The sequence below is a fragment of the Psychrobacillus lasiicapitis genome (genome assembly GCF_006861795.1).
Lineage (GTDB): Bacteria > Bacillota > Bacilli > Bacillales_A > Planococcaceae > Psychrobacillus > Psychrobacillus lasiicapitis.
Window position 1 is genome coordinate 1 of the sequence record NZ_VDGH01000012.1, and the last position, 115,343, is coordinate 115,343.

106 protein-coding genes, 1 pseudogene, 1 riboswitch and 1 other annotated feature (1 of these 109 running past the window's edge) are annotated in these 115,343 nt (G+C 37.2%); of the genes and pseudogenes, 31 read left to right on the plus strand and 76 right to left on the minus strand.

Annotated elements, in window-relative coordinates; translation table 11 throughout:
- Window positions 1-265: 265 nt before the first annotated feature.
- Window positions 266-805, minus strand: a complete 540-nt coding sequence (locus FG382_RS18295; RefSeq protein WP_142540340.1) for a flavodoxin family protein — start codon at window positions 803-805, stop codon at window positions 266-268.
- Window positions 806-934: 129 nt separating this feature from the next.
- On the opposite strand from FG382_RS18295, the gene FG382_RS18300 reads away from it, so the two are divergent.
- Window positions 935-1,831, plus strand: coding sequence for a LysR family transcriptional regulator (locus tag FG382_RS18300; RefSeq protein ID WP_142540341.1), 897 nt, complete (start codon window positions 935-937; stop codon window positions 1,829-1,831).
- A gap of 193 nt (window positions 1,832-2,024) precedes the next feature.
- Window positions 2,025-4,169: a type IA DNA topoisomerase gene (locus FG382_RS18305; protein WP_142540342.1), complete on the plus strand. Its 2,145-nt coding sequence runs from the start codon at window positions 2,025-2,027 to the stop codon at window positions 4,167-4,169.
- Between the two features lie 49 nt (window positions 4,170-4,218).
- Here FG382_RS18305 and thiE read toward each other — a convergent pair whose 3' ends face one another.
- The 9 genes from thiE to FG382_RS18350 form a co-directional block, all read right to left on the minus strand.
- Window positions 4,219-4,836, minus strand: coding sequence for a thiamine phosphate synthase (gene thiE, locus FG382_RS18310; protein ID WP_211356426.1), 618 nt, complete (start codon window positions 4,834-4,836; stop codon window positions 4,219-4,221).
- Window positions 4,826-5,635, minus strand: a complete 810-nt coding sequence (gene thiM, locus FG382_RS18315) for a hydroxyethylthiazole kinase (RefSeq protein WP_142540344.1) — start codon at window positions 5,633-5,635, stop codon at window positions 4,826-4,828. The genes thiE and thiM overlap by 11 nt, the downstream gene beginning before the upstream one ends.
- Window positions 5,636-5,651: 16 nt before the next feature.
- A complete protein-coding gene (gene thiD / locus FG382_RS18320; protein WP_142540345.1) occupies window positions 5,652-6,458 on the minus strand; it encodes a bifunctional hydroxymethylpyrimidine kinase/phosphomethylpyrimidine kinase in 807 nt (268 codons plus the stop codon).
- The gene (gene thiW / locus FG382_RS18325) at window positions 6,427-6,948 is read right to left on the minus strand and encodes an energy coupling factor transporter S component ThiW (RefSeq protein ID WP_142540346.1); all 522 of its coding nucleotides are present in this window, start codon (window positions 6,946-6,948) and stop codon (window positions 6,427-6,429) included. The genes thiD and thiW overlap by 32 nt, the downstream gene beginning before the upstream one ends.
- Before the next feature lie 17 nt (window positions 6,949-6,965).
- Complete coding sequence (gene tenA, locus FG382_RS18330; RefSeq protein ID WP_142540347.1) at window positions 6,966-7,679, minus strand: thiaminase II; 714 nt, start codon at window positions 7,677-7,679, stop codon at window positions 6,966-6,968.
- Window positions 7,680-8,957 carry an acetylornithine deacetylase gene (locus FG382_RS18335; protein WP_142540348.1) on the minus strand — a complete coding sequence of 426 codons (1,278 nt, stop codon included), beginning with the start codon at window positions 8,955-8,957 and terminating at the stop codon, window positions 7,680-7,682.
- Window positions 8,958-9,054: 97 nt separating this feature from the next.
- Window positions 9,055-9,159, minus strand: a riboswitch (TPP riboswitch).
- Between the two features lie 195 nt (window positions 9,160-9,354).
- Window positions 9,355-11,427 (minus strand): DUF4179 domain-containing protein, encoded by a 2,073-nt coding sequence (locus FG382_RS18340; RefSeq protein ID WP_142540349.1) that lies wholly within the window; start codon window positions 11,425-11,427, stop codon window positions 9,355-9,357.
- Window positions 11,428-11,662: 235 nt separating this feature from the next.
- Window positions 11,663-12,709: a DmpA family aminopeptidase gene (locus FG382_RS18345; protein WP_229677286.1), complete on the minus strand. Its 1,047-nt coding sequence runs from the start codon at window positions 12,707-12,709 to the stop codon at window positions 11,663-11,665.
- Window positions 12,706-14,100 (minus strand): bifunctional metallophosphatase/5'-nucleotidase, encoded by a 1,395-nt coding sequence (locus tag FG382_RS18350; protein WP_142540351.1) that lies wholly within the window; start codon window positions 14,098-14,100, stop codon window positions 12,706-12,708. Before FG382_RS18350 ends, FG382_RS18345 begins: the two co-directional genes overlap by 4 nt.
- A 139-nt stretch (window positions 14,101-14,239) precedes the next feature.
- Between FG382_RS18350 and FG382_RS18355 the strand changes: the two genes are divergently transcribed.
- On the plus strand, window positions 14,240-14,737 hold the full coding sequence (locus tag FG382_RS18355; RefSeq protein ID WP_142540352.1) for a TspO/MBR family protein: 498 nt from the start codon (window positions 14,240-14,242) through the stop codon (window positions 14,735-14,737).
- 413 nt (window positions 14,738-15,150) lie between these two features.
- On the opposite strand, the pseudogene FG382_RS18360 reads toward FG382_RS18355, so the two are convergent.
- A pseudogene (locus FG382_RS18360) lies at window positions 15,151-15,992 on the minus strand (DUF1028 domain-containing protein).
- Window positions 15,993-16,415: 423 nt separating this feature from the next.
- Here FG382_RS18360 and FG382_RS18365 point away from each other — a divergent pair.
- Both FG382_RS18365 and FG382_RS18370 read left to right on the plus strand, forming a co-directional pair.
- Window positions 16,416-20,141, plus strand: a complete 3,726-nt coding sequence (locus tag FG382_RS18365; RefSeq protein WP_280525893.1) for a DUF6359 domain-containing protein — start codon at window positions 16,416-16,418, stop codon at window positions 20,139-20,141.
- Between the two features lie 418 nt (window positions 20,142-20,559).
- Window positions 20,560-21,000, plus strand: coding sequence for a hypothetical protein (locus FG382_RS18370; protein ID WP_142540353.1), 441 nt, complete (start codon window positions 20,560-20,562; stop codon window positions 20,998-21,000).
- A gap of 631 nt (window positions 21,001-21,631) precedes the next feature.
- On the opposite strand, the gene FG382_RS18375 is transcribed toward FG382_RS18370, so the two are convergent.
- From FG382_RS18375 to FG382_RS18400, 6 genes are all read right to left on the minus strand, one after another.
- Window positions 21,632-22,627, minus strand: a complete 996-nt coding sequence (locus FG382_RS18375) for an ABC transporter ATP-binding protein (protein WP_142540354.1) — start codon at window positions 22,625-22,627, stop codon at window positions 21,632-21,634.
- Complete coding sequence (locus tag FG382_RS18380; RefSeq protein WP_142540355.1) at window positions 22,627-23,646, minus strand: ABC transporter ATP-binding protein; 1,020 nt, start codon at window positions 23,644-23,646, stop codon at window positions 22,627-22,629. The genes FG382_RS18375 and FG382_RS18380 overlap by 1 nt, the downstream gene beginning before the upstream one ends.
- Before the next feature lie 33 nt (window positions 23,647-23,679).
- A complete protein-coding gene (locus tag FG382_RS18385) occupies window positions 23,680-24,528 on the minus strand; it encodes an ABC transporter permease (protein WP_142540356.1) in 849 nt (282 codons plus the stop codon).
- A gap of 31 nt (window positions 24,529-24,559) precedes the next feature.
- On the minus strand, window positions 24,560-25,504 hold the full coding sequence (locus FG382_RS18390) for an ABC transporter permease (protein ID WP_142540357.1): 945 nt from the start codon (window positions 25,502-25,504) through the stop codon (window positions 24,560-24,562).
- A gap of 410 nt (window positions 25,505-25,914) precedes the next feature.
- Complete coding sequence (locus FG382_RS18395) at window positions 25,915-27,528, minus strand: ABC transporter substrate-binding protein (RefSeq protein ID WP_170206579.1); 1,614 nt, start codon at window positions 27,526-27,528, stop codon at window positions 25,915-25,917.
- A 244-nt stretch (window positions 27,529-27,772) separates the two neighbouring features.
- Entirely contained in the window at window positions 27,773-28,630 is an 858-nt protein-coding gene (locus tag FG382_RS18400; RefSeq protein WP_142540359.1) for an MBL fold metallo-hydrolase, read from the minus strand.
- A gap of 116 nt (window positions 28,631-28,746) precedes the next feature.
- Window positions 28,747-28,942: a binding site (T-box leader), on the plus strand.
- A gap of 37 nt (window positions 28,943-28,979) precedes the next feature.
- Here FG382_RS18400 and argS point away from each other — a divergent pair.
- Both argS and FG382_RS18410 read left to right on the plus strand, forming a co-directional pair.
- Complete coding sequence (gene argS, locus FG382_RS18405) at window positions 28,980-30,650, plus strand: arginine--tRNA ligase (protein ID WP_373287577.1); 1,671 nt, start codon at window positions 28,980-28,982, stop codon at window positions 30,648-30,650.
- A gap of 80 nt (window positions 30,651-30,730) precedes the next feature.
- Window positions 30,731-31,363: a collagen-like triple helix repeat-containing protein gene (locus FG382_RS18410; protein ID WP_142540361.1), complete on the plus strand. Its 633-nt coding sequence runs from the start codon at window positions 30,731-30,733 to the stop codon at window positions 31,361-31,363.
- A gap of 73 nt (window positions 31,364-31,436) precedes the next feature.
- On the opposite strand, the gene FG382_RS18415 is transcribed toward FG382_RS18410, so the two are convergent.
- The 24 genes from FG382_RS18415 to FG382_RS18530 all read right to left on the minus strand — a co-directional run bounded on the left by FG382_RS18415 (window position 31,437) and on the right by FG382_RS18530 (window position 52,524).
- Window positions 31,437-31,946 (minus strand): flavin reductase family protein, encoded by a 510-nt coding sequence (locus FG382_RS18415; RefSeq protein ID WP_142540362.1) that lies wholly within the window; start codon window positions 31,944-31,946, stop codon window positions 31,437-31,439.
- A gap of 22 nt (window positions 31,947-31,968) precedes the next feature.
- On the minus strand, window positions 31,969-32,568 hold the full coding sequence (locus tag FG382_RS18420; protein WP_142540363.1) for a nitroreductase family protein: 600 nt from the start codon (window positions 32,566-32,568) through the stop codon (window positions 31,969-31,971).
- A 23-nt stretch (window positions 32,569-32,591) separates the two neighbouring features.
- On the minus strand, window positions 32,592-33,098 hold the full coding sequence (locus FG382_RS18425; protein WP_142540364.1) for a GNAT family N-acetyltransferase: 507 nt from the start codon (window positions 33,096-33,098) through the stop codon (window positions 32,592-32,594).
- A gap of 31 nt (window positions 33,099-33,129) precedes the next feature.
- Window positions 33,130-33,639: a GNAT family N-acetyltransferase gene (locus tag FG382_RS18430; RefSeq protein WP_142540365.1), complete on the minus strand. Its 510-nt coding sequence runs from the start codon at window positions 33,637-33,639 to the stop codon at window positions 33,130-33,132.
- Between the two features lie 23 nt (window positions 33,640-33,662).
- Window positions 33,663-34,388: an amino acid ABC transporter permease gene (locus FG382_RS18435; RefSeq protein WP_142540366.1), complete on the minus strand. Its 726-nt coding sequence runs from the start codon at window positions 34,386-34,388 to the stop codon at window positions 33,663-33,665.
- A 21-nt stretch (window positions 34,389-34,409) separates the two neighbouring features.
- Complete coding sequence (locus FG382_RS18440; RefSeq protein ID WP_142540367.1) at window positions 34,410-35,114, minus strand: amino acid ABC transporter permease; 705 nt, start codon at window positions 35,112-35,114, stop codon at window positions 34,410-34,412.
- 34 nt (window positions 35,115-35,148) lie between these two features.
- Window positions 35,149-35,955 carry a transporter substrate-binding domain-containing protein gene (locus FG382_RS18445; protein WP_280525894.1) on the minus strand — a complete coding sequence of 269 codons (807 nt, stop codon included), beginning with the start codon at window positions 35,953-35,955 and terminating at the stop codon, window positions 35,149-35,151.
- A gap of 46 nt (window positions 35,956-36,001) precedes the next feature.
- Complete coding sequence (locus FG382_RS18450; RefSeq protein WP_142540369.1) at window positions 36,002-36,265, minus strand: glutaredoxin family protein; 264 nt, start codon at window positions 36,263-36,265, stop codon at window positions 36,002-36,004.
- Window positions 36,266-36,281: 16 nt separating this feature from the next.
- Window positions 36,282-37,289: an LLM class flavin-dependent oxidoreductase gene (locus FG382_RS18455; protein ID WP_142540370.1), complete on the minus strand. Its 1,008-nt coding sequence runs from the start codon at window positions 37,287-37,289 to the stop codon at window positions 36,282-36,284.
- 32 nt (window positions 37,290-37,321) lie between these two features.
- Window positions 37,322-38,074 (minus strand): amino acid ABC transporter ATP-binding protein, encoded by a 753-nt coding sequence (locus tag FG382_RS18460; RefSeq protein WP_142540371.1) that lies wholly within the window; start codon window positions 38,072-38,074, stop codon window positions 37,322-37,324.
- Between the two features lie 23 nt (window positions 38,075-38,097).
- Window positions 38,098-39,426 (minus strand): LLM class flavin-dependent oxidoreductase, encoded by a 1,329-nt coding sequence (locus FG382_RS18465; protein ID WP_142540372.1) that lies wholly within the window; start codon window positions 39,424-39,426, stop codon window positions 38,098-38,100.
- 316 nt (window positions 39,427-39,742) lie between these two features.
- Window positions 39,743-40,630 carry a LysR family transcriptional regulator gene (locus FG382_RS18470; protein ID WP_142540373.1) on the minus strand — a complete coding sequence of 296 codons (888 nt, stop codon included), beginning with the start codon at window positions 40,628-40,630 and terminating at the stop codon, window positions 39,743-39,745.
- Window positions 40,631-40,802: 172 nt separating this feature from the next.
- Entirely contained in the window at window positions 40,803-41,738 is a 936-nt protein-coding gene (locus tag FG382_RS18475) for an exonuclease domain-containing protein (RefSeq protein ID WP_142540374.1), read from the minus strand.
- 75 nt (window positions 41,739-41,813) lie between these two features.
- Window positions 41,814-42,329 (minus strand): YflT domain-containing protein, encoded by a 516-nt coding sequence (locus tag FG382_RS18480; RefSeq protein ID WP_142540375.1) that lies wholly within the window; start codon window positions 42,327-42,329, stop codon window positions 41,814-41,816.
- A 132-nt stretch (window positions 42,330-42,461) separates the two neighbouring features.
- Entirely contained in the window at window positions 42,462-43,460 is a 999-nt protein-coding gene (locus FG382_RS18485) for an HAAS signaling domain-containing protein (protein ID WP_142540376.1), read from the minus strand.
- Window positions 43,447-43,794 carry a PadR family transcriptional regulator gene (locus tag FG382_RS18490; protein WP_142540377.1) on the minus strand — a complete coding sequence of 116 codons (348 nt, stop codon included), beginning with the start codon at window positions 43,792-43,794 and terminating at the stop codon, window positions 43,447-43,449. Before FG382_RS18490 ends, FG382_RS18485 begins: the two co-directional genes overlap by 14 nt.
- Before the next feature lie 950 nt (window positions 43,795-44,744).
- On the minus strand, window positions 44,745-45,182 hold the full coding sequence (locus tag FG382_RS18495; protein WP_142540378.1) for a YusW family protein: 438 nt from the start codon (window positions 45,180-45,182) through the stop codon (window positions 44,745-44,747).
- 86 nt (window positions 45,183-45,268) lie between these two features.
- A complete protein-coding gene (locus tag FG382_RS18500) occupies window positions 45,269-45,496 on the minus strand; it encodes a hypothetical protein (protein ID WP_142540379.1) in 228 nt (75 codons plus the stop codon).
- A 135-nt stretch (window positions 45,497-45,631) separates the two neighbouring features.
- Complete coding sequence (locus tag FG382_RS18505; RefSeq protein WP_142540380.1) at window positions 45,632-46,630, minus strand: YecA family protein; 999 nt, start codon at window positions 46,628-46,630, stop codon at window positions 45,632-45,634.
- Between the two features lie 279 nt (window positions 46,631-46,909).
- Entirely contained in the window at window positions 46,910-47,674 is a 765-nt protein-coding gene (locus FG382_RS18510) for an SDR family NAD(P)-dependent oxidoreductase (protein WP_142540381.1), read from the minus strand.
- Window positions 47,674-48,618 (minus strand): 3-hydroxyacyl-CoA dehydrogenase family protein, encoded by a 945-nt coding sequence (locus FG382_RS18515; protein WP_142540382.1) that lies wholly within the window; start codon window positions 48,616-48,618, stop codon window positions 47,674-47,676. The genes FG382_RS18510 and FG382_RS18515 overlap by 1 nt, the downstream gene beginning before the upstream one ends.
- A 97-nt stretch (window positions 48,619-48,715) precedes the next feature.
- On the minus strand, window positions 48,716-50,038 hold the full coding sequence (locus FG382_RS18520; protein WP_142540383.1) for a GntP family permease: 1,323 nt from the start codon (window positions 50,036-50,038) through the stop codon (window positions 48,716-48,718).
- A 113-nt stretch (window positions 50,039-50,151) separates the two neighbouring features.
- Window positions 50,152-51,429, minus strand: a complete 1,278-nt coding sequence (gene hisD / locus FG382_RS18525; RefSeq protein WP_142540384.1) for a histidinol dehydrogenase — start codon at window positions 51,427-51,429, stop codon at window positions 50,152-50,154.
- A gap of 108 nt (window positions 51,430-51,537) precedes the next feature.
- The gene (locus FG382_RS18530) at window positions 51,538-52,524 is read right to left on the minus strand and encodes a LacI family DNA-binding transcriptional regulator (protein WP_170206580.1); all 987 of its coding nucleotides are present in this window, start codon (window positions 52,522-52,524) and stop codon (window positions 51,538-51,540) included.
- 301 nt (window positions 52,525-52,825) lie between these two features.
- Between FG382_RS18530 and FG382_RS18535 the strand changes: the two genes are divergently transcribed.
- A complete protein-coding gene (locus FG382_RS18535) occupies window positions 52,826-54,964 on the plus strand; it encodes a sensor domain-containing protein (protein ID WP_142540386.1) in 2,139 nt (712 codons plus the stop codon).
- Between the two features lie 86 nt (window positions 54,965-55,050).
- Here the strand turns inward: FG382_RS18535 and FG382_RS18540 are convergent, their stop codons facing one another.
- From FG382_RS18540 to hxlB, 6 genes are all read right to left on the minus strand, one after another.
- Window positions 55,051-55,533, minus strand: coding sequence for a hypothetical protein (locus tag FG382_RS18540; protein ID WP_211356427.1), 483 nt, complete (start codon window positions 55,531-55,533; stop codon window positions 55,051-55,053).
- A 165-nt stretch (window positions 55,534-55,698) separates the two neighbouring features.
- Complete coding sequence (locus FG382_RS18545; protein ID WP_142540388.1) at window positions 55,699-56,031, minus strand: SMI1/KNR4 family protein; 333 nt, start codon at window positions 56,029-56,031, stop codon at window positions 55,699-55,701.
- Window positions 56,032-56,057: 26 nt separating this feature from the next.
- Window positions 56,058-57,185 carry an MFS transporter gene (locus FG382_RS18550; RefSeq protein WP_142540389.1) on the minus strand — a complete coding sequence of 376 codons (1,128 nt, stop codon included), beginning with the start codon at window positions 57,183-57,185 and terminating at the stop codon, window positions 56,058-56,060.
- Window positions 57,186-57,324: 139 nt separating this feature from the next.
- Window positions 57,325-57,972, minus strand: a complete 648-nt coding sequence (hxlA, locus tag FG382_RS18555) for a 3-hexulose-6-phosphate synthase (protein WP_308421231.1) — start codon at window positions 57,970-57,972, stop codon at window positions 57,325-57,327.
- 52 nt (window positions 57,973-58,024) lie between these two features.
- The gene (gene allD / locus FG382_RS18560) at window positions 58,025-59,035 is read right to left on the minus strand and encodes an ureidoglycolate dehydrogenase (RefSeq protein WP_142540390.1); all 1,011 of its coding nucleotides are present in this window, start codon (window positions 59,033-59,035) and stop codon (window positions 58,025-58,027) included.
- Window positions 59,036-59,045: 10 nt separating this feature from the next.
- Entirely contained in the window at window positions 59,046-59,582 is a 537-nt protein-coding gene (gene hxlB / locus FG382_RS18565; RefSeq protein WP_142540391.1) for a 6-phospho-3-hexuloisomerase, read from the minus strand.
- Between the two features lie 284 nt (window positions 59,583-59,866).
- Between hxlB and FG382_RS18570 the strand changes: the two genes are divergently transcribed.
- Both FG382_RS18570 and FG382_RS18575 read left to right on the plus strand, forming a co-directional pair.
- Complete coding sequence (locus tag FG382_RS18570; RefSeq protein ID WP_142540392.1) at window positions 59,867-60,175, plus strand: nucleotide pyrophosphohydrolase; 309 nt, start codon at window positions 59,867-59,869, stop codon at window positions 60,173-60,175.
- 126 nt (window positions 60,176-60,301) lie between these two features.
- Window positions 60,302-61,432 (plus strand): SpoIIE family protein phosphatase, encoded by a 1,131-nt coding sequence (locus FG382_RS18575; protein ID WP_142540393.1) that lies wholly within the window; start codon window positions 60,302-60,304, stop codon window positions 61,430-61,432.
- Window positions 61,433-62,021: 589 nt separating this feature from the next.
- Here the strand turns inward: FG382_RS18575 and FG382_RS18580 are convergent.
- The 5 genes from FG382_RS18580 to FG382_RS18600 all read right to left on the minus strand — a co-directional run bounded on the left by FG382_RS18580 (window position 62,022) and on the right by FG382_RS18600 (window position 69,424).
- Window positions 62,022-62,852 (minus strand): CheR family methyltransferase, encoded by an 831-nt coding sequence (locus FG382_RS18580; protein WP_142540394.1) that lies wholly within the window; start codon window positions 62,850-62,852, stop codon window positions 62,022-62,024.
- Window positions 62,853-62,866: 14 nt separating this feature from the next.
- Window positions 62,867-65,611: a response regulator gene (locus tag FG382_RS18585; RefSeq protein WP_142540395.1), complete on the minus strand. Its 2,745-nt coding sequence runs from the start codon at window positions 65,609-65,611 to the stop codon at window positions 62,867-62,869.
- A 216-nt stretch (window positions 65,612-65,827) separates the two neighbouring features.
- Window positions 65,828-66,934, minus strand: a complete 1,107-nt coding sequence (locus tag FG382_RS18590; protein WP_142540396.1) for a Ger(x)C family spore germination protein — start codon at window positions 66,932-66,934, stop codon at window positions 65,828-65,830.
- Window positions 66,931-68,010 carry a GerAB/ArcD/ProY family transporter gene (locus FG382_RS18595; RefSeq protein ID WP_142540397.1) on the minus strand — a complete coding sequence of 360 codons (1,080 nt, stop codon included), beginning with the start codon at window positions 68,008-68,010 and terminating at the stop codon, window positions 66,931-66,933. Before FG382_RS18595 ends, FG382_RS18590 begins: the two co-directional genes overlap by 4 nt.
- Window positions 68,011-68,041: 31 nt before the next feature.
- Window positions 68,042-69,424 carry a spore germination protein gene (locus FG382_RS18600; RefSeq protein WP_425328530.1) on the minus strand — a complete coding sequence of 461 codons (1,383 nt, stop codon included), beginning with the start codon at window positions 69,422-69,424 and terminating at the stop codon, window positions 68,042-68,044.
- A 305-nt stretch (window positions 69,425-69,729) separates the two neighbouring features.
- On the opposite strand from FG382_RS18600, the gene FG382_RS18605 reads away from it, so the two are divergent.
- Window positions 69,730-70,899: a hypothetical protein gene (locus FG382_RS18605; protein ID WP_142540398.1), complete on the plus strand. Its 1,170-nt coding sequence runs from the start codon at window positions 69,730-69,732 to the stop codon at window positions 70,897-70,899.
- Between the two features lie 49 nt (window positions 70,900-70,948).
- Here the strand turns inward: FG382_RS18605 and FG382_RS18610 are convergent, their stop codons facing one another.
- On the minus strand, window positions 70,949-71,203 hold the full coding sequence (locus FG382_RS18610) for a DegV family protein (protein ID WP_142540399.1): 255 nt from the start codon (window positions 71,201-71,203) through the stop codon (window positions 70,949-70,951).
- A 75-nt stretch (window positions 71,204-71,278) separates the two neighbouring features.
- Between FG382_RS18610 and FG382_RS18615 the strand changes: the two genes are divergently transcribed.
- The 3 genes from FG382_RS18615 to FG382_RS18625 all read left to right on the plus strand — a co-directional run bounded on the left by FG382_RS18615 (window position 71,279) and on the right by FG382_RS18625 (window position 72,918).
- On the plus strand, window positions 71,279-72,100 hold the full coding sequence (locus FG382_RS18615; RefSeq protein WP_142540400.1) for an EcsC family protein: 822 nt from the start codon (window positions 71,279-71,281) through the stop codon (window positions 72,098-72,100).
- A gap of 130 nt (window positions 72,101-72,230) precedes the next feature.
- Window positions 72,231-72,665, plus strand: a complete 435-nt coding sequence (locus tag FG382_RS18620; protein ID WP_142540401.1) for a hypothetical protein — start codon at window positions 72,231-72,233, stop codon at window positions 72,663-72,665.
- 34 nt (window positions 72,666-72,699) lie between these two features.
- Window positions 72,700-72,918, plus strand: coding sequence for a YfhD family protein (locus FG382_RS18625; protein WP_229677288.1), 219 nt, complete (start codon window positions 72,700-72,702; stop codon window positions 72,916-72,918).
- A gap of 47 nt (window positions 72,919-72,965) precedes the next feature.
- Here FG382_RS18625 and FG382_RS18630 read toward each other — a convergent pair whose 3' ends face one another.
- A complete protein-coding gene (locus FG382_RS18630) occupies window positions 72,966-73,574 on the minus strand; it encodes a protein kinase family protein (protein ID WP_142540402.1) in 609 nt (202 codons plus the stop codon).
- A gap of 640 nt (window positions 73,575-74,214) precedes the next feature.
- Between FG382_RS18630 and FG382_RS18635 the strand changes: the two genes are divergently transcribed.
- Both FG382_RS18635 and FG382_RS18640 read left to right on the plus strand, forming a co-directional pair.
- The gene (locus FG382_RS18635) at window positions 74,215-74,523 is read left to right on the plus strand and encodes an ArsR/SmtB family transcription factor (protein WP_142540403.1); all 309 of its coding nucleotides are present in this window, start codon (window positions 74,215-74,217) and stop codon (window positions 74,521-74,523) included.
- A gap of 12 nt (window positions 74,524-74,535) precedes the next feature.
- On the plus strand, window positions 74,536-75,483 hold the full coding sequence (locus FG382_RS18640; RefSeq protein WP_142540404.1) for a cation diffusion facilitator family transporter: 948 nt from the start codon (window positions 74,536-74,538) through the stop codon (window positions 75,481-75,483).
- 76 nt (window positions 75,484-75,559) lie between these two features.
- Here FG382_RS18640 and FG382_RS18645 read toward each other — a convergent pair whose 3' ends face one another.
- Complete coding sequence (locus FG382_RS18645; RefSeq protein ID WP_142540405.1) at window positions 75,560-75,979, minus strand: pyridoxamine 5'-phosphate oxidase family protein; 420 nt, start codon at window positions 75,977-75,979, stop codon at window positions 75,560-75,562.
- Window positions 75,980-76,777: 798 nt separating this feature from the next.
- The gene (locus tag FG382_RS18650; RefSeq protein WP_142540406.1) at window positions 76,778-77,650 is read right to left on the minus strand and encodes a patatin-like phospholipase family protein; all 873 of its coding nucleotides are present in this window, start codon (window positions 77,648-77,650) and stop codon (window positions 76,778-76,780) included.
- A gap of 238 nt (window positions 77,651-77,888) precedes the next feature.
- On the opposite strand from FG382_RS18650, the gene FG382_RS18655 reads away from it, so the two are divergent.
- The gene (locus FG382_RS18655; RefSeq protein WP_142540407.1) at window positions 77,889-79,154 is read left to right on the plus strand and encodes an Nramp family divalent metal transporter; all 1,266 of its coding nucleotides are present in this window, start codon (window positions 77,889-77,891) and stop codon (window positions 79,152-79,154) included.
- Between the two features lie 55 nt (window positions 79,155-79,209).
- On the opposite strand, the gene FG382_RS18660 is transcribed toward FG382_RS18655, so the two are convergent.
- The 3 genes from FG382_RS18660 to FG382_RS18670 all read right to left on the minus strand — a co-directional run bounded on the left by FG382_RS18660 (window position 79,210) and on the right by FG382_RS18670 (window position 81,360).
- Window positions 79,210-79,389, minus strand: a complete 180-nt coding sequence (locus FG382_RS18660) for a hypothetical protein (RefSeq protein WP_142540408.1) — start codon at window positions 79,387-79,389, stop codon at window positions 79,210-79,212.
- A 72-nt stretch (window positions 79,390-79,461) separates the two neighbouring features.
- Window positions 79,462-80,553: a threonine aldolase family protein gene (locus tag FG382_RS18665; RefSeq protein ID WP_142540409.1), complete on the minus strand. Its 1,092-nt coding sequence runs from the start codon at window positions 80,551-80,553 to the stop codon at window positions 79,462-79,464.
- Between the two features lie 90 nt (window positions 80,554-80,643).
- Window positions 80,644-81,360, minus strand: a complete 717-nt coding sequence (locus FG382_RS18670) for a gamma-glutamyl-gamma-aminobutyrate hydrolase family protein (protein WP_142540410.1) — start codon at window positions 81,358-81,360, stop codon at window positions 80,644-80,646.
- A 156-nt stretch (window positions 81,361-81,516) separates the two neighbouring features.
- On the opposite strand from FG382_RS18670, the gene FG382_RS18675 reads away from it, so the two are divergent.
- The gene (locus FG382_RS18675) at window positions 81,517-82,398 is read left to right on the plus strand and encodes an SDR family oxidoreductase (protein ID WP_142540411.1); all 882 of its coding nucleotides are present in this window, start codon (window positions 81,517-81,519) and stop codon (window positions 82,396-82,398) included.
- A 61-nt stretch (window positions 82,399-82,459) separates the two neighbouring features.
- Here FG382_RS18675 and fabF read toward each other — a convergent pair whose 3' ends face one another.
- The 3 genes from fabF to FG382_RS18690 all read right to left on the minus strand — a co-directional run bounded on the left by fabF (window position 82,460) and on the right by FG382_RS18690 (window position 85,879).
- Window positions 82,460-83,695 carry a beta-ketoacyl-ACP synthase II gene (gene fabF / locus FG382_RS18680; RefSeq protein WP_142540412.1) on the minus strand — a complete coding sequence of 412 codons (1,236 nt, stop codon included), beginning with the start codon at window positions 83,693-83,695 and terminating at the stop codon, window positions 82,460-82,462.
- A 132-nt stretch (window positions 83,696-83,827) separates the two neighbouring features.
- Window positions 83,828-84,667 carry an aldo/keto reductase gene (locus tag FG382_RS18685; RefSeq protein ID WP_142540413.1) on the minus strand — a complete coding sequence of 280 codons (840 nt, stop codon included), beginning with the start codon at window positions 84,665-84,667 and terminating at the stop codon, window positions 83,828-83,830.
- A 3-nt stretch (window positions 84,668-84,670) separates the two neighbouring features.
- Entirely contained in the window at window positions 84,671-85,879 is a 1,209-nt protein-coding gene (locus FG382_RS18690) for an MFS transporter (protein ID WP_142540414.1), read from the minus strand.
- A gap of 182 nt (window positions 85,880-86,061) precedes the next feature.
- Between FG382_RS18690 and FG382_RS18695 the strand changes: the two genes are divergently transcribed.
- Window positions 86,062-86,436 (plus strand): winged helix-turn-helix transcriptional regulator, encoded by a 375-nt coding sequence (locus FG382_RS18695; RefSeq protein ID WP_142540415.1) that lies wholly within the window; start codon window positions 86,062-86,064, stop codon window positions 86,434-86,436.
- A 340-nt stretch (window positions 86,437-86,776) separates the two neighbouring features.
- Here FG382_RS18695 and FG382_RS18700 read toward each other — a convergent pair whose 3' ends face one another.
- From FG382_RS18700 to FG382_RS18710, 3 genes are all read right to left on the minus strand, one after another.
- Window positions 86,777-88,177 (minus strand): SpoVR family protein, encoded by a 1,401-nt coding sequence (locus FG382_RS18700; RefSeq protein WP_142540416.1) that lies wholly within the window; start codon window positions 88,175-88,177, stop codon window positions 86,777-86,779.
- A 19-nt stretch (window positions 88,178-88,196) separates the two neighbouring features.
- Complete coding sequence (gene yhbH / locus FG382_RS18705; RefSeq protein ID WP_142540417.1) at window positions 88,197-89,360, minus strand: sporulation protein YhbH; 1,164 nt, start codon at window positions 89,358-89,360, stop codon at window positions 88,197-88,199.
- Between the two features lie 109 nt (window positions 89,361-89,469).
- On the minus strand, window positions 89,470-91,365 hold the full coding sequence (locus FG382_RS18710) for a PrkA family serine protein kinase (RefSeq protein WP_142540418.1): 1,896 nt from the start codon (window positions 91,363-91,365) through the stop codon (window positions 89,470-89,472).
- Window positions 91,366-92,395: 1,030 nt separating this feature from the next.
- Here FG382_RS18710 and FG382_RS18715 point away from each other — a divergent pair.
- On the plus strand, window positions 92,396-92,731 hold the full coding sequence (locus FG382_RS18715) for a L,D-transpeptidase (RefSeq protein WP_142540419.1): 336 nt from the start codon (window positions 92,396-92,398) through the stop codon (window positions 92,729-92,731).
- 28 nt (window positions 92,732-92,759) lie between these two features.
- Window positions 92,760-93,476 carry a YwaF family protein gene (locus tag FG382_RS18720; RefSeq protein WP_142540420.1) on the plus strand — a complete coding sequence of 239 codons (717 nt, stop codon included), beginning with the start codon at window positions 92,760-92,762 and terminating at the stop codon, window positions 93,474-93,476.
- A gap of 56 nt (window positions 93,477-93,532) precedes the next feature.
- Here the strand turns inward: FG382_RS18720 and FG382_RS18725 are convergent, their stop codons facing one another.
- On the minus strand, window positions 93,533-94,417 hold the full coding sequence (locus FG382_RS18725; RefSeq protein ID WP_142540421.1) for a DUF4349 domain-containing protein: 885 nt from the start codon (window positions 94,415-94,417) through the stop codon (window positions 93,533-93,535).
- A 443-nt stretch (window positions 94,418-94,860) separates the two neighbouring features.
- Here FG382_RS18725 and hutU point away from each other — a divergent pair, with 443 nt between their 5' ends.
- From hutU to FG382_RS18765, 8 genes are all read left to right on the plus strand, one after another.
- The gene (hutU, locus tag FG382_RS18730; protein WP_142540422.1) at window positions 94,861-96,528 is read left to right on the plus strand and encodes a urocanate hydratase; all 1,668 of its coding nucleotides are present in this window, start codon (window positions 94,861-94,863) and stop codon (window positions 96,526-96,528) included.
- Between the two features lie 5 nt (window positions 96,529-96,533).
- The gene (hutI, locus tag FG382_RS18735; RefSeq protein WP_142540423.1) at window positions 96,534-97,793 is read left to right on the plus strand and encodes an imidazolonepropionase; all 1,260 of its coding nucleotides are present in this window, start codon (window positions 96,534-96,536) and stop codon (window positions 97,791-97,793) included.
- Window positions 97,794-97,828: 35 nt separating this feature from the next.
- The gene (hutH, locus tag FG382_RS18740) at window positions 97,829-99,325 is read left to right on the plus strand and encodes a histidine ammonia-lyase (RefSeq protein WP_142540424.1); all 1,497 of its coding nucleotides are present in this window, start codon (window positions 97,829-97,831) and stop codon (window positions 99,323-99,325) included.
- 320 nt (window positions 99,326-99,645) lie between these two features.
- Window positions 99,646-99,819 (plus strand): hypothetical protein, encoded by a 174-nt coding sequence (locus tag FG382_RS22785; protein ID WP_170206581.1) that lies wholly within the window; start codon window positions 99,646-99,648, stop codon window positions 99,817-99,819.
- A 275-nt stretch (window positions 99,820-100,094) separates the two neighbouring features.
- Window positions 100,095-100,340: a hypothetical protein gene (locus tag FG382_RS18750; protein ID WP_142540425.1), complete on the plus strand. Its 246-nt coding sequence runs from the start codon at window positions 100,095-100,097 to the stop codon at window positions 100,338-100,340.
- Between the two features lie 412 nt (window positions 100,341-100,752).
- Window positions 100,753-100,881 (plus strand): sporulation histidine kinase inhibitor Sda, encoded by a 129-nt coding sequence (locus FG382_RS18755; RefSeq protein WP_142540426.1) that lies wholly within the window; start codon window positions 100,753-100,755, stop codon window positions 100,879-100,881.
- 416 nt (window positions 100,882-101,297) lie between these two features.
- Window positions 101,298-101,744, plus strand: a complete 447-nt coding sequence (locus FG382_RS18760) for a hypothetical protein (protein ID WP_142540427.1) — start codon at window positions 101,298-101,300, stop codon at window positions 101,742-101,744.
- Window positions 101,732-102,022, plus strand: coding sequence for a YxcD family protein (locus FG382_RS18765; RefSeq protein ID WP_142540428.1), 291 nt, complete (start codon window positions 101,732-101,734; stop codon window positions 102,020-102,022). Before FG382_RS18760 ends, FG382_RS18765 begins: the two co-directional genes overlap by 13 nt.
- Window positions 102,023-102,078: 56 nt before the next feature.
- Here the strand turns inward: FG382_RS18765 and FG382_RS18770 are convergent, their stop codons facing one another.
- The 4 genes from FG382_RS18770 to FG382_RS18785 all read right to left on the minus strand — a co-directional run bounded on the left by FG382_RS18770 (window position 102,079) and on the right by FG382_RS18785 (window position 106,162).
- Window positions 102,079-102,288, minus strand: coding sequence for an alpha/beta-type small acid-soluble spore protein (locus FG382_RS18770; protein ID WP_142540429.1), 210 nt, complete (start codon window positions 102,286-102,288; stop codon window positions 102,079-102,081).
- A 134-nt stretch (window positions 102,289-102,422) separates the two neighbouring features.
- Window positions 102,423-103,217, minus strand: coding sequence for a VLRF1 family aeRF1-type release factor (locus FG382_RS18775; protein ID WP_142540430.1), 795 nt, complete (start codon window positions 103,215-103,217; stop codon window positions 102,423-102,425).
- A gap of 626 nt (window positions 103,218-103,843) precedes the next feature.
- Complete coding sequence (locus FG382_RS18780) at window positions 103,844-105,061, minus strand: amidohydrolase family protein (RefSeq protein WP_142540431.1); 1,218 nt, start codon at window positions 105,059-105,061, stop codon at window positions 103,844-103,846.
- Window positions 105,062-105,064: 3 nt separating this feature from the next.
- Window positions 105,065-106,162 carry a hypothetical protein gene (locus FG382_RS18785; RefSeq protein WP_170206582.1) on the minus strand — a complete coding sequence of 366 codons (1,098 nt, stop codon included), beginning with the start codon at window positions 106,160-106,162 and terminating at the stop codon, window positions 105,065-105,067.
- Window positions 106,163-106,330: 168 nt separating this feature from the next.
- On the opposite strand from FG382_RS18785, the gene FG382_RS18790 reads away from it, so the two are divergent.
- Window positions 106,331-108,145 carry a sulfatase family protein gene (locus FG382_RS18790; RefSeq protein WP_229677289.1) on the plus strand — a complete coding sequence of 605 codons (1,815 nt, stop codon included), beginning with the start codon at window positions 106,331-106,333 and terminating at the stop codon, window positions 108,143-108,145.
- Between the two features lie 358 nt (window positions 108,146-108,503).
- Here FG382_RS18790 and FG382_RS18800 read toward each other — a convergent pair whose 3' ends face one another.
- The 5 genes from FG382_RS18800 to FG382_RS18820 all read right to left on the minus strand — a co-directional run bounded on the left by FG382_RS18800 (window position 108,504) and on the right by FG382_RS18820 (window position 114,231).
- Window positions 108,504-110,543: a Na+/H+ antiporter gene (locus FG382_RS18800; RefSeq protein WP_142540433.1), complete on the minus strand. Its 2,040-nt coding sequence runs from the start codon at window positions 110,541-110,543 to the stop codon at window positions 108,504-108,506.
- Window positions 110,544-110,753: 210 nt separating this feature from the next.
- Window positions 110,754-111,503, minus strand: a complete 750-nt coding sequence (locus FG382_RS18805) for an amino acid ABC transporter ATP-binding protein (protein ID WP_280525895.1) — start codon at window positions 111,501-111,503, stop codon at window positions 110,754-110,756.
- Window positions 111,504-111,539: 36 nt separating this feature from the next.
- Complete coding sequence (locus FG382_RS18810; protein WP_142540434.1) at window positions 111,540-112,196, minus strand: amino acid ABC transporter permease; 657 nt, start codon at window positions 112,194-112,196, stop codon at window positions 111,540-111,542.
- 47 nt (window positions 112,197-112,243) lie between these two features.
- Window positions 112,244-113,398, minus strand: a complete 1,155-nt coding sequence (locus FG382_RS18815) for a saccharopine dehydrogenase family protein (RefSeq protein WP_142540435.1) — start codon at window positions 113,396-113,398, stop codon at window positions 112,244-112,246.
- A gap of 50 nt (window positions 113,399-113,448) precedes the next feature.
- Window positions 113,449-114,231, minus strand: coding sequence for a transporter substrate-binding domain-containing protein (locus FG382_RS18820; protein WP_142540436.1), 783 nt, complete (start codon window positions 114,229-114,231; stop codon window positions 113,449-113,451).
- Window positions 114,232-114,476: 245 nt separating this feature from the next.
- On the opposite strand from FG382_RS18820, the gene FG382_RS18825 reads away from it, so the two are divergent.
- The gene (locus FG382_RS18825; protein WP_142540437.1) at window positions 114,477-114,836 is read left to right on the plus strand and encodes a hypothetical protein; all 360 of its coding nucleotides are present in this window, start codon (window positions 114,477-114,479) and stop codon (window positions 114,834-114,836) included.
- Between the two features lie 82 nt (window positions 114,837-114,918).
- Here FG382_RS18825 and FG382_RS18830 read toward each other — a convergent pair whose 3' ends face one another.
- Window positions 114,919-115,343: the final stretch of an MBL fold metallo-hydrolase gene (locus FG382_RS18830; protein WP_142540438.1), read on the minus strand. The gene runs 514 nt beyond the window's last position; only the last 425 of its 939 coding nucleotides appear in the window; the start codon falls outside the window, past its right edge — the gene reads right to left on this strand; it ends in the stop codon at window positions 114,919-114,921.

Genomic DNA, 115,343 nt, shown 5'->3' on the forward strand with positions numbered 1-115,343 from the left:
AACCATTCCAACGACGCCCTAAGCGGCGCGAATGGCTCATCGCTCACCCGGCGGAAAGCGTCCACCCTGTAGCGGAAATCCAAGCGTCCACTTCATTCAACTCACTACCGCGCAGTTTCCCTATAATACTACTTGAAAAAAGTTCCCGCCTATCTAAATCTTCTAGAGTTTCCTAACCAATAAAAAAATGCACATATCAGATTGGATATCTGGATTAATGTGCATTTTGTATGTTCCAGTCAACAAATTGGTTACATAGGATTTACTAGCGAATACTTTCCTGAAATTTACTAGCCGCATATAATGCTTGTGTATCTTGTAGAATTTCCCCCGGTTTGTTACCTTCCCCAATAATATACCCTTCAAAACTTGTTCCCATAAAATCAAAAATATGTTGGAACTGCTGAATTAGTGGTAAGCCTTTCACGTATGGGTTATCTCCACCCACTGCAATCACATATGCTTTTTTTTGAGCCATTTGATTTTTAAAATCAGGATACTTTGCGTCTTTCAATGTCTGAGACCAGCGATCAATAAAATTTTTCGTCGTTCCCGACATGGAATACCAATAAATCGGCGTAGAAAAAATAAGAATATCATGCTGAAGTATGCAATCAATGATTGAATTATAATCATCATCGATTTCCGAAAACCCTTCCTCAGCATGTCGCTTATCCTCTATCGGTTTAATCAAATAATCCTTCAAATATATCTCTTCCACGTCTAATCCTTGAATCGCCTTCTTTGTTAATGTCTCTGTATTGCCGTTTGGACGAGTTCCTCCGTACAGAACTGCTATGGTCATCATAAATCCCTCCACTTTATTGTGAATTTGTTATTCTATAATTTCCATTATATAATGAAAACATTAATCATTAAAACAGATTATTTTGATTGAATCAATCGTAAAAAACGATTTAGGAAGGTGAAACAATTGGAGAACAAACATCTGATTACCTTTCAGATAGCAGCTAAAACGTTGAACTTTACTCAAACTGCTAAAATGTTGAATTATGCTCAATCGAGCGTAACAGCACAAATGAAATCACTTGAAGCCGAACTGGGAACACCGTTGTTTGAACGTCTAGGTAAACGCTTAATTTTGACAGAAGCCGGGTGCAAGTTTCAATTATACGCTGATAAAATGATTAGGCTGAATGAAGAGGCAAAGATGGCTGTTGGAGGAGATGAAGAACTCTCAGGGACTCTTACCATTGGGGCACAGGAAAGCCAGTGCACTTACCGACTTCCTCCTATCCTCATGGAGTTTAAGAAGACATATCCTAACGTCAAAGTCATTTTTAAGCCTGCACATTCTGACGAAATTGCTAGAAAGCAACTACTGGAGGGTTTGCTCGATATTGCATTTATCATGGATACAGTAAAACCAGGAGATGCCTTAAAAATAGAGTCTCTTATACAAGAAAATATCAAATTAGTTGTTGCGCCCGATCATCCATTACTTGCAAGACCGGAAGTTTGTCCAAAGGATTTAGAACAAGAAACCTTTTTGCTTACTGAAACTGGGTGTTCTTATCGAACTTTATTAGAAGACAATCTACGTTCAGCGAAGGTTTACCCATTAAATAAATACGAGTTCGGAAGTATAGAGGCCATAAAACAATGTGTTATTGCAGGATTGGGTATAGCTGTACTACCTGAAATGGCAATCGAGTCTGACATCCGTTCAGGGAAAATGAAGGAATTGGCTTGGCTAAACACCTCAACACCAGTTTTTACTCAAATTGCTTGGCACAAAGATAAGTTGATGACTCCTCCGTTACAAGCTTTTATACGATTAACTCATGAAACCTTTAAAGCTTTTACATGAAGCACTGAGAAACCCTAATCGCTTTTTATGCTCTCTCGAGTAAAGGGTCCCCTTCTTCCATAGGCGGATGATGAAATAACCTATCATGTCTGAATTAATAAAATTAAGACTCCCATTGCATTAGAAAACCTTCTTAATCTATGCGATAATAAAAGAACGAACGTTTCTATTATACCCGAAATGAGGTGCCGCTATGAAACCTGTCATCTTAGCCGAAAAACCATCCCAAGCAAAGGCATACGCAGACGCTTTTTCTGTTAAGCGCCACGAGGGATATTTAGAAATCAACCCATGCCCGATTTTCCCAGAAGGAGCATATATAACTTGGGGAATCGGTCATTTAGTAGAATTGAAAGAACCAAAAGCATATGATCCGAAGTGGGATAAATGGTCGCTAAACAGTTTGCCGATTTTACCGAACCGATATGAATTCCAAGTCGCAAAGGGTAAATTTAAACAGTTTTCGATTGTGAAAAAGCTTATAAAAGGGACAGATACTGTTATTAACGCATGCGACGTAGACCGTGAAGGTTCGAATATATTCTATAGTATATATAACCAAACAGGCGCGAGAGGAAAAACGATTAAACGATTGTGGATAAATTCACTTGAAGTTGATGAAGTGCGGAAAGGATTTGCAAATCTACAGGACAATCGCAAAGACCTTCTGTTGTATGAAGAAGCGAAAGCCCGTCAAATTAGTGACTGGCTTGTCGGCATGAATGGCTCAAGATTATATTCGCTTCTCCTGCAATCACAAGGTATTCGAGAAGTATTTCCAATCGGTCGTGTTCAATCACCAACTATCTATTTAATTTATCAACGACAAATGGAGATAGAAAACTTTGTTTCGGAGCCGTTCTTTGAAGTGGAAGCAATCTTTACAGCAGAGCATGGGACCTATAAAGGAAAAGCGAAAGCGAAAGAGCCAAAAAGAGAGATCATTCAGGCACTGCTCGCAAAGCATAATATCCAACCAAATTCACCTGGGATTATTACTTCTGTGGAAAAGCTGGATAAACGGATGCCACCACCGCAGCTCCATTCTTTGTCCACATTACAAGCAACTGCCAATCGCTTGTGGAAAACGAGCCCGGCAGATGTCTTGAAGACCATGCAAGGGCTATATGAAAAGAAGCTTGTGACGTATCCAAGAACGGATTCTCGCTTTATAACCACAGGTGAGTTTTCTTATCTTGCAGGACAAGTCTCAGAATATCAACAGCTTATTGGACACCCCTTCCCTGTTGCTTCGCTCGTGCCTAAAAAGCGTTATGTGGATAATTCAAAAGTGCAAGAACACCATGCCATCATACCGACCAAAAAACTACCTACACAAGCTAAGCTTGCGGGGTTATCCAAGATTGAAAGAAATCTATACGAAGAAATCGTTCGCACGACACTCGCTATGTTTCATACTGATTATCTATATACGGAAACAAAAGTGACTACCGATGTAAATGGGTTACCTTTTTTCACTATCGGAAAGACAGAGCGTGATAAAGGCTGGAAAGCATTGTTTGTTCGTTCTTCTAAAGAAACAGAAAAAGAAGAACCCTCACTTCCTCCTTTGGTTGAACAAGAAAAAGTAGAAAGTAATATTGGAATAAAAGAAGGAAAAACCCAACCTCCAAAGCCTTACACAGAAGGCCAACTAATTGCCATGATGAAAACTTGTGGAAAACTTGTGGAGGACAAAAATGAAACAGATATTTTAAAAGAAGTCGAAGGTCTTGGAACGGAAGCTACTCGAAGTGGAATTATTGAAACAATTAAGCGTCATGGCTATATTGATGTAAAGAAAAACATTGTATCCATTACCGATAAGGGGCGTGTGCTTTGCCAAGCAATTGAAGGAAATCTTCTTGCAAGCCCATCCATGACCGCTAAATGGGAAACATACTTGCGAAAAATCGGCAATGGAGAAGGTTCACAAGAACGGTTTCTAGGTAGTATCGCAAAGTTTATTCAAAGCTTGTTACAAGAAGTCCCGAATCAATTAAAAACAAAAAATATTGATATAAAACTGGCTCCTCGTGCATCAAAATATGATTCGAAATTCAAGAGAGATCCTATTGTAACTTGTCCCAAGTGTAAAAAAGGATCCATAATCGCCCATAAAAGTTTTTATGGTTGCACAGAATACAAAAATGGGTGTACACAGACGTTTAACGGCTTCTTTTTAAAGAAAAAGATTACTCCAAGCCAGATTAAACTTCTTTGTACAAAAGGGAAAACAAATGTTATCAAAGGCTTCGTTGCAGAAAACGGTCAAACGTTCAATGCGAGCCTTACCTTTGTAGAAGGTAAAGTAAAGCTAGATTTTGCAAAAGAATAAATTGAAAAAGAGGATGTCCCTATCAAATACAAAGGATATCCTCTTTTTTCTACTTCTTAAGCTTTTCTAAAAAACTTTTCGCTGCAAGAGAAGGGGAATCTGCTTTCATTATTGCTGAAACAACAGCAACTCCAGCAATTCCGGTATGTTGTAATGTATCAACATTCTCTATCGCGATACCACCAATCGCCACTACAGGGATTGTAACAGTTTTCGTTATTTCTTCCAGCACTCCGTGTGGTAATAGCTCCGCATCCTCTTTTGTACCCGTCGGAAAAACAGAGCCCACTCCTAAGTAAGTTGCTCCATTCCTTTCCGCATTTCTCGCTTCTTCTAGAGTTCCAGCTGAAACTCCAATAATAAATGATTTAGGGACGATTTTCTTTACAACAGCAAGAGGTAAATCAGACTGTCCAATATGCACACCTGCTGCATTTACTGCAATTGCTATATCTATTCGATCATTTATTATTAACGGAACATTATATGAATCTAATAGTTCTTTTACTGCCTTTGCTTTCTCATAAAACACTTTTCCTAAACTACTTTTCTCTCGGAGTTGTACAATCGTTACGCCACCTTTGATTGCTTGCTCCACCACTTTTAACAATGAATCGATCGGTACTGATTCTTCCGTCACTAAATACAATGTCATATCAAGATTCAAGAATAGAGACCTCTTTCCCCCATATATTTTCATCTAAATGAAATATCTCATCCATCAATTTAACTTTAAATTGGCCAATTCCTGCTCCTTCAGAAAGTTTCCTTCTCGCTTGCTCTCCTGCTAAACTCATTGCTGACATTCCCGCGATACTTGCTGAAAAATAATCATCTGTTGTTCCTGCAAAGCTAGCTATTAAGGTGGATGTCATACATCCTGTACCTGTTACTTTTGTTAACCATATATCCCCGTTTTCAATTTGAACAATCTCTTTTCCATTAGATACAATATCAACTTTTCCACTCACTACCACAACACAAGAAAAAAGATTTGCAGCTTTCATCGCAAGTTCTTTACTATCCAATGAGTTATCCCCTGCATCTACACCACGCGTTTTCCCTTTTCCACCAATCAGTGAATCGATCTCGCTTGCATTCCCTCTAATAATCGCTACGCTTATTTTTGCTAAAAGTTCTCCTGCTACCTTCTTTCGATACGTTGTAGCTCCTACGCCTACAGGGTCGAATATAACGGGTATTCCTTTTTCATTTGCAGCTTTCCCAGCTAGTAGCATTGCAGAAAAAGTCTCCGCTTGAATTGTCCCTATATTCAGCACTAGTGCATTTGCTAATTGAACCATTTCCTCTACTTCTTCAACACTTGTTGCCATTACAGGAGAAGCTCCAATTGCAAGGGTTACATTTGCACAATCATTGATTGTCACCATATTGGTAATATGATGAACGAGTGGGTTTCGACTGCGGACAAGTGAGAATAAGTCACTAACTACTTTTCTATTCATCTAGTATTTCTCCTATCTATTTCATTCCCATTTTCGAGCTCTCATATAAATCATAAAAATGATGTGTCGGTCCGTGTCCTGAACCTAAAGACAAACTATGCGTAATCGCAGTAGTTATATACTGTTTTGCTAGTGTCACCGCCTCAAGTAAAGTAGAGCCTTTTGCTAAATTTGCTGCAATTGCAGAAGATAATGTGCAACCTGTGCCATGTGTATTTTCTGTCTGAATGCGATTCGCTTTTAACCAATGAAAGTCCACCCCATTGTAGAAAAGATCATTTGGAGGACCTATTAAATGTCCTCCTTTTATCAGTACAGCATCCACACCCATCTCCATTATTTGCTCACACGCTTTATACATTTCCTCTTCCGTTTGCAGCGTTCTTCCTATTAATACTTCTGCTTCTGGAATATTTGGTGTGATGATGGATGAAAGAGGAAGTATTTTTTCCTTTACAGCTTCCACTGCAGATTCCTCCAAAAGGTAATGGCCACCTTTGGAGATCATGACTGGATCTACTACAATATACTTAGGTTTATATTTTTTTAATGTTTCTGCTACTACTTGAACTGTTTCAACATTTCCGAGCATCCCAATTTTTACTGCATCTACTTGAATATCATCAAATACTGCTTCTATCTGATCTTGAATAATTTGCAAATCAATTTGTTGAACAGAACGTACCTCTTTTGTATTTTGTGCTGTTACTGCAGTAATTACAGACATTCCGAATGCCCCATTTGCAGAGATTGCTTTAATATCTGCTTGGATACCTGCTCCTCCTCCTGAATCAGACCCTGCTATTGTAAGCACTGTTTTCATTTAATAATCCTCCCATAATTTTGTTTTTCATCATCACTTTTAACAATCCAAACGCTAAAAAGGCTCCAGTAAACGAACTAAACATAAAGGCTGGCACAAATCCAAAAAGTGTTAGTTCTTTTCCAAATAGAAGGACGCCTATCGGGTACGTTGCAATGGCACCGAGAATCCCAGTACCAACAACTTCTCCCACAAATGCAAATCCAAGCTTTTTCGTTTTTGAATACAAGAAACCAGCCAGAAGTGCGCCAATTACACTTCCTGGAAAAGCAAAAATAGAGCCCGTACCCAATAAATTTCGTAAAGTAGAAACGATTAATGCTCCCCCAACTGCATACCACGGACCTAACAACACAGCCAAAAGTACATTTGCGAAATGCTGGATTGGGAAGATCTTAGCAAAACCAACCGGTATAAATATGAGATGACTAGATATGGTCGTAATCGCAATAATGACCGATGTCAAAGTTAGCTTCCTTGTTTTATTCATTCTTTTCACCTTCTACCTTAGAGTGGCCATTCTTCTAATTGATCGTTCATTTCCCAAAACAAGTACTCGAATTTAGACGTCATTTGAAAATGTTCTTCAATCTGAGCAAGTTCTCTTTCGGGTTTACCTTCCGTTAACGTATCCATTAACTGGATTAACCACTTTGCTCCTGCTGCAAATTCTTCGGAATCATAAGTTTCTATCCATTTTGCATATTTGTTTGTGGATAAACTATCCCCATATTGTGCGCGTAGTAGCTTCCCGATTTCCCAGTAATCCCAAGCACAAGGGAGTAAACAGGAAACTAATTCTACAAGCGACCCATTTTGAGCAACATTTAACATATAGCGTGTATAGGCCAAATTTGTAGGAGTTGGCTTAGTAGCTTCTAACTCCTCTTTAGAAATACCAAACTCTGCAGCAAAAGCACGATGTAAATCCATTTCAAAATGGAGCGTATCGTGAAGGGTTTTTGAAAAGTTGGTCATCATTTCTAAATCAAGTGATTTTTGAACTCCTACCGCAAAAAGCTTCGAATAGTCTAATAGGTAGACATAATCTTGCTTCATATAATGGATAAACTTTTCTTCAGCTAATGTTCCTTTTCCTAATTCTTGCACAAACGGATGTTGATGATTTTTCGCCCAAATCGGTTTTACATTTTCAAATAGTCGATCACTAAATTTCTTTGTAGATATCATAAGACTTACCTCCTGAAATATTGGTTTCATTTATTTTTTGGTATTGCACCATTGGCAAATAAATAACAATAGAGTTTGTGTAAACAAAAGTAATTCCTCTATATTTAATTTTTCATCAACCGAATGTGCTTCTTCCAGTTTTCCTGGACCATAAATAACAGTCGGAATTCCTGCTTGCCCAAGCCAGCCTGCATCAGTAACAGATTTAGACATCCCAATTTGGACTGGATTTTTTTCTATCTGCTCGTGACACGCTGCCAGTAGTAGACCTGCTGGATGTTCCGCATCCATTTTTAATGCCGGAAATACCTCACCACGTTCCTCAATCATAGATTTTCCGCCCCAACGATATTGAAGAGGATTTTCCCTTAACCAAGGATCAGCCATCGCTACTTGGTTTAAATGATTTTCTATTTCAGTAGTAACTGATTCGTACGTTTCATTCGGATAAAAATGTACCGTAATCCAAAGTCTGCATTCATCCGCTACAAAAGCGGCGTGCCTGCCACCTTCAATAACTGCCGGATTAATCGTTGTTGTGCCGGGAGCAAATCCAGGATATTGCTTCGTTACTGCCCAATGTCTCTCCAATTCTTGAAGACCCTCAATAATTTTCATCATTTTTTCTATGGCACTTGCGCCTTTTATTAATCCTCCTGCATGCAACATTTTCATCCGCATGGCATCGTGGAAAACTTCCTTACTTTTAATCGTTATCCAACCAGTTATTACTCCACCTTGGCCATGAATTTGTCGATCACTTCCATCTACTACTAGAGCAAAATCAGCTGTATACCCTCTCTCTATACAAGATAGCGTTCCTGCTTCACCTGCTTCTTCTCCAATAACAGACTGAATTTGTAAATCACCTTTAATTTCGATATTTAACTCTTTTAATAGTTTTACAGCTAACAACGTTGCTGCAATTGCGCCTTTCATATCAGAGGTACCTCTGCCAAATACATATCCATCTTTATTTGTTAGCTTAAATGCTGGCACAGTCCAAGCACTCTCATCCCCAACTTCTGCCACATCAATATGTCCATTAATGATTAGACTGTGATAATGCAATCCTTCTGACCCTCTTTTTATCCCTACTACATTCGGATCATTTGGAAACACATCCCAACTATCGGTTTCAAATTGGTGTGCTTCTAAAAAGTTGGCAATATAATTTTGTATCTCCCCTGTATTTCTTGCAGGAGGACTTACTGTTGGGAAGCTAACTAATTCTTCCAGTATCAACAGGAGTTCCTCTTTATGTTCATTTACTGCTTTAATAATTCGATTTTGTATTTCTTTCTCCATTTCTTTCCCCTTCCCAGCTATATTTCAGAAAACAAAAAACCGCTCTCCATAAACGGAAAGCGGCTGTTTTCTACACAGTTAAACTAAACATACGACAGTAGGGGACCAGCTGCTTCCCTCCGCTAGTATTAACTAGATCAGGTTCAAAGGGTTTACATCCATGATGTGTCTCAGCCTATAATAGGCTCCCCTAGCAGTCATCTATTTAATTGTTCATGCATCTAAATCTTAACATAACTATTTAGAATTACAAGAATGTTTCGCTAAATACTTGTATAGCTGTACATACTATTTGAACAGTGAACTTTTTAATCATCACTCTTTTTAGCTTAAAAGCTATTCGATAAATCTTGGCGCATTCCTGTAACAGAAATGCGCCGGTTTGTATTTATATCATTTAATTCTTTTCCCTGACCTGCTCTTTCAAGGAGAGTTTCACAACATCATCTAGATATTTCGTTGTTTGATATCCGTAAATCTCCAGTTTTTTTGGAATATCATTTTCACTATAGAACTTAGCCCTATCAACCGTAGTGAAATAACGGGGTTGTTCGATTTCTTCATATCTGAAATTAGGTTGATTCAGTTCGTAATCTACCCCATTTTTATCAACAAGTACTCCTTCCGAACTCATCTCCATTGCACTAGATGACCCACCATACTCATTTACAAAATTGTAATGAAACGTCTCATAAGCTCGATTCTCCAATTCATGATTGCTTATGATAATAGTGGTAGACTGTTCATCTTCCTGCTTGTCTATAGAGATTGTACTTCCTACATATTCAAACGTTTGTGGATATTTCTGGGTATTATCCAATTCAATTGTTTTTTTGTTTTCAAACGTTAAATTGGCAACTTCTAGTTGAACATTAACCTCTTTTGGTTTTTCTCCAAAAAGAGGGTCAAAATGCGTTTGAAAAGTTGTCCAATTCACATCTTGCTGTAAATCCACATAAGAGGTACCATACATATCCGCTTCCATCTTTTTATTATTCACTTCTAGATTGTTAAAGTTAAGATTGTCTACCCGCTTTTCTGTTAAACCATGGTTAATACTAAATTGAATAGTTGTAGCTGTTGGCGCAGCGGTTAGTTTGTCAAATCGAATCGGAATCCCTTCTATTTCAATTTCTTTATCCAAGGCATATTCGACAGAAGGCTGTTTTGTTACAGGTATCTCGAAGTTCCACTCTCCTGTTTTATTTTCAATGTTTCCATAGTCCCAAAAATTTTGCTGCTCATTGGAATCACGATTCAATTTATGAAGATTGGTAATTTGGAGTTCGATTGTTGCGCTGTCGGTATTAAGTGGCAACATACTGACTTTTCCTCGATACACGTTTTTTTCTCTATTATTGAGATCTGATTCTAGGTCAGGAGGATAATACCTTGGATATGTTGAATTGTTCATAATTTCAAATCCATTCTTCACTAACATTCCATTATCATAATTCATCATATATTGGCTGTCTTCCATCGTATCTTCAATTTCATAAAATAGTAGCGTCTGCACATCATCGGCAATTATACTTTTAATCGTAATTTTTACCCCATCGTTTTCTGCTTCCAGGTTCAACCTTTGACCAAGATCTTGTTGTAAAAAGGAGATCAATTCCGGATCTTCTTCTACCCATGAATAGTAAAGATTGGCAAATGTACCTGTAATAAAACCTATACCTATTAATATGGCGAATGCACTGCCCAAAACAAGTCCCATTCTTTTATGTTTCTTATTCTTCTCTTGCCTGTGCTTCTCGTTTTCTTTTAGCTTTTCTTTGACATTCTCCATAAGATTAGTCGGCATATGCAATTCTTCTATTCTATCTGTAAGATTTGATAGATTCGATTTAACATCCTGAAAGGCCGCCAACTCTTCCTGACATTGTGGACACCCATATATATGTACTTCTAAATCGATCTTTTTCGAGCGTTCCATTGTTTGTTCTAAGTAGTCGAGATAATCATTTCGATACTCCCCACAGCCATGAAAGGACGTTCCCAACCATATTTCATTTCTAAGTTTCTGGATTGCGGAAGTCAACAACTCTTTTAACTTTCCCACTGAAACTTGGAGAAGATAAGCAGCTTCTTCTTGAGTAAATCGTTGTACGTATGTAAGGACGACCGCTGCTTTTTCCTCCTGTTGCAATTGATCTAGTGCTTTAAAGATACCTTGGAGATTTTCACTTTCTTTACTTTTAGCAAGAGAAAGCTCTCGGCAGTTATGTATGAATATGGACGTAATCCACGTTTCGAATCGTATTTTATTATTAAAACGAGGCAATTCCTTTTGACCCTTTATAATGGTCCGGTAAAAAAGCTCTTCGACTTGTTGTGGACTGCTGAGATAACAGGAGCCAAGTATATAAAACGACTGTTGATGCTGATTTAACCAATCGACGATTAAATCTCCGCCTTTTTTTCTAATGGTAGCAATAGAAATAGAATCTGCTGTTACCGTAATCATCCAATTGTCCCCCCTTTTTGTTTGCAAATCATTCACTTCAACTGAATATATTACTTTTCTATAAATTACGATGATTGTAAATAATGGTTTATTTATAGAATAACAAACTTCTTATTAAATCGTAAGCCTACGTATAACTAATTTCTTCTAATGGCCAGTTCATGAGGAAAGGCTGCTCAAGAGCAGCCTTTCCTTACTTGCCATCTTATTATCGAACAGGCTGTTTAAAGCATACTCATTCGAACGGATAACTATATGCAATATTTCCCAAACGACCTTCTGTAGTAACTGCTTGGGACAACGAATTTAATATTGCTTCTTCCGTTACTTCAGCCGCTCCTTGAAAAAGATCATTCATGATTGGATGGTCGTCCCTCAGCTGGATTCTAGTTTCTAGACTCTCTTCAGTAAAATGTGCGACTTTATTGGCTGTAGAGAATGCAATAACTACATCCCCGCTCCCATTACTAAAATGACTTCCAGTTCTACCTAGTCCGACACCACATCTCTTTGCCACCCTCTTTAGCTGTCTGCTGCTAAGCGGTGCATCTGTTGCCAAAACAATTATAATAGAACCATCCGCTGGTTTCGGAAATGTGAGGACAGAGCTTGTTTCTTTCACTTTATAGTGATCACTTTGAAACTCTTCCTGTCTTCCAAAATTACTAAGAACTAAACAACCGATTGTATAGTCTCCGACAAGACGGGAGGAAGATCCAATACCACCTTTGTACCCAAAACAAATCATTCCCTTTCCAGCGCCTACTGCACCTTCAGTAGCAACATCCGTCGAAGCTTTTTGTATGGATTCTATCGCATGCTTCGGCTCGATTGGTAATTTCCGAATAGAATTCAACCTGCTATCATTACATTCTCCGACAACTAAGTTGATCGTTCCTGTTGTGTCCCCAATCTCTGGATTTCCCTCTAACATATATTCCAACGTCCCTTGTGTAACTGCTGGAACAGCAAAGGTGTTTGTCAGCATGATGGGAGATTCAATAAGTCCTAGTTCATCTACTTGTACAAGTCCCGTCGTTTTCCCAAATCCATTCAATACATAACTTGCCCCAGCTACTTTCTGTTGAAATAAATTACCACCGTGTGGCAAAATGGCAGTTACTCCGGTGCAAGCGTATTCCCTTTCCCCCAGAGAATCGTCTAGCGTTACATGTCCCACTTTTACATCCACCACATCGGTAATGCAATTTTTTCCACCGACAGGTAAACGTCCAATTACTACGCCTCTTTGCCTTATTTTCTTTGGCTCATTGTGCTTCAAAGTAGTACCTCCAATTCTGCTCTTTCTTTCCATCTGTTTACATATGCTTTCTCGATGAATTCCTCTTTATCTGCATATAAGCGAATAACATCTTTAATTTCTTCGGCAAGATATTTTTCATTTCGATTGTTTGCAAGGCTTTCATAGATTGAACCTCTTTGTAAAAAGTCTGAGCTAGCCACTGCATACCAAGTTTCTTCTTCTAAAGGCATATCGTTCACATAAACAGCTTGTACATTTTTACCATCATGGACTATTTGCGCTCCAGCTATATGCAGTCTACCGGCAAACTTCCCTCTAAAACCTGGTCCCCGTCCATCTGCTAGGCAAACTTGCGCATCCAAAGATTGTTCCAGTGCTTCCTTTATATACTTTCCTTGAATTTCGAAAGAGGTTGGGTTTAATGGAGATGGACAAATTTCAATTAGTTTTTTCCTTGTCATTTCATGAAAAATACCCGCATTACAAATACCACTGTTAATGAGCCCGATATCACACTTAAGCATATCCTTTAAGCCTTCTGCTATTAAATTCGTCATGGGATTTTCCTCAATCACATCATGCCATAGAGGTTGAGGAAGATTGTATAGCGGTTCACTTAATACCTCAATCGCTTTTTCTTTATTTGTTTTTAATATAGATATAACCTGCTCATCTTTAGTTGCCTTTGTGGAAGAAATGGTAGAAGAGTTAATCAGTTCTACTTTCCCTTCATTAATTTCTAGTTCAAGAATTCCTAGATGCTCGCCATAGTTTCCTGCACTATTCATGATTGTATTATTTATCACTTTCGCTTTGTCAAAAAGTTTATGATCATGCGCCGAAATAATAATATCGATTTCTGGAATTTCCATCGCAAGTGGCTCATCTGCAAATGTCCCCACATGGCTTAAAAGGACGCAAATATCATAATTTCCTGTATTTCTTTTTATTTCTTCTATGATTGCTTCTTTATAATCCGTCATGTAAATACCCAACCCATCATTAAAAACATCCATATTAGGGGAAGAACCAGTAACAAGAATTCGCAAACCATTTTTTTCGAGAATAATACTCTTATGTACACCATTAATCTTCGTCTTATCTTTTTTGAATAAATTATTACTGATAAAGGGAAAAGAACTACTACTCGCCATGTGCTCAAGTGTATCTACACCATTGAACATTTCATTATTTCCGATAGTAAGCGCATCGTAACCAATATTCTCTAGTAACTCGATTGCCGCTATCCCTCTTGTACCTTGCAACTCAATGCTTCTAAAATCGGCAAAATCTCCACCTTCCAACACAATTGTATGTTCGTCTTTATGTTGTTTAATAAGTGTTGCAACCTTTGCAAAGTTAGCGAAATTACTATGTACGTCATTTGTATGTAGAATTTTTAGTTTCATTGGATCCTCCAGAATTTCGTTTTTATTCTACTCTACCATATTCTGATAATTCTATAAAATAGATAACATAATTAAATTTTTGGTTTTCCTTTGTGAAATAGGGAATAGTAGGAGTATTAAATGGTAGGAGGTAAATAATATGGAATTGTTAAAAGTAGATGGACGTCTCAACAAAAAACGATTAGCACTTAGTATTCTTATTCCTGTTGTAGGAGGATCTATTACTGGATGGTTAGCAAACAGAAATGCACAAAGTAAATATAAAAAACTTAAACAGCCTTCCTTTGCTCCTCCAGCCGCTATCTTCCCTATCGTATGGACATCCCTTTATACAATAATGGGTATAGCAAAATATCGAGCGACTGAAAAAGTTAAGCATGCAAAAGAAAATACACCTGCGATCCCCTTATATGAATTACAGCTGGGTCTGAACTTTTTATGGTCATTCTTATTTTTTCGTTGGGGTCTTCGAGGGACTGCATTGATAGAAATGGTTACGATGCTTGCCTTAATAGCTTTAACTGCCTATGAGTTTCAAAAAGTAGACAAGACTGCCGGAGTGCTTATGATGCCATATATCGGATGGGTTACATTTGCATTGGGTCTTAATTACGCTGTATGGAAGCTTAACAAATAACTCTTAAGTGCCAGTCCCCACACAAATTATTACGCTATACTATTGAAATTGCTATGCATTTTCATCTTACTTGGGGAACCGCAATCGTAAATATATTAACTTCTTTAGAAAGCCTTTTTCTAAAATATAGTTCGACCAATTAAATTATATTGGTGCCTAGTCATACACACACTTTAATAAAAAGAGCCTAAAGGATACTTTTAGGCTCTTAAACGTATGTTGCGTATACTTCTGTAGAGTTGAAGTTTGTTACTTTATCTACTGCATTTACCAGTTTGACAATTACAATTTTTGATTCATCTATCCGATTCATTGATACTTCTTTCATTTGATAGAATAAAACAGTTATTAGATGTAACTTATTTATAACATCCTCATTAAAAGCTTTTGTAGTTCTTCCCCAATAGAGCCTTCTATTTTATCCGCATATACTCCAGTACTTTTAAGTCAATAAATCCCCTTTTTTGTACCCGCTCATCGAAGTTTTCTATCAGATGATACGACTGCACTGCGTCCAATAAATCATCCAGTTCCGTCAACCCTCTATCTAAATAACCATTTTCATATAAGAGAATTTGAATTTCTTTTTCTAGTTCCCCTTCAATCGCCACAATATCCGTTGGTAACGTTGGTTCAAAATAAAGTCTATGCAGTTTCAACAATCTAGCTAATTCATGTACTGGTTCTTTGTGATCATCCACACGAAGATCGATGTAGCGGTCATTATAACCGCCATAACTGCCATTCTCTTTTACGACTAATAAAGCTGCAGATTGTTTTCCTCTTCTATCACCACCTGCGCCTTCCCCTGCTTGTAGTGATTCTATCAAGCGCTCAGCTAGAGATCCCTCCGCCTGCATAAACGCAGTTTTCATCGCCTCGACTGTATGTTGATCTACTGTATATTTCCTTGCACTGCAAAATTCTCCCCTGCATAACCACCAGCCCAGTTATAGCAATCCTCGCCCGTGAATGTTGCACTTTGTCCCCTAGCATCAACAATTCCAACTTGCCTATAAGTAGAACTATTATCATTTTTAGTAAGCTCTTTTATTACTTGTTCCGGTGTAACCCCTTTTTCTAGCATGTCCAAGCCATGGTTTCCATATTCCAAATTAGCCCAAGACTGTGTCGCGATTGCTCCAACCCCTGCTTTTGCATACGGTACCACTGCTCCAACACACAAAAATTTGGATGCTACCGCTACCCCCAATTCATTTGTTTGCGGATCAAAACCAATAACTGAAAATGTCATATTCGTTCCCCTTTCTTTAGAAGTTTATATTACTTGATATGTACTCATATTGTATCTTTTGTTGAAATAATAAGAAACTTATAGAATTCACCTAAAAAATGGCCCCTCCTTACTAGTAAAATATACCGAGCATTAAGCGCAACCATTTAATTATTTCGAGATTTTACAGGTGCCAAGCACTTGTAATACTATAAAGTTCAAAAACCAAATATCACAGAATTGTCACGGGTGCCTGGCACCTGTAATAATGACTTTGTATTCACTTCACTATAATTATATTTTCATAGTCAAAATTTTTTCCGTACATACTTCCTTCCTGTTTTTGTTTCAATATTGGAAATTTTACAATATCCTATCTTTTTACTAATTTTGTTTTGCTATAATTTATTTGCATCAAACAATATATGCCAAGGAGTGAGTTAGTTGACAAAAAGTGACACGAAGAATCACGTTTTCAGCAAGGTAGCCCTATCTCTCTTGTTAGTATTAACGATGGTTTTACCATTTATCGCTACACCAACAGCGCAAGCAACAGAACCTATATCGGTTGCTGATGCTATTGCAAACAATACAGGCACAGCAACCGTTCAAGGATTTATCGTAGGGACAGCAAGCTCTGGAACTTCTTATGATCAAGAAGCGCCTTTTACAGTAGCAACCAATGTGGGGCTTGCCGACTCTCCGAATGAAACGGACGCATCAAAAATATTACCAGTTCAATTACCAATTGGTGCAGTTCGGGCTGGTTTAAATTTGGTGGACAACCCTAATTTATTCAAAGGGGAAGTGACAATAACCGGCACATTATCCGCTTATTTCAGTGTTCCGGGACTGAGAAATGCAAGTGCATACACGATTATTTCAAATGGAGAAATACCAACTCCTCCTGAAGTGGAAGATTTAGAAAATGTCGCTGCAGCTCGTGCTATAACGGATGCAAATCAAGTAATCAAAGTGCAAGGAACAGTAACCACAGGCACTGGTTTCTGGGGTGGAAAAGGTTTCTACATCCAAGATGAAACAGCCGGAATTTATGCTTTTACTAATTCAGCAGATGTAAATCCTGGAGATATTGTAGATCTTGAAGGAAAAGTAAGTCCATACAGTGGGGAGCTTCAAATCCAGCCGACTAAAATTTCGAAAATTTCTTCTGGAAATCCCCTTCCCACAATCCAAGAAATTACACCAACTGGGGTAAATGAAGAAACGCAAGCAGAGCGTATTCAGCTTAATAACGTGACCATCTCGAATTTAGTGAAATCAAATGACTTCGGGACATTCGAATTCACTGCAACAGATGAAAATGGTGAATCTGTTGTTATTCGAAATGATAATCGAAACGGATTAGAATACGATACATTCATCAAACAATATAAAAATGGCGATTTAATACATGTTTCTGGTATCGCTTCCAAATTCAATACAAGCTATCAGGTGAAAACACTCGGTTTAGAGAGCTTTGAACAAGTAAATAAACCTGATGTTTACACGGATGTTTTACCTGGAACTATTTCGGAAGGAACAGAAATTTCTCTAATGACACCAATTGAAGGTGCGACTATCCGCTATACACTAGATGGCTCGACTCCTACGTTGGAAAGTACAAAGTATAACGCTCCTATTAAACTAACGAAGACTACAACAATTAAAGCAATTGCTGTAAGTGATATTACTTCTGATGTATTCACTTTTACGTACAATGTACTGAAGTCAAATAACCTTGTCATTCACGATATTCAAGGAAACGGACACTTCTCTCCTTATGAAGGGGCAAACGTACAAAACATCACTGGAGTCGTAACACACTTGTATAACTCAGCAAACTTTGTCATTCAAGACATTAATCCGGATGATGACAAAACTACTTCAGAAGCGATCATTGTTAACAAAGCTTCTAATGGACTTAAAGTCGGCGATTTAGTATCCGTTGCAGGAACTGTTGAGGAATGGTATTACGAAGGCTATTCGGATATGAAGGCAAATGATTTACCAATTACAAGAATTCGTGCGACAGCTGTTACAAAAAATGGAACAGCGGCTCTACCCGCTCCTTTAGTTATCGGGGAAGATATTTTACCGCCAACCGAAATAATCGACAATGATGGCTTAACTTCTTTTGATCCACTGGAAGATGGAATCGATTTTTGGGAATCTGTTGAATTAATGCGTATCGCTGTTCCCAATGCAAAAGTAGTTGGTCCACAAGACTATGGCGAGATAGCTGTTGTTGCTGGGAATTCTACTAATACAACATTCAACGCTTTAGGTGGCATTAATATTTCAGCAAATGACTACAATCCAGAAAGAATTTTAGTAGATATTGATAATGAAAACTATGACGCAAAATCTGGTGACTATTATACAGGGAATATTGTTGGTGTAATGGGCTACGGCTTTGGAAATTTCAAGTTATGGTCAGAAGAATCTTCTCTTCCACCAATCACTCGGATTGAAAAACCTAATGTAATAACAAATATTGAACCAAAAGAAGATAAACTAACAGTAGCTTCTTACAATGTGGAAAATTTTTCAACAAATAAAGAAAATACTCCCGATGAAAAAGTAGCGAGAATAGCAAAATCATTCGTGGAAAATATGAAATCACCAGATATTATTACATTATTAGAAGTTCAAGATAATGACGGGCCCACAGCTTCTGGTATATCTGATGCATCCGCTAGTTACGAACGCTTAATAGCTGCTATCGTTTCAGCTGGAGGTCCGGTATATAAATGGACAGACATTGCACCTGAGTATGATCAGGATGGTGGACAACCAGGTGGTAATATTCGAGTAGGATACTTATACAATCCTGAGCGTGTTACTTTATTAGAAGGTACAAAAGGTGGCTCCACCGATAAAGTAGACTGGGATGAAAATGGTAATTTAACGTTAAACCCAGGTCGTATTCTAGATATCCCACTACCTAATACGCGTAAACCACTTGCGGCTCAATTTGAATTTAAAGGGGAAAAAATTGTTGTTATCGGAGCACATTTAAATTCTAAAGGTGGAGATCAGCCTTTATTTGGGAAACATCAACCACCATACCTAGGCTCGGAAGCACAACGAATAGAAATAGCAACAATGATTAATAACTTTATCAAAGCAGGGCAAGCGAAAGATCCAAACTTAAAAGTAATTGTAGCTGGTGATATGAATGATTTTGAATTCACCCCTACTCTTTCTGCCCTTAAAGGCGGCATTTTAACGAATATGGTAGAAAAAGTACCCACTGGTCAACGTTTTTCTTATTACTATCAAGGAAACAACCAAGTACTAGACCACATTTTAGTAACGAACAACATAGCAGATAAAACGGCGGTAGACATGATTCATATTAACGCGAATTACATGGATATTCACGGTCGTGCATCTGATCACGATCCTGTTTTAGTCCAAGTAGAATTGAAGGAAAAAGAAACGTATACTCTTCAGGCGAATAAAACATCAGTACAATTAAAAGCAGGTCAAACGGAGCAAGTTACATTAACAGAAACTGCGATGAAACAAGACGGTACTACTTCAACAAAAGATGTAACGGCCCAGGCAGTTTACAGTGGCTTTGATAAGAAAGTCATTTCTGTAGAAAAAGGTGCGATTACAGCACAAGCAGCTGGAAAAACAACAATTACAGCAACCTACGGGGACAATAAAGTAACGATCAACGTCACAGTTCAATCTAACAAGGCTGGTGAAGCAGTAATTACCGCTGACCAGGTAGATACTTCTAAAGCTGTTATCACAGTAGACGGTTCAGTATTGCACGATGCCGGAAACGTTTATATTCGTTTCACGGATGAAGCTACGAAGAAAATAAACGCGGCCAATAAAGATGTCATCATTACACTTATGACTGGAACATTCACTATCCCTGAAACGAACTTTCATACGCTTGCTAAGAGTGGTGAGTTTACACTTTACTTAGATTATCATGTACCACCAGGTCTATTAAAAGAAAAGAACAAAGACAAGATAAAAGATAATCTGAAGTTGAAAGACATCGCTTTCTTTGATAGCAAAAATAATAAAATAACACAAGGCTTTAAAGACTACTTCATCATCGTTACAGAAGGTAAAAAACCTACTGTAGAAGGTGCTTACTACGATAATAAATCGAAGAAGTGGAAATTCAAGAAAATAAAATAAATTGAACCCAATAGTTGGAGCGTATAAGTGACTGTGTCATTTATGCGCTCCATTTTATTTGGGGAACTTTGAAAACTAGAAGTTAGAATTTTTCTATACCTACTTACAAACTTAAAGCATTAATAGTAGAACTCACTAGGAGGAGAGTAAAATTTATCTTCAGCATATAGGAAAAAAAGTAAAAGAGGCTCGATTATATAAGTCATTACCCAACAATAGTTAGCAGAAAAGTGTAATTTAATAATTTTTAAGGCTGAGTATTTTAGCTTTTAGAAGAATATGGTCTCGGAACACATTGAAGAAAAATGTTAAGCCTAGTCCATCATTACTCTATAGTACTAGTCAACCATTCAATTTAACTGTGTGAATTCTGTTATAATTAAGATAAGAATTTAGTTATTATAATGGAGGTCTAGAAATGGAAAATAACAAAATATCACTGATGGATGCTTATATGATTGAAACATTACGCAGTAGTGGAATATCTAATGAGGAAATGGTTGTCTTACTCGAGAAAAAGGATATTAGCGATTTGAAGCGGATAAATAAAAAATTTGATTTTAATAATCTATTAAATTTATATGAGCAAGATAAAGACACTTTTAAATCCGTCCTTCAAGATGGATACACGGTGAAGTTTTTAACGATGAACGGGCTTAAAAATCTTTTACAAATGAAGTTCGATAAAGTCGCTGAGAAAGACTATGAAATATCCGAAACGGGAATCCATCGTTTAGAAATAGAAACACAAAAATTTCCAGCCTTGCAGCAACTCCTATCTATAAACTGGCTCATTGAAGAGCAGACTGACACTAATATCGACCCTTCTATAAAAATAGTGAATATACAAATCGTTTAAGAAAAATAGTGCAAGCTCCTCTATCTGCCCCGATATGGCATATGAAAATGGTCAATTATATTGAGATGTGGCACATAATTGAGAAACTTGGCAGTAAGAAATAGCCACTGAGCCTTCGCACTTGCCGCACCTCGCATGAGCCAACTCGTACTTCGCCCGAGTGGGTCTCATGACTTCGGCTATGCGGCTTTGGCGTGCTACAGCCAAAAGCGTTCGATAAGATTGGCAATACATATTGCGAATAACCACTAAGTTATACATAATTGCTGGAAGAAATGGTTGCTTTCGTCGATCTGTTGATTTCTTACATTGAGTATTGGATTGCTCAAATTTCCTTAATGCGTAAATCTCTCCATTGAAATCCGATAAGTAAGCAATTGGAGCGAAAGAGCGGCGACTCCTGCCGGAATAGCTTGAGCTGAAGATCCTGGACTGAGAGGAGCGAAGGAAGCGGCTGAAGCCAAGCCGGCGGAAAGCGTCCGCCCTGTAGCGAAAATCCTAGCGGACACTTCACATTCAACTTACTACCGCACAGTTTTCCTATAATGATCTACAAATCAGTAAGCTTATAATTTTCTAAGCTACAAAAAAGACTCTATTTGAAAAGGTGATCCCCTTCAAATAGAGTCTTTTAGTTTTGTATCTGTTCCGCATGCTCAATCGGGAAAAAACATGCTACCGTATGAGTTCCATCCTCTTTCGTTTCTAATAATGGAACATTCTTTTTACAGTAATCTTGTGCCCTTGGGCATCTTGTATGAAATACGCAACCAGAAGGCGGATTGGCTGGAGAAGGTAAATCCCCTTTTAAAACAATTCGCTCTCTCTCCTTTTCTTTTACGGGATCAGGTAAAGGGATTGCCGATAATAACGCATTCGTATACGGATGTTGTGCATTCTGATAGAACGAATCATTATCCGACAACTCCATTACTTTCCCTAAATACATAACCCCAACGCGATCTGCCATATGTTTTATAACAGATAAATCATGCGCAATAAAAATATAGGTTAACCCTAACTCTTTCTGCAAATCTTCCAACAAGTTGATCACTTGGGCTTGGACGGATACATCGAGTGCACTAACTGGCTCGTCACATACTATCAATTTGGGTTCGAGCGCAATTGCGCGTGCAATTCCTATTCGCTGTCTTTGACCACCTGAAAATTCGTGTGGTAGTCGATGATAATACTCTGGTTTTAATCCAACAAGTTCCATTAGTTCTTGTACACGCTGTTTCACATTTTTTGTTGTCTTATATGCTTTTAGTGGAGCGGCAATTATGTCCCCTACTTGCATTCTTGGATTTAAACTAGAAAAAGGATCTTGAAATACCATTTGTATATTACGTCGAAGTTCATGCATTTGCTTTGCATTGTAATTTAAAATACTTTCTCCTTCGTAAAAAATATCTCCAGAGGTAGGTTTTAATAATCCTAAAATAGTTTTTGCTAATGTACTTTTTCCACATCCTGATTCCCCAACAATGCCCAGTGTTTCTCCTTTATTGACCGATAAGCTAACTCCGTTAACTGCCTTTACATAACCAGTTGTTTTTTGGAGCACTCCCTCCTTTATCGGGAAATGCATTTCCAAATCTTGAATCCGAAGCAATTCTTGTGACATTATAGAGGAACTCCTTTCGTTTCAAAATTCTCTAGTTGTAGCTTGCCTTCTTCAAATATTTTTTCAGATAAAATACAAGCCGCATAATGCCCTACTCCTCTTTCCGTCAGGCTCGGATCTATCTTTAAACAATCTGCGGTAGCAAATGGACATCTCGGATTGAAGTTACATCCTTCAGGTGGTGACACTAGATTTGGAGGCTGGCCTTGAATAGGTATTAAGCGTTCGCGTGAACTCGTATCAATTCTTGGCATCGAACGCAATAAAGACCACGTATAGGGCATCGCCGTATGATAAAAAATATCCTCTGTTTTTCCTTCTTCTACAATTCTTCCAGAATACATCACTACTATTTTGTCTGCTAATTGGGCCACTACCCCTAGGTCATGTGTAATTATGATAATAGCAGTACCGTATTTTTTTTGAATATCTTTCATTAAATCTAATATTTGAGCTTGGATTGTCACATCCAACGCTGTTGTTGGTTCGTCCGCAATTAGAATCTTCGGTTTTCCTGCTAAAGCAATCGCGATCATTACACGCTGTCTCATACCACCGGAAAGCTGATGTGGATAGTCATTCATGCGACGTTCTGGATCTGAAATTCCTACATCCTTTAATAACACAATCGCTTTCTTTTTTGCTTCAGCACGATTAATATTCTGATGTGTTCGAATGGCTTCCATTAGCTGAGTGCCTATTTTAAAAATAGGATTTAAACTAGACATTGGGTCTTGAAAGATCATCGCAATGTCATTCCCTCTTAGATTACGTAACTCTTTTTCCTTTAAATGGAGTAAATTCTTTCCTTCCAACAAAATTTCACCTTGTGGATAAAATGTAGGAGGAGAAGGATTTAGTTGCATTAAAGAAAGAGCTAAAACACTTTTTCCACTCCCTGATTCACCAACAATCCCGATTGTTTCTCCAGCTTTTAAAGAGAACGAAACATCATCGACAGCTTTTACTATACCTGCTGGTGTATCTATATAAGCTTTTAAATTTTTCACCTCAAGCATACTTTCTCCACTCCTCAAGTACGTAAAGTATGATTACGCATATTTCTGCTGGCTAACTTTCTTTCTTTTCTTCAATTGTTTTTTCGCATGTGGATCAAACGCATCTCTTATTCCATCCCCAAGCATATTCAACGCTAAAACTGTAAGGACAATTCCAAGCCCGGGGAATATAGAAAACCAAGGTGCCATCGAAATGTAAATTTGTGCTTCTTGAAGCATATTGCCCCAAGTCGGCGTTGTCGGATTTACCCCGATACCTAAGAAACTAAGCGCTGCTTCAGCGAGTATTGCCCTTGCAAAGGTAAACGTCCCCTGCACTATAATTGGAGACAATATATTAGGCAGTATATAAGTAGTTAAAATAACAAAATCACTTGCTCCTGTAGTTTTAGCAGCTTCGATATATTGCACATTTTTCACTTGAAGTACTGCAGCACGTACAATTCTTGTCATAATAGGCCAAAATGCAAATCCCAATGCTATAATTATATTCGCAACAGATCCTCCAAGAGCAGCAACTAGTGCCAATGCAAGTATTAACGCTGGGAATGCTAACATACCATCGACAATTCGCATTATGATTGAATCCGCTCTTTTATAATAACCTGCTATTAAACCTGTGAACGTTCCCAAAAATGTCGCTACTACCGCCACGACCGCACCAACAATCAAAGAAACCCTTGCGGCATATATAGTTCTTATAAATATATCCCTACCAAAGTGATCGGTACCAAACCAATGTTCACTCGATGGGCTGAGTAAACGAAGAGTTGGATCGATAAAAGAAGGAGATGTTTGACTCCATAATGATGCCGTAATCGTTGCGATCGTTATTAGAAGAAGTATGCCAATTGACAATAAGTTTCTTTTTCGCTTCAGCATGTATAATCCCCCTTTCCAATTTTTTCAGACATTAATCATACCGAATTCTCGGATCCAAAAATGTATATAGTAGATCAACCAACAAGTTAACTATTACATATACAACCGCGATAAATAAGATAACGCCTTGAATGATCGGATAATCTCGTCTATAAATAGAGTCGACTAATAATTGGCCCATTCCTGGTATCGTAAACATCGTTTCAATGATAACTGTACCTCCAAGTAAGCCTGCGACCATTGCGCCAATTACCGTCGTCGTCGGTATGAGTGCATTGGAAAAAACATGCTTCATCAACACGATGCTTTCTTTCACGCCTTTTGCACGAGCAGTTCTAATATAATCCTGGTTTACCGACTCAAGCATGCCGTCCCTAAGCATCCTTGCTACTAAACCAATTTCAACAGCAGCCAGTACAAATGAAGGTAATATCAAATGATACAGCCACTGGAATATTCCATCTGCCATTGGGATGTAACCTGCTACAGGGAACAACGGAATAGAAACCGCAAACCCAAGTACTAATAGCATCGCAAACCAAAACTCTGGAATAGAAACCCCTAGAAGAGAGATAGATATAAATAACGGATCTATTAAGGTATTTCGTTTCCAAACTGCAGCTATAGCGATTGGAATCGAAATTACTAGAATCATAATTATAGATACAATCGTAATACTAAATGTTGGACCAAGCCTTCCTAAAATAATATCTAATACAGGCTCGGACGAATAAACAGATTGGCCAAAGTCACCTGTCACAATATCCTTAACCCAGTTAACATATTGCATAACTATTGGTTGATCCAATCCTAATTGCTCTTCCAGCTGCTTAATGCTTTCTTCTGAAGCATCTTCCCCTAAAATTAGATGGGCAGGATTTCCTGGTGTTAAATGGATAATCATAAACACAATAATACTCACGATGCACATTACTGGTATCAATGAAAACAATCTTCTAATCGTGTATTGTAGCAATTCCCTCTCACCTCACAAGCAACTTTTTATCCCGCATTAACGGGCAGTAAGACTACCACTTCAATATTTAAGAAAAGCGAAAAGATAAGTGGCAGATCATCTGCTGGCATGCGCCCGACTGAATGATCCCAGACTAAGTACGCAACATCGTGTTATCGTGTTGCTCCTGCGCAAAGCTCGTCGCAAAATAAAAGAGCGTTTGCAACGTCTGTGTGACCCACATCGTGTGGGATACAACTAACAATCAGTGCGGGAAAGCGGACTAAAAGCGTGACGTCCATGTCACAACGTCCACACTAGCAGGTCCTGCGCGTCGGAAACCCCTACTGATTGAAGTTTCACCTTATATAAAAGCAATAAAGGAAAGCTTGTCAGAAATAGTACCCAACAAGCTTATCCTTTCAACTAAACTATTCAGCTTTCCAAGTATTCCAGAATCGTTGACCTAACCAGTTTTCATAGTTTTTAATTTTGTTTGTTTTAATATCTAGTGTAGTTAGATTAGCAATTTTAATAAATGGAAGCTCATCGTTAACAGTTTGGTTCATTTCCGTTAGGATTTCTTTTTGTTGTTCTTCTGTCTCAGCTTCTCCCCACTGAGCAATTAAGTCAGACCAACGTGGACTCTCATACCAACCACTACTTTGTATGTTTGGTACAAGCATCCCTAATTCGTTTGGAGAGAAACGAGTAGACCATCCAATAACTACTAAATCCCAGTTTGCAGGATCGCCCCATTTTTCAAGATACGTTGCCCATTCATAAGAAATAAGCTCTACTTTGAAACCAACCTCTTCTAGTTGCTGTTTAGCCACTTGTGCGATTTTATTGTATTCTTCCGAGTTGCTAGAATACACTACTTTTAATGTTTCCCCATTGTAGCTCGATTCCTCTAACAGTTTTTTCGCAAGCTCTTTGTCATATGCCAAGTAGTCATCCGAGCCTTTATCTGAATATAGTTCTACTTGTTTAGGAACGAAAAGTGCTCCATCTAATTGATAAAACTCTTCGGAGCCATAGGTTGCTTCTGCAATAACTTTTTTATCTAAAGCATGATTTAAAGCTTGGCGTACTTTAATATCATTAAAAGGAGCTTCTGATTTGTCTGGTGTAATGGTCGAATAGCCATTCATATAAGTTACAGGATCAACATTCGGTGTACTTGCAACTACCTCATTTAAATCTGTAGGAATGGATTGGCCATAATCATACAAACCAGTTTTCAATCCGTTTAGGATTACTTGCGGATCTTTTACAATCATAAATTTAATTTCATTGAAATAAGCGGTTTTCTTACCTGTTAAGCCGCCCCAGTCTTCCTCTTCACGTGCGGAGTAATCAGCAAACTTTTTCACGACGATTTCTTGACCTCTATCCCACTTCTCAAATGCGTAAGGACCATTTCCGATTAAATGCTCTGGTTTCAAGGGTTGCTCACCAGCTGCTTCCGCAACCTTAGCTGGAATAATCATAAGTGCGGATTTTGGTGCAGCAAAATCTGCTAGTAAAGAGTTATATGGTTCTAAAAGCTTTACTTGGACTTCATTTTCTGAAGTGGCAGTAACCGACTCGATGTGAGTAAACGTTGTTTTACCAACTGACGATATTTTTCCCCAACGTTCAATAGAAGCAACTACATCTTCTGCAGTAAGTACTGAACCATCGTGGAATTTAACACCTTCACGTACTTTTATCGTATAAAGCGTTCTGTCTTCATTCACCTCATAGCTCTCTGCTAACATCGGTTGGATAGCAAAATCGTTATCCAATGCAAATAGCATCTCGAAAATATGCCATGCTACGTCTCTTGTTGGTGATGCTCCAGTATAACTCCAATCGAGTGTATCCGGATCTGATGCATAAGCAACTTTTAGCGTTTCGCTAACTACTGGTTCTCCTGCATCCTCTTCTTCATTTCCTGTATTACTTGTATTAGCTTCATTATTCGAGCATGCTGCTAATCCCATTATTAATAGTATTCCTACAATCGCCATCATCCATTTATTTCTCTTAATAGATTGCATGATTGTCCTCCTTGCAATATGTTTTATCATTGGCAGCTTTATGTAGTCTAAATTATTTATTCAAACAATTTAATTCCTACAAAACCGATAAGAATATAATGCACTAAACCGATAGAATATTCAATAGATAAATTAATAATCATAATATTCTGTTTTTAATCCTTATATTTTTATATCTACATACATAAAAAAACGTTTAGGTGGCGTGATTTCCTCACACCCGCTAAACGTTTTTGATTATTTTTTATTGATTGGATCCATCTACATATTTTCCGTAATCAGGAATAGCGATTTTTTCAAAATCTGTCACCAAGAGCCTTAAGTTACTCGTTAACAAATCACCGGACATTGGTAATCCATGGCCCGTAACTGCAATTTTTGGTTTTAATTCTGCTAATTTCTCCACCGACTCTCTAGCTGCTACCCAATCGGTAGTAAGGTATCTCGGTGGTCCACTAATTTCCTGCTCCTGTGTTAGCACTTTATATAAGTATTCTTGTTTCACCGTGACAAACGCATCACCAGCTATCAAGAGTCCATCTCTTTCTCTATAAAATGAGACATGTCCTGGAGAATGACCAGGGGTATGAATCCATCTAAAATCAGGCATATGCGGTATTGTTCCATCGGAAGGCAACTCTTTTATGTTATTTCCTAAATTTATTGGATCAATAGGAAACATAGGGGACATTTTAGCAACCATACCACCTTCGACAGTGGGATCTGGCTTAGGATAGCTTTCTTTTCCTGTTAAGAAAGGCAATTCCAATGGATGTGCATAAACTGGAACTTCCCACTTGTTCACTAACTCAATAATGCCACCTACATGATCAAAATGGCCGTGCGTTAAAATAATAGCACTCGGTTTACTACCTGCTCCAACACGTTCCTCAACCGCAGAAATAATATTTTCTGCTGAGTGTGGCATACCAGCATCTACCAGCACAAACTCACTAGAACCAGGCTTTCCGACTAAACAAATATTGACGATTTGTACTGTATGACAATAGATATCTGGTAGAACTTCTATTCCTATTCCACTTGCAATCGATGTTGCTGGAATAAATTTATAATCATCACCATATGAAATATTAGAATCCATAAGTTCCCTCTTTTCATTTTAATCATTGTTAGCTTTTCCCTGCCAAGTAAATCTATACCCTATAGCATTTTTTCAAAACAATTTGACTTTTCATCTTCTATTTGGTAATTTTAAATACAATATCTGAGAAGAAGAGAGTAACAATTTCGGATTAAGTAGCGAGCTGGGGATGGTGAGAGCCTAGTTAAGAAGAGTTGTGAACCGCACTTTGGAGATGCTTCTTTAGAGAAGCCGGAGACTCACCGTTATAGAGAAAGTGGCCAAAATAGGCAAATTGAGTGGTACCGCGGAAGTTAAGCTTTCGTCTCATTATTATGATGAGACGAGGGCTTTTTTTAGTTTAGGAGGAATTCAATTGAAAAAAGAAATAGTCAGCATTCTTCAGCGTTTTACAACAGAAACAATCGATGACAGTATGATTGAAATCCCTGTGTATACTCATTTAGGGGATTATGCATTACCGTGTTTCCCTTTTGCTAAAAAGCTTAGACAATCTCCTATCCTTATTGCACAGGAGCTTGCGGCAATTATTCAAGATGAAAGCATCGAAAAAACCGAAGCAGTAAATGGGTATGTAAACATTTTTATGAAAAGAAAGTCATTTGCCCTTTCCTTATTAACGACCCTTCAAAAGCAAGGAAAACAATATGGATCTTCCAATGTAGGTGCTGGAGGAATTGTTTCAATTGATATGTCCTCCCCTAATATTGCAAAACCATTTTCTATGGGACATTTAAGATCTACAGTCATTGGAAATTCTATTGCATTATTACATGAAAAAAGTGGCTATCAACCTGTCAAAATCAATCATCTTGGCGATTGGGGTACCCAATTTGGGAAGCTGTTAGTAGCTTATCGATTATGGGGAAGTGAAAAGAAAGTACGAGAAGCTCCTATCGAAACGCTATTAGCTCTTTATGTTCGCTTTCATGAAGAAGCTAAAATAGATGACTCCTTAAATGACAAAGGCAGAGCAGCATTTAAATCGTTAGAAGATGGTGATACGGAAGCATTAGCACTTTGGGAATGGTTTCGAACCGAATCTCTTAAAGAATTCCAAAGAATATATGACTTACTCGGTGTATCCTATGATTCTTTCCAAGGGGAAGCTTATTATAACGACAAAATGGATTCAATTGTGGAAGAGCTACATGAAAGAAATCTGTTAGTGGCATCAGATGGTGCTCTAGTAGTAGATGTCGGGGAACATTTACCCCCTTGCCTGATCAAGAAATCCGATGGTGCCACTTTATATGCGACAAGAGATATTACAGCCGCTATTCATCGGAAGCATACTTATCACTTCGTCAAGTCATTATATGTAGTAGGAAATGAGCAAAGCTTACACTTCGAACAGTTAAAAATCGTATTAAATAAAATGGGATATGCATGGTCAGATGCTATTCAACATATACCTTTTGGTCTAATCCTAAAGGATGGGAAAAAATTATCAACGCGCAAAGGTAAAATCATTTTACTGGAAGAAGTGTTGAAAGAAGCAATTCTCTTGGCCGAAAAAACAATCGAAGAAAAAAACCCTCAATTAATCAATAAAAAAGAAGTAGCAAAATCAGTAGGCGTCGGCGCTGTGATTTTCAGTGATTTAAAACAACACCGAAAGCATGATATCGAATTCGACTTAAAGAAAATGCTCCAAACAGAAGGAGAAACCGGACCTTATGTTCAATATACGTTCGCAAGAGCATGTTCCATTTTAAGAAAGGCACCTGCTCAAATCGCTTTTGAAGTAAAGGATGTAAATGATTACGAATGGGAGCTCATTAAGGCCCTTAAACAGTTCCCATCGGTTGTTTTACGAGCTACAGCTGAATACGATCCATCCATACTGGCAAAGTATGCCGTGCATTTAGCGCAATCCTTTAATTCTTTTTATGGTAATGTGCAAATCATGAACGATTCCAAGCATTTATCGTATCGTATCGGGCTCGTTCAATCTGTTGTAATTGTATTAGAAGAATCATTAAGACTACTCGGTATAAAAGCCCCTACGGAAATGTAATATACCCAAAAGCTACTGTCGAAAGTCCAATTCCCCTCCTCTTTTATGAATAAGTTAATCAATAGGGGAGGTGAAATTAATTGGATAATAATCAGCCATGTAGTAAATGTGGTAAAGTTCATAATAATAGAGGCAGAAGAGGTCCAATGGGTCCCGAAGGTCCTCGAGGAATCCAAGGTCCCGCTGGCGATCGGGGTGAAAGAGGGCCACGAGGGTTTATGGGATTGGAAGGTCCTATAGGGAAAACAGGTGCTCAAGGACCTCCAGGTAAAGACGGATCCCCAGGCGGAATTGCTGATTTTGCTTACATTTATAACATTGGTGAACAACGTATTCATCAAGAAGAGGATATTTCCTTCGATTCAAACGGCCTTTTAACACAAGGGATTTCACATACTGCCGGAGAGTCTAAAATTACGATTAAAAATAGTGGGATATACGAAATTATCTACCATGTTACTGGCAAACAATCGAATCAGTTAACGTTATTTGCTAACGGGATCGAAGCAACCAATACGACCTTTGGTACAGAGGACGGAAATGCACCCAATATAGGTATTCAAATCCTTCAATTAGAGGATAATACGGAGCTAACCCTTAGAAATCATACATCTACTCCTAGCCATCTCGATTTACCGGGAATCGCTGGAGGCACCCAAAATAACGTCAACGCTGCGTTGACGATTAAAAAGCTTTCTACTAAGTATTATTAATATAGACTAATTCAAACAAAAAACATCTTGCCTTAATTTCATTCGGCAGGATGTTTTTTAATAGAAACCATTATTATTTATAAAAGCTGTCAGGTATCGCTCCGAACTTTCTTTTATGATAAAGCAGTGGTTTTTTATCTTCATTATGAATATGGATAACTTCCCCAATAAAAATGATGTGGTCTCCGGCATCAATTTGCTTCGCAGTTTTGCATTCCAATTGGGCAAGTGATCCAGACAACACAGGTAATTGTCTTGACGATTCTTCCCATTCACACTTACTAAAACGATCTTCTACCTTTGAAGCAAACAAACTACAAATATCCGCTTGATCGTCAGCCAAAATATTTACCGTAAATTTTTCCGCTTCTATAAATACAGGATAGGAACCCGACTTTTTATCAATAGACCATAATATAAGTAAAGGATCTAAAGAAACAGAAGCGAAAGAATTGACTGTTAATCCTACTGGATTATTTGATTGATCGAAAGTCGTTACAACTGTTACACCAGTCGGATAATTTCCTAAAGCTTTTTTGAATTCATCTTGTCCAGTACCTACGTTAACATTTACACTTACCATTAAAGTACACTCCCATTCTTGTTTACTTTACAATAACAACGCGATGTTCCACCGGTTCTATTAGTTTTTCTTTCGGGGAAGAAATAGGATTGCCGAATGGCAGCTGGGCAATAAGTTCCCATTTTTCTTGGATACCCCAAGATTTTTTCACTTCTTTTGATAGTGTTGGATAGATGTGTTGCAAGCTCGCTCCAAACCCTTCTTGTTCAAGTGCCGTCCAAACTACATACTGTAGCATGCCAGATGCTTGGTGAGACCAAACAGGAAAATGATCCTCTACACTTGCAAATTTCTTTTGGAATGATTCGACAACGGAATAATCTTCAAAAAACAGCACTGTACCATAGCCGCTAGCAAAACCATCGAATCGACTTTGTGTAGAAGCAATCTTTTCCTCAGCAAGCCCCTCTTTCACTGATTCAAATGCTAGTTTCCAAAACTTTTTATGTTGATCACCCAATAGCACAACAATCCTACCTGTTTGGGAATTGAATGCAGTAGGTGTGTGCTTTACTACTAAACTTATAATATCTTGAATTCTTTCATCTGAAATTATTTTTTCATCATTAATACCATAAATTGAGCGTCTACTTTGAACAGCAGAATAAAAACTTTTGGTCATTTGGAATACGCCCCTTTCTTTCCTCATAATTCTAGTCGGAAGCATTTTACATGCACATCCGCGTTTTGAAATTCTTTGGATTCATCTCGCTTAAAACCAAGATGTTCATACAATCGAATTGCTTGAGTCATGTTCTCACCTGAATGTAAATATAGATAGCTAGCCCCTTTTTCCTTGGCATAGCTGGCACTTTCCTTTAACAATGCCTTCGCTATTCCTTTTCCTCTTGCTTTTGGACTAACCGCAAGTAGCCTTACAATTGGATCTACTATACCAAGCTCCGGTCTTTGATAAGCTGCTTCTGAGTTCGTAAATAATTGTAATGTCCCTAAAAATTCCCCTTCACTTTTCGCTACCAATACTTTATCTATAGAAGGATTATCTAGTGAACGTTTAATGCTCTCCAAATACGCCTGCCAAACAGCTGTACTAAAATCATTTTTATATTGTCCATAACTTTCTACCAATAATTCCACTACTGCCTCTTTGTCGGCCACCTTTAATGTATCGATTGTCATTACACTTGCCATACAATTCCTCCTAAAATGAGACTCTAAAAAACTAAATGTCCAATCGATAGCATTTCACTACAAAATTCAATTTATTAAACTCTTTCGATATATCTCGTTTAAAACCTAGATGTTCATATAAGCGGATAGCTTTGGACATTTTATCACTTGTATGTAAATAGATGTGATTAGCACCTATGTCTCGTGCATAGCTGATACTCTCCTTGATTAATGCCTGAGCAATGCCCTTTCCTCTTGCAGCTGGGCTAACAGCAAGCATACGAATGATAGGCGAGTCTATTTCTAATTCAGGTTTGTTATAAGCAGTTGCCGAGTTAGTAAATAACTGTAGTGTCCCCAAAATCTCTTCCCCATCTTTAGCAACTAAAATTTTTTCTACTTTCGGGTTTTTTACAGAATTAGTCAAATCATACGCATAATCTAACCAATTTTGTATGTTTGCATATGAATCTTTGTATTGGGAATAGCTTTCTACTAGTAAACGACCGACTGCTTCTTTTTCAGTTTCCTGCACTACATCAATTGTTAGCACACTTGTCATAGCAAAACCTCCATCTGTTTGTTTTAATCTCGGGCTAAACTACCTACCCCACCCTTACTATATTGCTGTACTCTTTTTTCAACTAAATAATAAATACCTTCCATAATGATCGAGATGCCCCAATAGATTAATCCTGCAGCTATAAATGATTCTAAAAACTTTAAATTAGACGATGCTACGATATTAGCCATTCCGGTTAACTCCTTTTGAGAAACAAGAAAGGCAATAGAAGTTGTATGTAAAAATCCTACCGAGAGATTAGTAAAGTTTGGAATCGACTTAGCTAAAGCCTGTGGTAGTAAAATACGCCCCATAGCTTGAGGAGTACTCATACCAATGGAGTAAGCTGCTTCCATTTGACCTTTTGCAACGCTAGAAATACCCGAGCGAATAATTTCCGATAAATACGACCCTGCCGTAAGAGATAGTGCAAATATTACATACAAGTAAATTGGTATTTTGTTTGTCTCAAATGGTAGGTTTAAAGAGTTAATCATACTATCTAGTACCATCGGAATACCAAAGTATATTAGCATAATATGCATAATCGCTGGTGTTCCCCGGAAAAAAGATACATACCCATTAGCAATTGAATATAACCCCTTCACTTTGTACTCCCGTATTAATGTTACTGCCAAACCTATAAAGAAACCTATAACTACCGGAATAACAGCTAGCATTAATGTTAGTGGAATAGCTTTCGCAATTTCTTTAAATGCCACCCAAATAAACGGAATATCAATTACCACGAATACATACCTCCCACACCATCAGGCAACTGAAGTATCTGTTCCCTGATATCGATTTGCATACTTTTCAAATACTTTAAATCCTTTTTCTAGTATTAATACAACCCCATAATACACGACAGATAGTGCGATATAAACCTCTAAAGCATGGGCAGTTGCAGCGATGATTGTTTCTCCTCTTCCCATCATATCCATTACTCCAATCGTAAAAGCTAATGAAGTATCCTTCAATGAACCAATGACTGTATTTGCGATATTCGGAAAAGCAACTCGAATGGCCTGTGGGAATACAATACGTGTAAAGTTTTGAAAAGGAGTCATCCCAATCGAATAGGCCGCTTCCGTTTGTCCAAACTCTACCGCAGAAATCGCTCCTCGGAAAATCTCTGCAAATATAGCACCATTGCTCAATGAGTAGGTGATGACCACAAAGTATAGTGCATCCATTCTAGAAATATCAATATTTATAATGGATAATACAGCAGGTAGCCCGTAAAAAACTAAAAATAACTGAATGATAATCGGTGTTCCTCTTATAAACGATATATAAATCGTTACTAGTTGTTTTACTATTGGAATATGGAACAACTTTGGTATCGCTGCTGCTATACCAATAATTGTTCCTAAGAAAATAGATGCTACTAAAATCTCTAATGTTACACCAAGATATTTAACTAATGTTGGAATAAACTCCAAAATCAAAGAAGGATCAAATACTTTTCCCATACATTCTGCTCCCTTCCCTCTACCGGAGAAGGATTTAGAATTCTACCGAATAATCCGCTCCAAGCCATTCATTACTTAATGCACTTACCGTTCCATCCTCTTTCAATTCAGTTAATGCTTCATCAATACGTTTTTGAAGTGTTGTATTTCCTTTTTGTAATAAAAAGTAAACATTTGAGTTAAGTAAAGTGTCCCCTACAACTTTCTGTTGTGCATCTGATTGTTCATTTAAAAAGTCTGCCGCAAATGGCGTTGAAATGGTTGCATCTACCCGTCCGGTACGAAGTTGATTAACGATGTCAGACGAACTGGAAGTATAAATAATCTCCGCACCAAGATTGTTTTCCTTATTGTATTTTTCGATATATACCGCTGCGTTACTAGTAGCCGTAGTTGCTATCTTTTTCCCTGCTAAATCATCGATAGATTGGATGCTTCCATTATCTTGATGAACAGTTACTTTTAACGGGAAAACATTATAAGGCACTTCATTAAACAAGAACTTCTCTTGACGTTCTTCGTTCACTTCCATTTGATGGGCAATGAAATCAATCTTATTTGTTTCTAAGCTCAGCAATAAGTTAGAGAAATCCATCGTTTTAAATTCAAATTCATATTCTTCTAATTTCTCATCGATCGCACGTACCAATTCCACATCATAACCAGTTAGATTACCTTCTTCATCTAGGAAACAAATATTAGGAAATTGCGTACCAGTACCGACAATAATCTTTTGTACATCTGATTTGCCATCTGAAGTTTTAGAACTTGCTTCATTAGAAGAACATGCGCCTAGTAAAGCGACTGCTAGGAGTAATAAAAGTGTTAATACTTTTTTCAAGTTATATCCTCTTTTCATATCAGTTTAGTAGGTTTTATATAAAAAATTAAACATGAGCTGGTTCTAAAGCCGCCTTTAAGTGCTCTAAGCCAACTTCTGTTACAGCTTTGTAGGTATTTCCTTCCCCAATTTCAACAACAGGCACATAACGAACACCATATTTAGTTTCTAAAATATCCCGCAACTCATCGTGATTCGTAACATCTATTGTTTTATAAGCAATATTTTGCTCAGCTAAGTATTCCTTCACTTCGTTACAATAACTACATCCTTCTTTTGACCACACAACTACCGATATATTTTTTGCCATATTTTCCCCTCCAATTTTATGCATGAATTGCTTGCTTCAATAAATTTTTCGGACTTAATAATTCAAAAGAGCGAAGTCGTTCTTTTGGATTCGGAATCGGTGTATGCAGGATAAATTCATCTACTCCGTACGTTTGATGAAACTCATCCAAAACTTCTTTCACTTGCTCCGGTGTTCCATAAATGATATTCGCCTCATATTGCTTTACTTCATACGCTTCCCCTGACTCTTTTCCAAACTTTTCTGCTTGCTCTATTGTTTGTAATGTTAGCGTACGACCACTCGCTAAATGAACTTTAATAATTTTTTGGTTGCTCGCAAGTTTCTTCGCTTCCTCTTCGGTAGGCGCTGTTATAACTGTTACTGAAACGATAAACGTTCCATTCGGATAAATCGCACGGTACGTACTTGCTGCTTCCTTTAAAATATCATTATCGCTATTTATAAAACGTGCAAAAGCAAAAGAAACTCCAAGATTTGCTGCTAGTTTTGCACTATTTGGACTTGCACCTAATAAATAGGTTTCTGGTTTTACAGGAGGTATTGGAGTTGCTTGAACACTAGCGAGCTCATGTGTTTCGGGTACATTATTATGCAAAAGCTGTTGCAAGAAAGCTAGTCTTCCTTCAAAGTCTTCTCCTGTATTTGCTGTTCCATATTGCAACGCTTTAGTAGAAAGAGGCAATCCACCTGGAGCTTTTCCAATACCAAGATCAACTCTTCCAGGCTCAAGCGTAGATAGCACGTTAAAATTTTCCGCTACTTTATAAGGACTATAATGCTGTAGCATAACTCCACCAGAGCCTACTCGAATGCTTTTTGTTTTTGCTAACAGATAAGAAACTAGTACTTCTGGAGATGAACCAGCTACTGTTTCTGAATTATGATGTTCTGACACCCAAAATCGTTCATATCCCCATTCTTCTGCCTTTTGAGCTAAATCTACTGTTTTCTGCAAAGTATCATAGTTAGATACGCCTTCAACAACCGGACTTTGATCTAAAATACCTAATTTATACCCCATAAACTCTCCTCCACTTCCAAAATACCTCGATATTAAATTGAATATTCTAGCTCAGGTGTCATCCTTTTCAGAAATTGTTTTGTACGGTCTTCTTTAGGTGTTCTAAAAATATCGTTGGGAACACCTTCTTCGACAACTACCCCATCATCCATGAAAATGACTCTATTAGACACTTCCCGCGCAAAATTCATTTCGTGTGTAACAATAATCATCGTGATACCTTCTCGAGAAATCTTCCGAATAACATCCAATACTTCTCCTACAAGTTCAGGGTCTAGCGCTGACGTTGGTTCATCAAAAAGAATAACTTCTGGATTCAACGCCAATGCTCGTGCAATGCCTACTCGTTGTTGTTGTCCACCTGATAACTGAAGAGGATAAGCATCTACTTTTTGCTCCAAGCCCACTTTTTTCAACATTTCAAGTGCAATTTCTCGAGCTTCTTTCACATTCACTTTTTGAACAATTACTAATCCTTCCATCACATTTTGTAAAACTGTTTTATGCTGGAATAGATTGTAGCTTTGAAATACCATCGCCGATTTTCTTCGTAATTGATACACATCTTTTTTATGCACTTTTTTAGAATGGATGGTAACATCGTCTATCGTGATAGTACCTTCATCTGGCCGTTCTAAATAGTTAAGACAACGTAGTAACGTCGTCTTTCCTGAACCACTAGGACCTAATATGGAAATGACGTCCCCTTTATCAATTTGTATATTTATTCCTTTGAGCACTTCATTCTTCCCAAACTTTTTATGAAGATTAGAAATGGAAATCATTTAATCCCTCTTCTCTTAATACATTAAACAAGTTGCTTAGCATATCGACTTTTCAAAAACGGAAGTCCTAAGTTTCCTCTTAAAGTGTCTGCTTCGTATTCTTCACGGTATAGCCCACGTTTTTGTAAGATTGGGACAACTTTTTCTACAAAATCGTCTAACGTGTGAGGCGCTTGTGTCGCAATGATAAAACCGTCTGCACCACGCTCTTCAAACCATTTTTGTACTAAATCTGCAATCTTTTCTGGCGTTCCTATAAATTCTGAACGTGGTGTCGCTTCTCTTAGTGCTATTTGACGAAGTGTAAGATTTTGCTCTTTTGCTTCTTGTTTTATACGGTCCGTATGACTTTGGAAGCTATTTTTACCGATGTCACCTAATTCAGGAAAGGCTTCATCTACCGGATATTGAGAAAAATCATGATGATCAAAGTAACGGCCTAAGTATGCCAAAGCTCTATCAATAGAAACTAGATTAGCAATCTCTTCATATTTCTTTTCTGCTTCTTCTTCCGTATCCCCAATAATTGGCGAAATACCTGGGAAAATATTTAACTGATCCGGGTTACGTCCAAATTCAATAGCTTGTTGTTTTACATCTTCATAAAAACTTTTAGCAGATTCTAGTGTTGGATGCATAGTAAAAATAGCATCTGCTCCTTTTGCAGCAATTGTCTTTCCTGCTCCTGAAGATCCTGCTTGAAATACTACCGGCTGCCCTTGCTTCGAACGTCCAATATTTAATGGCCCTTGTACCGAGAAATATTCACCTTTGTAATTCAGATGATGTAATTTCGAGGGATCGAAAAACACGTCATTTTCTTTATCTCCCACAAATGCATCATCATCCCAAGAGTCCCAAAGACCTCTTGTTACTTCCAAATATTCTTCGGCAATTTTATATCTTGTAGCATGATCGGGATGCTGTTCAATCGTTTTATTGTAATTCAATGCAGTGCTTTCTAAAGGTGTTGTCACCAAATTCCATCCTGCTCGGCCACCGCTAATATGATCGAGTGATGCAAATTGACGAGCAACAGTAAATGGTTCACTGTAAGAAGTAGAGACAGTACCAACTAAACCAATACGAGAAGTGACAGCAGCAAGCGCAGATAAAATAGTCAAAGGCTCAAAACGATTCAAGAAATGTGGAATGGACTTTTCATTGATAAATAATCCATCTGCGATAAATACCAAGTCAAACTTGCCTTCCTCTGCTTTTTGAGCTTGTTGTTTATAAAAATCTAAGCTTACACTCGCATCTGTTTGCACTTCTGGATGTCTCCATCCTGATATATTACCGCCAACTCCATGAATGATTGCACCAAATCGAATCTTTCTTTTGTTCGTCATGTGAATTCCTCCCATTTATCAATTACGCCTCGGCGTAATTGCGTCCAGATTTTGAATTGCGGATACGCAATTAACTCCATTCAAAATCTGTGACATCCGCCGGTGGCTTAACTTGAATCAGCATTTATTTTGTACATGTATTCCTGCATTCCATCCTTCTACTTCTAGAAGAGAGGTTCTTCTGATGATTCAAGTTAAACCTAGTTATCTGATACGATTAATATATATTTTATATTGAATCCTATGCTATCACTTTAAGTAGATGAATTGCAATACGTTTACTGATAGAAAAATTTATTGTATTGATAGAGAAAGTCTATTGGTAGGCTTGAAAATTCTCGACAGTTCGAGCGATATCTACCCATAATGGCCATTTTGCTACGTCTTGATTGGTATAAGTTAAAAAGACATGCTGCTTAATTTGAATTAAATGCGCCACGTCGATTTCGATCAATTCCCCTCTTGCTAGTTCATTCTTTATGCATAAATAAGGTAAAAATCCAATCGCACAGCGGTTTTTAATAATAGATTTGGCCACTTCTAGATGGTCTACTTGGAATTCAATTTTTGGTTCTACTTTTCCTACTTCGAACAATTTATGAATTCGATTCCAGTCAAAAGCGCCACATTCAAAAAACACCATTTGTTCTTCAGCTAATCGATTAGCTGTTATATTTTCTACATAATGCAAAGGATGATCTGGATAAACAACTAATCTTACAGAATTATCTAATAATTGTTGTTTTTGAAGTCCTTCATTGTTTGTATCCTTTATAAAAGCTATATCTACTTGTTTCTGCAAAAGCTTTTCTATTAAAATATCATTGGGTGCTGAGATAAATTTAAAACGTAATTGTGGATTTGCTTGTTTCCACAATGGTAATGCAAAAGGAATAAAGTATTGTGAAGTAATAGTATTTGCTCCAATAATTACTTCTTCATGCCCAGCTCTTTCCTTCATAATCTTTTTTCCTTCTTTATACGTTTGAATAATTTGTTCTGCATATGGTATAAATTCTCTTCCATGCTCCGTAAGCAAAAGTCCCCTGCCTTGGCGAACAAATAATTCCGTATTCAATTCCCTTTCTAATGTTTTAATCCTTGCAGTCACTGTCGGTTGGGACAAAAACAATGCATCCGCCGCTTTATGAATGCTTTTTAACTGCACGACATACATAAACGCTTCCAAATGATCGATATTCATTTTCTATCCCTCTTTTCTTATCTATCATCATAATCAAATTATTCCAAGTGGTAAAGTATGTTTTTGGAATTCAAAAAAACTAAGCCATTAGTATGTGGCTTAGTTGTTACTTTCTTATTAGAACTGTTAGTTCTCTGTTTCTAATTAGTTATCCTTTGTCTCTTTCTAGCGACTATTTCACCAATCTTAAAAAGTCTTGTTCTCCAACAATTTCAATAGGGTATCCCTTTTCAATTAATGCTTCTACTTTTTGCATTTTCGTGCTTTTAATTCCTTGCACATATTTATATAAATCCTGATCTCCAACTACTAGAAAGTTTGTTGTCGCATCTACTTGCCCTTTGCAAATAGCACCACAATTAGTTGCATATTGTGCAGCTATAGGTCTCGTCATAGCCACCATTTTTCCTGTGAATACAATATTCGCTCCGTAAAATGGGTGCTTTGTATTTAGAGGTGCACTTTCTGCCATGATTGATTGCAAAAATGCATCGCCAGAACTCTTTCTAGCGCGTGTCGTTTTCTTATTCGCCGAAGCAGGACTTCCTAATTTAAGCTTATGCAAAATAGAAAGCTCTTGGATGGAGTTTGTTTGTGTTTTTTTCATTGCTTCTAGAGCAATTAATGCGGATGCCCGTGCATCTTCTAGTGCATCATGGTGCCTTAGGCTAATACTTAAATAATTGGCGACGGTGGAGAGTTTATGATTGTACAAATTTGGCCAAACCTTTTTCGCAATTCGGTAAGAGCATCCATATTGAAAGTTCGGCTCTGACTCATGAATCCTTTTTAAAGAGTCTCGTAACACGCCGATATCAAAGCTTGCATTATGCGCAATAATCGTTTCGTTGTCGATAAACTGTTTAAAATTTGGCCAATACTCTTCAAATGTCGGTGCATCCTGTACCATATATTCATTAATCCCATGAATTTTCGTATTGTAATAATGAAATTCACTCAATGGGTTGATCAATGTATGCACTTCTTCTTTAATTTTTCCATTCATCACTTTCACTATGCCTATTGAGCAAACACTAGAGCGTACATTATTTGCAGTCTCGAAGTCTATCGCCACGAAGTCCATCTTATCCCACCTTGCTTTGTTCATATGCTTATTATCTCATAGATTATTAACTTTATAAAACCCCTTGCACTCATGCACAAGGGGGAGGTTGTTACTCTATTAATATAGTCTATTTCTATGTGGCATTTCATCTAACTTTTCTTGTAATTGCCTTCTTTCTTCATATTGCTCGGGGGAAATTCGTTTTTCTCCACCAACTAAGTAAGGATCTGTCGCAAATGTTTCTCCCCGCGCAAAACGATCTTGTGGCTCATCTAAGCGACCAATAGACGACTCGTCTGCAAATGTTAGCACATCCGTGTAGAGAACAATTGATCCTTTGGCTACTTCTCCTGCATAATAATCCGTTTCTTCTTCTGATAGATCTAGTCTCCGGAGCCCTTCTGTTATGGCATCCTCCCCAGTAAAGATGGATTTAAATTTATCCACAAACGTTCCAGCCTCATGAGTAGAAACATCGGAATGACGATTTAACGTATACAGATGGGAGCCTTCTTGAGATATTACATGTATGTCACTGTCCGCATAGCCTTGTTCTTGCAGGAGTTCCAACTTCTCATACATCTCTTCTTCTGAACGAGCTACTTCAATTCGTCGATTTGATTCAATGTCCATTGTATTTCCTCCTAGTTTTTCGTCTTGCTAAGTTTATACCCTCCTTTTGTCCTAAAATAACCCTTCTAGTTAGTTTTTAATAATCCTGTAATATTAGAAACAAAAAAGAAGAGTGTCCAAAAGCCACTCTTCTCACCCTCGAATTTTTGCTTTCCGAAACCCTTGCACTACATCAATCACAGCAAAAACGATCCACATTAAAATAAATCCCACTTTAACAGGGCCGTGAAGTTCAAAAGTAAAATGAAATAAATCCTCTAGATACTTGTAGAACTCTAGGTTGATCAAATTATCTTCATTAAATATAAGGATAAACACGACTGTAGAAACGACCGTTCGTACAGTATTCATAATGGCTACTTTTGTAGTCCATTGTGCAGCTATAAATTTATAAAAAACAAAAGCTACTTCTAAGAATAGTGCAAATAAAACAATCAACCAATAGGAATATAGGACATCCTGATTGAAAGTAGGTATTACTAACTGAAGTTTTCCTTGAATCTTTTCATAAACACCAATTAAATGAACCGCATTGAAATAGACAGCTACAAAGATTGCAATCCATAGCAGACTACCGAATATATCGACTTTAGAGATTTTCTTTTCTTTCTTAATGTACGGTATACTTTTCAAATCATCTGGTGTCCATTCTTTCCAGTTGGGGGTAAGCGGTGTCTTATCATTCAAGGCATCCGTACGCTCCAAAATAGCAAAGACTAATGTAATCCAGAAAAATGTCTGAATCAATGAACTGATCATTCCCCAAATACCATGCCCCAAAATAGTAAGAATTGTACCAAGTATGGCTTCCTCTCCATTATAGGAGATAATATTTTCTGTGATAACAACAATTAATGCGAGCATCGCCACTATTGGTATAATCATTTTCAATAAGGTCGCATACATATCAAAGTATCTTGGTCCTATTAAATGCATCGGACGATCTGCATATCCTCTTGCAAGCAATGCCGGATTCCCTAAACTTGTAAGAGCCCCTTTCACTTCTTTCTCCGAGTAATTATCGGGAAGCATATCCTCAATAGTTGACCTAAGTTCAAGCGCAATGTCCTCCCGATTCTTTTCAGGAATTCTGCGCGTTACTTCCTGTATATAAATATCAATCAGGTGCATTTTCCACATCTCCTTTCAATAAAGTTTGAAGTTCCAAAGTTGTTTTTTCCCATTCGGCTTGTAACTGTTCCAAAATTTCTTTTCCATATTCACTCAATACGTAGTATTTCCTCGGTCTACTTTCCGTTGTATCCCAGCTGCTTTCAACTAGTTCTTGTTTTTCTAAACGTCGAAGTAAAGGATATAACGTGCTTTGATCAATCGAAACGCTCGACTTTTCTAGGAGCTGAACTAAAGAATAACCATATTGAGGGGTTTTAAGCTGGCTCAAAACAGCAAGTGTCAACGTTCCTCTCCGTAATTCTGTTATCAATGAATTTAGTAATTTACTCATTTTCCACCTCACTTACTTATACTATATGTCGTACACTATAATTATACTGTGTATAATACACTATTATTTTATTTGCAGCAATATTTTTTATACATTAGACATGCGCAAGCACCTAAGGTAGAGGAATATAGACTACGTGCACCGCATCGTGTGTGTCTAGGGCAGCCCTTAGCCAACACAAGCAATTTTGTTTGCGAAGAACTTTGCGCAGTGCTAGGCGCTGGAGTTAGATTGGTACTGAGGATGTCCAATTTAGTGACTGGGAACGACACATGGACTAACGCACATAATAGGGAAACTGCGCGGTAGAATGTTTTATTAAGTGACCGCTAGGATTTTCGCTGCAGGCGGGCGCTTTCCGCGGGGCGGGCGGTGAGCCTCCTCGTCGCTAAAGCTCCTGCGGGGTCTCACCTGTCCCGCTTTATCCCGCCGGAGTCACCACCTTCCGCTACAATCAATAGGAATTTTCTTGCTCATTTAGTATCTGCATTTAGCAGGATAAAGCACGAATTATACAACCATTTATGGAGATAACTTCTCTTCATCAGTATCGCTTTTAAAAATAAACTTGTAACTTTATGAATTGATTGCATTCAATGGACAATTTGTTGCTCTAATACATTTAGTGGATTTGCACAATCGATAACCTGCTTAAAATTTTGTTTAACAAGTCGAGACAAATTAAATAAGCAATTACCACTGATTTTCGCTGTAGGCGGTGACTCCTGCGGGAATAGCGTGAGCTGAAGACCCCACAGGAGCGCAAGCGACGAGGAGGCTGAAGCCATACCCGCGGAAAGCGTACGACTGCAGTGAAAATCACGGTGGACACCTGGTAAAAATGGCACTCCTTATCTATTTGAATCAAGTTATCCGCATACCTATATCCTATATGGTTTCCTAACCAACAAAAAAAGCCGTGAATTTAATCACGACTCTGTTTCCTTCATTTATTTATGATCTGAAAATTCTTGATCGTCGCCATCCGAAAATTCAATTTCCAAATCAAATTCTGTATATTCCTCTACTCCAAAAGCTTTCGAAACCTTTTCAATCACATCTTCTTTACTCATATCTTTCGTTAGAGCTAGATCTTTGAAAATCGGTTCTAATTCAGCATAAGCCTCATCACCTGTCAAATTCTTAGATTCCAATTTATTTTCGTATTCAGCTTCCGTTTCGGATACATCCATATCAAACGAAGCATCAATTGCATCTTTTTGATCTGCTGTATCTATATCTAAATCAAAGGATTGAAATCCAAATTCATTTTGCATATCACTATTCGTCGGTGCATCTGTCACTTCTTCTTTATCGCCACATGCGCCGAGTAAAAGAGTCGTTGATAGCAATGCACTTCCGATAATCGAATACTTTTTAATTTTCATTCTAATTCTCCTCACTTATTGCGTAATTAACCCGTAAGATTAGTTATCTCCATTTTTTATGATGGATAAACATCGAATATGGATACTTACCCGGGATAGCGTTTTTCGCTTGATGATGTCGATTTTGTATGGTCTTTATCCTCTTCATCTTTTACTTGTTCATTTAATTCCTCTACTGGAATTGGATCCACGTTTTTCATCTGTTCATCTCTATCGAAAATACTTTGTTTTTCTGTGTTCACCAAATCAGGGTTATCTAATATACGACCAGCAATATCCTGTTTTTCACGATTTTCAGTTGGTTTCTTTGTCATATCAATCTCTCCCTTGATTGTTTTTATTTATCGATTGTTTTTATTTGTTTATCCTATTTTAAAAATGCTAAACATAAAAATAGAGTATGGGAATTATGAAGGTTCCCACACTCTATCTGTTGATAGTTATTCAGTTTACTTGGAGCTAGTCCAGTTTTTATAATACAAATTCAATTCATTATAGTATTTGTTCAATGAAGAAGTGGATACCTCAAATGATTCTGCAATTTCTTTAATTGTCATGTCTAGCGGTTCAAAAAAACCATTTTCCTGACCGAACCTAATAGCACCTGCTGAAATCGCAACTTCTTTACGTGCATTCGGTTGCTGTTCTACTAAATAGTCTTCCACTATTTCTAAAAGCTTTTGATAGTCTCTATTGTTTTTCTCTAGAAAATCTATCGCTACTTGAAGTACTCCAGCTTCAAAGTGCGTATATTCTCCGCCTTCGTACCCATTTTCTCCAAGTAAAGTCCATAACGTCGTGGCCTTCTCCTTCAAAAATGCCGGAGCTGATAATTTATCCTGAGCTTCGAACTGGCTAACAAAATCGGCAAATACGTTTTGATGATCTGTCGGGAAGAAGATTAAGCTAGAAATAGCTAAATAATGTTCTTCTTTCGATGTTCCATCTGGCAAGATGAAGCAATACATATGTACACCAACCGGCACTGGTTTCTCGCCTTCGCGTCTTAATCGAATCGTTTCTTTCGTCAAAATATGCACTACAGTCATATAATGATCGTCTACGTCTATTACTTCGCCCACGAACACACGTGGCTCCTTCCACTGTTTGATTGCATTCAATGTAGACGGTCGTACGATTTTCTTCCGTTGTTTTTCTAAATAGTTAGTCCATATTTCTGGCTTGTGATGGAAGAAAAACTCATCAAGCACGATGGCTTCAATCATTTCCATATCCAAGTATTGTTTTAACGAATCATTCCACTTTTCGACTAGTTCCTGGAATGCGGGTATATCTTTTCTTTCCGGATATTCATCATAAAATGTTTGTAAAATACGTTCTAGTTCTTCTGTTTGTACCTCTTCTATTGTAATGGTCTCTTTTGACTCACAACATTTTTTATATTTTTTTCCGCTCCCACATGGGCATGGATCATTCCGACCTATCATTAAAACACGTCCTTCAATAAGTTAAAAATTTGCTGAAGTCTTAGTTTATCATGTTTCGCATGAAATATTAAGGTACGAACGACTTGGGACATACTTCCAAGGAAAATGCCCCTCTCCATATAACTTCCACTTTCCTGGAAATTACAACTAGAATCTCGTTTTTTCCAACTAAACCTCTCGTTTTTCCAACTAAATGCATCAAAATTCCAACTAACAAATAAAGTGCTCTTGAGTCATTGACTTTAAGAGCACTTTTCAAAGCAATATACCTATTTCATATTAAATAGAAGTCCATCCACCATCTACTTTTAACGTTTCGCCTGTTACAAAGTTAGCTAGATTAGAAGCTAAATATAGAACTGCTCCGGATACATCTTCCGGTTTGGATAGCCCTTCTAATAAAATACGGCTGTCCACATCCTTTTTAAATGCTTCATCCGCAAACATCTTTTCCGTAAACTCAGTTTCCACGAATGTAGGTGCTACTGCATTCACTTTAATACCCAGCTTCGCCCATTCAACAGCTAAAGCCTTCGTCATTTGAACGAGCCCACCTTTACTTGAACAATATGCCGCTCGTTTATAATAGCCAACAAACGCCATTTGAGAAGCTATATTAATAATTTTTCCACTTTTTTGAGCAAGCATATATTTTGCAGCTGCTTGACTAGCAAAAAACGCAGATTTCAAATTCAAATCGAGCACAGTATCCCAGTCTTCTTCCGTTACTTCCATTGCTGGCTTTGCGATATTCACACCTGCATTATTTACGAGCACATCTACCGTTCCAAATCGGCTTGCTGCTTGGTCGATTAAATCCTTCACTACGGTAATATCACTCATATCTCCTTGCACAGCAATACAATTTTCATTGAATGCATGTAACTCGCTGAGCGCCTCATTCAAAGCTTTTTCACTTCGTCCGGAAATAACTACATTGGCGTTCAATTTAGCAAAAGTGAGTGCAATATCTTTTCCAATGCCTTTACTTCCACCGGTAACGATAACTGTTTTATTGGCTAATTCAGAGAAGAATGTTTCCATTATTTTCCCTCATTTCTTTTTATATCATTTTTTAAGAAATGAATAAGCGTTTGCTCACGCTCCGCATTTTTCTGCTCTGAGAAATCGGCATCCCAAGTATAAAAACCTTCTCCGTTTTTATCTCCCAATTTATTCTCTTCAACTAGATTCGAAAGTACCGTGCCTGACTTCTGATCCGTACTTAAATCTTCAAATAAATAATTGGAAATTGCTGAAAATACATCAAGTCCACCCATATCGGCCGTCATTAACGGACCTGTTACCGGCAAACGGCGTCCAATACTATATGTTACCGCTGCATCAATGTCTTCTTTTGTTGCAACGCCTGCATCTAGTAAAGACTGCGCTTCACGGAACAAAGCATATTGTAAACGGTTTCCGATGAATCCTGGAATCTCTTTGTTAAGTAATATTGGCTGTTTATTCATATCTTTGATCATTTGCATTGCTCGTTCTACTGTTTGTTCATCCGTTTTTTCCCCTTTTACGATTTCTACCAAAGGAATTAAGTGTGCCGGATTCCAAAAATGAGTGACAACAAAACGATTTGGATATTGCATCTCTTCTGCTAGTAAGCTTGGTTTAAATCCAGAAGTATTACTTGCAATAACTACTTCTTCACTAATCATACTTTCAATTTTTTTATACATTTCTTTTTTCATGTCCAACATTTCTGGAATAACTTCAAAGATAAAAGTAGAACCTGCAATCGTTTCTTCTAATGAAGTGGATAATACTATTTTCTCTCTAATCTGTTTCGCTGTAGCTTTATCAAAAACATCGTTATCTGTCATAACTTTTAATTTATTATGTAAGCCTTTTTCTGCATTTTCCAAGTCTTTATCATTAATACCATAAACCTTTACTGATTGTCCTGCCCAAGCAGCAGACAGTGCAATTGAATGTCCCATTGTCCCACAGCCAATAATTGATACGTTTTCCATATACTCCACATCCCCTTCATGTTTGTTATGTATAATGAAAAATGCCCAACAAACTTTAAAGCATATAGTTTGTTGGGCATGTGTTTACTTCTATTTCTTAAATTCCTAAGCCGAATGAGAATAATATAACAGCTAAAATAACACCTAGTAACGGCACTACTACTGTTAATGCCCCAAATGCAGGATATGCATCTTTGTGTGTTTCACCACAAATTGAACGGATTGTAGTTACAACATATCCACCTTGTGGCAATGAATCAAGTGATCCAGAAGAAATTGCAACTGAGCGGTGCAACGCCTCTGTGTTAACTCCTAAATCAATATAATGAGGTGCTAAAAGTGGTAATGCAATTGCTTGTCCACCTGAAGAAGATCCAGTAAGACCTGCAATAACTGCTACTGCAAGTGCTCCGCCAATTAGTGGGCTACCTGGAATATCCGTCATAAAGTCAACAGCCGATGTGAAGGAAGGTGTAGCTTTTACGACTCCACCGAAACCTACAACAGCCGCTGTATTTGCAATGGCTATAACAGCTCCTAAAGCCCCCTCACCAAATGCCTTACCAATATTATGGAAATATTTTCTGTTGATTAGATAAGTAGCTATAATACCACCGCTTAAAGCAATGATTAGAGCTGAAGTTCCTAAAGTATTGTGGAAGAAAAATGAAATGGCTAATACAACAAGTAAAGGAACCATACTTAGTAATGGGTCCGGCAGCTCCGAACGAGTAACCGCTTCTTCATCTGTATCTCTACCAACAAATCTCTCTCCTTGAGACATGGCTTTGGTAATCATTTTTTTTAGCCACCAGTAACCAAAAGCCATCATGAATACAGCAACGATAAAACTTACTTCCCAACCAGCATATGGAGTTGTCCCTAAAAATTCAATCGGGATCCAGTTTTGAATTTCAGGAGAACCCGCTGAAGTCATTGTAAAAGTTGTAGAACCAAAACCAAGCGCCGCTGGTATAAAGCGTCTTGGCAGATCAGCTTGTTTAAACAAGCTTAACGCCATTGGATAAACAGAGAACGCAACAACGAATAAGCTAACTCCACCATAAGTTAATACAGCACAGGCAATAACAACAGCTAACGCCGCACGTTTCATACCAATTTTGCCAACAATCCATTGTGAAACGCTTTCTGCCGCTCCGCTATCTTCCATTACTTTACCAAAAATTGCTCCTGCTAAGAACATTAAATACCAAGAACCTATAAAACCAGTAAACCCTGACATATAATTCGTTAAAAAGTTTGCTGCACCTTCTTCCGCGAGCTGCGGAAAAATTGGTAAGCCATTTAAAATTGCCACTAACAGTGCCATGAGCGGGGCGGCAATAAGAAGGTTCATCCCCTTCATCGTTAAATAAATCAGCAGTGCTAAGCCACCAAATAAACCAATCATCCCTAACATAACTTTTCCCCCAGTAAGCCTTTATCTAATTCGCCTTGGCGTTTAAAATCTGTGACACCGCCAGAAGCTTTGGTTTATTCTCGTGGGGGAGTTTCCCCACGAGAATAAGTCAATTATTTGTTACCGTATCTTCTTACACGTAGTAATGCTTGTTCAGCATGTCCTGCGAAGTTTTCTAATTGACATAAACGAGCTGCATATTCCCCAATGTAAGCACTTGCCTCAGGCGTAACTTTTTGATACGTAACGGTTTTGATAAATTTACCTACCCAGAGACCGCCAGTGTAACGTGCTGCACCTTTTGTAGGTAATGTATGATTCGTACCAATTACTTTGTCTCCGTAAGCTACATTTGTTTCAGGTCCTAAGAATAGGCAACCATAGTTCGTCATATTTTCAAGGAAGTAATTTGGATCTTCCGTTAAAATTTCAACATGTTCAAATGCTAGACGATCTGCTTCAATTCGAGCTTCTTCAATAGAATCTACTAATAGAATTTGACCGTAATCTTCCCAAGAAACGCGCGCAACATCTGCTGTTGGAAGTGTTTCTAATTGGCGTTCAATTTCCTTCACTGTTTCTTCTGCTAGTTTCTCAGAAGTTGTTATAAGCGCTCCTGGAGAAGTTGGACCGTGCTCTCCTTGACCAAGAATATCCGTTGCAACCATTTCAGCATCTGCCGTATGGTCTGCAACTACTAATGTTTCTGTAGGACCGGCAAATAAGTCGATTCCTACACGGCCATATAGTTGACGTTTTGCTTCTGCAACGAAAGCATTCCCAGGCCCTACAATCATATCTACTGATTCGATTGTTTCAGTACCAATTGCCATTGCAGCCATCGCTTGAATTCCTCCTAAAAGGTAAATTTCATCTGCCCCAGCTAAAGACATAGCAGCGATTGTAGCATGCGGAATTTCTCCATTTATCGGTGGTGTGCAAGCGATTACACGTTTAACTCCAGCAACTTTAGCAGTTAAAACACTCATATGTGCAGATGCTACCATTGGGTAACGACCGCCCGGAATATAACAACCTACACTGTTTACCGGGATATTTTTATGACCTAAAATAACACCTGGAATATTTTCCACTTCCACGTCATGCATAGAAGCAAGTTGTGCTTCTGCGAATTCACGAATATTTTTTTGTGCAAATTTAATATCTTCTATTACTTCTTGTGGAACTTGGGAAACTATTTCATTTATTTGAGATTCAGAAAGACGAAATGATTCCGGTGACCATTTATCGAATTTATCAGATAATTCACGAACTGCTTGGTCTCCTCTTACTTCAACGTCTTTCAATGCCTCTGATACTATTTGAGAAACCTTTAAATCGTTTGCACTAACCTCTTCTTGAGATTTACCTGCTTTTAATACTTTGACCATTATTTATTCCTCCTTTAGATTGTAAACGCATTCATTTCGTTTTTGCATACGTATGCAAAATATCCTTACGAGTAGATTATTCTAAATTCAGTGACAAGTCAATAAAAATTATGTAGTTTTTCGCACAATTAATGCTCCATTGACTTCAACGCTTTCAGTATATCCTGAGAATTCAACCATTTCAGTCATTAGATAATTTACAGTTTGTTCAACCATTTTTGTAATTGGCTGCTCCCAAGTCGTTAGATTATAAGTTGGCCATGAAGCCATTTCTATATTGTCGAATCCCACTATTTTTGTTTCAGCTGGAATCATAATGGAATTTTCTCTTAATGCATCTACAACGCCAAGGGCCATAATATCATTTGCCACAAAAATCCCTTCTGGTACTTCCTTTTCTGCAATAATTTTTTTCGCCGTTTTATAGCCACCTTCATATGTATAATCAGAAGTATATTTGTTAAGTGTTACATTATTTTTTTCAATTATGGAAGTGAACCCTTTTTCTCTATCTCTACTCGTAGATGTATTTGCATTCCCTGCAATATATGCTACTTTCGAACAACCCTTTTCGATTAAATACTTCGCAATTTTTTCACTTGCATCCAAGTTATTACAACAAACCGAATAGAATTGATCGTTATCTATTTTACGATTAAAAAGGACAAGGGGGACTTGATTCTCTTTAAAATCTTCGGTCACATTCAACGACAGAGAAGCATCTGTAATAATTACTCCAGCAACATTATAATTTCTTAACATGTCGATATCTTCTTTCTGTATTTCATCATTGTTTGTAGATACAAACAAAATGCTATAACCAAGTTTATTAAACGCTGTTGTAAATTGCTTTAAAACTTCTGGATAGAAAGGATTATGAATACCTTTCATCACCAATCCGATAATTTTTGTGCGGTTCGTAATGAGGCTTCTTGCAAATTCATTTGGCCTATACCCTAATTCTTTCGCTGCTGCTAATACTTTCTCACGAGTTTTGTTAGAAACCGATGCCCCTTCAAAGTAAACTCTCGATACGGAGGATTGGGAAACACCCGCAAGCTTTGCAACATCCTTTGCTGTAACATGATACTTCAATATTCTCACTACCTTTTTTCAGATATATTATTAAGACTATACTATGTATGCTTCACTTTTAAAATAGATTATTTTCTTAATTTTCAAGCCAACTTAAAACTAGTGTAAACATCATAAAAATGTACTACATTTTATGTTTTGTGTTATTTACTGTATTAGTGTATTACTTTACAATATTATTAAAGATAATAATAATTCCCGCCCATATTCAATTTTCTATACAAATTAATAGATTCAAATACCTAATATAGAATAACAAAAAAAGATTCAAAGTTACTATAAAACAGAAAGGGTGGAAAAAATGGAATACAATTTTGATAGCCATACTTTTTATCAATCTTTATTTGAATTTAATCCAGATATTGTATATTTTATAGATGCATCAGGATATCTAAAAAAAATGAACGATGTGTTTTTCCAAAAGCTTGGTTTTACTAATCATGATGAAATAAACTCCATTGGATCATTGCTCCCTCTAAATTATGAACAGATGCACAAAGAGGCATTCCATAAAGTACTTTCCGGTAATCCTCAAAATATGAATATGAAGTTCATACATAAAATGGGACATTTATTGGACATCAATTTAACCATAATACCTGCTTACTTGGACGGGGATATCCAAGGTGCCTTTGGAATAGCAAAAGATATAACAGATCATATGAAAGCACTACAGTTAAATACCTACTTAGCAAATTATGATCCATTAACCGGATTACCAAACAGGAAACTATTTCAAGAAAAGCTCGAACAAGCGATAATTGTTGGGAATACGTTAAATCAAAAAGTTGCTGTAATGTATTTGGATTTAGATCGCTTTAAATATATCAACGACACACTTGGTCATACACTAGGGGATAATTTACTTATACAAATTGCAAGTAGACTAAAGCATTGTCTCGGTGAAAACGCAGTTATAGCTCGACTCGGAGGAGATGAATTCGGTGTTCTGTTGACGGATTTTTATACACAACAAGCAAAAGAGCGTTCGAAAAATATAATTGAATCACTAGATAAACCATTTCTTGTAGAGAATTATAATCTTTTTATTACAACGAGTATTGGAATAAGTATTTATCCACATGACGGAGAAAACTCTCTTACATTAATGAAAAATGCCGATTCAGCATTATATAAAGCTAAAGAATTAGGAAAAAACAATTTCCAAGTATATTCTTCTTCTTTAAATGCCCAAACGTTTAAGATCTTTTCTTTAGAATCTAGTCTACGATATGCAATTGAACGGGGACAATTAGAGCTATACTACCAACCAAAAGTTTGCCCTAAAACCTATGAAATTGTTGGTGCTGAGGCACTCATTCGCTGGAATCATCCAGAATGGGGACTTGTGTCACCTGATGAATTTATCCCTTTAGCGGAGGAGACGGGATTTATTGTTGAAATTGGAGATTGGGTAAAACGGACAGCTTGCCTTCAAATGAAGTTATGGCAAGAATCCGGCTTGCCTAAAGTTCCTATTTCCGTTAATTTGTCGGCAAATCGCTTTTTAGAAAGAAGTTTAATTACAAATGTGAAGCAAATATTAGAGGAGACAAACTTGGAATCCAAATATTTGGAAATAGAGATTACGGAATCTTCACTATTAGAGAATGAAAAAGTCGTATTCTCTGTTCTAGAAGAATTGAAGCGTCTAGGTATTAAAGTAGCGCTAGATGATTTTGGTACAGGCTACTCTTCTCTCTCTTCCTTGAAAAGGTTTAAGGGGTTAATAGATATCCTTAAAATCGATCGCACATTTATTAATGATTTAACTTCTTTTGAAACGGATGATTCCAATTTCATCACTAACACTATTATTCAATTAGCTCAGCAATTAAAAATGGAAGTTGTAGCAGAAGGTGTAGAGACTACGGACCAATTGAAAGTATTAAACAATTATAATTGTAATTCCATCCAAGGTTATTTATTCTCAAAACCAGTCCCTGCAACAGAGTTTGAAAAACTATTGAATAAAGGGAAATTGATACCTGAAGAAATGAAAGCCAAAGAGGAGAAATTCACAAGCAACGCCAAAGGTTTCCAAATAATATTAGGAAATCCTTTAAAAGCAACAATGACTCTAACGCAAATTCGTGGGAATAAAGTGGATTTAGGGACAATAGATGTTCTAATAGAAGAGGTTTGCACAAAAAGATTGAAATTTTTATCAGATATAAAATTAGCGGTCAATCATGCGATTATTTTAGAGTTAAAAACAAAGATTCTAAATAATAACGTAAAGTTTATTGGTTCGATTGTTTCAATATCAGAACCTAAACCTCACCTATATCAATATGTGTTGGAATATAAAATGGAGGAAAGTGAATTAGTAAATATAACAAAGATCCTAGATAAATTTGAAAATCTTCAAGAACCCTCTAATATGTCGCTATGCAATTTTATACAAGTGGACCGATATGTATTTTTTAATAAAGATTAAGTAATGAAGCCATCCTTTTCAAACAAAAGGATGGCTGAAAACATGGACTTTACTTTTACCTTAACGCGAAAGTTTTATGAGTTAAACTAAATTTTCAATAATACTCTATCTGCCTCATCTATTAACTTTAATGATTGTAGTAAATGAATCATTAAATTCATGACAGCTTCATCGTAATCAGGTGCTAAAATGTACCAGTAGTTCGCATCACGTACAAACGCTAACTTCTCTTCTTTATTTGCAGCATTTAAAAAGGACTGCATTCGCTCAATTTCTTTCTTACCAACGTTTCGATCTTTTGCAAACGAATAACTACGACCGCTATTACTACCAATTATCCCGAGTCCATCTAATGTCGCTAAAGACACTTTATTTTCTCTCTCCATTTTTGCTTGCTCCATATAACGTAAAACATCCACAGATTTAGCGTCGAACGTTTGTTGCAATCGTTTAAATATATGCTCACGCTCTATTTGTAAAGTATTAGATAGATCTCTAGCATTTTCTCGAATTATTTCGTTCATCTCGTTTTTATCTTGTACAGTACAAAATTGTTCTAGCAGCTCCACATAGGGCACTGAAACTGTTAAATTTATAAAGTGAAACTTCAATCAGTTGGGGTTTTCTTCATCCCCCACTGATTGTTAGTTGAACCAATCGGGCTTTTACGGGCAGTTGATCTCCACTTATCTTATCGCTTTATCTAAATCTTGAAGTCTGAGTCTTACTTCCCGTTAATGCGGGATAAACTCTTCGAAGTTCCTTGCTATATATCTAACAGGTGGATCATTTGTTGGTGATACACACACAATTGGAGCGTCCTTCAAAACACGCACATCATGAAAGTCGGTTAAAAAACCAAAATGAATCCCATTTCCACCTGTTGATGCAAAGGGAATTAAGTCTGGTGGTGTTATAGAGTAATAATAGTAATCGGTAATTGGTATGAATCCTATAGTATCAAGGGATAACCCTTCCTTCTGTAAATTCATTTCAAGCTGAATCAGTCGATATACTTCCTCTGGTATACTATAGGTGCCGTAGACTTCTATTAATTCGTTTACCACAAGCTATCTTCCTTTCTGATTTCAAATTATTCCTCGTGCTTTCTAAAAAACAAGGAACCTCCTACTAAAAATACTCCACTGAATAGAAAAATTCCTATCATTCCTATAGAACCACCAATTACTCCAAAAAGGGTTGGTGCGATTAACTGAGAAAAACGGTTCGTAGCAATTCGAAGTCCTAATACCTCCCCTGTTCGATCAGGAGGAGACGCATTATAGGTAGTCGTCATGGAAATAGGTTGTCCACAGCCTAAGCCAAGGCCCATTCCAATTGCCAATAAAGCAATCAAGTATACTGAATGACTGAAAGGCAATAAGAGAAATGCTATTCCAGCTACTAAAATTGACATAAACAGCACCGTATCTCGCTTGTATGTTTCTAGCAACTTTGGCAATATAAAGCGGACAAACATTGTAGCAAGCCCTTGTAATGCGATTATCCATCCAATTGCAGAAGTGGATAAATGCATTTGCTTTCCTAACAAAGGGAAATATGCCACAAAGATATCTTTCGAATATAACACCAATGCACTTGAAAATAATGCTTTTCTCACAAGCGGATTTTCAAATAGCTTGAAAGAATCAACTAATTTTGTAGGAGGTCTGCTAATTTTTTCTGCAGCCTTTGGAATTCCAAATGAAAATACAATCGAAATAACACCAACAACTATACAAAAAATGTATACTACTTGGAACGATATATGTTCGGATAAATAACCGCCAACTAGAGGACCAATAACAGCTCCTAAAGCAACGCATAAACTAAACATACTAAAAAAATAGTCTCTATTTTTAGGCGTAGATTGATGTCCTAATTGATTCTGCAAAGCAATAGGTATACAAATATTTGCAAGACCTAATAACAATTGACTCGCAAATAGTGACCATACGGCTGAGTAAAGAGTGGGAATAATCATTCCAACAATAGAAACTACAAAACCAAAAATAATTGGCATACGGTTTCCAAATTTATCAATTATTTTACCTGCATGAATAGAAAAGATCAGTGGTAAAAATGCAAACGATGATGTTAAAATACCTATCAGAAAAATAGAAGCTCCCAATTCATCAGCTGATAGTGTAATAACCGGTCTCGTAGCATTAATGATTGTTTGAAATAAAAAAATAAGTAACAATATTCCTCGTAAATTCATATATATCCCTGCCTATGTTCTTATAAATCTTATTATACTAATTTATGGGACTCAAAGAGTGAGTTTTTTGCATGATATTCACTAATCTATTTAAACAGCAAAAACCATTACTCAATACACTGAGTAATGGCTTCGAAAATTATACCTGCTTGTATTCATCAATAATATTAGAAAGTAGTGTTGCGCTAAACTCTGGATTTGTACTTCCAGTAATAAAGCTCCCGACAATAATAACCTCCACTCCTGCTTTCAGCAAGCTAGGTGTGATTTCATCATTTACTCCACCAGCAACTGCAATCTGATTATCATCCAATCCTTCCACAAGTTGTAATAATTTAGACGTCGCAAGTTGTCCGTCTTGTTGCATGTCTTTTCCGACATGCAAACAGAAAAGTCGAGCCCCAAGTGAGTGAATTTCTCTTACTCGGTCCGCACTTTCTATACCGAGCAAATCAATCATTACTTCCCCACTTTTCTCAGTGGCAACTTCCAAGCATTGTTTTATTGTGGCATTTGGAGAAAAGCCCATAACCGTCGTAACATTAGCACCTGATTTAAAAGCTTGTAAACTTTCATGTCGCCCAGCATCACATGTTTTCATATCAGCAACAATTGTTTTTTCAGGAAAACGTTCTCGCATTTTGCGGACAGCAGTCATCCCGTATTCTTTTATAACACCTGTCCCAATTTCAATCCAGTTGATATAATCCTTCGTTTGTTCAACAAGGGCTATACATTCTTCTATCGTCATACGATCTAAAGCTAATTGAATTTTCACCTTACTCATTCGACACCTCTATACCTTACTATCAAGCGTAATTGTTATATTCCACTATTAATTAATCCGTTAAGTAATCATAAACACTTTTTGCAATTGTAATTCCATTCACTCGATTGCTCTCTTCATTTTGTTGTTCTATTTCACCTGGTATGTAAACCTTCGAATATCCTGGAGCTGGTTCTGATTCATGCAATTCGTCTATCATTTGATCCATTCTAGCTAAGAATGTTTCTAAGTCTACAAAGTTTGTTGGATTGAAAACACAAAAATAATGCCCTAAATGACGTTTCTTATCTAAATCATCATACATTTTTCCAATATGTGGACCGAATGCTGCTCCTGCCAGCAACCCTGAAAATATATCTACTATAAGTGATAATCCATATCCTTTTGGTCCCCCAAAAGGTGTTAAAGAAACTACCTTGTTCGGATCTGTTACCGGCTGTCCATTTTCATCGACACCCCATCCTTCAGGAATAGATTTCCCTTCTTCCTTATGTTGCAACACTTTTCCGAGCGCTACTGTTGACGTTGCCATATCCAAGATGAATGGTTTATGCTTCTTTGCAGGAATTCCATATGCAATTGGATTTGTTCCTAAAAAAGAATGTTTTCCACCGAATGGAACTACAATTTTATCTGTGTGAGACATTGCTATTCCTATTAAATTAGCTTCAGCTGCTTTTTGGACGAAATAACTTAGTGCACCGCAATGACTACTATTCATCACCGTAACCATACCGATACCATTTTCTTTTGCCATTTGTATTGCCTTTTCTATTGCAAAGTCACCAATGACATGTCCAAAACCATTGTCACCATCTACGATACCTGTTGTAGGTGCTGTTTGATTGAATGTAATGTTTGCGTTTGGATTGATGCCCCCAGCTTTTAAACGATTCACATAATGTTCTGTTCTTAATACTCCATGTGAGTTAACGTTTCTCAAATCAGCGTGAATAAGAATTTCTGCTACTTTTTCTGCGTGGGCTTCTATTAGACCTGCACCCACTAATTTATTGATAGCATATTGCTTAGCTTCTTCATGATTTAATGTAATTGTTGACATAATCAATCTCCTATTCTAAATTGCTATGTTTGTTTTTCAATGTGTCGTTGGTTTGCAAACTATCAAGACTATCAATAATGGCTGCATCTAAAATGATATGGGCAGCCTGGTCGAATTGATTGCCCAAAGGTTGAATCGTTTCTGGTTCATTTGGCAAGCGGTATTTTGTCGCTGCTGGAATAATTAATCCATTGTACTGAGCAAGTACTTCTGTATTTGTCGTTATCATAAATATTTGTGAACCTACTTTTGAAGCACCTTCTAAAACATTTAACGTATTTGCAGTCCTACCCGAGCCTGAAAGGACGATAAGTACATCTCTTTCCTTAATTGCTGGAGTCGTTGTTTCTCCTAGAACAAATACCGTTTTACCACTATGCATTAATCTCATGGCAATTACTTTGGCAATAAGCCCGGATCTACCTTCACCAGTGAAAAAAAAGCGAATATCCTTTTTAAACAAATCTACTAATTGCCTGTATTCTTTTTCTTTTACGTTTGTACAAACATCTTTCATTTCTGTTAAAATCTTTGAAATAGTTATCATACAATCCCCTTTCTTCTTGCTTTCTCTCTATATCAGAGTCTAGTAATTATTTCCTTAAGTCTTCCTAAACCGATTTAGTAAAAAGTTTAAATGAACCCCCTTTCAAAGTCAAACGTGATTCCTCAACATTCTGAATACTGAAAATCTTCGCTGTATAACTAAATACGATTTTATTATTTTAAAAAATCTTCGCTTTAAGTAGTAAAATATAGTAAGGAAGTGCTTTTTTAAATAAGCAATGAATAACCAAGAATCCTAGTTTTTAGCAAAGAGAGGAGATTATTATGAAAGAACTAACGGAAAAAATACTTAAATTTGGTGAGGAGCGAGGCTGGGGTAGAAACCATAATGCACGAAGCCTTGCCATATCAGTCTCCTTAGAAGCTAGTGAACTACTAGAACATTTTCAGTGGTTGTCACCAGAAGAGGCAATTGAAAAAGACAAGCAAGCAATTGTAGATGAAGCAGCAGATGTTTTTATATATTTACTGCAACTTGCGAATGTTTTAGGCATCGACTTAAAAGAAGCAGCGCAACAAAAGATGATAAAAAATGCGTTGAAATATCCTATCCCTGTTAAAACGGAGAGTTAATGGTTAACCTGGCCTACTTCAATTATTCAATAAATAAACTTCTTTCAGCCTACTTGGTTGATTGTTATCATCATTATGTTCTATCATAGTAAGAATAAAGATTTCATGAAAAGAGGATATATAGAGATGACAATCCTAATGGTAGATGATAATTCAGTAAACTTATTTGTAATTGAAAGCATTCTAAAAAAAGCGGGTTATGAAAATTGTCATCCTTTAAATTCTGCGGAAGAACTATTCCAATACTTAAGATTGGATGAAAAAGAAGCGCCAGCACCGATGGTTGATCTTATATTATTAGACATCATGATGCCAAAAATTGATGGAATAGAGGCTTGTCGACGTATTCAGCAGGATGAGCGATTAAAAGAAATACCTATTATTTTTCTGACTGCTTTAAATGATTCTAGACATCTAGTAGAAGCTTTTGAGGTTGGAGGAACAGATTATGTCACCAAGCCGATCGACAAGTTAGAGTTTTTGGCAAGAGTTCGACTTGCTTTAAGATTAAAATTTGAAAAAGATCGAAATAAAGAGCAGGAAGCGAAAATGCAGGAAGATCTATTACTTGCCATGCAAGTGCAAGGTAGTCTCTTAAATGACTCTACTATTGACAAGCATTTGAGTATTCAAGTATTTCATTCTCCATCTGATAATCTCTCCGGAGATATGTACCACTGGCATAAATTTAGCGATCATCGATATGGCATTATTCTCTTTGATATGATGGGCCATGGCATTAGCGCCTCTCTTGTTAGCATGTTCATTTCTTCGGTATTAAGAGATGCAATAAAAAACTTAGAAGATCCAGCACTCGTGATAAAAGAACTAAATCGCTATATGACTTCTTTACATAATAAAAATAATTTAAATTATTATTTCACTGCAATTTATTTAATCATCGATACCGAAAAAAGAGAGATAGAATATGTAAATGCTGGACATCCTCCAGGATTTTTACGAGTGGATGGGACGCTTCTTACAATGGAAAGAGGGGCTTGTGCAGTAGGCTTGTTTGACGAGATTCATGTAAGGAAATCTAAACTTTCCTATAACGGAGATATTCAGCTCCTTCTCTACACGGACGGAATTATAGAGTCGGAGGGTATTGATGAAATGGAAGCACTCGAAAAATTACAAACAATCACCTGCCAAGAATGGAAAGAAGATGAATGTCTCTTCCATAAGATTTTGAGCGATATTAACCAGTCCAATCAAAAAGATGATATTTGCTTGCTGATGATCAAAACGAAATGAGAAAAGTAGAACAAAAGCGTTAAAGCCCCTGTCACATGCCCAATCAAGCTCATGGGAACGATAAAATAGAATAACACACATAATAGGGAAACTGAGTCGTAAAGAGATACGGCAAAGGCAATTGATTTCCGCTCCAGGCGGACGCTTACCGCGGGGCGGGCGGTGAGCCTCCTTGCGCTTCAATCAATAGAACTTGCTGACTAATCAAAGGTTTCCACCCATAGAAAATGCAACATCGTACTAAATTTAGTGTCTGATTATGAAGTAAATAACAAACTCTATTGGATTGTAGCGAAGGGGTGGCGACTCCGGCGGGAACAGTACGAGCTGAAAGCCCCGCAGGAGCGGGAGCTCCGAGGAGATGGAAGCCGTGCCCGCGGAAAGCGTCCACCCTGTAGCGAAATCCTAGCGGACTCTTCATTCAATTCACTACCGCGCAGTTTCCTTAAACCACGATTAAAATAAAATATACAGTCCCCTATACTACTTGAAAAAATTATCCATCTGTTCTATTTCTCTTTAGTTTCCTAACAAACAAAAAAGCAGGGCTATCCTTCCAGTCAATTAGACTTGAAAGATAGCCTCTGCTTTACTTTTTTCGGTATAACGGCTCCTCTGTTGAAAACTCTTCATAGGAATCAGCGTATTTGCTAATTCTTAACGATTCCTTGTTCCCTAAACCAAGAAATCCATTTGGGGATAAACTTTGGATAAATAATTCATGCACTTTATTTTGAAGTGTAGGATTAAAATAAATCAATACATTTCTGCAGAAAATTACATGAAACTCATTAAACGATTGATCTGTCACTAAATTATGCTGTGCAAAAATAACATTCTTCAAAAGTCTTTCCGCAAAAAACACATTTTGCGAATTTGTTTTATAATACATAGAAAATTCTTTAGTCCCACCGGCTTTAAGATAATTCTTCGTGTAGCTTTGCATTTTATTCAATGGGACAATTCCTTGCCTTGCCTGTTCTATGGCTACTTTACTCATATCTGTCGCGTAAATTGTTGCTTTGTCTAATAGACCTTCTTCTTCCAGTAGAATTGCCATGGAAAACACTTCTTCTCCTGTTGCACAGCCAGCATGCCAAATCCGTATCTCTGGATAATTACGAAGAATAGGAACAACATTCGTTCTAAATTCTTTAAAAAAGGAAGGATCCCGGAACATTTCCGTTACAGGAACAGAAAAGCCTTCAATGATTTTCTCTAAAAAACCAGGTTCATGAAACGCCCTTTCTATGAGCGTTGTAATATTTGGAGCGTTCTCTATATTTCTTCTGTTTTCAATTCTCCGTATGATAGAAGCACGTACATACTGTTTAAAATCATAACCAGTTAAACGGTAGATTGTTTCCAATAGCAAGTCTACTTCGAGTTCTTTTTTAAAGTTTTCATCTTGACTGTACATTTAATCATCCATTTCTATTCATTAGAAACCCAGACACTTAGAACAGATAGTAGTTGCTCTAAATCTAAAGGTTTACTTACATAATCAGAAGCCCCTGTCTCTAGACATTTCTTGCGATCTCGTTCCATCGCTTTAGCCGTAAGGGCAATGATAGGTATATCCATCAACTCTTCATTTGCTCGTATTCTCTGCATCGTTTCATACCCATCCATATTTGGCATCATAATATCCATCAGGATAATATCAAATAGAGAAGGTTGTTCTTCCAATATCTCCAGACACTCTAATCCATTATTTACGGAACAGACCATCATACCTTCTTGTTTCAAAGCAGCTTCTAAAGCAAAAATATTGCGTAAATCGTCATCTACGATCAATACATTTTTCCCTTGTAAGACATTTTGCTTCTCTTCTAGCAAATTCGCATTTTCTGTTTCTAAGGGAAATACTTCTTCATCTAATGAAGATCCGGCAACTTCCTCAAGTGCAGTTAACAGGACATCCTCTTTCCCTAATTTTGTAGACAAGCTTGGAAGATACAATGTAAAAGTACTACCTACTCCCTCTTCGCTCTCTAAAGTTACATACCCACCTAAATGCTTTGCGTATTCTTGGCAAATCGATAACCCAAGACCGGTTCCACCATATTTCCTCATAGTAGCACCATCTGCTTGTTGGAATGCTTCAAATATTAATTGGTGCTTCTCTTTTGGAATACCTATACCACTATCTTTTATCGAAAACGAAATCCAATAATCAGCCTCTTTTCCTGCAAAAGCTGGTTGTAATTCTTTGTTTGGAACGTTTTTAATCTCTATTGAAATACTACCTTTTTCCGTATATTTAAATGCATTGGAAAGGAGATTTTTTAAAATTTGAAGCATCATCTTTTCATCTGTACAGAAAATATTTGGGATGTTTGCTCCCTTTAGAATACTAAACAAAAGTCCTTTTTTCTCTGCAACATGATTAAAGTTCATTTCCAAATAATTCGGCAGATCATTGATATTCATTTCACCATATATAATCTCCATTTTCCCTGCCTCAACTTTAGATAAATCGAGAATATCATCGATTAAAGCTAAGAGATCTTTTCCTGATGTATGGATAACTTTAGCGAATTTCTCCTCCTCCCCTCTCGATTGCTCCCCAGCATTTTCAGCAATCAATTCAGAAAGGATTAAAATACTATTTAAAGGAGTGCGAAGCTCGTGAGACATATTTGCAAGGAATTCAGATTTATATTTAGAGCTTAAAACGAGCTGTTCAGCCTGTTTTTCTAATTCTATTTTTGCCTGGTTTAAAGCTACTGATTTCAGTTCTGCTTCTTTTGAACGCTCTTCTAGTTTTTCATTAATTGTTTGCAATTCCTCTGATTGCATTTGTAACTCTTCTGATTGTGTTTGTAAATCATCCGACTGAACACGCAGTTCCTCTGTCATCGTCTGGGATTCTGTAAGTAAACGCTCTATCTCCTCTCGGTCCTTCGCGCTATTTAACGTAATACCAAAGTTTTCTATAACATCTTCTATAAATTGTTGATCGGATTTAGAATAATTACACAAGCTCAGTATTTCTATTACAGCGATTACTTCTCCCTCATAAAGAATTGGGGCAATAATCATTCCTTGCGGAGGAATAGTCCCTAACGCAGAAGGAATAAGTTGGAATTCGTCCAAATCACTTAAAACATGCATACTTTTTTTAAGTGCATACTCTCCGATCAAGCCTTGACCTAATTCAAAATGACTTCTACCTACTGTATCAAATCCATCTGCAAATGTAGCGCTTTTCACAAAAAGATGCTTATCACTTCGAAAATCTCTTACATAAATAGCCCCATATGATGAATTTGCTTCTTCTGAAATAGCGGATATAAAAGCTTTACATAATTCAGCAATAGAAGTAATACCTTGGTAGGAATTAAATGTATTGTTAATACGTTGCTGATGCATTTCTCTTAGCTCTAGATTTGTCAGCAGCTCATTGGTTGCATTCCCTAATTCCCTGATCTCATCTCGTGATCTCAATGTAATTCTTCTCGATAAGTCTAGTGCATTTGTATTGGTAAATGTAGCAATATCTTTTATCGTTGCTATTACTTCATTCATTGTTCTGACAATCGAGCGTGATACCAATGTAGACATAACAATAGCTACGATAAATACAAGTAAACCTAATGTGACTAATCCTTGGATTAACGTATCAATATTTTGGTTTAATGCATCGGCTCTTTTCTGCCTGAATTCTGTTTCAACTTCTCTAAAGTTTTCAAATTGGCTACGTATTAAATCTATAGTCGCTCCGCCTTGATCATTTTCCAAATAACTTGAAGTAACACCATTACTTTCTTGTTTCTTTTGATTAATCATCGGTGCTCCAACTGTGTCTTCCCATTTAATGATATTATCTTTAATAGTCATTAATTTTGCTTGTTGTCCGGGATCATCTACTAACCGATATAATTCATCGAAACTATGTTGCCATTCCATCTGTCCTGTATAATATGGCTGCAGATAATTTTCTTCCCCCGTAATCACATAACCTCTTTGACCCCTTACCATATCAAGTACGTATTTTTCTATTTGATGGGATAATGTCGTTACTTCAAAATCATGTCCCATTATATAATCTTTATCTGCTTGTACAACAGCAAATTGTTTATTTACAAGAAAGAATGCAAATATGACCATTATGATAACCAATAAATAGCCAGACATAATTTTTGTCCGAATACCGATTTTTCTATTTTTCCCCATGGAATTATGAGCCTACTTTCTATATAGATATCCTATGTTAAGAATATTATACTATAATTTCAGGATGTTTTATCTATAATCCGTAGTTATTCGATTTATTCCGACTGGTGAAAAACGTATTAAAGTATACAGTCCCTATGTAACAAGAAAAACAGCCGTCGGGGTATTAGGAGTACCGTATTAGTTTAAAGTAGTACTCCCTCTCACTCTCTTTCGTTAATCCAAAGTCCCAGTGCTATTAATTCTTGTAGTGACCTTAATATCAACCTCTAGCTTACTAATTATTTTTTCCGTCATTTCTCTGTCCCAATTACCCTTATAGTACATTCGAAAGTTTTCAGTTAAACCTACGGGGTCAACCTTAAGCTCTTTTAAATCTTCTAAAAGTTCCTCAATATCCTTTTCAATTTGCTCATCAATATCTTTCTCTAGCTTTGTTATACTAGCTAAAGTAGTCAACTCATCTTCTCGATAACCTTTATATTCAATAAGCGTGCCTTCCATTTTCAAGTTAATAAATAATTTAGGTGATTCTATACTTTTATTACTTTTCATCTTTACTTTGTTTTTAATGAGATCTATCATCAATTCTTCTTTTTCTTCTCCCTTATCTAACGTTAGATTCAGCGGTGCAAGGTTTTTTTCCCCTAGTAAAGCTTGTATGATAAGACCTTCTCGTGGTAATAATTCTTCAATCATATTATCTTTTTTAAATAGAGCAACCCCATCAATCTCAATTTTCCCTTCCTGTTTTTCAAGAAGAGGTACTATTGTATCGAAAACTGGATTTGTTTGTGTATATACAAAATCATGGATATTCGTATTTGGCATGAAGGCCGTGTTGATGCTTGGTTGCAATAAATCATTTAAGTATAGGTTGATACTTGGTTTATCCGGATAACTTTCCTTTAATATTTCTTCTCCGTTCTCTTTCACAATAGCCACAAGTACTTTATTACCTACCTCTGCGTTTCTATATAGATGCCTTATTACTTTTTGAACATCCCCATTACGAGCAAATTCCTCATTAAATACAACAACTCGTAATTGATTCAATACTACCTTTTTGTCTGAAACTGTTTCAATTTCAACAATTCCTTTCGAAACAAAATCGGTAGTCACGGAGAAAATTTGTGTATTTTCTTTGGCTTCGGGTAAAAACTGAGGCATCGCCGCCGATAACTTATATGAATCTTCATCAATATAGTCAAATGCCAAGATGCCAAGGAGACCAACATCCTCCAAAGGTACTTTCAATTCCTTATCCGCACAACCCGCCAAGCATATAATAGTCAAAATAAGTAATATTAGCTTTTTGTTCATGACTGCACCTGCTTTTTCCTCAGTAGATGGACAACAATCAAAAATATGGGCCAACATAGCATTAAATAAGATGTTTGAAAAGCGGCCTCAAATATTTTTTCTTTAACTTCTTTTGAAAATGGCATCGATAGGATTATATAAATCGCTATCGTGATTACATAAACATGAGAAATCTTTTTTTTAGATCGAAAAGAATCTATTCCCTTTTTAGCACACCATAAGTAACCAGTTATCGTAGTTAACACTAGAAATACCCATATTGTAATTCCAATGATGTCAATTCTTTCTATATAAGTTAATTCACCCGCTTTAAACAGATGCAATACCGAATACGTAACATGTTCCAATTGCCATTCTGAGTAATACATAACACTTACTGTAGTTACAACAAAACAAAGAATAATACTTATCCAAACTCCTATTAAAGCATGTTTATATGCTTTCTTTTGGTTTGCAATATAGGGAAAATAGACCATAATAAGTTCGTACCCCAGTATAGATAAATATCCTTTTCTGAAAGCTTCAAAAGCCTCGCTTTTATTGAAATTAAACAAAGGTAAAAGGTGACTTAAATCACCTTTCTCAATTGCCCATCGTAAAAAGTACAGTAACGGCAGAGTTAGAAAGAATGCCATCATGCAAAACCTGGCGATGGACTTAATTCCACCATTTACAATATAAATAGCTACCACCAAGAAAAAGAGTATTGGAATAGTAGTACTTTGTTCAGGAAGGGCTGTAGTTTGTATAAGATTCATGTAATCATCGATAATCCCTGCTATAAAAAAAGTTAAGTGTACAACTATAAACAAATTGAAGCTCTTCCCAATCCATTTGCCTAGTAGTTTTTCATTGATACCAAATATATTTTCATTTTTATACTGTGAACATATCCAAATCATCGGCCATAAATTAAGACTTGCAACTACTCCAAATAGAAGAGGATAAAGGGCCAGACTATATCCCATAGAACTAAGGTCTTGAGGGAGTGAGAGCATACCAGTACCAATCATTATATTTTGTATTAAAAAAACTACATGATATCCATTCAACTGTTTTCGCTTATCTACATTCAACCTCGCCAACCTCACCTCTATAGAAAACATCCTACTTTTTCTGTGACCTTGAAATTCCCGATCTTCCTTTCAGGAAAGCCGTTGGAAATCTTATAATTCCATCTAGCAAATCTCCAGCTTTCCGAGGAATTACAGGTGTCATAAAAGGAGTACCTAAAGAACTTAAATTCAATAAATGAGCCAACAACCAAGCAAGTGCTAGCATTTGTCCGAACAATCCAAACAAACCTGCTGATAAAATAAAAATATATCGAACAAATCTACTTGTATTACTCATTAGAAAAATCGGTGGTAGAAATGAAAGTAATGCGGAAGTTGCAACTAAGACAATTAATATGTTACTAATTAGTCCTGCTTCAACTGCTGCGGTTCCAATTACAATACCGCCTACGATACCAATCGTCTGTCCTACTTTTGCTGGCATTCGGGAACCAGCCTCCCTTAAGACCTCTATGATTAGTTCTATAAACAATACTTCAATAAGTGGTGGAAATGGTACTTTACTTCTTGATTCCTGTAAATTTAATAAAAGTTCATAAGGTAAAATTTCAGGATGAAAAGTTAAAGCAGATACATACATGGGCGTAATCATTATAGTTAGGAAAAATCCAAAAAAACGAAGCATCCGTAGTAAGGTTGCGGTAGTCCAGCGATTATAATAATCTTCCACTGAAATAAACATGTCCATAAAGGATGTCGGGCATACTATTGCTGCTTGACTATTATCCATGAGCACTACAATTCTTCCATCTAATATATAATGGACGATACTATCAGGTCGGACGCTCATATAATATTGTGGAAATGGAGATAAAGGGTTATCTTCAATCAATTGCTTTAAAATAGAAACATCCGGAAATGATGGATAATTGACTTTATCTAATCTTTTTTTTAATATCTCTAGATTTTCCTTATTCACAATATCTTCTACGTACAATAGAGAAATTTCCGTATTGGATTCTGTTCCAATAATACGATTTTCATTTTTCAGCATTGGGTTTTTGATACGCCTTTTAACTAAGGAAATATTTACTTGTAACGATTCCGTAAATGCATCTTGGGGGCCGATAACAGTGGACTCTGTTTCGGTGTTTGTAATGGCTCTAGTAGATGCACTATACGTATCTATACTTAACAGTAAATTGGCATCATGAAAATATAATAGCGTTTGCCCACCCATTAACTTCGAAATAATTTCAGTTTTATCTGCTGGATCAATTTTCTCTGATATTTGGTGGATTTGATTTAAGTGATTAGCCAAGGGGATGAGAACCATTACTTGCATAGTCATTTTCTCTACAAGTGAATTGCTATAAACCATTGTGACAATACCTTCATTTGTAGGTATTTTCTTAAATATGACATCGTTAATTTGAGTTGTATTTTTCTTTAGCAATTCAATTGTTTCTTCGATTTCAGCACCGGTAACCTGCTTTGTATTTGGCGATGCTTTATCGGTATCACCACTTTTGATGGCTCTTATAAATTTTTTAAATTTCACATATACCCCATGCCTTTCATCAAGACAAAAATTTGTATAATAAGCATGTCCACTATTAAGAAATTGTATTCTCTTGAATATTTCGATTTAAAAATCCCATTTAATGGTCTTTTGACCAAAATATAATACTAGGAATATCTTCCTCTATAACATATATTTATTAAGGCTTATATTTGAAAATTTCATATAAGACTATTTTATTTTGCAGGAGAATAGAAATGAAGAAATTATTATCTATTGTATTAGCGACTGGAATTGCAGGAGCTAGTGTATTCACACCTTACACAAACGCGGAGGCGGCATCCGTTTCTAAAGCAGAGGCTTTAGTAAAAGCAGCAGAACAACATGCTGGTGCTTTAAAATGGCAAATATCTGTTGAACTTACAAAAGAGATTAAGTATCCGGATATGAAAATTTTCAATTTAACAAAAGATGCTTACTTAAATGCAAAAAAAGAGATTGCTAATATAAGTGCGAAAGATAAAGCAAAATTAGAAAAACGCCTAGAAGATAATGCTGGTATTCACTATACTCGTGCAATGGGATACATTGATGCTATTACATCTGGGAAAAAGATTGTAGATAAAGCAAATCAATTAAATAAATTGTATGCAGCTAATCCAACATCCGATGTAACAGAAAAAAGTTACCATGAATTATCTAGCGAAATTCGTAAACAGGCCATCTTGCTTTACCGTGTATACGGAAAATCAACACGAGATGCAATTTTAACGAAATATAAAACTCCTGGTGAAAAAGCACTTGAATCTTCTAAATATGTAATTACTGCAAAAATGGAGCTAGATAAATTAGACGATTTGATCTCTAAAAAAGCAGATCAAAAAACAGTGGAAGCACAAGTTTCTATTTTCCTAGATTCTCTAGATGCAATTGAGGACGATGCAATCATTAGTGACCTTTATAGTGCTTACTACGACAGCATTAGAGAAGATGAGAACTTTGTAGCACAAGAAAAAGAAATTAACGAATTTTTCGAGAAAGCTACTGAGTATGCAAATGAAGAAAAACTTGAGGAAACACTTAGCCTATACAGCAAAGACTTCCCAGGCTATGCGTCACTTAAAGAAAATTTAGAAACAACTTTCAAAGATTATAATGTAAGATACCAGACTTTAGGTCTAGAAGTTCAATACATTATCGACAATACTGCAGCAGTTGTACATGATCAAAAATCAATCTTCAATACTACAGATTCACTTGAACATACTACTATTTACCTTTTAGAAAAAGATAAAGATGGTAACTGGAAATTCCTAGACTCATCAGATATTATAGAGGAAACTAGTGATTCTACTGATGAAGACAATACTGAATTACCAGTTGAATCTGATTCACAAGAGAATTCTGACGTGCAAACTGTAGAATAATAGATTAATAACTGGAGCTATTAGTAGAAATACAAATAGCTCCAGTTTTTTATTTAAAAGAAATAATTATTCCACCTCTGCCTGCATAAGTCCCCATTGTGGCACCCATGTAACTGACAACAACATCTTTCGGATGAAATTGTTGAATAAGTGCTGCTTTGAGTACTTCCGCTTCCTCTATGTTTCCAGTATGAGTAATTCCAAGAATGGTATTAGAAAAAACTTCTTTTTTATGACGAACAACTTCAAGCGTCTTTTTTGGAAACCTCTTCTTCCCTTGAACTTTTTTATGATTTTCTTTCATTACTAAATTTCCATTCGAAACTTTTTACGCTCGAATTCGTATGAAGAGTATACAAAGAAAGAGGCGAAACTAACAATGCAGGATTCTAAAGAGTGGTTGATAGATGAATTAAAACAAGTAGAAGAATGGGAGAAAGATCAAAATGATTTGTGGTTTTGGGAAAAACTTGGTCGCCTGCCTTTTAAAATAATCGATAAATGGACACCATCCTTCATTCAAAATAAAATCGGTGTCCTTGTAGATGAACTTGGTCAATATGTCCAGACAGGTGGTAGCTATTTAAGCTCTACTTCTAAAATCCCTTCCTATTTCCCTGAAATGGAAGTACAAACATTAGAAGAAGTAAAAAAGTTACCTGTTCTGAAAATGGATAATGCTGCGGAAAAGCTCACTGGAAATAGAAAGAACTTAGCAACCATACAAGGGGCTAGTACTGGTATTGGTGGAGTTTTCACCCTATCTATTGATATTCCGCTCCTTTTAAGTTTACAGTTAAAAACATTACAAGATATTGCAATTTGTTATGGCTACGATCCAAATGACAAAAAAGAACGATTATTTATCATAAAATGTCTACAATTTGTCTCTGCAGACATAGTAGGAAAACAATCAATTCTTGCACAGCTGTCTATGTTCGACCAACAAGATGATCATGCAAAACGGGAAATCTTATCCGAATTACAAGGATGGCGTGAAGTAATATATTCTTACCGTGATCAATTCGGGTGGAAAAAACTATTTCAAATGATTCCAATTGCTGGACTCGTATTTGGTGCCTTCATTAACCGGTCAGCAATCAACGACATTGGAGAAGCTGGTCAAATGCTATTTCGAAAAAGAAGAATTATTGAGAGACTTGGGAATCATACAAACAACGACATTTTTCCCGAAAACTAAATATTCTCTCCTACTTTTCATTCATTTCTTCAATTTACTTAAGAAGATATTCCCAAAAGTGAATTTATTATGTGTCAAATAGGATATACTATTACTATAGACCGTAAATAAAAGAAGAGGAGGTATGAATATGTCAGTTGCTAGTGAAGCATCTCAAGTAAACCTAGATTTTTTAATAAATGATTTGGGCCTTCGGCAAGTATCAAATACCGCCCTGTTTCGAAAGGGAAATATATTAGTTATTTCACCATCTGTTCAAAACAAATCGAACACATTTGAACTTGGTGAATCACTTATGAAAAAGTATGATCCCGAAACGGATGAAGGATATTTACTCATTCGTATTAAAGACAAATTCTTAATGGCAAAGCTTCATCCTTTTCAAAGAAAAATGATGACTGCCGAAACAGAGAAGAGTACGAAAAGTAAACCTTCTTTTTGGAAATTCAATGTTATTGAATCCATTATTCCACGCATCGAAAATAATGGAGATCGTGAGCTTACATACAAAATCCAAGCTCCAACTTCAAAACAACTAGTTTCTTTTTTTAACAAGATTAAATAAATTGCACTGAGAAATTACTCTCAGTGCTTTTTTTATGACTAAAATAATTATTTCGCGCCATATTAAGATAGAACAAAACAGAGAAAGGAGAATTAACATCGGAAGAGACAATAAGCAAGGTAAAAGCAAGAACAAAGACACGCTTCCTCAAACACCTAAAAATCAAAAAATAAACCCAAATAATGTGCAAGAAGAATTTGCTGCGGAGTTTGCAGAGCTTCGAGAAAACAATTCGAAGAAAAAAAGAAAGTAGAAAAGCCTTTTCGAAGGCTTTTTTACTTTTCTACTTACATACATTTTTTATTCCCTATAAAATGGTATTAGTTCTTGTTTATACAGGTAGGCTACGGTATTTAGTATAAAAGCTGGAATTTTCTTTGGAAAATAAGCTTTAACATAATGTCTCTGATATGCTTTCTTTAAATAATCCCACTGTACGCAATCCTTTTCTTGTCTAAAACGTGCGACATCTATAATTTTTATCTCTCCCTTGGAAGTGATAAAAATATTTCGCAAGTGAATATCAGAAGGATTTAGTCCTCGTGCTGAAGCTAATGCTAATGCATAATCGATTTCCTTTATATGCTCCATCGTTATTTCCTCTCCATAGGTTATACATTCAAAAAGCGTGTGCCCATCTATAAAATCCATCAATATATAATTTTTCCCAATATAATAAATAGTTGGATAATAAGAGACCCCTTGAAGTATTTTATAAATCTCCCCCTCTTCTTTTGCAAGATGTGTAAATCTAGGAAAAAATATTTTCATTGCCTTATCTGTTGATTTTATTTTAAAAACAAATGCACTTCTTCCTGTACCAACCAGCTGTAAAGAATCATCATAGCTAAGCAGACGATTCTCCTTGCCAATAATCACTGTACTTGCGAGTGCTTCATAAGTATTCACAGTTTGACCTCCAATATAATATAAAACATACATAATTGGGAGATACTTCATCTCAGAGAGTGTAAAAAGTGTCTTCCAAAATCTTCGTCCTGTAGTAAAAAAATAATAGAACTTGCAATTTATCTAGTTCTAGTTGATCCGATAACATCTATTTATATTTTATTCCAATAAATGGTTCAACGAGACAGAACATACCGTGAACGCGACAAACCTCCTCTCGAAAGCGACAAATCCAATCAAGCGGATGCTTTTTCCATAGTGCAAAGGCTTGCAGTAACACTATAAGAAGCGATTGCACAGTATCGCTATCTTCCGATTAAAACAAAAAAGACGATGAAACCAAGATTTGGTCCATCGCCTTTTAAAAAAACAAGAGACCTCACCAAATAATTGGTAAGGTCTCGCAAACAACACTAGTTGCCAACAAAGCCGAGGAAAGAAATCCTGTATTGACGACTTTGCTGTATAGCTACTCCCCTTAACGGAAGCTGAATTATTAATTTAGTAGGCTAATTATAAGCTCTGCATGCTTGTGAGTCAATTATTTGGATTGACCATCAGACGATTTATTGCGTATAATGTATATGAGCATATGTTCATATACATTACGAAGTAATTATGATGGAAAAGAGGATTTATAATGGAGCAACAAGATCATGCATTTTTATCTACAAATACGGTCGAGGATGCTTCGCGTATTTTCAAGGCACTAGCCGACCCAACTCGTATTAAAATATTATATTTGCTATCTCAAGAAGAATGTTCAGTCAATCATATTACGGAAGTATTGAATATGACTCAATCCGCTGTATCCCACCAACTCAGCTTACTTAGAAATTTACGACTTGTTAAATACAGACGGGACGGAAACACTTTTTACTACACGTATGACGACGAACATGTGATTACCATCTTAAATCAAGTCATTTCACATATTGAATGTAAATAAGGAGGAAAATTTATGGGTCATCACCATCATCATCATGGTCACGACCATCACGGACACTCACACAGCCATTTTGAAGAGTCTCGGGAAGGAAATAAAAAAGGGTTGCTAATTGCCCTACTTATTACGACAGGAATTATGTTTTTAGAGTTCTTTGGAGGCTTATTTACCAATAGCTTAGCGTTGTTATCCGATTCCGGACATATGTTAAGTGATGCAAGCGCTTTGCTTTTAAGCTTAATAGCTATCTGGTTTGCTACAAGAGCTCCTTCTCCTCAGAAAACATTTGGAGGTTATCGCTTTGAAATATTAGCCGCATTATTTAATGGGATTACGTTATTTATTATTGCTGGATTTATCGTTTGGGAAGCATTTGGTCGATTTGTTGAACCACAAGCAGTTGCAAGTGGCACGATGATGCTGATTGCTGCAATCGGTTTGTTCGCAAATTTATTGAGCGCCTGGGCATTAATGCGTAAAGGCGATGTAAAAAATAATGTAAATTTACGTGGTGCTTATTTGCATGTACTTGGAGATGCTTTAGGATCTATCGGTGCAATAGTAGCAGGAATCTTCATGCTTCTATTTGATTGGTTTATCGCCGATCCTATTATTTCCGTTCTCGTTGCTTTATTAATATTACGAAGTGCTTGGGGGATTATTAAACATTCTATTCATATCTTAATGGAAGGTACGCCTATCTCGATCGATCAAACCGAAGTAAAGGCTGAATTAGAAAAAATCGAAGGCGTCAACCATGTCCACGACCTCCATATATGGACGATTACTTCTGGGTTAGATTCACTAAGCTGCCATATTGTCATTGCTGAGGAAAGGAATAGCCAACATATTTTACAACAAGCCATTGATAGATTAAAAGAGAAATTCCACATCGAGCATGCAACTATTCAAATAGAAACCGATCAGATCAAACACAGTGAATTGAAATGCAGGTTGGAATAACGTCATATATAAAGACAACGCAAATTAGCCCCTTCTGCTAGATGGAGGGGGCTAATTTGTTTGGAGAGGTTGGCTTCTAGAATTCGACTATTTGAGGTTCCTCCCCTTTTGTGTTCATCACTCGAATTTGCGTAGGAGTAATTTTCAAAATGATAAGGTTCGGATCTTCTGGACCCTTAAACCAACCTTCCAATGCCTTATTCCAAACGTTTTTCTTCATACTCTCATCATCATGTTCTTCAACTGTTCCTTCAATCTCTAAGAAAGCATCGCCTAATCCTTTTCCATCGTATCCTAAAAGAATATGAGTGTTTGGATTCTTTTGAAGCTCCTCTACTTTGTGCGTCTTTTTACTTGTTGCCGTATAAAGAATGAAATCATTGTTAAAAAAGGTCATATAACGGGAATGCGGTTTGTTTTGTTCAATCGTTGCCATCGTCCCAATCAAACTATCTTTTAAGATTTCTTGTGCCAGTTCTTTCGCATCTTTTGCCATGAATTAATCTCTCCTTTATAATGACTTTCCCTTTTATTATTCCTTTTCTGATGTAAATTAATCCTTCAGTAACATAAAGGGAAAAATCCTGTCTCTAATCGGTGTGACCTGTGGGATGGTAAAGGAATACCGCATATATTTAGGATAACTACGGAGTGTAGAGATAATGCGTTATAAGACAGAGCTATTAAGTGTCCGCTGGGATTTTCGCTACAGAGTGGACGCTTTCCGCGGGCATGGCTTCAATCTCCTCGTCGCTCACGCTCCTGCGGGGCTTTCAGCTCATGCTTTTCCCGCTGGAGTCGCCACCCTTTCACTACAAATCAAGTAGAATTTGCTAATTACTAAGAAATGATGCACTAGTTCTAGTACTTGATTAGTGGAATAAGATATACTATCTAGCGTTTGGTATCATTTATTGGAAACTATCATTGCTTGAAGGGCTAATAACAACCTTCCTTGTAATTTATACAGTACACAAAATAATTCTAAATAAGAAACTGCAAGGCAGATATTAGTTAGCAAGTTCTATTTATTGAAGCGCAAGGTGGCGACTCCTGTGGGATTAGCGAGACAGGTGAGACCCCGAACGTAGCGTTAGCGGAGGAGGAGGCTCACCGCTCGCCCCACGGAAAGCGTCCGCCTGGAGCGGAAATCATGGCGGACATCTTAGTATCTTGACGACGCATTATCCCTATAATACGCATGAGGTTCTAATAACCTAATGCGTTCGTTTCAATGACTAAATAATCTTATTCTATATATCTTTTAATTTCCTAAAGCATGAATAAAAACGAATCACCACATTTTCAAAAATTGTGTCGCTCGATTTCTCCCCTTTTCTAATAGCTTTGACTTCATCTCTCTATCTAAATCAAACTGTGTAGCGCTATATTCATCAACCGGGATAAAAATAACATTCCTCTCCAGCTTGCGAGAGATATATCTTTCATCATGTGCATTTTTCATCGTGGAAAAAAGTGCTTCGAATAACTGCAAACCATTTTTAATTTTATGTGGTTGCATCTCTTCCGAGCTACTGCTTAGCTTCAGGCCCACAATTGGACGCTCTTTGTTTCCATTATCAAAAATCCACATCGGAAAGTTACTTAATACTCCACCATCCACAACAATCGTGTCTCCTGATCCAACCCTCATTTTAACGGGCTCAAAGAAAAATGGAATGCCGCAACTCATACGTAGAGCTCTAGCAACAGGAAAGCTATCTGGAGATACACCGTACTTCTCCAAATCATCTGGAAGTACCATCATTTTCCCGTTCGTTAAATCCGATGCTACTAGTTTCAAAGATCCGTGCGGCAAATCTGAAAATGAATAAACTCCTTTTACTGCTAATTTTTCCAAAAACCAATTTTCTAATGCCTTTCCTTGATATAAACCTAATCCCCAATACAAATTTAACCACTTCATAAATGGAATAGGGATTACAGTTTTACGAGGGTCCAGTAGAGATACAAAGTCTTGCTCTACCATTATTTCTTCAATTTCCTTTCCCTTGTAACCCGCAGCTATAAAACACGCTAAAATCGCACCAGCACTCGTTCCAGCAACTCGTTTAAATTCATATCCCTTTTCCTCTAATATTTGGAAAGCACCTACTAATGCTATACCTTTCATTCCCCCACCCGAAAATACACCATCTATTAACATACATGACCTACTCCCTTTTTCATGTCGTTATAACAATGTAAGAGAAAAAGAGAGGAAATAGAACAATATCCGACATTTATTTAGTTATTATTCTAATATATCAGAATTTTGTGTTGCTATAACTTATGTTACTCGTTATAATAAAACGAAATACAAAATACGTACTAATGTACACTATGCGTACCAAAATGAAAGGGGTTACAGTAATTATCATTTCTAAAAACAAAGGGGATATAATATGACACTAGAAATTAATCAACAATTACTTCCACCGCAAACGTTTGGAGAAAAGCTGAAAAGTATTGGTCCCGGAATTGTTGTTGCCGCAACTGGGGCAGGAACAGCGGATTTAGTCACTTCGCTCGTAATTGGAACACAATTTGGAATGACATTTGTTTGGGCAATTATCGTTGGATCTGTTTTAAAGTATTTTCTAAATGAAGGGGTCGGAAGATTATACTTAGCAACCGGGCAAACGATTTTACAAGGCTGGCATCAACTCGGCAAATGGGCTACTGGCTACTTTGGAGTCTACTCAATTATTTGGGGCTTTGTATATGGAGCTGCCGCCGCCTCCACATCTGGGATGGCGATGCATGCAATGTTCCCAATCATGCCAGTTTGGGCATGGGCTATCATTCATGGGGTTGTTGGATTTATATTAGTCTGGTTTGGACGTTATTTATTATTCGAAAAAGTAATGACTGTATTAATAGGAGTTATGTTTGTAACAATTATCGGTACAGCGGCTTTGTTTTTACCAAGTTTCGGTGATTTTTCATATGGCTTAGTACCACGTGTTCCTCAAGGTTCCTTTTTCCTCATGCTTGGATTAGTAGGTGGTGTTGGAGGGACTATTACCATGGCATCCTATGGTTATTGGTTAAAAGAAAAAGGATGGAGTGGCAGACAGTGGATTTCTGGAATGCGCACAGATTCAAAAATTGCGTATTTGCTGACTGGACTATTCACATTTGCCGGACTAATTATTGGTGCCCAATTTTTAGCAGGTTCTGGAGTTAGTATTCGAGATGACGAAGGATTAATAAAGTTAGCGCATATGCTAGGGGCAGAGTTTGGTACTCCGATGAAATGGATGTTCTTAGTTGCTTTCTGGTCTGCTGCCTATTCGTCACTAATCGGAGTTTGGAATGGTGTACCTTATCTTTTTGCTGATTTTGTTAAAACAGTACGTAGTAAGAAAAATGTTGCTAATAGTGAAGTATCTACAAAAGATCCTGCCTATCGCTTCTTCTTATGCTGGCTAACCTTCCCACCGATGATTCTCTTTTATTTTGGTAAGCCAGTTGAACTTATTATTCTTTATGGAGCTTTAGGTTCTTTATTTATGCCATTTTTAGCAGCATCTTTACTCTTCCTACTAAATTCGAAAAAAGTACAAAAGGAATTTAGAAACAAATGGGTACCTAATACTGTCCTTATTAGTTGTCTCATTATGTTTGGATTCCTTGGTATTAAAGAACTCATTAAAATTTTCAGTTAAACTAATTATGAACAAAATATAATGGCGAGAGCATTTTGCTCTCACCATTTTTTTATTAAATATTTAATCTAGAAGGATTATTTTTATTGGTAGGTTTGGCTTTGTTTTCGTTATCATTGGCTGTCTTTGCTTCTTTGTTTTGTCCTCTTACATCTAAATCATCTGGGCTTACATCATAACCAAATCCATATTCTTCACGATCTAGTGATTTTCTCGGGTTTTTACCTTTTGTCATGCATCTTCACCTCCATGACAAATAATTTGTGCATTTGGTCAGCTTTTATTCATGTGTAATTATGAGTTTAATTTAAGATTTTCTTAGTTTTTTATCCAGTAATTGAAATACTCGCTTCAACTTTTCTTTTGGTAACCTTGCATACTGATTACCAACATTCACTTCAAAACTACATGACTTTTGTGTCATTTCTTTTAAATAGCCTGTTAATCCGATACTTGTTTCCTTATATAATTCTGCTAATATAGGTTCTACCTCTTCTCTAGATGCCTGAAAATGGACATGAAACATATTGGAAACAGGTACTAGTGGGATAGTCGAAACAGAATCACAAGAATTGAAATAGAGGGCAAGCTCTATAGCGTCATAGTAAAACTGATTCATCCTCTGTTCATTTTCATCGAAATAATAATTAGCACTGACAATATATGGGTATAAACTGATTAGGTCTCCACCATGTCGTCTTTTCCATATTTTCGATTTATCCGTAAACACTTTGTCGCCTGCAAGAATTGCACCGGCAACTCCTCCAATTCCTTTATAAAAGGACACATACACGCTATCAAAGAGACTACATACTTCAGCAGCTGTTTTTTCATAATAAGGTAGTATTTCAAAAAGTCTTGCCCCATCCAAATGTAGTCTAATTCCTTGATTGCGACAATACATAGAAATACTTTCTATTGTTGCATAATCGGGCAATTGGCCGCCAATCTCCCGTTGAGGTAATTCAAGTAATATACAAGCCACCTCTTCATCCATATTCGACACATCTTCTAACTCTATTAATCTATCTTTATCTGCTAACAAAATAGACTGGATATGATGCAATTCTTTTAACCCAACTTCCTCATGTATTTCTAAATGGCAAAGTGGATGATATGCAACCTTTTTCGAACCTCTATCATCACACCATATACGTAATGCAATTTGCTGGGCCATTGTTCCGCTAGGGAAGAAAACCGCTTTTTCTTTTCCAAGATATTCTGCCATCTTTGTTTGAAATTCTTCGATAATAGGACCATTACCGTAAATATCACTTTCCTGCTTGCCATCTAAGTTTTGCAAGGCATTCTTCAAGACTTGTATATCTCTCTTTCCATGTCCCGATACTTGATATTTAGTCTCCTTAAATGCTTCGAACAGTAATTTTGCTTCACTCATCTTAGTGTCTCCAGTCCATTTTTCGAATAATTGCAATATACTCAATCTACAATAATTCTTGCACTCTTACAATCGAAAAGTGTACGGTGTTTATCTATTTTTTCTTTTTAAAGCAGCTTGTATGTATGCATTGAATACACGTTTGGAAGCCTCGTCACCGTCCACTGCAAATTCTTCTGGATGCCATTGAAAGCCGAAAACAAAATGATGTTTCGTACTTTCCACACATTCGACGATTCCATCAGTAGCTCTCGCAACCACTCTCAGGTTTTCTCCAACTACATTTACCGCTTGATGGTGGAATGAATTCACTTTAAACTCATCTTCTTGCAGCAATTCATACAAATGACTTTCTTTTTCTACTTTTACTGGATGCGACCTATGTGTACGAATAGCTATTTGAGCATGTTGCATTACTGATTCTTCACGCTGAGAGTGAATAGATTGATACAGCGTACCTCCTGAGACGACATTTAACATATGTAATCCCCGACAAACGCCTATATATGGTTTATCCAATTCGAGCATTTTTTTTACTAAATTGAATTCCATCTGATCCAACATCGGTGTGATTCTTCCTAGATGTATATGTGGTTCAGCATTGTAATAGGATGGGTCAATATCTTCCCCACCTGTAACAAAGAGACCATCGATTTGTTTTGCTAGTTCTTCTATATCTTCTTCTGGGATAAGTGGTATTAATACCGGAATCCCACCAGCTTGTATAATTGCTTGTCCATAGACTGACGGCATAAAGTAGTTGCCATCTTCTTTTACTTCGGCAGTTATTCCAATGATCGGTTTCATTCTTATTCTCCATTCTCCTATTATGTATACGGTAATCAATATACCCAATTTTTCTATAACAGAAACGAAACTTACAATTCTGACTAACTACATTCGTAAGTTTGTTTTTTTTTAACGAGGGAATAATAAAATTAACCAATTAAAAGGAGGAGTTACATGACTACAGATAAATACACAAAAATCGATCAAGAGGTTTCTGGACAAACTCAAAGCAGGCAACCTGGTGCAGAGACAGAAATGACTCCACAACCAATTTATGATGATGAAAACTATAAAGGCTCCGAGAAACTCTCTGGTAAAGTAGCACTTATTACAGGCGGTGATAGTGGAATTGGAAGAGCTGTAGCCGTAGCCTTCGCCAAAGAAGGGGCTAATGTTGCCATTGTATATTTAGATGAAAATGAACAAAAAGACGCGGAAGAAACAATTCAAGCAATCGAAAAATACGGAGTCAAAGCGTTTAAAATTAAAACAGATTTAAGTGACGAGGAGAATTGTCAAAACGCGGTGGACGAAGTGGTTCAACAGTTTGGACAACTCAATATATTAGTGAACAATGCCGGAAAACAATTTCCTACAGACGACTTTTTAAAAATTACACCAGATCAATTACAAGAAACGTTTTCTACCAATATATACTCCATGTTTTATCTGACTCAGGCAGCATTGCCTCATATGTCGAAGGGAGATACAATTGTAAATACTTCTTCGATCACAGCGTATAATGGCTCACCAGAGCTTATCGACTATTCTGCAACAAAAGGGGCAATCACTGCGTTTACCCGCTCCCTTGCATTACACTTAATAGAAAAAGGAATTCGCGTAAATGCGGTGGCACCTGGTCCAATCTGGACTCCGCTTATTCCTGCCACTTTTGATGCAAAGAAAGTGGAGCAACATGGGGCTAACACACCAGTAGGTAGACGTGGTCAACCAGCTGAGCTTGCACCTGCTTATGTCCTTTTAGCCTCTGCCGATTCCAGTTATATGTCGGGACAAACAATCCATGTCGATGGTGGGGACTTCGTAAATTCATAAACTAAATAAAAAAGAAGCTTTTTGCACTGGCAGAAAGCTTCTTTTTACTATTTTGTCGTGCTTACTCAACGATTTTTTTGAAAGCAAGTACGGCGTTATGCCCACCGAAACCAAAACCATTTGAAAGTGCATAGTTTATTTCTGTTTCAACAGCTTCGTTTGGTACGTAATTCAAATCGCATTCTTCGTCCGGAGTTTCATAATTGATGGTAGCTGGTGCAATATTCTCTAACATACTATTAAGTGTAATAATTGCCTCGATTCCACCCGCTGCGCCAAATAAATGACCCGTCATCGATTTGGTAGAGCTGACTTTTAAATGATAAGCATGATCACCAAATACGGCTTTAATCGCGTTCGTTTCCGATTTATCCCCTTCTGGAGTACTTGTTCCATGTGCATTAATATAATCTATTTCATTAGGATCAATTTGCGCCATATCTATAGCTAGCTTCATCGCTCTTGCTGCTCCATCAAAATCAGGTGATGTAATATGGAATGCATCTGTAGTTGAGCCATATCCCACTAGTTCACCTAGAATGGTTGCTCCCCGTTCTTTCGCATGCTCGTACTCTTCCAACACTAAAATACCTGATCCTTCCGACATAACAAACCCATCACGATTCTTGTCAAAAGGACGACTAGCTTTTTCCGGTGCATCATTTAATGTGGACATCGCTCTCATTCTGGAAAACGCTGCGAAAGATAATGGATTAATAGATGCCTCTGCTCCTCCTGCTATAATCGCGTCTGAATAACCATGTAAAATATTTAAATAGGCTTCCCCTATTGCATGGTTTGCCGTAGCACAAGCAGAAACTGGTGAAAAACTTGGTCCTTTAAATCCGTATTTTATCGCAATAATACCAGTTGCCATATTACTGATCATCATCGGCACCATAAATGGCGATACTCTTCTCGGCCCTTTTTCAAGTAATACTTTATGATTTTCTAGGGTAGTGTTTATTCCTCCAATTCCCGAGCCAATATACACACCTACCCGGTCTTTGTTTACCGTCTCTAAGTCTAACTGTGATTGATCTAAGGCCTGCTTTGTTGCTGCATAGGCGTATTGCGTATATAAATCATATTTTGCTAAATCCTTTTTATCTAAGTATTCTTCCGCTGGAAAATCATCTATAATCCCAGCTATTTGTGTATTAATGTCTTTAAAATCATCTGATTCAATTTTTTTAATACCAGATTTACCTTCTTTAATGTTTTTCCATAATGTAGGCACATCATTTCCTAATGGAGATACGACTCCATAACCAGTTACAACCACTCGACGTTTCATATACATCCTCCTATCTTTTTCCCTTATTTTTATGTTAACTTACTAACAGCTAAATGCCAATTTTAAAAAACATATGATCCATTACAATATTTGCAATGAATCATATGTTTAATCAATAATAGTTTGTAGCGCTTAAAAATCAAAGTTATCAGGATCAGGTCCTACACGGTGATTTTGATTTAAGCTTTCAATAAGCTGCATGTCTTCCTCTGACAATTCAAATTCAAAAACATCTGCGTTTTCTTCAATTCGATGTGCTTTTGTAGATTTAGGTATTGTAATAACCCCGTTTTGTAAATCCCAACGTAAAATAACTTGTGCTATCGTTTTACCATATTTATTTGCAATTTCCTGAAGCTCTTCATTATCGAGCAATTGCCCTTGCATAAGTGGAGACCAAGCTTCTAGTTGGATATTGTTCTCCTTACAAAATGCTTTGAGCTCATTTTGTGTCAGTCGTGGATGATATTCCACTTGGTTCACCATCGGCTTAATTTCCGCGTCTTCCATTAAATCTTTCAGATGATGTATTTGAAAATTACTAACGCCGATTGCTTTTACTCGGCCTTCTTTATAAAGTGTTTCTAATGCTCTCCAAGCCTCTTTGTATTTACCTTCTACTGGCCAATGTATTAGAAACAAATCTAAATAATCTAAGCCAAGCTTAGACAAACTTTCTTCGTAAGCTGCAATCGTCTTTTCATATCCTAACTCGGAATTCCAAACTTTGGATGTGATAAAGAGATTTTCTCTTGCAATTCCCGTTTCTTCCATTGCTTCTCGAATACCTTGTCCAACTCCAGATTCATTGCCATAAATAGCAGCCGTATCAATACTGCGGTACCCATGTTTAATAGCAGTTTTCACAGCATCTACTAGTTCTTGCCCTTCTTCTACTTTAAATACTCCCAGACCAAACCAAGGCATTTCCACTCCATTATTTAGCACTGTTGTAGATTGTAAATTTTTCATCTTTTATCGTTCCTCCAATTTCATTAGCTTTTTTTTATCTTTTCTTTCTAGCATTCGACTAACACCTGTTAGTATTGCGGCAATTACAACCATTAATGCACCTACCCATGTAGTATGGATAATTCCAATAGATTCTGCAATAACTCCACCTAAGTAAGATCCTAGTGCGATTCCCGCATTAAATGCCGCAATATTCATGGCAGAAGCAACATCTACTGCACTGGGAACAAAACGCTCTGCTAGTATGACAACATATACTTGAAGGCCTGGCACATTCATAAACGCAAACAATCCCATAAAGAAAATCGTTATCAATCCCGCTACTTTTAATGGTACTGTAAATAACAGTATAAATAACACAATTGCTTGTACAATAAACATATAAAATAGTGAACCGATTGGGTTTTTATTAGAAAGCTTCCCACCTATCATATTGCCGATTGCAATCGCAACTCCGTAAACAAGCAAAATAATTGCAATAGTTGCTTGCTTAAATCCAGTTATCGTCTGAAGTAATGGAGATAAATAGGTGAAGACAACAAATGTCCCTCCGTAACCAAGCGCTGTAATACTCAAGATTAATACGATTCGACTGTTTGTCACAAGCTTTACTTGATCCCGTAGTGTTGTTGGATTACCTTTTCTTAGGTCAGAGGGAACAAGTATACTATTAGCAATAAACCCTATTATTCCAATAACCACAATGGCCACAAAGGCAAATCGCCAGCCAAACTGTTGACCGATAAACGTACCAAAAGGAACGCCTGTAATGGTAGCAACGGTTAGCCCTGTAAACATAATGGAAATCGCACTTGCTCTACGATTTTCTGGAACCAAGTCAGCGGCAATAGTAGATCCTATTGACATAAACACCCCATGTGAAAATGCGGAAATTACACGCGCAATTAGTAAAAGCGTCACGCTGGTGGCACTTGCAGCAATAGCATTTCCTATAATAAAGACGATCATAATCCATAACAGTAAAGTTTTACGTGGCATTCTGGATGTAAGAGAGGTTAAGATTGGTGCTCCAAACATTACCCCCAATGCATATAGCGAAACAGTAAGTCCTGCTGTGGACATAGATATATTTAAATCATGAGAAATTAACGGTAAAAGTCCCACGCTAACAAATTCAGTCGTTCCGATTGCAAATGCACTTACAGCCAGTGCAAGTAGCGCAAACATGCTTCGTTTTTTATCTAAAATCATTTTCCCTTTCCTTTCTTTATGCTATCGTATTTCATACGTAAAGTACAAAATACAGAGTAAAATTACCGGCAAATGCTATTATGGTTCAAAGGGATTCAAAAGAAAAGTACGCACTTTCAAGTAATATAAGCACCTAAAAGTAATATAGGTACTTCTAGGTACCTATAGAGAAGGAGAAGCATATGAAGAAAAAAAAGTATAATATATCGGTGGAAGCAACGTTAGAAGTAATCGGAGGAAAATGGAAATGTGTTATTCTATGTCATCTAACCCATGGGAAAAAACGCACAAGCGAATTGAAGCGTCTTATGCCTGACATAACGCAAAAAATGTTAACTCAACAGTTAAGAGAACTAGAAGCAGATGGCGTCATAAACCGAATTGCTTACAACCAAGTTCCACCAAAAGTAGAATATGAACTTAGTGAATATGGACTTAGCTTAGGAAGCATTTTAGATGCATTATGTGCATGGGGAGAAGTGCATATTACGAAAGTATACGGGGACAAGTTTTCTGTTTTAGAGGATAGCATTTTAAATGACCAGTTAAAAAGTTAAAAAGTTTGTAAAAAGGAATCTATTCAAACGTAATATCAGCTAAGCGTCATATATGCATGATATAGGGATAATGCGTCGTCAAGATACTAAGATGTCCGCCATGATTTCCGCTCCAGGCGGACGCTTTCCGTGGGGCGAGCGGTGAGCCCCGCAGGAGCGTGAGCGACGAGGAGATTGAAGCCATGCCCGCGGAAAGCGTCCACCCTGTAGCGAAAATCCCAGCGGACACTTAATAGCTCTGTCTTATAACGCATTATCTCTATAAAATGTCCCTAAACAACCGTATTCATTAAAAAGCGAGATCCCAATAAATCAGGATCTCGTTTTTTTATATATGCTGTTAAATAGCTTTACGGGAAACCTTTTTTCCATCGTATGCATACACGGTTGGTTTATCATCCACTACTGTTTCCATGTATACACTTCTTCCCCATAGCTGATAAATATAAGGAAGTACATTTTCTAAATAATGGGGATCGAGTTCCGTCCCTTCATAACCATGCTTTAAATATAGCTCTCCATTTTTACCGTAGTCACCGTCTTCCACTACGATATAAGGAAAGCTTCCATTCGTTCGCATCGAAACTAGCTGATCTCTAACATTTTCATAGTCTTTATCGGTAATTTCATAATTCCCTTTCTTTTTTTCAAACAAGTAGAGATCTTCCTGCTTTACTAGTTCCTTAGTTAAATAGTTTCGAATAAATGAAATATCTGATTCTATTTCTCGCACTTCGAATATTTTTTCACGTCCTGAGTTAGGTTTTACCCCTTGCTGCATCATTTCTTCTGTTGGGTTGTTATATCTGTTTTCAATATCTTCAAAGATTTTCAATCCTAAATAATAAGGATTGATACTTGTTGGAGAAGGCTGAACAACATTTGCATTTAGTTTGGCAAACTCGATTGTTTCATCTGTTGTTAAGTCCATTTCTCTTAAAATCCGTTGATGCCAGTAGGATGCCCAGCCTTCGTTCATGATTTTGGTTTCCATTTGTGGCCAGAAGTAAAGCATTTCTTCCCGCATCATCGTTAAAATATCTCGTTGCCAGTCTTCTAATTCACGGCTATATTCTTGTATAAATAGCAATAAATCCTTTTCGGGACTAGGAGGAAACTTTTTTCTTTTTGGGATTGATATGCGTTTAGCATCCGCCGGTTGATCCATATTCCATAAATCATCATATGGTGTTTTTCTTACAACCTCTTCTGTCTCTTCCTCATCCATGTTGTAGTCAGGTAGTTTAGGTCGGATGATGGAAGGATCGATATGTTCCTGAATTGCGAGTATAGCATCTAAAAAGCTTTCTACCTCTTCTTTGCCATAGGTCATTTCATAATCTGCAATTCGCTCGGCTGTTGCGGTCATACTTTCTACCATATCTCGTCGTGTATTGGAAAAACGCACATTATTTTTAAAGAAATCACAATGCGCAAGTACATGAGCAATGATTAGCTTATTTTGGATCAAGCTATTTGTGTCCAATAAAAATGCGTAGCAAGGATTGGAGTTAATCACGAGCTCGTATATTTGACTCAAACCAAAGTCATACTGTATTTTCATCTTATGAAATTGCTTTCCAAAACTCCAATGTGTAAATCGAGTTGGCATTCCATACGCGCCGAACGTATAAATAATATCCGCTGGACAAATTTCGTAACGCATCGGAAAATAATCTAGTCCAAAACTGGATGCTATTTCTGTTATTTCAGCAATGGCGTGATGAAGCTTTGTATCCACTTAATGACCCCCTCTCGTTTCAAGTTGATGTTTCGTACTTTCGAAATAGACTCTTGAGCGCTTGATAAACATCACGATTTTCCTTGAGGACATAATGACGAAACTTCGGATTATCAATTTTTTTATACGTATTCATCAGTGTAGAGTACCTGCTATGTGCATTTACTTCGCCGTAACCAAACATGCTAGAAATATCCATTAATTCATTGACCAGCTTAATGCATTTTTCGTTATCACTCGTCATATTTTCACCGTCGGAAAAATGAACCGGATAAATGTTATAACGAACAGGATTGTATTTTTCCCGTATAAGCTCTAAAGCTTTCAAATATGCAGATGAACAAATAGTTCCTCCACTTTCCCCTTTGGAGAAGAACGCTTCTTCTGACACTACTTTCGCTTCTGTATGATGAGCTATAAACTCAATTTCTACCGTTTCATATTTTGTGCGTAAAAATCTAGCCATCCAGAAAAAGAAACTTCTTGCACAATATTTTTCAAAAGCACCCATAGAGCCACTTGTATCCATCATTGCAAGTACGACCGCCTTGGATTCTGGTTTGACCACTTCATCCCATGTTTTGAAACGTAAGTCATCGTTATGGATGGGGGTTATTTCCGCTTTTCCTTTCATCGCGTTTCGTTTAATAGCGGTAATGATCGTGCGTTTCTTATCAATATTCCCCATAAGTCCTTTTTTTCGAATATCATTAAATTCTACTTTATCTGTGACAATATCCATTTGTTCTTTTTGCTGTAAATTTGGCAGCTCCATTTCTTTAAATAATGCAGTTTCTAATTCTTCAATCGTCACTTCTGCCTCATAATAATCTTTTCCTGCTTGATCTCCAGCTTGCTTTCCTTTTCCTTGACCGTCTTCCCCTTCACCCGACCCTTTTGCAATTACATCTCCTACTTGGCTGTCCCCGTCTCCTTGGCCTACATGCTTTGTTTTATCATAATTGTAGCGAATTTTATATTCGTCCAAAGAGCGGATTGGTATTTTAATTACATCTCGTCCATTTGACATAATAATACTTTCTTCACTTATTAAATCTGGCAAATTATCCTTAATGGCTTCTTTTACTTTATCCATATGCCTTTGCTGATCTTGATACCCTTTTCGATGGAGAGACCAGTTTTCCTGGGAGATAACAAATTGTTTTTCTTCTTTTTCACTCACTCTCATCAACACCTACCTATTTTTTATCTTATGCCAGAGAGCCAAAGTTATTGCCAATGTGTATAAAAAAACAAGACTAATAGCTACCATCAGTCTTGTTTTTTTATATTTATCTATTGAGTAGACTTCCAACGTAACGGAGTAATTCATTCGCTGACGTAGTATTATATCCGTGTTCATCTACCAGTCTTGCAATAACCTCATTAACTTTCTTCAAATGCGTTTCATCTGGCGTTTGAGAAGACGTCGTAATTTTGACGACATCTTTTAAATCGGCAAACAGTTTCTTTTGAATTGCTTCTCTTAAACGCTCATGCGAGTTGTATTCAAAACGTTTTCCTTTTCTTGCATAAGCAGAAAGTCGAATTAATATTTCTTCCCTAAATGCTTTTTTCGCGTTTTCAGAAATACCGATTTGTTCCTCTATCGAACGCATTAGCTTTTCATCTGGATTCATTTCTTCTCCCGTTAACGGATCTCTCATTTTGTTTTTGTTACAAAATGCTTCTACGTTGTCGAGATAATTATTCATTAATGTGATAGCTGACTCTTCATATGAGTAGACAAATGCTTTTTGCACTTCTTTTTTCGCAATTTCGTCATACTCTTTTCGAGCGATTGCAATATAGTTCATATACTTTTCGCGGTCTTCTTGGGAAATGGACGCATGCTGATCTAGGCCTTCTTTTAATGCACGTAAAACATCTAATGCATTGATGGACGGTATTTCTTTACGAATGATCGCGGAAGAAATTCGATTGATCACGTAACGTGGATCTATTCCATGCATACCTTCGTTTAACGATTCTTTCTTAAGCTCCTCAAGATCGATTTCGTTAAACCCTTCTACACTTTCTCCGTCGTACAGTCGCATCTTCTTAACTATATCAACGCCTTGTTTTTTAGGTACTTCCAATCTTGTTAATATAGAAAAAATAGCGGCAGCTCGAAGTGCATGTGGAGCAATATGGACGTGAGTCATGTCACTTTCTTTAATCATTTTTTCATAAATTCGTTCTTCTTGGCTTACTTTCAAGTTATATGGAATAGGCATAACGATAATTCTAGAGTGAAGTGCTTCATTCTTTTTATTGGAAATAAAAGAACGGTACTCCGTCTCGTTTGTATGTGCTACGATCAACTCATCCGCACTTATCAATGCGAATCTTCCTGCTTTGAAATTACCTTCCTGCGTCAGAGACAATAAATGCCAAAGAAACTTTTCATCTAGCTTCAACATTTCCTGAAATTCCATGATTCCACGGTTCGCTTTGTTTAGTTCTCCATCAAAACGATATGCCCTAGGATCAGATTCGGAGCCGAATTCAGCAATCGTCGAGAAATCGATACTACCAGTCAAATCTGCAATATCTTGTGACTTTGGATCTGACGGTGTAAAAGTTCCGATACCAACTCGTTTATCTTCTGAGAAAAAGATTCGTTCTATCAAAACATTTTCGATACGTCCATCATATTCCTTTTCCAATCGCATTGTATTGAGTGGAGATAAGCTACCTTCAATTCGGATACCATATTCTTCTGCAAAATCTTCACGCAAATGATGTGGGATTAAGTGCAAAGGGTCCTCATGCATCGGACACCCTTTTATCGCATAGACAGCACCTTCGTCTGTTCTAGAATATTGCTCTAAACCACGCTTTAACAATGTAACAATGGAGGACTTCCCTCCACTAACAGGTCCCATAAGTAAAAGAATTCGTTTACGCACATCTAATCTCTTGGCAGCAGGATGAAAATATTCTTCCACAAGTCGTTCCAGCGACGCTTCAAGCCCAAATATTTCTTTCCCGAAAAAGTCATACATTCTTTGCCCGTTTCTTTCAGTTAACCCGGAGCTCTTTATCATGCTATAAACACGTGAATGAGCAGTTTGGGCAATTTCTGGTCTTTCTTTCAACATATCTAAAAATTCCTCGAACGTGCCTTCCCACTTCAATTGATTTTCTTCTTCGCGGTAGCTCTTCACCTTACTTAAAATATCCATCTATTCCCTCCATTCAGGGCTCTATTTTATACATAGTATGAAAGAATAAAGTTTATGATACATAATACTTTTAAGAATTAGCTCATTTTGTATAAGCTATCCAGGCTAGTCAACGTTCCTCGACCGATCGAAAAAGATGAACTAATCTCTTCAAACGACAAATGTCGTTTATAGAGGTTCCCTTAACAGTCATCTGCAAGGTAGAACTAGTTTATTGTACTTTTGCAAAAAAGGTTCTTGAATAAGAAAAGCGCAAGCGCATGTCTCTGGCCCAATTTAGCTCATGGGAACGATAAATGTAATAACACACATAATAGGGGAAACTGCGCGGTAGTGAATTGAATGAAGAGTCCGAGTCCGCTAGGATTTTCGCTACAGGGTGGACGCTTTCCACGGGCACGGCTTCAATCTCCTCGGAGCTTTCAGCTCGTACTGTTCCCGCCGGAGTCGCCACCCCTTCGCTACAATCCAATAGAGTTTGTTATTTACTTCATAATCAGACACTAAATTTAGTACGATGTTGCATTTTCTATGGGTCGAAACCTTTGATTAGTCAGCAAGTTCTATTGATTGAAGCGTAAAGCGGCGACACCTGCGGGATCAGGATCCAAATAATAACATGTCATGCCTTATGCTATTTAAAATAGTTATCCACATATCAAAATCTTTTATAGTTTCCTCACTAATGCAAAAAAGCCACACTCGTTAAGAGAATGACTTTTTAAATGAATTAATTTTTAGATTGAAATAAGCGTAATATGGATATTGAATTATATATCCATATTACTTACATTTACAAGTACCAGCACCTGTTTTATTGCACTTTTTACATTTCTGATTTGCCATTCATTCACTCCTTTAGTTGATTGATAAAGTATATGGAGATGAATGATTGTCCCATACATTGAACTTTTAAAATTTTTTCCTATAAGTGTAGGACAAGTCTAAACTCGCTCGTGAAATGTTTATAATGTACACTTATCCTTCCTCTCCCCATATGATAAAACTACACTTATTAGGAGATGATTTTATGACCCTATGGATTGATGTTTCCGTTAAAAAGCGGCAATTAAAGTTGTACAATGCTAGTGTATTATTAAAGACATATCCGATTGCTGTTGGAAAAATATTGACGCCCACTCCAACAGGAAATTACATTATCATTAACAAGGAAGTGGACCCCGGGGGACCTTTTGGTGCACTATGGATGAGTTTATCTAAACCCCATTACGGTATACACGGAACTAATGACCCGTCATCTATCGGAAAAGAAGTTTCGCATGGCTGCATTCGGATGCATAACAAAGACGTATTGGAGCTTTCTTCTATGGTCCCAACGAGTACCAATGTGTATATTCATCCATAAGATTGAAAGACGAAATGAGGGATAGAATGTGAAGGAAAATACGATAACTACATTCGTCTTGTTTTCGCTCGAACATTTAATCGCTATTACTGTGTTGTTCATCAGTTTATTACTCTTATATATGTTCAGAAATGTATTGGCTTGTCCATTTACCAACATACTTCTGTTTGAACGTTTATTTGCCATTTCCTTATTGATAATGGAAGTTTCCTACCATCTTATATTGATCCTAGAAGGAAAATGGAGTTTCAGTGAATCTCTACCACTTCATCTATGTAGTTTAAGTCTTTTTTGCTCCTGTTTCCTCTTATGGACTGGAAGCAAGCGACTATATGACTTTATCTTTTTTGCTGGCATGGGGGGTGCCCTTCAAGCCGTGCTAACCCCTTCTATCATTGTACATTTCCCTGACTTTAAATTTATTCAATTCTTTTATGTGCATATCGGAATTATATTGACCGCATTTTATCTTCATTGGGTAAAAGGCTATTGGCCTACTTTTAAAGGGATTATACAAACAATGCTTGTATTAAACATCATCTTTCCTTTCATTTTTATTCTGAATATTCTTGTTCAAGGTAACTATATGTTTTTAAGAGAAAAACCGATTAATGGGAGTTTACTAGATTTCTTGGGACCATATCCTTGGTATATCATTTCTTTAGAAATAGTCGCCTTTAGCATTTTTGTTCTTGTCTGGTTAATCTTTCGGAAATGGAAAGCTACTCAAAATGATTTAACATGATACAAAGTTTCTACCATAAAAGCCAACCTCCGAGGAAGTTGGCTTTTTAAATTAATTTACTTTTTCTGTACCAATCGTCTTCTTTTAATTATCCAATACACGACAAAAGCAATTACACCTAATATTAGAAAGACCGGTAAATTTCCAATGAAAAATACTAAAATAGCAGAACCGCCAGCAAGTAATGTGTTTGTACTTGTGACAAACTGTTTCTTTGTCTTTTCCCAAGTATTTAAATCATTATTTTCAATTCCCGGAACAATAACCCGATTTTCAATCATTGTTAGTTCAATTGTCGAAAAGGAAGACTGGTTTTCCAGATATTTCATCTTACCGACTATCACTTCTATTTCTTCCTGGACTTTTGCTAAATCAGAGGAAATTTTCAATAAATCTTCTGTTTTCTCTGCTCCTTCCATAAACGTGAGCAAACGTTCTTCGACCACTCTTTTAGATTTTAGACGGGAACTTAAATCCACATATTGCTCTGTAACGTCCTGACCAGTAACGTTACGCTCTAATACCTTTGACGCTTCCCCTTCTGCATCGGATAAAAAAGTTTCGAAATGCTTTTCTGGTATTCGGACAATCATATGTCCATTACTCGTCTGGTCATCTTGTTTATATACATTGGATTCAACGATATAGCCTCCGTACTCCTTTACCTTCTGTTCGATATTGCTTTGCGCTTTTGCAAGTTCTTTTACATTCGTTCGAATAATAGCATTATGAATAATCATACGCTGATCAGTCGCTTCAACAGGTTCTTCCGTACTTTTTTCTTCTCCTTCCACCGCTAAACTTTCCTCTTTCTCTACATATGCGGCAGAATCATTTACACTGTCCATTTCAGAAACACTCTTACTTTCTTCAGCTGCACTACAAGCTCCAAGAAACCCCAAAAGTACGAGTAATAGAAAATAGAAGAATCCTTTTTTCATGTTTACCTACCCCCTTATCTATATATAAACAGACGGTTTGTTAAATGAAGGGTTACAAAAATTCAGAAAGTTTTATTTTAACAAGCTAACAAAACAGTCTATTAGCAGATGAGAAATTTTTACTTTTTTCTCAAAAACACTTAAATTACCGAAAGATTCAGATAGAATAGATATAAAGTGAAACTTCAATCAGTGGGGGTTTTTCGACGCACAGGACGTGCTAGTGGGGACGTTGCGACATGGACGTCGCGCTTTTAGTCCGCGTCAGCCCCCACTGATTGTTAGGTGTGTCCCACACGATGTGGATTACACAGACGTTGCAAACGCTCTTTTATTTTGCGACGAGCTTTGCGCAGGAGCAACATGATGTTGCGTACTTCGTCTGCGATCATTCAATCGGGCTTTTACGGGCTGCAGGATAAAAATAGAAGGAGGATTTTCAGATGAGTAAAGCAAGTGAAAAGGTTATCCGTTACAGAGGAACAAAGTTAAATACAAAAGGCTGGCTTCAAGAGGCTGCTCTTCGTATGCTGATGAACAATTTGGATGCAGAAGTTGCAGAACATCCCGATGATTTAGTTGTATATGGCGGTATTGGAAAAGCAGCCCGTAACTGGGATGCTTTTGATGCAATTATTCGCTCGTTAAAGGAATTAGAAAATGACGAGACGTTGCTTGTCCAATCTGGTAAACCAGTTGCGGTATTTAAATCTCATGCAGATGCTCCTCGTGTTCTTATAGCAAACTCTAACTTAGTTCCAGCTTTTGCAACATGGGAACATTTCCACGAGCTCGATAAAAAAGGACTCATGATGTACGGACAAATGACCGCTGGAAGTTGGATATACATTGGCTCTCAAGGGATTGTTCAAGGGACGTATGAAACATTTGCAGAGCTTGCAAAAAAGCATTTTGGCGGAACTTTAAAAAATACTATAACACTTACAGCGGGTCTTGGTGGCATGGGTGGAGCTCAGCCACTCGCAGTGACAATGAATGGGGGAGTTTGCATTGGTATTGATGTGGATGAATCACGTATTGATCGAAGAATCGAAACGGGTTACACCGATTCCAAAACAGATTCATTAGATGAGGCGATTCGTTTAGCTAAAGAAGCAAAACAGGAAGGGAAAGCTCTATCGATTGGTCTTATAGGAAATGCATCCGATATTTTACCTGAAATGATTACTCGTGGTTTTATTCCAGATATTCTAACAGATCAAACATCTGCCCATGATCCATTAAATGGATATATCCCTTCCCGAATGAGTCTAGAAGATGCGCTGAAAAAGAGAGTAGATGATCCACAGGGGTATGTAAAACTAGCTAAAGCATCTATGGAAAAGCATGTTCGTGCAATGGTTGACATGATGGATCAGGGTGCCGTGACATTTGACTATGGAAATAACATTCGTCAAGTAGCAAAAGATGCGGGCTTTGAACGTGCATTTGACTTCCCAGGGTTCGTTCCAGCTTATATTCGTCCCCAGTTTTGTGAAGGAAAAGGTCCATTCCGTTGGGTTGCACTGTCTGGTGATCCGGAAGACATTTATAAAACAGACGAAGTGATTTTACGTGAGTTTAGCTATAACACTCATTTATGTAACTGGATCAAAATGGCCCGTGAAAAAATTCATTTTCAAGGTCTTCCTTCCCGTATTTGCTGGCTAGGCTACGGGGAACGCGCTCGCTTCGGAAAAATTATAAACGATATGGTCGCTTCTGGTGAATTAAAAGCTCCTATTGTTATTGGTAGAGATCATCTCGATTCAGGTTCAGTTGCTTCCCCGAATCGGGAAACAGAAGCGATGAAAGACGGTTCGGACGCAGTAGCAGACTGGCCAATACTTAATGCCATGATAAATGCAGTTGGTGGTGCAACATGGGTATCCCTTCACCATGGGGGCGGTGTTGGTATGGGATATTCCATCCATGCAGGTATGGTTATTGTCGCGGACGGAACGCAAGCTGCAGAAGAAAGACTAGAACGAGTACTAACGACAGACCCTGGGATGGGAATTGTTCGTCATTTTGATGCTGGTTATGAGCTAGCTGAAAAAACAGCACGTGACAAAGGAATTCACATACCAATGATGAAACAGGAGGACTAATTACCATGAGAAAAGCAGTTTGGATCAAGCATGCATCACAGCTGGTCACTTTAGCAAGTAAATTAAAAGGTCCCCGTGTAAAAGGCGCAATGAGCGAATTAGCGATTATTGAAAACGGAAGTATATGGCTGGAGGACGGAATTATTCAAGCAGTTGGTACTACGGAAGAATTGGAAGTTTTCTATACGGAAAGTGAAGCGGATGTAGAAATCATCGATGCAACCGGGCATCTCGTAACACCTGGCTTAGTAGACCCTCATACCCATATTGCATTTGGAGGTAGCCGAGAAAAGGAATTCGAGATGCGTCTGGAAGGCGCTACGTATATGGATATTATGAATGCTGGCGGCGGAATTCATTCGACGACACGAATGACCCGCGAGGCAACAGAGAATGAACTGGTCATTCAAACTTCTAAAAGACTAGATTCTTTTTTAGCGCATGGAGTTACTACGATTGAAGGAAAAAGTGGATATGGACTAGATTTGGAAACAGAAATAAAACAACTTCGTGTTATGAAACGATTGCAAAAAGAGCATCCAATGGATATTGTTCCTACTTTTATGGGAGCACATGCCGTTCCCGAAGCATTTAAAGACCGTGAAGAGGATTATGTAAATCTCATTATTAATGACATGCTGCCCTTAGTTGCTAAAGAAAAGCTAGCAAAGTTTAATGATGTTTTTTGTGAGGTTGGAGTTTTTACACCAGAACAAACCGAGCGCATTTTAGAAGCTGGTAAATCTCACGGGCTTATCCCGAAAATACATGCAGATGAAATTGAACCATACAAAGGGGCAGAGCTTGCAGCAAAAGTAGGAGCAATTTCTGCAGAGCATTTATTGAAAACAACAGAGGAAGGTATCCAAGCAATGGCTGAGAAAGGAGTTATTGCTTGTTTACTGCCAGCTACTGCTCTTTACTTAAGAGAAACAGCTGCTAAAGGTAGAAGGATGATTGATGCAGGGGTGCCTGTTGCCATTTCTACAGACTGCAACCCTGGTTCCTCCCCCACTACTTCTATGCCACTTGTAATGAATTTAGCTTGCATCTCTATGCGACTCACACCTGCCGAAAGTTTATGTGCCGCTACTTATAATGCAGCTTGCGCAATTCAAATGGAAGATAAGGTTGGTTCTTTAGAGGTTGGAAAACAAGCGGATGTCGTTCTTTGGAATGTCCAAAGTTACCAGCAACTACAATATTTATTTGGTGTGAATCACGTAAAAACAGTGTGGAAAAAAGGATTGAAGGTCGTTGGTTAAAGTAGAAACTTTACGAAGAAAGAACGTGAATAGGAATGATTAGTTTAAAAGGAAATGGACTGACGCTAGAAAATATGCGTGCCCTTTTATATCAAAATGAACAAGTTAAGCTTGAAAAAACTGCTATAGAAGCTGTTGTTAAAAGTAGAAAAGCGGTAGAAACAATAGTAAAAGACAGACGAATCGTATATGGTATCAACACAGGCTTCGGAAAATTCAGCGATGTAAGCATTGATGAAGAGAACGTTCGTGTACTTCAACTTCATCTCATTCGCTCACATGCCTGTGGGATCGGTCAGCCTTTCGATGAAATAGTATCACGTGCAATGCTTATACTAAGATTGAACGCATTATTAAAAGGATTCTCGGGTATTCGCCTGGAAGTACTAGAGCGGCTCGCATATATGGTAAATCATCGAATTCACCCAGTAATTCCACAACAAGGTTCACTAGGTGCATCCGGTGATTTGGCTCCCCTCTCCCATTTAGCCCTAGTCCTTATCGGTGAAGGTTTTGTATGGGATGGCGAGAAACATATTGCCTCTAAGAAAATATGGGCTAAACATAATCTACAACCAATTATACTCGAGGCTAAAGAAGGGCTCGCACTTATAAACGGAACTCAAGCGATGACAGCCCAAGGAGTTGTAAATTGGTTAGAATCGGAAACACTTGCTTATCAAACTGAGTGGATTGCCGCTATGTCAATGGAAGCTTTGCATGGTATAACCGACGCGTTCCACCCCGCAATTCATGAAGCACGCGGCTACTCGGAGCAAGTGGGAGTTGCACAACGTATGCTAAAATGGCTCGAAGGAAGCAAGCTTGTGACTAAACAAGGAGAGAAACGTGTACAGGATGCTTATTCTTTGCGTTGTATCCCTCAAATTCATGGAGCTAGTTGGCAAGTATTAGAGTATGTAAAAGAAAAACTAGAGATTGAGATGAATGCTGCCACCGATAATCCGTTAATAGTAGACAATGGCGACACCGTTATTTCAGGTGGAAACTTCCACGGACAATCAATTGCCTTTGCAATGGACTTCTTAAAAATAGGGATTGCAGAGCTTGCGAACGTTTCCGAAAGAAGAATAGAAAGACTGGTGAATCCTCAGTTGAACGAAGGACTTCCACCTTTTTTAAGCCCGCAACCTGGACTTCAATCAGGTGCTATGATTTTACAATATGCTGCCGCCAGCTTAGTGTCGGAAAACAAAACACTTGCCCATCCGGCCTCTGTTGACTCTATACCTTCTTCTGCAAACCAAGAAGACCACGTCAGTATGGGGACAATCGGTGCAAGGCACGCCTCTCAAATTATTCAAAACGCACGTAGAGTCCTTGCGATTGAAGCTTTATGCGCAACACAAGGCGTAGAATATCGTGGAGTTAACCTAATGTCCCCTTCCCTTTTCAGTAAATGGGAGGACATCAGAAAAATTATTCCATCAATCACGGAAGATCGTATCTTTCATAAAGATATAGAAAAACTAAACGACTATTTGAAAAAAGAAACTATCAAAAATAAATAAGAATGATATATTCAGTTTTAATAAAAGTAGCTACTAATTTGTTTATCAATGTAGGAACACTTACCATGACAGAGACTATTAATGCGAAAAGGATGCGACATTGTTGCATCCTTTTCGCATTTTTTCTGTAATCATGTAACAAGGATCGTTCGTCATACACAAAAATTGCAGGCAAGCAAAGTGCCAAACAAAACCTTGTAAAACGCTTCCGCAAAACAGCTATGTGCGAATGTTTCTAAAGAAAAGGTTTACCTAGATAGAAATATGGGGTAGTTAATATCTAAGTATTAAAAAGAAACTACAATTAGGAGGAAATTCATATGACAACGAATTCAATCGCAGAACGTAAATGGTGGAAAGTCGGTGCAGCAACATTTCTTTCCATAGCCTTTTTGGCAGCATGTGGGGACGGTGAAAATGAATCGGATGTGGATGACACAATTGATGAAGAAATAGAACAAGATATTGAAGAGGAAAATAAAGACGGCGAATAAAGTGAAGCTTCAATCAGTGGGGTTTTCTTCAACCTCCACTGATTGTTAGTTGAACCAATCGGGCTTTTACGGGCAGTCGATCTCCCACTTATCTTTTCGCTTTTCTTCAATCTTGAAGTGGGAGTCTTACTGCCCGTTAATGCGGGATAAAATCCAAAAACCACCACGGTGGTTTTTCTTTTATGCATGAAATTTAAAATAAAGGTTTAGAAAAGAATAAGTATGGGCAAATACATAGGAAGATGCCTTTGTACAACCTATAGGAGGAAATCAAAATGACTATGAATTTAAATAAAGGACATAAATGGTGGAAATTAAGTGCAGCAACTTTTCTTTCAGTAGGATTACTAGCAGCTTGCGGTGATGATCCTGATGATAATGATATGAATGACCCTGTCGAAGAAGATGTAGATTTAAATGTGGATGTGGAAGACAACGATAGTGAAACAGAAGATACGAATGTGGATAAAGAAAATGTAGAAGAAACAGATGAGGAGGTAATGGATAAAGATCGAGAATAACCTAAGATATGTACAATAAATATCCGAATTATTTGTGGATAAGTCCTCTATATTACTATCTATTTCCCTTAGTATAAGTGTGACTTATGTAAAAAAGATAAAATAGGAACGGAAAAGTCTATTTTATGCACAATAAGAGAATTTAGAATCTAATATCTATAAAAATGTTTCGACAAAATTCGAGTTATATACTTTTGTGGATAAAGTTATTCACAAAATTCCAACTGTTGTATAAACATTTGTACGAACTTACTAACAATTGTTAACAGGTTATCCACCGTCAGCTGTGGATAAGAGAACAGTTGTTCTTAACCTAGCTTTTTGTTAGATTAAAGTTATAGATATAAACTATTCATTTTATTTTTCACAATAGACTTTAGTGGATGAAATATAATCAGGAGGTGTTATTGAAATGAGTAAAATGCCAGATGAATTGTTATTAGAGTCTTATAAACGAGCAAAAGAGTTGAAACTCTCTAGTGATTTTATATCTCTCTTGGAAAATGAAATTTGCCGACGCTCATTGATTGTGCATGCATAATCTTTCCATGTAGTTTTCACCGATCTATTGTGAAAAATAACCTATACTTTTATCTAACAGACACCTACCGAGCGGTTAAGTTTAAAGGGTGTCTTTTTTTATTCTATTTTTCTTATTAATATTCTTCTCATCCCATTTCTATTCAAAAAAAATTCGACATTATTCTTTACTTGTGTATTTGTGGATAAAGTTACACACAAGCCTAAATCAATAATACAGTTAGTTATTATCTATACTAATGAATTTACTAACAGGTTTTCCACAGATTTGTGCATAACTTTTATTTTTTTCCCCAATCTATTGAAGAACATATATATAGTGTAACTTTCTTTTCTTTCATCCGTAAATAGTATAAAGTTAAACTATATGCCTATGTTAAATTGGCAAATAGTTATTATTCATGGAGGTTATCTAAATTGAAAAAATTAGCAATATTTTTACTGACAGCCCTGCTTGTGTTTTCATCCGTTGGAAACTTTGTATTTAACGAAGATACAATCACAGCAGAAGCAAAAAAATATAAATCAGGAAAGAAAAGTTTCAATACAAATAACAATACAACAAACAATAATTCAAATATCCAAAAGAAAAAAGAGGATTCTACAACTGCAACAAGCAAATCCAAATCTAATACAAACACAAAAGGCGGATTTACTGCTGGCGGTCTAATGAAAGGCTTATTTATAGGTGGAATTGCGGGATTATTATTCGGTAGCTTGTTCGCTAATATGGGCTTACTTGGCTCGATATTAGGATTTGCAATAAACGCTGCAGCGATTATTTTAATTGTGGTAGTTATTCGTAAAATCTTCGGTTTGTTTAAAGACAAGAAAAAAGAGGATGCTAACTCATGGAGAAGTTAATAATCCCAGAACAAAACATTATTAACGCTGTATGTGTATATATTGCACGTCAAAAATACACAATACCTGAAGAAGTTGAAGTCGAGCTTATGTATGATGACGATTCTGGCTTTACCGCAGAGGCTTATGTCAATGGACAACAACAACTTTTAAGTACGTTAAATTTAATTGAAGCACTGCGAATGACACTGAAAGAATTTTTGAATCTTGATCCTACTTCTACAGGAATCGAATTAATTTTAGATGATGAGGAAGGCATTATAGCGGCAGTCCATTGAGTTAACCATATAGACATGAAAAACCGGCGGCAATTTTTTGCCACCGGTCTATTTTGTTATTGTTGGTTAAATGATTGTCCACTCATTTGTGCTTGAGCTTGAGCTACTAAACGCTTAGTAATTTCTCCGCCAACGGAACCGTTAGCACGCGCTGTAGAGTCTCCGCCAAGGTTTACACCGAATTCTTGTGCAATTTCATATTTCATTTGGTCAAGAGCTTGTTGCACTCCCGGTACTAGAAGTTGATTTGAATTACGATCTGCCATGTTGTTTCACCTCCTTGTGAGATTATATTGTGCGTTTTAAGAGCATTTATGCAACAAAATTAAAGTTTATTTTTGTGAGTTTTTCACCTTGAGAAATGAGGCTAAGCAGTAATGCTTAGCTTCATCTTTTGTTGTTACTTCTCGAAAATTTGATGAATTACCTCATTTGATTTACTGTTATTTAAATTTTTGTGGATACAGCTTGCAGGCATATCCCTAATACTATCTGTAAAAGCTTTTGCCATTTCTGCCTCTCCGGCTACGTGGAACTCCCGCCAACCTCGTTTTTTCTTTAATTGCTCGATGGTCACCCTCATTCCTTTAAAGAGGTTAGTCGCATTTATTCTGTATCCTGGCTCTAATACGGCGGTTCTATTGTCTGCAACTGCACGTCTTCCTTTGGCATCCATTTTTTTCTTTTCTCTCCACTCTTCCGAAACCGGGTCAAACTTAAATGTTAAGTCGTCTCTAACTAATCCCATCGCAGTATCCAAAATACGGACTTCTCCGAAGCTTGGCATGATTATTCCCGCTTCTGGATATGCTTTATACATATACTCTAATTGTTCTGTCATCGCATGGTTTTCCCAGTAAAAATTTGTTTTAACCGGTACCTGTGCATAATAGACAGACCATAAATCTTCATTTGCAGTAGCAAAAATTACAATTCCCTTTCGAAGATCATGGGCATTTTCTTCTATCTCATTGATCACTTTTTTCTTTATTTTTTCGAATGCTTTTAGTTCCTGCTCGTCATTCGATGCTTCTAAATATTCGCCAATTCTTTTTAAACCACTCTTCAGATGAATTTTCCAAGCACCTTTTAGCGTATCTGGGTCTGCAGGATTCGTATTTAAATAAACACTTAACACACAACGATCTGTACAGCTATACGCTTTTAAAGCTTCCAGTTCTTTATTTATCGTCATTTATCCTAAAACCTCCTTTTTTACTTACACTCTTAGCATTTCCCTCGACCGTTTAGAAAATCCGCAATTGAAGTGTTATGTTTTTAGGTTCATTTTCATTATTTTAGAAATAAAAAAACTACCCTTTTAAAGGATAGTTTGAACAGTATCGGAATTGTGCTTCATATAGAGGCTCTGTTAGGTAAGTGATCTGAATGATTCCTATCAACAAGCGGTGAACAAGTTGAAATTACCTTATACACATTATAGGGAAACTGCGACGTAGTTGGTTGATGAAGTGTCCGCTAGATTTTCACTGCAGGTCGGACGCTTTCCGCCGGGTGAGCGATGAGCCCACTCATCAGGCAGGAGTCGCCGCCTACAGTAAAAATCAGTGGTAATTTCTTTTTTATTTATGAACGACTTGCTAAAAACAAAATCATAAATAGTATTTAGCGTTTGTAAATGCAATAAATGGCTAAGGGCAACCAAACAGCTGACGAAAGCAACTAGTTCTAGTCTGAAAGCAACCAAATTACTCTGAAGATCAACCATTTTTCATAAAACAAGTTTACTAGGAGTGAGACGCCGATGACTACTGCACAGTTTCCCTATATTGCACTTTATATAACAAGTGATATATCTTTTTATGGCCGACTTATTACCATTTTTCCTTGATAATACACTTTTTTTATTTTCTCTATATCGGTGATCTCCAAGCCAGGAATACCTTTTGCTACTAAAAAATTGGCATCTAGCCCTTTTTCTAAACGACCAAATTGATGGTGCTTGCCTAATATAGTCGCTGGATTATGAGTAAGTAAAGCTAAAATTGCATTTTCATCGAAATTATTTTCCTTTAACACTTGCATGGAAGGGTTAGCAATTAACATTAATTGGTCTGGTCCTTTTAATAATTGATCTTGATAAGGGAGCCAGGATACTTCTAGATATGGTGGTAAATAAGCATCTGTAGAAATAGAAACAGGAATGCCTGCCTTTACAAATTTCAGTATTTCTTCCGGAGAATTGGGTGTTAAATGCGTTCCTCCCATTGGGGTTGCAACTATTTGCACACCCTGTTCGGAAGTTTTTTCTATTAGCTCATCGGTAATGCCATGTGCATGGTGTAAAACATCCACTCCTGCTTCCAACGCCATCTCTATTCCCTTTTTACCTGCTACATGGGCACCTATCTTCTTTCCTAGGTCATGGTAGATATCCACAATTTGTTGCATTTCCTCTATTGTGTAGATTATTTCTCCGGCTTTTGGTACTTCACCTTTAGTGAAATTGGCCGGAGTTGCATTGATAAATATATTTTCTCCTGGATAATCACTCTCTTTTGCAATTTGTCTAACTAAAAAAGGATCTACTAAATCCTTTTTATGCATCGCTTTAGACTGTGTAATCGAAGTAAAATGAGCTATTTTTTCAAAGCCAATGGATATACTAGTTGTTGCAAAAGAAACGTTTAATGGAATTCCATGAACCGCTTTCCTATAATCTTCAATAGCAAAATCACCAAGTGTATGACCGCAAACTTGTTCTCCTAGTGCTGTGATCCCCGCAGATAAAGCTTGAAAAAGAATCGATTTTCCCGCTAAGAAATGAGTAATAGCAGTAACTGGATAAAGCGAGGTTGGCGCAAATTCAAGTAAATGGGTATGGCAATCGACTATAGAAGGAGTTACTACATCGTTTGTATAATCGATAACTTGTATAAAGGAATATTGTTTACGTAGATTTTCCCATGCGCCTACTTCTATTATTTTTTCATTTTGGATTACCATTGCCCCATCTTCAATCGTTCCCATATGGCTCACAGTGACAATTTTTTTCGCACGAATCAAATACATACTCATTGTTTATCCTACCAAAAATGGCGTTAAAAAATACGCAAGTAAACAGGCAGTCGCGATTCTAATAATTATCCCGATAATCGATGCTACTAAAGCTTCTCTCTCATTCAAGCTTGAAACTTCCGCCCAAGCTGCAGGAATTTGACCGAAAATAACGGATAATGGTAACCCAGAATTAGCTAAAACAAAAGAGCCAACTATTAATCGTGGATCAATGGACATCGATAGTTCTGCAAGCTGAGCTACAGCAAGCGTTGGAGCGGCAAGAATGGATACGATACCTGTCGCTGGTTCGATACTTAAAAATGTCAGTACATTAGATAAATTCGATTCAATCACACCCCAAGCTCCGAAAAATCTTAGTGCACCGATAAAGAAAAACACAGCTGCAACCGCTGGAATAATGATTAAAAATAGAAGCTCAGCCCCTTCTTTCGCAGAAGAAAAAATTGTTTCTAGAAATTTTGTTTTTGGCGTAAATCGGGGCAAACTTTCCAAATCAACCTTTTTAGTATCACGGTAAATAGTGACGGACAATATCCATGGAACAACAATGATCGGAAGAAAAATAGAAAGTATAATAAGTGGAAACGGATTAATGTTAAACGCAGAAAGTGCAATGAGACCTAGCACTAACGTGGCAAAGGATTGCGGAGATTGTATCATCGTTGCAACTGCTATTTTTTGTTCTGCTTTCGTCGCTTTTGCCTTCACCAGAACAGGTCCAGCAATTTTTCCAGCCGCATTAATATCACCTAAAATATTATATACACTCGGTACAATGACAGATGGATTTATTTTAAGCAATTTCATAATCGGAACAAAAATCCGGATTAGCCCATCCGTAAATCCTAAACGTTCAATCATACGTCCAAAAATCACACTAATAATGATGGCGATTCCTATTTCACTTGTTAAAAAAACATCCACTACAATAGGTTTTACCTCAGCAATAATCGTGTTGAAAAAATTAGAGAGTGAATTAGGATCAAATAATAGGATCAGTAACGAAGCAACAACTAATAGAATTCCGACAGCTTCCACTGGATGCCATTTCGAACGAGAACCCTTTAATTTAAAGCTTGTTTCTTTATTTTTCTCCACACGAACAACCTCCCTACACTTTTTATACTTTATGTCCAATTAGAAATATGTGTGTTTGTCTCTACTTGATCGATTAAGCATTCTTTTAAATTTAGCTAAAAAACTCCCAAACAATTCATAAATTCTAACGTAAAATATAGAAAACATTTTTTAAGGGGTTGATAAATTTTGGAGGAGAAAGACACGAAATGGTCGGACATAAATTCGTGTGAACGAAAACCTAATTTCCTCATATTCCTAGTAGACGAGCAACGCTTTCCAACTGTTTATGAAAACGATGCACTAAAAAAGTGGCGGAAAGAAAATTTAAAAACACAAGAATTATTGCGAAATAACGGTTTAGAATTTCTTCATCACTATATCGGAAGTACTGCCTGCTCTCCGAGTAGAACAACTTTATACACAGGGCAATATCCATCTCTTCATGGAGTAACTAAAACAACTGGAGGTGCTGCAAATGCATCTGAACCAGACATCTTTTGGCTTGATCCAAATAGCGTCCCTACCATCGGCGATTATTTTCGTGCAGCTGGCTACGACACCTTTTGGAAAGGAAAATGGCATGCTTCCCATCAAGATATCTTAATACCTGGTACACAAAATGCGATGCTAAGTTATCATCCCGCAACCGGTGTTCCTAACACTTCAAATGAAGAACTCTATTTAGAAGCAGATCGCCTTGATGAATTTGGCTTTTCAGGGTGGCTTGGACCAGAACCACATGGGACAAATCCAAGAAATTCTGGTTCTTCTGCTCAAATTGGTACGAAAGGACGTGATGAAGTATACGCAAGAGAAGTGGTTAATCTCATCTCCTCACTTGAAAAAAACAGTCCAAAAGCAAATGCTAAACCATGGTTAATCGTCTCTTCCTTTATTAATCCGCATGATATCGCTTTATACGGAGATCTAACGGAAGTTTCTCCTTTGTTTAACTTTGATATAGACCCATCTGTTCCATTCATTCCACCTGCTCCTACTACTAATGAGTCACTACTTACAAAACCAACTGCACAAGAAAGCTATAAAGAAACATACCCAAAAACCTTTCAACCTACTAGAGATACACTAGTTTATCGACAGCTATATTTTTCGTTGCACAAGCAAGTAGATGATGAGATGTCTAAAGTTTTTCAGGCATTAAAACAATCTAAGTTTTACGACAATACAATCGTTATCTTCACTTCGGATCACGGCGATTTGTTAGGAGCACACGGAGGATTGTTCCAAAAATGGTATAACGCCTACGAAGAAACGATTCATGTTCCTTTTATTATTCATAGTCCCAAATTATTTTCTGAACGCAGAACCGCAGATATGTTAACAAGTCATGTGGATATTCTTCCCACACTACTTGGGCTTGCTAACATTGATGTGCATAAGATTGCAAAAGAACTTAAGCAAGATCATACTGAAGTTCATCCGCTTGTAGGACGTGATCTTACACCTGTTGTATATGACAAAGATAAATCTCTTCAAATACATGATCCCGTCTATTTTATGTCGGACGATGATGTCACAAGAGGCTTAAACCAAGTTAGCTTCTCAGGGGAGCCTTATCAATCTGTGACACAGCCTAACCATCTTGAAGCGGTTATCGCCCGTCTCCCAACTGGTCAAAATAATGCACATGAAATATGGAAGTTCACTCGTTACTTTGACAATCCACAATTTTGGAGCAATCCTGGAATAGAGGATCAAACAACCGAGATTAAAAGCCAAATTCCTATCGATGGAACAATCAGTATATCCGTTTCAAAAATAACTACTAAAACCCATCCAGTCCCTGAAGAATATGAATTGTATAATCTAACGAAAGATCCACTTGAAATAGAGAATTTATCTCCTCTTGCCCCTAAAAATGATGAGATAGATTATATTGAAAAACTCATGAAAAAGTTATTAGAGGAACAATGCAAACAAAAAAGATTACAACCTAGAAGTGGACTAGTACCAGGTCAACCAAATTGCCAAGACAAATAAAGTAAAACTTCAATCAGTGGGGGTTTTTCGACGCACAGGACGTCCTAGTGGGGACGTTGCGACATGGACGTCGCGCTTTTAGTCCCCGTCATCCCCCACTGATTGTTAGTTGTGTCCCACACGATGTGGGTCACACAGACGTTGCAAACGCTCTTTTATTTTGCGACGAGCTTTGCGCAGGAGCAACACGATGTTGCGTCCTTAGTCTGGGATCATTTCATCGGGCGCATGCCAGCAGTTGATCTCCCGCTTATCTTTTCGCTTTTCTTACATCTTGAAGCGGGAGTCTTACTGCCCGTTAATGCGGGATAAAAGCAACCTCTCGCCATACATTTAAGTAAGGCGAGAGATTGCTTTTTTAATGAGATTGTACACTGTTTTCTTCCATCCAGTAAGCTTCTCTAATATTAATCTGTCTGCGAATTTTCCTCATAATATCACTGGAAACTTCACCTGTTTCATATAAGCTTTGAATCTCATCACGTTCCGCTTGAAAGGCTTTGTCTCTCAACTCTCGCTGCTCTCGAATATATTTACTTGAGTCGGCACCTTTACGCGCTAATTTAAACTTTAAGATCATTTCATTGTACTCTCCGATAATCAATTCATTGATTCCTTCATTTTCAGGGGTCATTGTTTCTCTCAAATAGGCGATTGCTGCTTGCGCCATTTCCATTTTAAGCATGGCCACTTTTTTGTTTTTTTCAATGCGGGCTCTAAAAGATTTGTGTTTCCTTGACTTAAACAAGCTTGCTAAATTAAATATTCCTCGCTTTACAATTGTCCATATGAATAATCCTCTGTATAACAAGCGATTCGTAACAGCAACTCGCATTCGATGGATATGCTCTTCCAATAAATATAGCGACTCCCGATTGATTTGCTCACTTGTTTGCAACTTTTCTATATAATTTATTTCTACCTCTAATGCTTTCAAACGTGTTTCGGTTTCTAATGCCTTTCTTCGAGCACTTTCTTCCTCACTTATATAAATCAGATCATTACGAACTTGATTATAGTGCGAGATAATGGAAACAGCTGCTCCTCTGTTTTCGTCAGTAGTTAATTCACGCATCGTCTTAATCGCAGCATCCATTGAAAGAAGGATTGCTTTTCTCTCCATTTCCTCTTTCAGCTTTTCTGTGTTCCCTTTTTCTGTTTTTGCAATAATAGGCAGGAAAATACTTGCCAAGATAAGTGTCACCAAAATTACACCTGCTGCGATGAAAATAATTAATGAACGTTCTGGAAATACATCGCCATTAGCTAAAAAGTACGGAATCGTAAAAGCTCCAGCGAGTGTTACAGCACCTCGGACACCTGAAATGGTCGTAATGCTAATATACCTGAGTGACGGCTTTGGTAACTGCTCTGCCTTAAGCAGCCATCCGCCCCACCATCCTGCAAATATCCAAACAAAGCGTAATAATAAAAGAGAAGCAGTAATGATTAAAATATACTTAATCACTTCAAAATTATTGAACATAGGACTTTCAAAAATTTCCCGAGAAACACTTGGTATTTGTAGTCCTAGCAATACAAATACAAGTCCATTCAAAATATAAATAAGAATGGTCCATGTACTTTTGGAAACAATCTGTAATTGCACATTTGGTGATTGCTCCCGATCTCGATAAATTGCGTGCACGATACCAGCTGCTACAACAGATAAAATACCTGAAAGATGAAAATGCTCAATAACATAAAAAATGATAAACGGTGTCAATAACTGGATAAGCATGTGAAGCGTGACATCTTCCATGCCTAACCGCCGGATAAATACTTTCAATCGAATAATGATGAAAGCAAGCACTGCTCCCCCAACAAATCCTCCGATTGCGATCAATAAAAAGCTCCAGCTTGCTTCCGCAAGTGAAAATACCCCCGTTACCGTTGCTGCAACTGCAAATTTAAAGGCAACCAATCCAGAGGCATCATTCATAAGCCCCTCGCCTTCAAGCACATGCATAATCGTTTTCGGCATTTTGACTCGACTTGAAATAGCTCCAACCGCCACTACATCTGTCGGCGATAAAATAGCCGCAAGTGCAAAAGCCGCCGATAGCGGAATCGAAGGGATTAACCATTGAATTAGATACCCAATAACAACTACAGTTAGAAACACGAGTCCCAGCGCTAACAATAAAATAGGCTTCCGTAGTTTCCAAAGGTCTTTCCTAGACACATTCTTTCCGTCATAAAATAGAAGTGGAGCAATAAATAGGATAAAAAATAACTCTGGCTCCATCGGAACATGTATCCCTAACGGCAAGGCCGCAAGCAATACACCGAGTGCAATTTGAATTAGTGGGACTGGTATGTATGGCATGAAATGATTTATAAAATTAGAAAGCCCAATAATGGCTAACAAGAGTAGGATAATCATTAAAAATTCCATCATCTATCTCCTTTCTATATGTTCTATTAATAAGTGTAAAACTGTTTTTAAAGGAATACAAATACTAGGGACTTCGCCTTTTAAAAAGCAGTTATTTAATACAAGTACTTAAACCTTGTGTCAACTTTGAATTCCTTATTCAAAATTTAGTTAAAAGAGGTAGCTGCATTAAGCAACTACCTCTTTTATCATCAAATATTTTTATAATTCTTACTCAACTATCGACAAAAATTGTCTTGTTCTTGCTTCCTTTGGTTTAAGAAAGATTTCATCTGATGTACCTTGCTCCACTATTACGCCATTATCCATAAAAATGACTCTATCCGCAACCTCTTTCGCAAAGTTCATCTCGTGAGTAACTATAACCATCGTCATTCCTTCTTTAGCTAGATCTTTGATAACTTGAAGAACTTCTTTTACAAGTTCAGGGTCTAGCGCCGACGTAGGTTCATCATAAAGCATAACCACTGGATTTAACGCTAATGACCGAGCTATTGCTACTCTTTGCTGCTGACCACCCGACAATTGAGCCGGATAATGATTGCAACGATCACCCAGACCTACTTTTATAAGTAGGTCTTGCGCTATATTTCTAGCCTCGTCCAACTTAGTGCCGTGTATAATAATTGGTCCTTCCATTACATTTTCAATTGCTGTTTTATGCGGGAATAGGTTAAATGACTGAAACACAAAACCCGTTATCTTTCTTAGCTCCCTTATTTCTTTTTTCCTTCTTCGATCTAACTTTCCATCTATATCTACTTGGAACTCTCCGATTCGAATGATTCCATCCGATGGCTCTTCTAAAAAGTTTAGGCAACGTAATAATGTTGATTTTCCGGAACCACTTGGTCCCATTATGACGACTACTTCACTTTTAGCAATTGTTAGGTCGATTCCTTTTAATACTTCATTTAAGCCAAAACTCTTTTTCAAATTATTAATTTGAATAATACTCATGGGCGACTCCTTTCATTCGTATTTCGAATAGAGTACTTATCGAACTAAGTATTTGGAAGTTCTAACTTCCAATTTATCTAATAGAGTTGTAAAGAAAGTTATCAAAACCCAATATATAGCGGCGGCTATCAAATATATCGTAAGTGGTTCAAATGTTTTTGCGATTATCAAACTCGACATTTGTAATAATTCCGTTACAGTTATTACTGAGACGAGAGAGGTATCTTTAATAAGTACGATAAATGAGTTGGACAAGGTAGGAATAGCGATTCGAAGACTTTGTGGCAAAATTATTCTCTTCAAAGCCTGCGAATAAGTCATCCCCATTGATAGAGATGCTTCCATTTGTCCATTATCTACAGCAAGTATAGATGCACGAAAAGATTCGGAAAGGTATGCACCTGCATTTAGACTCAAAGCCATTACTCCTGAAGATATTGGATCTAAAGCTATACCAATTTGCGGTAAACCATAGTAAATGACAAAAATTTGCACAAGAAGCGGAGTTCCACGGATAATAGAAACATATGTCGTAGCAATTCCATTTAATATGCTCACTTTTACTATTCTTATTATTGCAGTGAAAAAGCCAATTATTAAAGCGATTATAATCGAGATTCCTGCCAAACAAATAGTCATTAAAGTTGCTTTAAGTAGGGATGGCAATGAATCTAATATTATTGTGACGTCCATACATCATCATCCTCCTATCCGACAAGCCAAACAGTATTTACACTTCTTCACATAAAGGCTTCTTCTTTGTAATTTATTTCGATACCTAAGCTACTTAATTCCTCTACAAATGGCTGGAACCGCTCCCTTATGATTAAGCTCTCTACTGGGACAACACCAGTTTCCGTTATCTTTTTACTAGTTATCCATTTAGCGATTAATGCAGCAGGAATTGCTGTAGTCTTTGCCATAGACGTAATTTGTCGCTCATAATCATATAAATCGACCATTTCCCAAATATGTTTTGTTGCTTTCCCTTCTTTGATCCCACTTACTTCTACCCGGAGCACTGTAATATCTTCATTACTAGCACCAATCATTTTGGGAGCAAGAATTTTTTCCGCAATCGCTCGTGGAGTTATCGTAATTTCACCAAGCGTAATTGGTTTATCATCAAGAAACCCTAGTTCCCCTAAAACACTCATTTTGTCCCAATGCCCTGGATAACGAACAGTTTTTTCATACAAATTTTTCACTTTATCTTTAAGTGTGTACCCAGTGCTATGCGCATCTGTGATTACCGTCTCACAGTTACCTACCGGGTCTGGAAAAGTTATTTTTTCTAATCCCGATAGAGGAGGTAATTCTACAAGTTCCCCATTTTCAACTGCGATTGCTGGTTTTGTATAAAGACCTAAAACGCTTTCAAGACGGAAAACAACTTGATACCAAAGTGGTGGTACAGGATGTCTAGGAATTCCTCCGCAAATCATGACCGCTTCTTCAGCATCATCTAGCATTTCAATTCCTTGAGCTGCCAGGAAGTTTGTTATCCCAGGAGCAACACCACATCCAGGTACAATTAATACACCCGCTTCTTGTGCTTCTTGATGCAATTCCACTTTTTCATTAAACTTTGATCCGACAAGATCTACTAAATGACATTTCGATGCGATCGCCGCTTTTATTGCGATAGGGCTTAACGAATGCGGAAGACACGCAACCGCTACATCTGCGCCTTCTAATATTTTTGCAATATCTTCTTCCGTATCTAATGACGCTATTTTACCGACTACTTTAGGGTTATTTGCGATTTCCAAACATGTATCTATATTTTCTTGTCTCACATCAACCGCTGTAATTTCATCAATACTATTAAATTTAGCAACTTCACTAACTACTGTCGTACCAATCATCCCAGTTCCTAATACAACGATGCGCAAATTCTATTCCCTCCCAATTCCGATTATTTTTGAAAAATATATTCTTATTATTAGTTTTCTATAGGGTCTGTTCCAAACCACTTCTTATAAATTTCGTTATATGTTCCATCTTCTCTCATGTCACTTAACGCTGCATTTAGCTTCTTTACAAAATCTTCATTTCCTTTATTAACTGCCATTGCAATCTCGTCTTTTTTAACAATATCACTCGCAACTTTTATTGGAAGATTGTTTTCTTTAATGTTGTAGCTCATTAACAACTGATCATTAATAATGACATCTAATCGTTTATTCGTAAGATCTTCTAAATAATCACTAAATGCTTTATATAATTTAACGTCTGCACCATCAACTGTTTTTGCAATCTCTTCAAAAGTTGTCCCTCCACCAACACCAACTTTCTTTCCTTTAATATCCTCAAGTTTTGTTATGTCATTTGTTTCTTTACGGGTTATTAAAACGGAACCTGTAATAACATATGGGTCAGTAAAATCAACGCTTTTTTTCCGTTCCTCTGTTACAGACATCTGGCCAATAATTACATCGAATTTATCTGCCTTTAAACCACCTATTAAACCCTCCCACTTCGTAGTAATGAAGTTAGCTTTAACTCCTAATCTTTTCGCAATTTCATTCGAAATGTCTACATCAAAACCTTGCAATTCATTGTTTTCATCTAAGTAGTTAAATGGGGGGTAGGTGCCTTCAAATGCCACATTCAACTCTTTGGATTTTTCAATGCGATCTAACACTTTCCCTCCTCCAGAACCACAACCTGCCACAATACTAATGACAAAAAAGGTTATAACGAACAAAATTAAATTCTTCTTCAACTCTTGTCCTCCTTTGTTTTGTAAAAATAACTCCATTTTTTCCTGTATAAATGGGCGTGTGAAGGAATCCGTTAAATGCTTGTCCTATATTTGAATAGGACAAGTTAATCCCTTTCATAAAGTGTATTCTGAAAGATTCGCATTTATTATCAAATATATTAATAAACTCTTATTAGAAATTGCCGTTCCAAATATTCAAATTACTCATATACTAGTTTGAGTACAAGATACAAGGAGGTATTTTTTTGACAGACCATTCATTCCCCTCCCCACACAATCCAAACAATGCAGACCTTCCCTTTGGAAAGCCGCATTACCCAAATCACGAAGGACAATCTTACGGCGGACAACAGGGTAATGCACCAAATAGTCCTCCACCATCTGCTGTACCAAAACTAAAAGCTGGAATTTTAGCTGTGGAACCAGGTGTATTTAGCAGGTGCCTAAATCTAGATACTTATATACAGCTTTCAAACCGAACTTCATTTTGGTTTCATCCAACATACATCGATTATTACTCCACTTCTGGATACAAATGGACCGGCTATACATGGATTGCCTGGGGAACAGACTTAGATAGGATTGTATCGTTTCAGTGCGTATAATTTTTAATTTGTAGTCAAAAAAGACCTGCTACTTAAATACACGCTTCCCGTGTGTATTTAAGTAGCAGGTCTTTTTTAAAGTTTATTTCGATAAATTATCTAACAATCCCATTGCACTAACTTCTATATCTAACTGCAGGATGCTATATACCTCATGATCATCAGGAATACCCAGCCCTCTTAAATGTTCCCTCACTAAGTTTTCTAAACGCTCAGCAAGAACCTCATATCCTTTTTGTTCTGCATACACCTTTTTCGCTTCGTTCACATATACTTCCAACCAATTAGAAACTTGACGAAATACATCTGACGGATCATTCGTCATCCCATAATGTCCAAAATAAATGGTATCGAGTCGCATTTGCTCCATTCGATCCATCGCTCTTCGCATCGCATCTGGGTCAAACTGATTTGGAGAAGTGGAAGGTAGAAACAAATGGACATTATCTTGTACCAATTGTGGATATCTTACCCCAACCGTATCTCCAGTGAACATGCCATTACTAA

Excerpts from the sequence above, each read along its gene's own strand:
- FG382_RS18575 (WP_142540393.1), top strand. The coding sequence starts at position 60,302 with ATGACAATCCTAATGGTAGATGATAATTCAGTAAACTTATTTGTAATT.
- FG382_RS18675 (WP_142540411.1), top strand. The coding sequence starts at position 81,517 with ATGACTACAGATAAATACACAAAAATCGATCAAGAGGTTTCTGGACAA.
- FG382_RS18780 (WP_142540431.1), bottom strand. The coding sequence starts at position 105,061 with ATGAGTATGTATTTGATTCGTGCGAAAAAAATTGTCACTGTGAGCCAT.
- FG382_RS18665 (WP_142540409.1), bottom strand. The coding sequence starts at position 80,553 with ATGAGTGAAGCAAAATTACTGTTCGAAGCATTTAAGGAGACTAAATAT.
- fabF (WP_142540412.1), bottom strand. The coding sequence starts at position 83,695 with ATGAAACGTCGAGTGGTTGTAACTGGTTATGGAGTCGTATCTCCATTA.
- FG382_RS18590 (WP_142540396.1), bottom strand. The coding sequence starts at position 66,934 with ATGAACAAAAAGCTAATATTACTTATTTTGACTATTATATGCTTGGCG.
- FG382_RS18475 (WP_142540374.1), bottom strand. The coding sequence starts at position 41,738 with ATGAACAAAGCAAGGTGGGATAAGATGGACTTCGTGGCGATAGACTTC.
- FG382_RS18480 (WP_142540375.1), bottom strand. The coding sequence starts at position 42,329 with ATGGACATTGAATCAAATCGACGAATTGAAGTAGCTCGTTCAGAAGAA.
- hutU (WP_142540422.1), top strand. The coding sequence starts at position 94,861 with ATGAGTAAAGCAAGTGAAAAGGTTATCCGTTACAGAGGAACAAAGTTA.
- FG382_RS18470 (WP_142540373.1), bottom strand. The coding sequence starts at position 40,630 with ATGAATATCGATCATTTGGAAGCGTTTATGTATGTCGTGCAGTTAAAA.
- FG382_RS22785 (WP_170206581.1), top strand. The coding sequence starts at position 99,646 with ATGACAACGAATTCAATCGCAGAACGTAAATGGTGGAAAGTCGGTGCA.
- FG382_RS18440 (WP_142540367.1), bottom strand. The coding sequence starts at position 35,114 with ATGGGAAAAGTATTTGATCCTTCTTTGATTTTGGAGTTTATTCCAACA.
- FG382_RS18625 (WP_229677288.1), top strand. The coding sequence starts at position 72,700 with ATGACTAAAATAATTATTTCGCGCCATATTAAGATAGAACAAAACAGA.
- FG382_RS18400 (WP_142540359.1), bottom strand. The coding sequence starts at position 28,630 with ATGGATTCTAATATTTCATATGGTGATGATTATAAATTTATTCCAGCA.
- FG382_RS18750 (WP_142540425.1), top strand. The coding sequence starts at position 100,095 with ATGACTATGAATTTAAATAAAGGACATAAATGGTGGAAATTAAGTGCA.
- FG382_RS18635 (WP_142540403.1), top strand. The coding sequence starts at position 74,215 with ATGGAGCAACAAGATCATGCATTTTTATCTACAAATACGGTCGAGGAT.
- FG382_RS18450 (WP_142540369.1), bottom strand. The coding sequence starts at position 36,265 with ATGGCAAAAAATATATCGGTAGTTGTGTGGTCAAAAGAAGGATGTAGT.
- FG382_RS18425 (WP_142540364.1), bottom strand. The coding sequence starts at position 33,098 with ATGGCAAGTGTAATGACAATCGATACATTAAAGGTGGCCGACAAAGAG.
- FG382_RS18380 (WP_142540355.1), bottom strand. The coding sequence starts at position 23,646 with ATGCTTGAGGTGAAAAATTTAAAAGCTTATATAGATACACCAGCAGGT.
- FG382_RS18385 (WP_142540356.1), bottom strand. The coding sequence starts at position 24,528 with ATGCTGAAGCGAAAAAGAAACTTATTGTCAATTGGCATACTTCTTCTA.
- FG382_RS18355 (WP_142540352.1), top strand. The coding sequence starts at position 14,240 with ATGGAATTGTTAAAAGTAGATGGACGTCTCAACAAAAAACGATTAGCA.
- FG382_RS18350 (WP_142540351.1), bottom strand. The coding sequence starts at position 14,100 with ATGAAACTAAAAATTCTACATACAAATGACGTACATAGTAATTTCGCT.
- FG382_RS18715 (WP_142540419.1), top strand. The coding sequence starts at position 92,396 with ATGACCCTATGGATTGATGTTTCCGTTAAAAAGCGGCAATTAAAGTTG.
- FG382_RS18755 (WP_142540426.1), top strand. The coding sequence starts at position 100,753 with ATGAGTAAAATGCCAGATGAATTGTTATTAGAGTCTTATAAACGAGCA.
- FG382_RS18485 (WP_142540376.1), bottom strand. The coding sequence starts at position 43,460 with ATGCACCTGATTGATATTTATATACAGGAAGTAACGCGCAGAATTCCT.
- FG382_RS18585 (WP_142540395.1), bottom strand. The coding sequence starts at position 65,611 with ATGGGGAAAAATAGAAAAATCGGTATTCGGACAAAAATTATGTCTGGC.
- FG382_RS18500 (WP_142540379.1), bottom strand. The coding sequence starts at position 45,496 with ATGACAAAGAAACCAACTGAAAATCGTGAAAAACAGGATATTGCTGGT.
- FG382_RS18775 (WP_142540430.1), bottom strand. The coding sequence starts at position 103,217 with ATGACGATAAATAAAGAACTGGAAGCTTTAAAAGCGTATAGCTGTACA.
- FG382_RS18685 (WP_142540413.1), bottom strand. The coding sequence starts at position 84,667 with ATGAAAAATTTACAATCTACAACAGTGCTAAATAATGGAGTGGAAATG.
- FG382_RS18460 (WP_142540371.1), bottom strand. The coding sequence starts at position 38,074 with ATGATTTCCATTTCTAATCTTCATAAAAAGTTTGGGAAGAATGAAGTG.
- FG382_RS18725 (WP_142540421.1), bottom strand. The coding sequence starts at position 94,417 with ATGAAAAAAGGATTCTTCTATTTTCTATTACTCGTACTTTTGGGGTTT.
- FG382_RS18395 (WP_170206579.1), bottom strand. The coding sequence starts at position 27,528 with ATGCAATCTATTAAGAGAAATAAATGGATGATGGCGATTGTAGGAATA.
- FG382_RS18800 (WP_142540433.1), bottom strand. The coding sequence starts at position 110,543 with ATGGAATTTTTAATGATTATCCTACTCTTGTTAGCCATTATTGGGCTT.
- FG382_RS18765 (WP_142540428.1), top strand. The coding sequence starts at position 101,732 with ATGGAGAAGTTAATAATCCCAGAACAAAACATTATTAACGCTGTATGT.
- hutH (WP_142540424.1), top strand. The coding sequence starts at position 97,829 with ATGATTAGTTTAAAAGGAAATGGACTGACGCTAGAAAATATGCGTGCC.
- FG382_RS18695 (WP_142540415.1), top strand. The coding sequence starts at position 86,062 with ATGAAGAAAAAAAAGTATAATATATCGGTGGAAGCAACGTTAGAAGTA.
- FG382_RS18650 (WP_142540406.1), bottom strand. The coding sequence starts at position 77,650 with ATGTTAATAGATGGTGTATTTTCGGGTGGGGGAATGAAAGGTATAGCA.
- FG382_RS18610 (WP_142540399.1), bottom strand. The coding sequence starts at position 71,203 with ATGAAAGAAAATCATAAAAAAGTTCAAGGGAAGAAGAGGTTTCCAAAA.
- FG382_RS18490 (WP_142540377.1), bottom strand. The coding sequence starts at position 43,794 with ATGAGTAAATTACTAAATTCATTGATAACAGAATTACGGAGAGGAACG.
- FG382_RS18465 (WP_142540372.1), bottom strand. The coding sequence starts at position 39,426 with ATGACGAACAAAAGAAAGATTCGATTTGGTGCAATCATTCATGGAGTT.
- FG382_RS18615 (WP_142540400.1), top strand. The coding sequence starts at position 71,279 with ATGCAGGATTCTAAAGAGTGGTTGATAGATGAATTAAAACAAGTAGAA.
- FG382_RS18710 (WP_142540418.1), bottom strand. The coding sequence starts at position 91,365 with ATGGATATTTTAAGTAAGGTGAAGAGCTACCGCGAAGAAGAAAATCAA.
- hutI (WP_142540423.1), top strand. The coding sequence starts at position 96,534 with ATGAGAAAAGCAGTTTGGATCAAGCATGCATCACAGCTGGTCACTTTA.
- FG382_RS18645 (WP_142540405.1), bottom strand. The coding sequence starts at position 75,979 with ATGGCAAAAGATGCGAAAGAACTGGCACAAGAAATCTTAAAAGATAGT.
- FG382_RS18770 (WP_142540429.1), bottom strand. The coding sequence starts at position 102,288 with ATGGCAGATCGTAATTCAAATCAACTTCTAGTACCGGGAGTGCAACAA.
- FG382_RS18570 (WP_142540392.1), top strand. The coding sequence starts at position 59,867 with ATGAAAGAACTAACGGAAAAAATACTTAAATTTGGTGAGGAGCGAGGC.
- FG382_RS18805 (WP_280525895.1), bottom strand. The coding sequence starts at position 111,503 with ATGAGTATTATTCAAATTAATAATTTGAAAAAGAGTTTTGGCTTAAAT.
- FG382_RS18535 (WP_142540386.1), top strand. The coding sequence starts at position 52,826 with ATGGAATACAATTTTGATAGCCATACTTTTTATCAATCTTTATTTGAA.
- FG382_RS18640 (WP_142540404.1), top strand. The coding sequence starts at position 74,536 with ATGGGTCATCACCATCATCATCATGGTCACGACCATCACGGACACTCA.
- FG382_RS18670 (WP_142540410.1), bottom strand. The coding sequence starts at position 81,360 with ATGAAACCGATCATTGGAATAACTGCCGAAGTAAAAGAAGATGGCAAC.
- hxlB (WP_142540391.1), bottom strand. The coding sequence starts at position 59,582 with ATGATAACTATTTCAAAGATTTTAACAGAAATGAAAGATGTTTGTACA.
- FG382_RS18495 (WP_142540378.1), bottom strand. The coding sequence starts at position 45,182 with ATGAAAATTAAAAAGTATTCGATTATCGGAAGTGCATTGCTATCAACG.
- FG382_RS18305 (WP_142540342.1), top strand. The coding sequence starts at position 2,025 with ATGAAACCTGTCATCTTAGCCGAAAAACCATCCCAAGCAAAGGCATAC.
- thiW (WP_142540346.1), bottom strand. The coding sequence starts at position 6,948 with ATGAATAAAACAAGGAAGCTAACTTTGACATCGGTCATTATTGCGATT.
- FG382_RS18295 (WP_142540340.1), bottom strand. The coding sequence starts at position 805 with ATGACCATAGCAGTTCTGTACGGAGGAACTCGTCCAAACGGCAATACA.
- FG382_RS18340 (WP_142540349.1), bottom strand. The coding sequence starts at position 11,427 with ATGATTACGGTAACAGCAGATTCTATTTCTATTGCTACCATTAGAAAA.
- FG382_RS18660 (WP_142540408.1), bottom strand. The coding sequence starts at position 79,389 with ATGACAAAAGGTAAAAACCCGAGAAAATCACTAGATCGTGAAGAATAT.
- FG382_RS18420 (WP_142540363.1), bottom strand. The coding sequence starts at position 32,568 with ATGACCAAAAGTTTTTATTCTGCTGTTCAAAGTAGACGCTCAATTTAT.
- FG382_RS18455 (WP_142540370.1), bottom strand. The coding sequence starts at position 37,289 with ATGGGGTATAAATTAGGTATTTTAGATCAAAGTCCGGTTGTTGAAGGC.
- thiM (WP_142540344.1), bottom strand. The coding sequence starts at position 5,635 with ATGAATAGAAAAGTAGTTAGTGACTTATTCTCACTTGTCCGCAGTCGA.
- FG382_RS18810 (WP_142540434.1), bottom strand. The coding sequence starts at position 112,196 with ATGGACGTCACAATAATATTAGATTCATTGCCATCCCTACTTAAAGCA.
- tenA (WP_142540347.1), bottom strand. The coding sequence starts at position 7,679 with ATGAAACCAATATTTCAGGAGGTAAGTCTTATGATATCTACAAAGAAA.
- FG382_RS18415 (WP_142540362.1), bottom strand. The coding sequence starts at position 31,946 with ATGGTAAGTGTAAATGTTAACGTAGGTACTGGACAAGATGAATTCAAA.
- FG382_RS18655 (WP_142540407.1), top strand. The coding sequence starts at position 77,889 with ATGACACTAGAAATTAATCAACAATTACTTCCACCGCAAACGTTTGGA.
- FG382_RS18370 (WP_142540353.1), top strand. The coding sequence starts at position 20,560 with ATGGAAAATAACAAAATATCACTGATGGATGCTTATATGATTGAAACA.
- FG382_RS18430 (WP_142540365.1), bottom strand. The coding sequence starts at position 33,639 with ATGACAAGTGTGCTAACAATTGATGTAGTGCAGGAAACTGAAAAAGAA.
- FG382_RS18520 (WP_142540383.1), bottom strand. The coding sequence starts at position 50,038 with ATGTTAGGGATGATTGGTTTATTTGGTGGCTTAGCACTGCTGATTTAT.
- FG382_RS18505 (WP_142540380.1), bottom strand. The coding sequence starts at position 46,630 with ATGATAGGTCGGAATGATCCATGCCCATGTGGGAGCGGAAAAAAATAT.
- FG382_RS18620 (WP_142540401.1), top strand. The coding sequence starts at position 72,231 with ATGTCAGTTGCTAGTGAAGCATCTCAAGTAAACCTAGATTTTTTAATA.
- FG382_RS18375 (WP_142540354.1), bottom strand. The coding sequence starts at position 22,627 with ATGTCACAAGAATTGCTTCGGATTCAAGATTTGGAAATGCATTTCCCG.
- FG382_RS18690 (WP_142540414.1), bottom strand. The coding sequence starts at position 85,879 with ATGATTTTAGATAAAAAACGAAGCATGTTTGCGCTACTTGCACTGGCT.
- FG382_RS18335 (WP_142540348.1), bottom strand. The coding sequence starts at position 8,957 with ATGGAGAAAGAAATACAAAATCGAATTATTAAAGCAGTAAATGAACAT.
- thiD (WP_142540345.1), bottom strand. The coding sequence starts at position 6,458 with ATGAAAACAGTGCTTACAATAGCAGGGTCTGATTCAGGAGGAGGAGCA.
- FG382_RS18605 (WP_142540398.1), top strand. The coding sequence starts at position 69,730 with ATGAAGAAATTATTATCTATTGTATTAGCGACTGGAATTGCAGGAGCT.
- FG382_RS18515 (WP_142540382.1), bottom strand. The coding sequence starts at position 48,618 with ATGGAAAACGTATCAATTATTGGCTGTGGGACAATGGGACATTCAATT.
- FG382_RS18580 (WP_142540394.1), bottom strand. The coding sequence starts at position 62,852 with ATGTACAGTCAAGATGAAAACTTTAAAAAAGAACTCGAAGTAGACTTG.
- hisD (WP_142540384.1), bottom strand. The coding sequence starts at position 51,429 with ATGGTCAAAGTATTAAAAGCAGGTAAATCTCAAGAAGAGGTTAGTGCA.
- FG382_RS18510 (WP_142540381.1), bottom strand. The coding sequence starts at position 47,674 with ATGGAAACATTCTTCTCTGAATTAGCCAATAAAACAGTTATCGTTACC.
- allD (WP_142540390.1), bottom strand. The coding sequence starts at position 59,035 with ATGTCAACAATTACATTAAATCATGAAGAAGCTAAGCAATATGCTATC.
- FG382_RS18550 (WP_142540389.1), bottom strand. The coding sequence starts at position 57,185 with ATGAATTTACGAGGAATATTGTTACTTATTTTTTTATTTCAAACAATC.
- hxlA (WP_308421231.1), bottom strand. The coding sequence starts at position 57,972 with ATGAGTAAGGTGAAAATTCAATTAGCTTTAGATCGTATGACGATAGAA.